Source organism: Azospirillum agricola, assembly GCF_020005195.1.
GTDB classification, from domain to species: Bacteria; Pseudomonadota; Alphaproteobacteria; order Azospirillales; family Azospirillaceae; genus Azospirillum; species Azospirillum agricola.
The window spans coordinates 742,984-857,825 of the sequence record NZ_JAIFZR010000004.1 but is presented as its reverse complement, the minus strand read 5'-3'; the positions used below and the strand labels follow the sequence as shown (position 1 = coordinate 857,825).

The 114,842-nt window shown below is 70.9% G+C and carries 93 protein-coding genes, 2 pseudogenes and 1 riboswitch (2 of these 96 only partly in view); of the genes and pseudogenes, 40 read left to right on the top strand and 55 right to left on the bottom strand.

Annotated features, from left to right (window positions below; all coding sequences use genetic code 11):
* The 9 genes from JN22_RS12675 to JN22_RS12635 all read right to left on the bottom strand — a co-directional run.
* Window positions 1-2,198 carry the 5' portion of a type VI secretion system protein gene (locus JN22_RS12675; RefSeq protein ID WP_223677697.1) on the bottom strand. The gene continues 1,105 nt to the left of window position 1, outside the view, so 2,198 of the gene's 3,303 nt are visible here — the first part of the coding sequence; the start codon lies at window positions 2,196-2,198; its stop codon lies off the left edge, out of view.
* The gene (locus tag JN22_RS12670; protein ID WP_085554251.1) at window positions 2,186-2,917 is read right to left on the bottom strand and encodes a hypothetical protein; all 732 of its coding nucleotides are present in this window, start codon (window positions 2,915-2,917) and stop codon (window positions 2,186-2,188) included. Before JN22_RS12670 ends, JN22_RS12675 begins: the two co-directional genes overlap by 13 nt.
* Window positions 2,914-3,390 carry a hypothetical protein gene (locus tag JN22_RS12665; RefSeq protein ID WP_143268276.1) on the bottom strand — a complete coding sequence of 159 codons (477 nt, stop codon included), beginning with the start codon at window positions 3,388-3,390 and terminating at the stop codon, window positions 2,914-2,916. The genes JN22_RS12670 and JN22_RS12665 overlap by 4 nt, the downstream gene beginning before the upstream one ends.
* 2 nt (window positions 3,391-3,392) lie before the next feature.
* On the bottom strand, window positions 3,393-3,788 hold the full coding sequence (locus tag JN22_RS12660; protein ID WP_085554249.1) for a hypothetical protein: 396 nt from the start codon (window positions 3,786-3,788) through the stop codon (window positions 3,393-3,395).
* A gap of 11 nt (window positions 3,789-3,799) precedes the next feature.
* A complete protein-coding gene (locus JN22_RS12655) occupies window positions 3,800-6,910 on the bottom strand; it encodes an ABC transporter substrate-binding protein (RefSeq protein WP_085554248.1) in 3,111 nt (1,036 codons plus the stop codon).
* Window positions 6,911-7,133: 223 nt separating this feature from the next.
* A complete protein-coding gene (locus tag JN22_RS12650; RefSeq protein WP_085554247.1) occupies window positions 7,134-8,504 on the bottom strand; it encodes an HlyD family type I secretion periplasmic adaptor subunit in 1,371 nt (456 codons plus the stop codon).
* Window positions 8,501-10,180 carry an ATP-binding cassette domain-containing protein gene (locus tag JN22_RS12645; protein ID WP_085554246.1) on the bottom strand — a complete coding sequence of 560 codons (1,680 nt, stop codon included), beginning with the start codon at window positions 10,178-10,180 and terminating at the stop codon, window positions 8,501-8,503. Before JN22_RS12645 ends, JN22_RS12650 begins: the two co-directional genes overlap by 4 nt.
* Entirely contained in the window at window positions 10,177-11,595 is a 1,419-nt protein-coding gene (locus tag JN22_RS12640; RefSeq protein ID WP_223677696.1) for a TolC family protein, read from the bottom strand. Before JN22_RS12640 ends, JN22_RS12645 begins: the two co-directional genes overlap by 4 nt.
* Before the next feature lie 137 nt (window positions 11,596-11,732).
* Window positions 11,733-18,212, bottom strand: a complete 6,480-nt coding sequence (locus JN22_RS12635) for a beta strand repeat-containing protein (RefSeq protein ID WP_085554245.1) — start codon at window positions 18,210-18,212, stop codon at window positions 11,733-11,735.
* A gap of 185 nt (window positions 18,213-18,397) precedes the next feature.
* Here JN22_RS12635 and JN22_RS12630 point away from each other — a divergent pair, with 185 nt between their 5' ends.
* Window positions 18,398-18,976, top strand: coding sequence for an NADPH-dependent FMN reductase (locus JN22_RS12630; RefSeq protein ID WP_085554244.1), 579 nt, complete (start codon window positions 18,398-18,400; stop codon window positions 18,974-18,976).
* A 67-nt stretch (window positions 18,977-19,043) separates the two neighbouring features.
* Here JN22_RS12630 and JN22_RS12625 read toward each other — a convergent pair whose 3' ends face one another.
* From JN22_RS12625 to JN22_RS12590, 8 genes are all read right to left on the bottom strand, one after another.
* Window positions 19,044-19,877 (bottom strand): enoyl-CoA hydratase, encoded by an 834-nt coding sequence (locus JN22_RS12625; RefSeq protein ID WP_085554243.1) that lies wholly within the window; start codon window positions 19,875-19,877, stop codon window positions 19,044-19,046.
* A 24-nt stretch (window positions 19,878-19,901) separates the two neighbouring features.
* On the bottom strand, window positions 19,902-20,969 hold the full coding sequence (locus JN22_RS12620; protein ID WP_085554242.1) for an ABC transporter ATP-binding protein: 1,068 nt from the start codon (window positions 20,967-20,969) through the stop codon (window positions 19,902-19,904).
* Window positions 20,966-22,732 (bottom strand): ABC transporter permease, encoded by a 1,767-nt coding sequence (locus tag JN22_RS12615; protein WP_085554241.1) that lies wholly within the window; start codon window positions 22,730-22,732, stop codon window positions 20,966-20,968. The genes JN22_RS12620 and JN22_RS12615 overlap by 4 nt, the downstream gene beginning before the upstream one ends.
* 335 nt (window positions 22,733-23,067) lie before the next feature.
* Window positions 23,068-24,123, bottom strand: a complete 1,056-nt coding sequence (locus tag JN22_RS12610; RefSeq protein ID WP_085554240.1) for an extracellular solute-binding protein — start codon at window positions 24,121-24,123, stop codon at window positions 23,068-23,070.
* A 72-nt stretch (window positions 24,124-24,195) separates the two neighbouring features.
* Window positions 24,196-24,960 carry an SDR family oxidoreductase gene (locus JN22_RS12605; protein WP_085554239.1) on the bottom strand — a complete coding sequence of 255 codons (765 nt, stop codon included), beginning with the start codon at window positions 24,958-24,960 and terminating at the stop codon, window positions 24,196-24,198.
* Window positions 24,957-25,418 carry a MaoC family dehydratase gene (locus tag JN22_RS12600; RefSeq protein WP_085554238.1) on the bottom strand — a complete coding sequence of 154 codons (462 nt, stop codon included), beginning with the start codon at window positions 25,416-25,418 and terminating at the stop codon, window positions 24,957-24,959. Before JN22_RS12600 ends, JN22_RS12605 begins: the two co-directional genes overlap by 4 nt.
* Window positions 25,415-25,816 carry a Zn-ribbon domain-containing OB-fold protein gene (locus JN22_RS12595; RefSeq protein ID WP_085554237.1) on the bottom strand — a complete coding sequence of 134 codons (402 nt, stop codon included), beginning with the start codon at window positions 25,814-25,816 and terminating at the stop codon, window positions 25,415-25,417. Before JN22_RS12595 ends, JN22_RS12600 begins: the two co-directional genes overlap by 4 nt.
* Window positions 25,817-25,824: 8 nt before the next feature.
* Window positions 25,825-26,994, bottom strand: a complete 1,170-nt coding sequence (locus JN22_RS12590; RefSeq protein WP_085554236.1) for a thiolase C-terminal domain-containing protein — start codon at window positions 26,992-26,994, stop codon at window positions 25,825-25,827.
* A gap of 417 nt (window positions 26,995-27,411) precedes the next feature.
* Between JN22_RS12590 and JN22_RS12585 the strand changes: the two genes are divergently transcribed.
* The 4 genes from JN22_RS12585 (at window position 27,412) to JN22_RS12570 (ending at window position 31,816) form a co-directional block, all read left to right on the top strand.
* The gene (locus tag JN22_RS12585; protein WP_085554235.1) at window positions 27,412-28,614 is read left to right on the top strand and encodes a CaiB/BaiF CoA transferase family protein; all 1,203 of its coding nucleotides are present in this window, start codon (window positions 27,412-27,414) and stop codon (window positions 28,612-28,614) included.
* A 107-nt stretch (window positions 28,615-28,721) separates the two neighbouring features.
* Window positions 28,722-29,648: a LysR substrate-binding domain-containing protein gene (locus JN22_RS12580; RefSeq protein ID WP_211099645.1), complete on the top strand. Its 927-nt coding sequence runs from the start codon at window positions 28,722-28,724 to the stop codon at window positions 29,646-29,648.
* Window positions 29,649-29,804: 156 nt separating this feature from the next.
* On the top strand, window positions 29,805-31,310 hold the full coding sequence (locus JN22_RS12575; protein WP_085554233.1) for a malonate--CoA ligase: 1,506 nt from the start codon (window positions 29,805-29,807) through the stop codon (window positions 31,308-31,310).
* Entirely contained in the window at window positions 31,307-31,816 is a 510-nt protein-coding gene (locus tag JN22_RS12570; RefSeq protein ID WP_085554232.1) for a thioesterase family protein, read from the top strand. The genes JN22_RS12575 and JN22_RS12570 overlap by 4 nt, the downstream gene beginning before the upstream one ends.
* 54 nt (window positions 31,817-31,870) lie before the next feature.
* On the opposite strand, the gene JN22_RS12565 is transcribed toward JN22_RS12570, so the two are convergent.
* The gene (locus JN22_RS12565; RefSeq protein WP_085554231.1) at window positions 31,871-32,608 is read right to left on the bottom strand and encodes a CBS domain-containing protein; all 738 of its coding nucleotides are present in this window, start codon (window positions 32,606-32,608) and stop codon (window positions 31,871-31,873) included.
* A gap of 189 nt (window positions 32,609-32,797) precedes the next feature.
* Window positions 32,798-34,117, bottom strand: coding sequence for an MFS transporter (locus tag JN22_RS12560; RefSeq protein ID WP_085554230.1), 1,320 nt, complete (start codon window positions 34,115-34,117; stop codon window positions 32,798-32,800).
* A 196-nt stretch (window positions 34,118-34,313) separates the two neighbouring features.
* On the opposite strand from JN22_RS12560, the gene cyoA reads away from it, so the two are divergent.
* From cyoA to JN22_RS12525, 7 genes are all read left to right on the top strand, one after another.
* Entirely contained in the window at window positions 34,314-35,447 is a 1,134-nt protein-coding gene (cyoA, locus tag JN22_RS12555; RefSeq protein WP_085554229.1) for a ubiquinol oxidase subunit II, read from the top strand.
* Between the two features lie 13 nt (window positions 35,448-35,460).
* Window positions 35,461-37,470 carry a cytochrome o ubiquinol oxidase subunit I gene (gene cyoB, locus JN22_RS12550; RefSeq protein ID WP_085554228.1) on the top strand — a complete coding sequence of 670 codons (2,010 nt, stop codon included), beginning with the start codon at window positions 35,461-35,463 and terminating at the stop codon, window positions 37,468-37,470.
* Window positions 37,467-38,099 (top strand): cytochrome o ubiquinol oxidase subunit III, encoded by a 633-nt coding sequence (gene cyoC / locus JN22_RS12545; RefSeq protein WP_085554227.1) that lies wholly within the window; start codon window positions 37,467-37,469, stop codon window positions 38,097-38,099. Before cyoB ends, cyoC begins: the two co-directional genes overlap by 4 nt.
* Window positions 38,096-38,515 (top strand): cytochrome o ubiquinol oxidase subunit IV, encoded by a 420-nt coding sequence (gene cyoD, locus JN22_RS12540; protein ID WP_085554226.1) that lies wholly within the window; start codon window positions 38,096-38,098, stop codon window positions 38,513-38,515. The genes cyoC and cyoD overlap by 4 nt, the downstream gene beginning before the upstream one ends.
* Before the next feature lie 14 nt (window positions 38,516-38,529).
* Complete coding sequence (locus tag JN22_RS12535) at window positions 38,530-39,333, top strand: SURF1 family protein (protein ID WP_085554225.1); 804 nt, start codon at window positions 38,530-38,532, stop codon at window positions 39,331-39,333.
* 67 nt (window positions 39,334-39,400) lie between these two features.
* The gene (locus tag JN22_RS12530; protein WP_223677695.1) at window positions 39,401-40,708 is read left to right on the top strand and encodes an ATP-binding protein; all 1,308 of its coding nucleotides are present in this window, start codon (window positions 39,401-39,403) and stop codon (window positions 40,706-40,708) included.
* Window positions 40,698-41,282, top strand: a complete 585-nt coding sequence (locus JN22_RS12525; RefSeq protein WP_449658096.1) for a response regulator transcription factor — start codon at window positions 40,698-40,700, stop codon at window positions 41,280-41,282. The genes JN22_RS12530 and JN22_RS12525 overlap by 11 nt, the downstream gene beginning before the upstream one ends.
* A gap of 152 nt (window positions 41,283-41,434) precedes the next feature.
* Here JN22_RS12525 and JN22_RS12520 read toward each other — a convergent pair whose 3' ends face one another.
* A complete protein-coding gene (locus JN22_RS12520; protein ID WP_085554224.1) occupies window positions 41,435-41,656 on the bottom strand; it encodes a hypothetical protein in 222 nt (73 codons plus the stop codon).
* 439 nt (window positions 41,657-42,095) lie between these two features.
* Here JN22_RS12520 and JN22_RS12515 point away from each other — a divergent pair, with 439 nt between their 5' ends.
* Entirely contained in the window at window positions 42,096-46,355 is a 4,260-nt protein-coding gene (locus tag JN22_RS12515; RefSeq protein ID WP_179166137.1) for a beta strand repeat-containing protein, read from the top strand.
* Between the two features lie 39 nt (window positions 46,356-46,394).
* Here JN22_RS12515 and rnk read toward each other — a convergent pair whose 3' ends face one another.
* Both rnk and JN22_RS12505 read right to left on the bottom strand, forming a co-directional pair.
* The gene (gene rnk, locus JN22_RS12510) at window positions 46,395-46,856 is read right to left on the bottom strand and encodes a nucleoside diphosphate kinase regulator (protein ID WP_085554222.1); all 462 of its coding nucleotides are present in this window, start codon (window positions 46,854-46,856) and stop codon (window positions 46,395-46,397) included.
* Window positions 46,857-46,910: 54 nt separating this feature from the next.
* Entirely contained in the window at window positions 46,911-47,303 is a 393-nt protein-coding gene (locus JN22_RS12505; RefSeq protein WP_085554221.1) for a GreA/GreB family elongation factor, read from the bottom strand.
* 317 nt (window positions 47,304-47,620) lie between these two features.
* Here JN22_RS12505 and JN22_RS12500 point away from each other — a divergent pair, with 317 nt between their 5' ends.
* From JN22_RS12500 to bfr (JN22_RS12465), 8 genes are all read left to right on the top strand, one after another.
* Window positions 47,621-48,880: a Glu/Leu/Phe/Val family dehydrogenase gene (locus JN22_RS12500; protein WP_085554220.1), complete on the top strand. Its 1,260-nt coding sequence runs from the start codon at window positions 47,621-47,623 to the stop codon at window positions 48,878-48,880.
* Window positions 48,881-48,992: 112 nt separating this feature from the next.
* Entirely contained in the window at window positions 48,993-50,636 is a 1,644-nt protein-coding gene (locus tag JN22_RS12495) for an ATP-binding protein (protein WP_223677694.1), read from the top strand.
* 19 nt (window positions 50,637-50,655) lie between these two features.
* Window positions 50,656-51,285 carry a response regulator transcription factor gene (locus tag JN22_RS12490; protein WP_085554219.1) on the top strand — a complete coding sequence of 210 codons (630 nt, stop codon included), beginning with the start codon at window positions 50,656-50,658 and terminating at the stop codon, window positions 51,283-51,285.
* A gap of 135 nt (window positions 51,286-51,420) precedes the next feature.
* Window positions 51,421-51,873 carry a DUF4126 family protein gene (locus tag JN22_RS12485; protein WP_449658095.1) on the top strand — a complete coding sequence of 151 codons (453 nt, stop codon included), beginning with the start codon at window positions 51,421-51,423 and terminating at the stop codon, window positions 51,871-51,873.
* On the top strand, window positions 51,870-53,297 hold the full coding sequence (locus tag JN22_RS12480) for an FAD-containing oxidoreductase (RefSeq protein WP_085554217.1): 1,428 nt from the start codon (window positions 51,870-51,872) through the stop codon (window positions 53,295-53,297). The genes JN22_RS12485 and JN22_RS12480 overlap by 4 nt, the downstream gene beginning before the upstream one ends.
* Before the next feature lie 18 nt (window positions 53,298-53,315).
* Window positions 53,316-53,705: a hypothetical protein gene (locus JN22_RS12475; RefSeq protein ID WP_143268275.1), complete on the top strand. Its 390-nt coding sequence runs from the start codon at window positions 53,316-53,318 to the stop codon at window positions 53,703-53,705.
* 104 nt (window positions 53,706-53,809) lie between these two features.
* Window positions 53,810-54,292 carry a bacterioferritin gene (bfr, locus tag JN22_RS12470; protein ID WP_085554216.1) on the top strand — a complete coding sequence of 161 codons (483 nt, stop codon included), beginning with the start codon at window positions 53,810-53,812 and terminating at the stop codon, window positions 54,290-54,292.
* An 11-nt stretch (window positions 54,293-54,303) separates the two neighbouring features.
* A complete protein-coding gene (bfr, locus tag JN22_RS12465; protein WP_085554215.1) occupies window positions 54,304-54,780 on the top strand; it encodes a bacterioferritin in 477 nt (158 codons plus the stop codon).
* Window positions 54,781-54,858: 78 nt separating this feature from the next.
* Here bfr (JN22_RS12465) and JN22_RS12460 read toward each other — a convergent pair whose 3' ends face one another.
* The 15 genes from JN22_RS12460 to JN22_RS12390 form a co-directional block, all read right to left on the bottom strand.
* Window positions 54,859-55,275 carry a nuclear transport factor 2 family protein gene (locus JN22_RS12460; protein WP_085554214.1) on the bottom strand — a complete coding sequence of 139 codons (417 nt, stop codon included), beginning with the start codon at window positions 55,273-55,275 and terminating at the stop codon, window positions 54,859-54,861.
* Between the two features lie 150 nt (window positions 55,276-55,425).
* On the bottom strand, window positions 55,426-56,457 hold the full coding sequence (locus JN22_RS12455; protein ID WP_211099644.1) for a DUF6925 family protein: 1,032 nt from the start codon (window positions 56,455-56,457) through the stop codon (window positions 55,426-55,428).
* Window positions 56,454-57,257: an ABC transporter ATP-binding protein gene (locus JN22_RS12450; protein WP_085554213.1), complete on the bottom strand. Its 804-nt coding sequence runs from the start codon at window positions 57,255-57,257 to the stop codon at window positions 56,454-56,456. The genes JN22_RS12455 and JN22_RS12450 overlap by 4 nt, the downstream gene beginning before the upstream one ends.
* The gene (locus JN22_RS12445) at window positions 57,257-58,291 is read right to left on the bottom strand and encodes a FecCD family ABC transporter permease (RefSeq protein ID WP_143268318.1); all 1,035 of its coding nucleotides are present in this window, start codon (window positions 58,289-58,291) and stop codon (window positions 57,257-57,259) included. Before JN22_RS12445 ends, JN22_RS12450 begins: the two co-directional genes overlap by 1 nt.
* A gap of 5 nt (window positions 58,292-58,296) precedes the next feature.
* Window positions 58,297-59,232: an ABC transporter substrate-binding protein gene (locus tag JN22_RS12440; RefSeq protein ID WP_223677693.1), complete on the bottom strand. Its 936-nt coding sequence runs from the start codon at window positions 59,230-59,232 to the stop codon at window positions 58,297-58,299.
* Window positions 59,229-61,154 carry a TonB-dependent receptor plug domain-containing protein gene (locus JN22_RS12435; RefSeq protein WP_085554211.1) on the bottom strand — a complete coding sequence of 642 codons (1,926 nt, stop codon included), beginning with the start codon at window positions 61,152-61,154 and terminating at the stop codon, window positions 59,229-59,231. Before JN22_RS12435 ends, JN22_RS12440 begins: the two co-directional genes overlap by 4 nt.
* A gap of 116 nt (window positions 61,155-61,270) precedes the next feature.
* A riboswitch (cobalamin riboswitch) is annotated at window positions 61,271-61,495 on the bottom strand.
* 70 nt (window positions 61,496-61,565) lie between these two features.
* Window positions 61,566-63,842: a methyl-accepting chemotaxis protein gene (locus tag JN22_RS12430; RefSeq protein ID WP_085554210.1), complete on the bottom strand. Its 2,277-nt coding sequence runs from the start codon at window positions 63,840-63,842 to the stop codon at window positions 61,566-61,568.
* Between the two features lie 307 nt (window positions 63,843-64,149).
* On the bottom strand, window positions 64,150-65,196 hold the full coding sequence (locus JN22_RS12425; protein WP_085554209.1) for an ABC transporter ATP-binding protein: 1,047 nt from the start codon (window positions 65,194-65,196) through the stop codon (window positions 64,150-64,152).
* The gene (locus tag JN22_RS12420; protein ID WP_085554208.1) at window positions 65,196-66,197 is read right to left on the bottom strand and encodes an ABC transporter ATP-binding protein; all 1,002 of its coding nucleotides are present in this window, start codon (window positions 66,195-66,197) and stop codon (window positions 65,196-65,198) included. The genes JN22_RS12425 and JN22_RS12420 overlap by 1 nt, the downstream gene beginning before the upstream one ends.
* Window positions 66,198-66,220: 23 nt before the next feature.
* Entirely contained in the window at window positions 66,221-67,279 is a 1,059-nt protein-coding gene (locus JN22_RS12415) for a D-TA family PLP-dependent enzyme (protein ID WP_085554207.1), read from the bottom strand.
* Window positions 67,280-67,464: 185 nt separating this feature from the next.
* A complete protein-coding gene (locus tag JN22_RS12410; protein ID WP_085554206.1) occupies window positions 67,465-67,848 on the bottom strand; it encodes a RidA family protein in 384 nt (127 codons plus the stop codon).
* A gap of 38 nt (window positions 67,849-67,886) precedes the next feature.
* A complete protein-coding gene (locus JN22_RS12405) occupies window positions 67,887-69,509 on the bottom strand; it encodes an N-acyl-D-amino-acid deacylase family protein (RefSeq protein WP_223677692.1) in 1,623 nt (540 codons plus the stop codon).
* Entirely contained in the window at window positions 69,509-70,411 is a 903-nt protein-coding gene (locus tag JN22_RS12400; RefSeq protein WP_085554205.1) for an ABC transporter permease, read from the bottom strand. The genes JN22_RS12405 and JN22_RS12400 overlap by 1 nt, the downstream gene beginning before the upstream one ends.
* Before the next feature lie 13 nt (window positions 70,412-70,424).
* On the bottom strand, window positions 70,425-71,366 hold the full coding sequence (locus JN22_RS12395; RefSeq protein WP_085554204.1) for an ABC transporter permease: 942 nt from the start codon (window positions 71,364-71,366) through the stop codon (window positions 70,425-70,427).
* A 279-nt stretch (window positions 71,367-71,645) separates the two neighbouring features.
* Complete coding sequence (locus JN22_RS12390; protein ID WP_085554203.1) at window positions 71,646-73,202, bottom strand: ABC transporter substrate-binding protein; 1,557 nt, start codon at window positions 73,200-73,202, stop codon at window positions 71,646-71,648.
* A 252-nt stretch (window positions 73,203-73,454) separates the two neighbouring features.
* Between JN22_RS12390 and JN22_RS12385 the strand changes: the two genes are divergently transcribed.
* The 12 genes from JN22_RS12385 (at window position 73,455) to JN22_RS12330 (ending at window position 85,449) form a co-directional block, all read left to right on the top strand.
* On the top strand, window positions 73,455-74,213 hold the full coding sequence (locus JN22_RS12385) for an IclR family transcriptional regulator (protein ID WP_143268274.1): 759 nt from the start codon (window positions 73,455-73,457) through the stop codon (window positions 74,211-74,213).
* Between the two features lie 567 nt (window positions 74,214-74,780).
* Entirely contained in the window at window positions 74,781-75,623 is an 843-nt protein-coding gene (locus tag JN22_RS12380; protein WP_085554201.1) for an alpha/beta fold hydrolase, read from the top strand.
* 74 nt (window positions 75,624-75,697) lie between these two features.
* On the top strand, window positions 75,698-76,144 hold the full coding sequence (locus JN22_RS12375; RefSeq protein WP_085554200.1) for a Zn-ribbon domain-containing OB-fold protein: 447 nt from the start codon (window positions 75,698-75,700) through the stop codon (window positions 76,142-76,144).
* Window positions 76,141-77,286 (top strand): thiolase family protein, encoded by a 1,146-nt coding sequence (locus tag JN22_RS12370; RefSeq protein WP_085554199.1) that lies wholly within the window; start codon window positions 76,141-76,143, stop codon window positions 77,284-77,286. The genes JN22_RS12375 and JN22_RS12370 overlap by 4 nt, the downstream gene beginning before the upstream one ends.
* A complete protein-coding gene (locus JN22_RS12365; protein WP_085554198.1) occupies window positions 77,286-78,113 on the top strand; it encodes an IclR family transcriptional regulator in 828 nt (275 codons plus the stop codon). The genes JN22_RS12370 and JN22_RS12365 overlap by 1 nt, the downstream gene beginning before the upstream one ends.
* On the top strand, window positions 78,110-79,366 hold the full coding sequence (locus tag JN22_RS12360; protein WP_085554197.1) for a CaiB/BaiF CoA transferase family protein: 1,257 nt from the start codon (window positions 78,110-78,112) through the stop codon (window positions 79,364-79,366). The genes JN22_RS12365 and JN22_RS12360 overlap by 4 nt, the downstream gene beginning before the upstream one ends.
* Window positions 79,356-80,135, top strand: coding sequence for an SDR family NAD(P)-dependent oxidoreductase (locus JN22_RS12355; RefSeq protein ID WP_085554196.1), 780 nt, complete (start codon window positions 79,356-79,358; stop codon window positions 80,133-80,135). The genes JN22_RS12360 and JN22_RS12355 overlap by 11 nt, the downstream gene beginning before the upstream one ends.
* Before the next feature lie 54 nt (window positions 80,136-80,189).
* Complete coding sequence (locus JN22_RS12350; RefSeq protein ID WP_085554195.1) at window positions 80,190-80,945, top strand: SDR family NAD(P)-dependent oxidoreductase; 756 nt, start codon at window positions 80,190-80,192, stop codon at window positions 80,943-80,945.
* Between the two features lie 20 nt (window positions 80,946-80,965).
* The gene (locus tag JN22_RS12345; protein ID WP_085554665.1) at window positions 80,966-81,505 is read left to right on the top strand and encodes a type II 3-dehydroquinate dehydratase; all 540 of its coding nucleotides are present in this window, start codon (window positions 80,966-80,968) and stop codon (window positions 81,503-81,505) included.
* Window positions 81,506-81,555: 50 nt separating this feature from the next.
* Window positions 81,556-82,566, top strand: a complete 1,011-nt coding sequence (locus JN22_RS12340) for a TRAP transporter substrate-binding protein (RefSeq protein ID WP_223677691.1) — start codon at window positions 81,556-81,558, stop codon at window positions 82,564-82,566.
* Between the two features lie 133 nt (window positions 82,567-82,699).
* Window positions 82,700-84,586, top strand: coding sequence for a TRAP transporter large permease (locus tag JN22_RS12335; protein WP_223677690.1), 1,887 nt, complete (start codon window positions 82,700-82,702; stop codon window positions 84,584-84,586).
* Window positions 84,583-85,449 carry an MBL fold metallo-hydrolase gene (locus JN22_RS12330; RefSeq protein WP_085554194.1) on the top strand — a complete coding sequence of 289 codons (867 nt, stop codon included), beginning with the start codon at window positions 84,583-84,585 and terminating at the stop codon, window positions 85,447-85,449. Before JN22_RS12335 ends, JN22_RS12330 begins: the two co-directional genes overlap by 4 nt.
* 198 nt (window positions 85,450-85,647) lie before the next feature.
* Here the strand turns inward: JN22_RS12330 and JN22_RS12325 are convergent, their stop codons facing one another.
* The 8 genes from JN22_RS12325 to JN22_RS12285 all read right to left on the bottom strand — a co-directional run bounded on the left by JN22_RS12325 (window position 85,648) and on the right by JN22_RS12285 (window position 95,687).
* Window positions 85,648-85,974, bottom strand: coding sequence for an antibiotic biosynthesis monooxygenase family protein (locus JN22_RS12325; protein ID WP_085554193.1), 327 nt, complete (start codon window positions 85,972-85,974; stop codon window positions 85,648-85,650).
* Window positions 85,975-86,044: 70 nt separating this feature from the next.
* Entirely contained in the window at window positions 86,045-88,066 is a 2,022-nt protein-coding gene (locus tag JN22_RS12320) for a response regulator (protein ID WP_085554192.1), read from the bottom strand.
* Complete coding sequence (gene cheB / locus JN22_RS12315; RefSeq protein WP_085554191.1) at window positions 88,063-89,145, bottom strand: chemotaxis-specific protein-glutamate methyltransferase CheB; 1,083 nt, start codon at window positions 89,143-89,145, stop codon at window positions 88,063-88,065. The genes JN22_RS12320 and cheB overlap by 4 nt, the downstream gene beginning before the upstream one ends.
* Window positions 89,124-91,442 (bottom strand): hybrid sensor histidine kinase/response regulator, encoded by a 2,319-nt coding sequence (locus JN22_RS34900; protein WP_085554190.1) that lies wholly within the window; start codon window positions 91,440-91,442, stop codon window positions 89,124-89,126. The genes cheB and JN22_RS34900 overlap by 22 nt, the downstream gene beginning before the upstream one ends.
* Before the next feature lie 7 nt (window positions 91,443-91,449).
* Entirely contained in the window at window positions 91,450-92,922 is a 1,473-nt protein-coding gene (locus tag JN22_RS12300) for a HAMP domain-containing methyl-accepting chemotaxis protein (RefSeq protein ID WP_085554189.1), read from the bottom strand.
* Between the two features lie 16 nt (window positions 92,923-92,938).
* Window positions 92,939-93,520: a chemotaxis protein CheW gene (locus JN22_RS12295; protein WP_085554188.1), complete on the bottom strand. Its 582-nt coding sequence runs from the start codon at window positions 93,518-93,520 to the stop codon at window positions 92,939-92,941.
* The gene (locus JN22_RS12290) at window positions 93,517-95,124 is read right to left on the bottom strand and encodes a CheR family methyltransferase (protein WP_085554187.1); all 1,608 of its coding nucleotides are present in this window, start codon (window positions 95,122-95,124) and stop codon (window positions 93,517-93,519) included. Before JN22_RS12290 ends, JN22_RS12295 begins: the two co-directional genes overlap by 4 nt.
* A gap of 20 nt (window positions 95,125-95,144) precedes the next feature.
* Complete coding sequence (locus JN22_RS12285) at window positions 95,145-95,687, bottom strand: chemotaxis protein CheW (protein WP_085554186.1); 543 nt, start codon at window positions 95,685-95,687, stop codon at window positions 95,145-95,147.
* Window positions 95,688-95,882: 195 nt separating this feature from the next.
* Here JN22_RS12285 and JN22_RS12280 point away from each other — a divergent pair, with 195 nt between their 5' ends.
* From JN22_RS12280 to JN22_RS12270, 3 genes are read left to right on the top strand one after another with little or no spacing between them, the layout of a single operon-like run.
* Window positions 95,883-97,073, top strand: a complete 1,191-nt coding sequence (locus JN22_RS12280) for a PAS domain-containing sensor histidine kinase (protein WP_085554185.1) — start codon at window positions 95,883-95,885, stop codon at window positions 97,071-97,073.
* On the top strand, window positions 97,051-97,434 hold the full coding sequence (locus tag JN22_RS12275) for a response regulator (protein WP_211099641.1): 384 nt from the start codon (window positions 97,051-97,053) through the stop codon (window positions 97,432-97,434). The genes JN22_RS12280 and JN22_RS12275 overlap by 23 nt, the downstream gene beginning before the upstream one ends.
* 39 nt (window positions 97,435-97,473) lie before the next feature.
* Window positions 97,474-100,824: an EAL domain-containing protein gene (locus JN22_RS12270; protein WP_085554184.1), complete on the top strand. Its 3,351-nt coding sequence runs from the start codon at window positions 97,474-97,476 to the stop codon at window positions 100,822-100,824.
* On the opposite strand, the gene dusA is transcribed toward JN22_RS12270, so the two are convergent.
* Window positions 100,811-101,806 carry a tRNA dihydrouridine(20/20a) synthase DusA gene (gene dusA, locus JN22_RS12265; RefSeq protein ID WP_247877506.1) on the bottom strand — a complete coding sequence of 332 codons (996 nt, stop codon included), beginning with the start codon at window positions 101,804-101,806 and terminating at the stop codon, window positions 100,811-100,813. The two genes, JN22_RS12270 and dusA, sit on opposite strands and share 14 nt — an antisense overlap.
* 716 nt (window positions 101,807-102,522) lie before the next feature.
* Here dusA and JN22_RS12260 point away from each other — a divergent pair.
* Together JN22_RS12260 and JN22_RS12255 are read left to right on the top strand one after the other, a co-directional pair.
* On the top strand, window positions 102,523-103,830 hold the full coding sequence (locus JN22_RS12260; RefSeq protein WP_085554182.1) for an IS701 family transposase: 1,308 nt from the start codon (window positions 102,523-102,525) through the stop codon (window positions 103,828-103,830).
* Between the two features lie 200 nt (window positions 103,831-104,030).
* Window positions 104,031-104,835, top strand: a pseudogene (locus tag JN22_RS12255) (IS5 family transposase); the annotation flags it as partial.
* 204 nt (window positions 104,836-105,039) lie between these two features.
* Here JN22_RS12255 and JN22_RS12250 read toward each other — a convergent pair.
* Complete coding sequence (locus tag JN22_RS12250; protein ID WP_085554181.1) at window positions 105,040-106,269, bottom strand: MFS transporter; 1,230 nt, start codon at window positions 106,267-106,269, stop codon at window positions 105,040-105,042.
* A gap of 123 nt (window positions 106,270-106,392) precedes the next feature.
* On the opposite strand from JN22_RS12250, the gene JN22_RS12245 reads away from it, so the two are divergent.
* A complete protein-coding gene (locus JN22_RS12245) occupies window positions 106,393-107,280 on the top strand; it encodes a LysR family transcriptional regulator (protein ID WP_085554180.1) in 888 nt (295 codons plus the stop codon).
* Window positions 107,281-107,304: 24 nt separating this feature from the next.
* Window positions 107,305-107,589: pseudogene (locus JN22_RS12240) on the top strand (FAD-dependent oxidoreductase); the annotation flags it as partial.
* 98 nt (window positions 107,590-107,687) lie between these two features.
* Here the strand turns inward: JN22_RS12240 and arsH are convergent.
* The 8 genes from arsH to JN22_RS12195 all read right to left on the bottom strand — a co-directional run.
* Window positions 107,688-108,449 carry an arsenical resistance protein ArsH gene (gene arsH, locus JN22_RS12235; RefSeq protein WP_085554179.1) on the bottom strand — a complete coding sequence of 254 codons (762 nt, stop codon included), beginning with the start codon at window positions 108,447-108,449 and terminating at the stop codon, window positions 107,688-107,690.
* Between the two features lie 42 nt (window positions 108,450-108,491).
* Window positions 108,492-109,523: an ACR3 family arsenite efflux transporter gene (gene arsB, locus JN22_RS12230; RefSeq protein ID WP_085554178.1), complete on the bottom strand. Its 1,032-nt coding sequence runs from the start codon at window positions 109,521-109,523 to the stop codon at window positions 108,492-108,494.
* 55 nt (window positions 109,524-109,578) lie between these two features.
* Window positions 109,579-110,460 (bottom strand): arsenic resistance N-acetyltransferase ArsN2, encoded by an 882-nt coding sequence (gene arsN2 / locus JN22_RS35465; RefSeq protein WP_449658094.1) that lies wholly within the window; start codon window positions 110,458-110,460, stop codon window positions 109,579-109,581.
* Entirely contained in the window at window positions 110,457-110,966 is a 510-nt protein-coding gene (locus JN22_RS12215) for an arsenate reductase ArsC (protein ID WP_085554177.1), read from the bottom strand. The genes arsN2 and JN22_RS12215 overlap by 4 nt, the downstream gene beginning before the upstream one ends.
* Before the next feature lie 48 nt (window positions 110,967-111,014).
* Entirely contained in the window at window positions 111,015-111,371 is a 357-nt protein-coding gene (locus JN22_RS12210; protein ID WP_085554176.1) for an ArsR/SmtB family transcription factor, read from the bottom strand.
* 882 nt (window positions 111,372-112,253) lie between these two features.
* Window positions 112,254-113,408, bottom strand: a complete 1,155-nt coding sequence (locus tag JN22_RS12205) for a hypothetical protein (protein WP_085554174.1) — start codon at window positions 113,406-113,408, stop codon at window positions 112,254-112,256.
* Between the two features lie 562 nt (window positions 113,409-113,970).
* A complete protein-coding gene (locus tag JN22_RS12200; RefSeq protein WP_143268272.1) occupies window positions 113,971-114,150 on the bottom strand; it encodes a hypothetical protein in 180 nt (59 codons plus the stop codon).
* 430 nt (window positions 114,151-114,580) lie between these two features.
* Window positions 114,581-114,842, bottom strand: partial view of an ABC transporter substrate-binding protein gene (locus JN22_RS12195; RefSeq protein ID WP_085554172.1) — the 3' end only. Its footprint extends 713 nt past the window's final position; only the last 262 of its 975 coding nucleotides appear in the window; its start codon lies off the right edge, out of view; the stop codon is at window positions 114,581-114,583.

The window sequence follows — 114,842 nt, the reverse complement described above, 5'->3', positions numbered from 1 at the left end:
ACCGTCGGGGCCTCCAGGGCGAGCGCCTCGGCGCGCGCGGCGGTGGCGGCGGCGGTCAGCGCCTCGGCGATGCGGGCGGCGGCGTCGCGGCCCGGCAGTTCGGCCACCGAAGCCTTTTCCAGCGCCAGCTTGATGCTGTCCGGCAGGCCGTGCGCCGGAGTCCGCAACGCCGCCGCGATCGGCCAGCCCGCCGCTTCGGTCACCGCGTCGACAAGGCGGCGAAGCTCCAGCACGTCGTCGCCCGACGGGGTTTCGGGCGGGTTGGCGAGGCGCTCGGCCAGGGCCTTGGCCCGCGCCAGCAGGGGGTTGCGGGCGTAGAGATCCTCGGCCAGCGGGGTGGCGAGCTGGACGGATTCCGCGCGCACCGCCGCCGCGATGGTCCGGGCGTCGAGGTTCGGCAGGTCGGCGCCGGCGGCGATGCGGGTGATGAATCCGTCGGTCGCCTTGACCGGCGGCTTGACGACGCCGTCGAACACGCTGGCCGACAGGAGGTACAGCTCGTCGGCCCCGCTCGACTGGCGGAAGCGCTGGTAGCGTTCCAGCGCGTCGCGCCGGCCGGCGACGCGGTCGAGCTGGCCGACGAGCCGGCGGAAGCTCGGCAGATCCTCGGGCCGGCGCGGGTTGGCCGCCGGCGGCAAATCGGCCAGCGTGCCGCTGGGCAGCAGCGCGTCGCGGATCGGGCGCAGCACGGCGCGGCGCACCGTGACCGAGGCGAGGCGACGCTTGTCCTCGTCGAAACCGCCGATCAGCGAGGTCGGCAGCAGCGGCGTGGCGAGGCGGTCGCGCTCCATCAGCCCGGTGGCGGCGATCACCTGGGACACCATCTCCCCGTTCACGCCGTCGCGCGACAGCAGCGCCCGGCGCAGGTCGCCGACGCCCGAGGCGACCGCCGGTACGCCGGCCGACACGCCGGCCGCGCCCTGCCACGCCACGACCGACAGGCCGACGACCGAGGCCGCCAGCGCGCCCTGCGCCTGTCGGCGCCGCGTCCGGGCGCGGCGGTAGGCGGCGTCGGTCGGGCGGCCGTAGCCGGCCTCGGCGAAGGCGCGTCCGGGCAGCAGGTCGCGGGCGAAGACCGGGCGGCGCCCGCCGACCGGCGGCGTGTGCGCGCCGGTCAGGGCGATGCCGCGCAGCGGGAAGGGCTCGTCCTCCTCATCGCCACCCAGCGCGCCGTCGAGGAAGAGGGCCAACGGGTGGCGCAGCGCCTCCAGACTTGCCGGCAGAAGGGGCAGGCGTGGCGCGGCGGTGCCGGCGGCCAGCGCGTCGGCCTCCAGCAGGCTCAGGTCGCCGCGCAGGGCATCGAACGCCTCGTCGACCGTGCGCGGGTCGAAGGGCAGGGTCCAGTCCCGCGGGTTGGTCCAGCCGAGCACGCTGTCCAGCATGACGGCGGGCACGGCGGCGCACAGCTCGGCGAAGCCCTCCAGCGCCTCGGCGCGGACCACCACCACATGCACCGGGCAGACGATGCCGAGCTGATCGCGCAGCGTGCGCAGGCGGGCGCGCAGGGCGGCGCCCCGCTTGGCCAGCGCGCTGCGCGGCCCCTCGCGCTCGGCGGCGGCGCGCAGCTCGTCGGCGCCGACCATCAGCAGGACGCCGTCGAGCGGCCGGCGCATCGGCCGGGCGCGCATCGCCTTGACCAGCGTCGGCCAGGAGTCGCCCAGCCGCGACCCGTCGGCGGAATCGGCGCCGGCGTGCAGGATCGCGGCACCTTCGCAGAACCACCAGCAGCCGGTTTCGCCGTTGCCCTCTTCCGGCCAGCGGACGTGGGTCGGGTCGGTGGCGAGCAGCGCCGGCCCGCCGACGCCGAAGGCGAGGAACCACGGGATGTCGCCGCGCTTGAGCGGGCCGCGCATCTGCCGGGTCAGGATGTCCAGCCCCTCGTTGTAGACGCGGGCGAGCGGCGGCGCGCTGGCCGTCGCGCGCGACGGCGGCGGCGCCTCGGCGCGGACGCGCAGGGGGGCCGGCGGCCGGGCCTTGCGTTGCGGCGCCTTCCTGCGGGCCGCCGGGGCCTTCTTGCGGCGGAAGCGGGCCAGCCGGGGCCAGACCGCGCGGCCGGCGCGGTAGAGGATGTAGAGCGGCAGCGCCGCCAGCGCGTAGGGCAGCAGGGGAAGGAGGTAGGAGACGTAGGAGAAGACGGCGGCGATCGCCGACCCGATGGTGGAGAGCACCAGCTCCAGCGTGAGGATCAATAGGACCATGACAGACCCATGTCCTCCACCGCGGCGCGGGCGCCGCGCAGGTCGCGTTGAATGGTGTCGACCATCCCGGCCCACAGCAGATGGGAGACCAGCAGGAACAGCGCCACGCTGCCGCCCACCGCCCACCACCAGCGTTTCGCCTCCGGCCGGGCGTAGCCGGGGACGGCGCCCTCGGCGGGCTCGAGGGCGCGCGGGCTGGCGAGACGGGTTTCCGCCCGCTCGCCGGCGACGATGCGGTGGAGCGAGGGGCGCCGCGCCGACGCCTCGGCGTCCTCGGGGAAGCCCAGGGACAGCGCGGCGAGATAGACGGCGGCGAGGTCGCGGTCGGCCTTGGCGCCCTGGCGGATCAGGTCGTCGGCCTGGACCAGCAGCGTCTGCATCGTCGCGTTGGCGCCGAACAGCCGGGCGGCGACCACGGCGTCGGCCGGCTTCACGCCGCCCAGCGCGCGGTCGGCCAGCATCGCCATGGCGAAGACGGCTTTCACCACCGTGCCGTGGGCGGCGGGACCCCGCGAGACCGCCGCCTCGCCCATGCCGTGCAGGGTCGCGACGAGGCGGTCGGCCACCGTCCCGTTCGGCCCAACGCCCGGCCCGGCCGCGACCTGCGGCTCGGCGCAGGCCGCGAGCAGGTCGGTGTGGAAGGCGCGGAACAGAGCCATGGTTCCGGGGGTGGCGTCCTTGCGGACGGGGGAAAGGACCGGGGCGGAGCCGGCGTTCATTGGGGCGCTCCCCCCGCGGCGAGCGGGCCGGCGGTGAAGCCGTCGCGCTGGAGCCGCACGTCGAGCGCGGCGGCTCCCGCCACCGACTGGCGATGCGCGCCCGGCGTGGCGTAGAGCGCGTAGACGATGGTTTCGACCGGAGCGGCGGCGAAGGGCGGCAGGCTGTGCAGCAGCACGCTCTGGCCCGGCACCATCTCCCACGAGGCGATGGCGATCCGGCCGGCGGCCTCGCCGCGCAGCGCCGTCCGGCTGCGGAACCAGGCGGCGGCGTCGAGCCCGTCGAGCCGGCGGGCCAGGGCCGGATCGGCGACCCGCACCACGTCCACCGCGACCGGCCGGCGTCCGTTGGCGTCGGGGTCGGCGGCGATGCGCAGAACCGGGGCGCCCGCCGCCCCGGCGTCGGGGCCGGCCGGCGTGCCGGCGGCGGCGCAGCCGCCGAGAAGCAGCGCGATGGCCATCGCGGCGTGTCTCATCCTCAGCCTCCCGCGCCGGGGGCGGATTCGCCGGCGCAGACATAGCCGGCCGGCGTGTGGCGGTACCAGTTGCCGGCCGCGTCGGCGCAGGGCGCCAGCACGCGGTCGTTGCGCTGGGGCGCCGCCGGGGCCGCCCCGTCGCTGGCCGCCCCGTCGCCGGTCCCGCCGAGCACCGGGCGGTTGGCCAGGGTGAAGCTCTCCCCGTCGTCCTCGACGATCATCACGTAGCGCGCGCGCTTGGACGGGTAGCGGATGCCGAAATCATACTCGCCGTCGGCGACCCGCTCCAGGATGGCGGCGGAACTGGTGGAGCCCAGCTGCGCGCAGCCGGATGCGGCCAGCAGGACCGGCAGCAGCGCGGCGGCGGCGAGCAGCGCGCGGGTGGGGCGGCGGTTCATGGTGATGCTCCTCAGGCCGGGATCGCGGCCGGCTGGCCGGCGGCGGGCTGGGTGGCGGCGATCACGGCGCCGCCGCCCTCCATCAGGTCGGGCGGGGTCGGGTCGATGCCGGCCTCGGCCAGCGCCTGGTAGACCGAGCGCCAGACCAGCTCCGGCACCGCGAAGGTGGCGTCGTGGTCCTTGACCCAGAAGAACAGGTTGTACTTGCACAGCCATTGGCCGTTGACGCCGCGGAACCCGTCGTAGCGGACGAAGGGCAGGCCGCCGGTGGCGCTCGACATCACCTTGTCGGCGGCGCGCAGCGCGTTGGTCAGCAGCCCGCCCATGCGGCCGGGGTCGTGGCTGGCGTCGGCGAAATACTCCAGCTTCATCGCCACCCGCTCGACCGAGCTGAAGTTGATCACCGTCGCCTCCGACACCTTGGCGTTGGGCATGGCGACGATGTAGCCGGCGACGTTGCGCACCCGCACCGTCCGCCACGTCATGTCCACCACCACGCCGCGCACGAGGTCGGTGATCTGGATGGTGTCGCCGATCTGGAACGGCCGCTCGATGTTCAGGATGATGCCGGAGAAGACGTTGGCGATGTTGGCCTGGATCGCGAGGCCGATGACCATGCCGACGATGCCGGACGCCGCCAGCAGGCTGGTGATCGGCTGCTTCAGCACGAAGGCGATGATGCCGCAGCCGGCGAAGCCGAAGATCACCAGCGTGGAGAAGCGGCGGACGATGCCGGGGATCTTGCGCTGGGTGCGGATCTCCAGCGGCGTCCAGACGAAGCGTTCCAGCGTGCGGTCGAGCAGGATGGCCGGCACGATCCACCACAGCACCTCGAACCCGTTCACCACCATGGCGATGCCGCTGGCCGGCAGCGCCGCCACCGCCTGCTCCAGCGCGATGTTGCCGACCGCCATCAGCAGCAGCGGCCAGGACAGGATGCGCATGAACAGCGTCTGGATCTTCCAGAACTGGCCGTGGTCGCGGCGGTCCATCACGGCGGCGAAGACCGCCAGCACCAGGCTGAAGATGGCGATGTAGACGAAGAAGTCGCGGTGGATGAAGTCGCGCGCCGCCGGGGCGTCGGGCGTCACCACCACGCCGAAATCGACGCGCGAGAAGTCGGGCTGCGGCCGGCCGAAGCCGACATAGTTGGGGTCGCCCTCGCTGCCCACCGTGGTGACGTCCTGGGCGATCCAGGCCCGCGACAGCCGCCAGCCGGGCGACGGCGCCAGCACCCGCTTGGCGCGGAGCTGGTCGAGCAGGGTGGATCCTTCGCTCTCCCCCTCCAGCGCGCGGTGCAGGCGGTCGGACAGGCTGGCCTCGGCGACCGACGCGGTCTCCGCCGCCGCCATCGCCTTCAGCTTCTCGACGAAGTCGTTGGTGTCGACCAGCGACATGCCGAGCACGTCGGTGACGAACATCACGTTGTTGCGGTTCTGCGTCCGGTGGCGGAAGCTGACGCCGACCGCGTGGCTGCCGTAGGGCGGCCGCTGGTCGGAGAAGTCGAGCGCGAAGCGGCCCTCGATCTTGTAGGCGACGTAGGTGGTGACCTCGCCCTTCTCCTCGCGGTAGGGCTTGCCCAGCTCGATGGGCTTGACCGCGTTGGTGAACACGACGTCGGCCGGGTTGAAGGCGCCGCGATAACGGAACCAGACCGTCAGGTTGAGCGTCGCCTCGTTCCTGTCCGGGCTGAGGTCGCGCACCTCGTGGAGTTGGACGCCGGTGTAGATGACGTCCGTCTTGTACATGAAGCGGTCGTTGACGTAGAGCGCCCGGCCGCGCGTGACCTCCTCCAGGAAGTTGGAGACCCCGGCCTCGCGGATCGGCTGGAGCTGGGTCAGCGCCGCCACCGGGTTCAGGCCGTTGTAGGTCGCCATCATCACCGGCAGCGTCGCCTGACCCTTGGCGTCGAAGGTCCAGGTGCCGACGCTGCCCTGGAAGGCCGTCTCGCCCCGGTCGTGGTCGGCGATGGCGCGGCGCAGCGCCTCGCCGTCGGGCTTGTCGCTGGCCGGCTTGGCGGTGTCGGGCAGGGTCCTGGCGATGGCGCCGGCGATCAGGTCGACGCCGTCGCCCGCCAGCGCCGCCGCCCAGTCGGGCACCGCGTTGTAGCGCTTGACGTACTGGCCGTAGAAACGCTGCGCCCGCTCGTTGGCGGTGTCGAACAGCACGGGAGAGGAGGTCAGCAGCCCATGGCCGTAGGCCTCCGGCGACAGCGCCTTGGTGTTGGATTGGGCCTGGGCGACGATCTCGGTGCGGAAGGCGGCGGTCGCCATCTCGGACGTGCCGGCGATCAGGTTGCGCACCCCGGCGTCGCGCAGCGCCGCGACGACGCGGGCGCTGTCCACCGCCGAGCCGATGACGACGACGGCGCCGGTCGGCATGCGTTCCTTGACGCCTTGGGCGAGCGCAGGCAGGGCGCCGGCCCCGCCGCGGCCCGGCGCGTAGGTCCACTGGTTGACCAGTTTGGTGCCGAAGCGCTGGAGGATGATGTCGAACTGCCCGGCGAGCGTGGCGGCCTGCTCGCTGTCCTCGCGGACGATGGCGACGGTCGGCTCGCCGACCACGTTGCGGACGTAGTTGGCGAGGAAGCGCGTCTCGTTGCTGCGGTCGAGGTTGATGCTGAACAGCCAGGGGCTGGGAGCGTTGTCGGCCGGACGGACCAGCGGGCGCGGCGCGATCAGCGGGATTTTGCGCTGGGCGTAGATGGCGGTCGCGCTGTCGGCGGCGTCCGGGCTGTGGCCGATGACGGCGATGACCGAGGGGTCGTTGGCGATGCGGCGGGCGATCTCCAGCGACTTGGCCTTGTCGCCCTCGTCGTCGAAGGGCTTGATCGACACCGGCCGGTCGCCGATGCCGCCGGCCGCGTTGATGGCGTCGGCGCGCAGCGCCGCCCCCTTGCGCAAGGCCAGTCCGAGGGCCGCGTCCGGGCCGCTGAGCGGGCCGACGACGGCGATGGCCAGCGGCTCGCGGCTGCGCTCGCCGAGGAATCCGGCGCGCACGACCAGCGACACCAGCACCGTGACGAGCAGCGCCGAGGCCAGGATCAGCGCGAAGCGCGCCTTCTTGGTCAGGTGCGACCAGCTCAGCGGCCGACGGGAGCGGGGCTGGAGCGAGCTCAGCATGGGGTGGGCCTCTTGCGGTCCGGATGGGGGTGGTGGTGAAATTCCCTCTCCCGCCCCGGGAGAGGGAAGGGGCCCATGCGCAGCATGGGAAGGGTGAGGGGCGATCGGGCGTGCGGTTTCAATCCATGTTCGGATCGCCCCTCACCCTCCCCGCCTTCGGCGGGTCCCCTCCCTCTCCCGGGGCGGGAGAGGGCCGGAGCGGCGGTTACCGGGACGGCCATCCTCACCGCTCCTGCATGGCGTTCTGCAGGCCGTTCAGCACGGGCGAGAACACGTAGTCGAGGATCGTCCGCCGCCCGGTCAGGATGCTGCACGTCACCCGCACGCCGGGAAACAGCTCGTAGGTCTTGCCGGCGTAGTCGAAGCGCGTCACCGGCAGCTCGACGCGGACCTTGTAGTAGGACTGCTTGTTGGCATCGAGCAGCGTGTCGGGGCTGATCGTCCGCACATGGCCCTCGATATGGCCGAAGCGCGAGGCGTCGCCGCCGGCCAGCGTCACCACCACCGGCTGGTCGGCGCGGACATAGCCGATGTCCTGCACCGGCAACCGCGCGTCCACCACCAGCTTGCCGTCGCGCGGCACCAGCTCCACCACCGTCTCGCCGGCCTTGACGACGGCGCCCTTGGTCGAGACCGCCAGCGTCTTGACGATGCCGTCCATCGGCGCCCGCATCGTGCTGCGGTCGAGGCTGTCCTGGTAGCGGGTCAGCCGCTGCGACAGCTCGGCGTGGTTGCGCCGCGCCTCGTCGAGCGCGTTGCGGCTCTCTTCCTCATATTTGCGGCCGATCCACACCAGCTTGCCGCGCGATTCGGCGAGCGCCGCCTCGGCCTGGGCCATCGTCGCGCGGTCCTCGGCGATGGAGCCGGTGATGCGGGCGTCGTCGCGCAGCAGCTCCAGATGCTTCATGCGGTTGGTGATCTCGCGCCGCAGCAGCGTCTCGCTGATCTCCAGCTGCTCGCGGATCAGCCCCTGCGCCACCTGCGAGCCGGCGATGCGCGCCTTGACGGCGGCCATCTGCTGCTCGCGCTGGATGGTGTCCTGCCGCTGGATCTCGATGTCGGAGGCCAGCCGGTCGCGCCGCGCGCGGAACAGGTCGCGGGTCTGCGCCACCAGATCCGGCCGCTCGCGGGTCAGCGCGTCGGGGAACGCAATGGACTCGCGGCGGGCGACCTCGGCCTCCAGCCGGGCGATGTCGGCGGCGAGCGAGCCCAGCCGCAGCCGCAGCTCCTCCAGGTCGGCGCGGGTCTTGGTCTGGTCCAGCTCGACCAGCACCTGCCCGGCCTTCACCGAATCGCCTTCCTGCACCAGGATGTCGCGAACGATGCCGCCCTCGAAATGCTGGACCGACTGGTTGTAGGCGAGCGGCACCACGTCGCCGGGGGCGCTGCTGGTGACGTTCAGCTCGGCGATCGAGGCCCAGCCGACGGCGGCGAACAGGGCGGCGGCGGCGACCGCGAACAGCCCGTCGCCGAAGCGGCCCTCCGCCTCGTCGGAAACGGCCGCCGCCGGCAGGGCCGGGGCGGCAACAGGGCCGACGGGCAGCGCCGGGCCGGCGGCGACCGGCTTGCGGGTCAGCATGGGCAACGGCTTCATGACGCCACCATCCCCGCCGCGTCGCGCACCTGTGCTGCGCCCGGCGGCTGGTCGAGGTCGAGCACCAGCGAGGCGCCCTGGAGGATGCGGGGATCGTGCGAGGCGATGACCACCGTGTGGCCGCTGCGCGCCAGCTCGATCAGCGTGCGGTAGACGGTGGCGGTGCCTTCGGAATCCAGACCGTCGGTCGGCTCGTCGAGCAGGACCAGTCGGCCGCCGACCGCCAGCGCGCGGGCCAGCGCCAGCCGGCGGCGGTGGCCGATCGGCAGCTCGTGTCCGAAGTTGCGCAGCGGCGTGTCGAGCCCCTGGGCGCAGTCGGCCACCGTGCGGTCGGCCCCGGCGCGGTGCAGAACGGCGTGCAGCTCCGTCTCCGACAGGCGCGGGTTGGCAAGCAGCAGGTTGTCTCGGATGGTCCGGTTGAGGAAGGTCGGCTCCTGCGGCAGCATCCCGATCTGCTGGCGCCACCAGGAGGGAGCGAATTTGCGGACGTCCACCCCGTCGGCCAGCACGGCGCCCTCCTGCGGGTCGGCGAGCCCGGCGATCAGCCGCAGCAGCGTCGATTTGCCCGAACCGTTGCGCCCCTTCAGCACCAGGATGTTGCCGGCGGGCAGCGACAGGTTCAGCCGGCGCAGCAGCGGCGTGACTCCGCCCGGCGGGGTGTAGGTGAGGTCGCGCAGCTCCAGCGTGCCGGCGTAGCGCGGCAGGCTGGTGCCGGTCGGCGGCTCGACGGCGGTGCGGGCGAACTGCTCCAGCCGGGCCTGGGCCTGCCGGGCCATCGCCCAGGACTCGCCGATCTGCGCCAGCCGGGTGAAGGGGGCGAGCGCGCGGCCGACCAGCAGATTGACGCCGATCAGCGAGCCGACGTCCAGCTCGCCGCGCACCACCAGCACCGCGCCGGTGGCGATCACCGCGACGCCCTGCAACGCCTGGAGGCTCTGCGCCGCCGACTGGGCGCGGCCCTGGCGCATCGACATGCGCTCGCGCAGGGTGCGCAGCGCCTTGGCGGCGCGCTGCCAGTCGCCGAGCAGCGGCTTGGCGCCGCCGAACAGCGCCGCCGCGTCGCGCCCGACCAGCGCCGAGGTGACGAGGCCCTGGGCGTCGGCCCCCGCCTGGGCGAGGTCGCGGCCGACCGCCCGCATGTCGGATTGGGCGAGCAGCCCGGCGCCGATCGACAGCAGGGTGAAGACCACGCAGATCAGCGCCAGCGGCCAGGAGATCAGCGCCACCACCAGCACGAAGCCGAGCGCGAAGGGCAGGTCGAACAGCGTCGCCAGGTTGGCCGAGCCGAAGGCGGCGTCGATCTGGTCGGGTGCGCGCATCGCCTCGCGCCGGGCGGCGTCGCCCTCGGCGGAGCCGGCGCCGCTGCGCGCGGTCAGCAGGATGCCGAAGGCGCCGGTCGCCATCCGTTCATGCTCGGAACGGCCGATGCGGCCGGCGATGCGCAGGCGGACGTGGCGGAACAGATGCTCGAAGGCGATCGACAGCACGACGCCGACGGTCAGCGCCGCCAGCGTCGAATCGACTCCGTGGGTCACGTAGCGGTTGAGCACCAGCATCGTGTAGAAGGAGGAGGCGAGCCCCAGCAGGTTGGCCGCCAGCGACGCCGCGAAGACACGTCCGGTCAGCCGCAGGTTGGAGCGCAGCCGCAGGGCGAGCAGCCCGATGGCGCCGGTCATGGCTGTCTCCCGGTGCCGCGCCGGCGGTTGCCGTTGTTGGCCGGCGGGGGCGGTTCCGGCTTGTCGGGCGCGAAGCCGCCGCGTCCCATCGCCGCCAGCCGCGGCATCGGCTTGGTCTGGATGTCGGCGGCGCTCAGCCGGCCCATCGCCGCCAGCAGCCGGTAGCCGGCCAGCACCAGCTCGGTTTCCGCCGCCGCCGCGTCGCTGCGGGCGTTGATCAGCGTCGTCTCGCCCGACAGGATGTCGATCAGCGAGCGCGTGCCCAGCTCGCGCTCGGCCCGCGCCACGTCGAGGAAGCCGGCGGCGAGGCTCGCCTGGTCGTTCAGCAGTTGCACCTGGGCGCGGGCGCTCTCCAGCCGGTTCCAGCTGTTGCGCACCGTCTCCAGCACCGTGCGCTCCTGGTCGGCCCAGGTGGCGTCGGCGGCGCGCAGGTCGGATTCGGCGAGCCGCACGCTGTTGAGCGCGGTCAGGCCGGTGTTGAAGGAGAAGGTGACCTGGAGCTTGAACAGCAGCTCGTTCTGGATGCCGGGCTGGCCGGCGACGTCGCGCTTGTGGTTGCGCTCGACGAAGCCCTCGATGCGCGGGTAGAGGGTGCGGCCGCGCACCGCCGTCACCGCCTCCTGCGCGGCGGCCGTGGTCAGCGCCAGCTCCTGAAGGCGGGGGTTGTGGCGCCGGGCCTCCTCCACCGCGGCGCCGATGCTCGGCGGCAGGGCGGCGCGGGCCATCGCCAGCGTCTCGGCGCCGTCCAGCCGGAAGGCGACATGGCCGAAATAGGCCTGGAAGCGGCTCAGCGCGTTCTGCATCCCTTCTTCCGCCGCGACACGGCGGGCCTGGGCGCCGGCGAGCTGGCTCTTGGCCTGCAACACGTCGGTGGTGAAGCCGAAGCCTTCCTGGAGCCGCACCTCCTCCAGCCCGGTCTGGCGGCGGATGTTCTCCTCCGACTGGCGGGCGAAGCCGAGAAGCTGGTGGGCGCGGACAAGGCTGGCGTAGGCGGTCAGCCCCTCGACCAGCAGTTCCTGCCGGGTGCGCTCGACCGCGATGTCGGCGCGCACCACCGACACCTGGGAGCGGCGGATGTCGGCGTTGGTGGCGTCGAAGTCCCAGATGAGCTGCGTCGCCCGCACCGAGAGCTGGGCGGCGTTCAGGTCGGTGTTGGGCAGCCCGGCCGGCTTGGTGGTGGTCTCGCGTCCGCCGTTGACCGACAGGCTCAGCGCCGGGTACCAGCCGCCATGGCTGACGCGCAGCGCGTTGCGCGCGGAATCGGCGGCCGCCTCCACCCCCTTCAGGCGGTCGTGGGTTTCCGTCGCCCGAGTGATCAGCGACACGACCTCGTCGCGCGGAGCTGCAACGGAAGGTTGTGACGTGACGGCGAGCAGGGGAAGCGTGACCGCAGCCAGAAGGGAGAGCTTGTGCATGGAGGCCCTGGGTTTCACCGTCGGCTTACGCTCTTGTGGGGTGCCGCGATCGCGACCATAGCCGACGATATAGACCGCCATTTAAGACAAATCGGTGTCTTGATATCTAGGGGAAACCCTTAAAATCGTTAACATTCTCAGGCATTTCCGGACGCATGCACGCCTGATGGGTCGTGAGGCTGCGGGTGGTGTCCATTGGGGTCGTGGGTATCGGCGGCCCACTCCGTCCCGTGGAGGGCCGGGATGTCCACTGCAACCGGAGCGGCACTCGGCAAACCGAGGCCGGAGGAGAGCAGGGCGGCGAAGTCGGTGCCGTCATGGCCGCCGGTGAAAGGTTGCAGCTGGGACTGATTCGGCACCTGCGCCGCAACCTGTGTCTGGGCCACCTGCACCTGGGCCACCTCTGCCGGCTTGACGTTGAAGGCGACGCCGGCCGCCGCGTGGGTGCTGCCGTCGGCCATGGTCACGCTGGTGGTGCCGAGGATGCGGTTGCCGGCCAGCGTCGCGTCGCTGGCGGTGGAGGTGGTGGCGATGGAGCGGATGCCGGCCTCGGCCAGCGTCCGCAACTCGCCGGTCTGGCTCACCCCGTCGGTGTTGTGATCCTGCCAGACCTGGAGCGTGGCGAAGGCGGCGTCCGCCGCGTCCAGCCGGCCGTCATGGTTGTCGTCGAGCGAGGCCAGCGCCTCCAGGCTGCTGTTGAAGCCCTTGCCGAACTGCTCCGACACCAGCTCGCGCGCGTCGTCGATCCGGCCGTTGTGGTTCTCGTCGCGCACCAGCAGGGCGTTGCCGGCCCCGACCCAGCCGGTCTGATCGGCGACGCCGTCGCCGGTCACGTCGAAATGGACGCCGTCGGCCAGCGAGCGCAGGGCCAGCCCGTTGCCGGTCAGGTCGAGCACGATTGGGTCGCTGGCCACGGTGCTCAGCTTGATGTTGTCGACCCGCAGGGTCGGGTTCTGGCTGTTGTCCTGGGTGTCGGCCGCGCCGAAACCCACCGTCACCGGGGTGTTGGCCGGTATGTCCACGGTCATGGTGCCGCTGCCGCTCGCGTCCCTGGTGATCAGGTACACCTTTTCGTTGACGCTGACGAAGGCGAAGTCGTGATAGCCGGGATCCGAAAAGATGAAGGTCCAGTCGAAGCTCAACTTCATCGGCTGGGTCACCGTGAAGGTGCTGGACAGCTTCATCGCGTGGCCGGTGGCCGAGGAGCCGCTGGCCAGCGCGGCGATGGTGCCGGCCCCCGCTCCGAGGAACGACTCCAGGGCCCCCGAGATGAGGCCGCTGGCCGACGTGACCGTTCCTTCGTGCCCGTCGCCGGTCGCGCTGATTGAGGTTCCGGTGATTCCCGAGCCGTTGGCGCTGGAGGTCCAGCCGGTCAGTCCGTTGTCAAAGGAGCCGTTGGCGACCAGGATGCCGGGATGCAGGACGACGCTGTCGGTGGCGGTGGAGAAGGCGCTGCCGTCGCTGGTGTCGACCGCCACCTTGGTGCCGTGGGTTCCCGTCGTCTGGTCCCAGGCGCGGATGGTCAGGGCGGCGTTGACGGTGTATGGAACCTCGGCGTTGTGCTGGAAGTAGAGCCGGTCGTTCGAACCCAGCAGCAGGGCGGAATCGCTGTCGTTGACCGTGCCGACGAGCTGCCAGGTGGCGCCGCCGTCGGTCGAGTACCACCAGTGGCCGTAATTCTCGTTGGCGCCGACCAGGGCGATGCCGGTGAGGGCGTCCGTGTCGCTGTCGGTGACGTTCCCAGGACCGCTGCCGGTCAGCCCGACCAGCTTGGACACGGCGATTCCGACGGTGCCGGCGCCAGGTTCCGCCAGCGCCGTCGCCGCCGCGACGGACAGCGTCAGGTCGGTGTCGGCCAGCACCGGCGAGCTGTTGGGCGGCTTCACGGTGACGGCGACCGAGGCGGTCGCGGTCAGCGGCCCGCCGGCTCCACCGCCGCCCTGGTCGTCCACCAGGATGCCGATGCTGTCGGCGCCGGTGTAGGAGGTGGCCTTGTAGAGCAGCCCGTTGGTCGCCCCCAGCAGGCTGTTGATGACGGCGAGCGTCGCCCGCACCGTCACGCTGCCGGTGCCGTTGCCGGTGATGACGGCGTCGAGCCCGCCGCCGTCGAGCGTCAGCGTGCCGTGCCCGGCGGTCAGCGTGACCAGCAGCGGTGTCGAACCGGCGTCGATGTCGGACACCGACAGGCCGGTCACCGCCACCTCGACGCCCTTGATCGTCGTCAGCGACGCCGTTCCGGCGGTGACGTGCGGCGCGTCGTTGACGGGGGTGACGGTCCCGGCCAGGGCGATGGTGTCGGCGCTGTAGGCGGTGCTGCCGCCGACCCCGGTCGTCAGGTCGAGGTGGCCGCCGGTGGCGACCGTCGCGGCGGACTGCTCGATCAGCCGCAAGGTCAGGGCCGGGGTGGTGCCGTTCCAGTCGGCGGCCGGCACGAAGCGCAGCTTGTCCGCGGCGGCAACGACCAGGGCGGAGCCCTCCGACACCGTGCCGAAGGCGGCCCAGGCGCTGCCGGTCCAATATTGCCAGACGCCCTCCGCCGGCGTGGCGGCGTTGCCGACGATGGCGACCCCGGCGAAGCCGTTGGCGGCCGAGCCGCCGGTCACGGCGTCGGCGGCGTCGGAGAACAGGGCGCCGAACAGGCTGGTGACGGTGGCGCCGGCCGGGTCGGTCGTGTCCTCGGCGATGGTGGGCAGTGTGGCGGTGGCGGCGGTGGCGACCGGGGCGTCGTTGACGGCGGTGACGGCGCCGGTCAGCGCGATGGTCTCGGCGCTGTAGCGGGTGCCGCCGCCGCTGCCGGACAGGGCGGTCCGGCTGCCGCTGGCGATCGCCCCCTGGGAATCGTCGACCAGCCGCAAGGTCAGGGCCGGGGTGGTGCCGTTCCAGTCGGCGGCGGGCAGGAAGCGCAGCTTGGCGTCGGCGGACAGCAGCAGGGCGTTGCCGGCCGACACCGCGCCGACGTCGGCCCAGGCGCTGCCGGTCCAATATTGCCAGAGCCCTTGCGCCGCGCCCGCCGCGTTGCCGACGACCGCGACCCCGGCGAAGCCGTTGGCGGTCGAGCCGCCGGTCACCGTGTCGGCCGGGTCGGAGAACAGCCCGCTGAACAGGGCGGCGACGGTGGCGCCGGCCGGGTTGGCCGTGTCCTCCGCGATGGTCGCCAGTGTGGCCGTGCTGCCGGTTGCCACGGGGGCGTCGTTGACGGCGGTGACGCGGCTGTCGAGCGTGATGGTGGTGGCGCTGTAGGGGGTGGCGCCACCGACGCCGAGGCTTCCCAGGTCGATCCGCGTGCCGCTGGCGGCCGGCGTGGCGGAGCTGTCGATCAGCCGCGCGGTCAGCGAGGGCGGCGTGCCGTTCCAGTCGGCGGCGGGCAGGAAGCGCAGCTTGTCGGCGGCGAGGACGACGAGGGCGTTGCCCTCGCTCACCGCGCCGATGGCGGTCCAGGCGCTGCCGTTCCAATATTGCCAGACGCCCTGCGCCGGGTCGGAGGCGCCGCCGACGATCGCCACGCCGGCCAGCCTGTCGGCCCCGGTTCCGCCGAGCGCGTCCTGCGGGTCGGAGAACAGCGCGCCGAACAGCGACGTCACCGTGGCGCCGGCCGGATCGGCCGTGTCCTCCGCCACCGCCGCCAGCGTGGCGGTGGTGCCGGTGGCGACGGGCGCGTCGTTGACGGGGGTGACGCTGCCGGTCAGCGCGATCGTTTCAGCGCTGTAGCGGGTGGCGCCGCCGGTGCCGCCGTCCAGGCTGACCCGGCCGCCGCTGGCGATCGCCCCCTCGGAATCGTCGACCAGCCGCAGGGTCAGGGCCGGGGTGGTGCCGTTCCAGTCGGCGGCGGGCAGGAAGCGCAGCTTGGCGTCGGCGGACAGCAGCAGGGCGTTGCCGGCCGACACCGCGCCGATGGCGGTCCAGGCCGAGCCGTTCCAGTACTGCCATTCCCCCTGCGCGGCGGTCGATGCGTCGGCGACCACCGCGACACCGGCGAAGCCGTCGCCGGCCGCGCCGAACACCGCGTCGGTCGGGTCGGAGAACAGGGCGGCGAACAGCGACGACACGCTGGCGCCGGCCGGGTTGGCGCTGTCCTCGACGACGGCGTCCAGGGTGGCGGTGAGGCCGGTCGCCACCGGGGCGCCGTTGACCGGCGTCACCTCCAGCGACAATTGCCCGACCTCCGCCGACAGCGGCGAGGTTCCGCCCGTTCCGGTCAGCGCGGCCAGCGTGCCGAACCCGCCGGTCCACTCGTCGTTCACCGCGCGCAGGCCGAGCGCCGGCGCGGTGCCGGAGGCCCCGGCGGCCGGCAGGAAGCGCAGCAGGGCGTTGCCCGGCAGGATCAGCGCCGACGCGTCGCTGACCGTCCCGATCGCCTGCCAGCTGGAGCCGTCGGCGCTGTATTGCCAGACGCCGAGCGCCGAATCCCCGTTTGCCACGACGGCGACGCCGACCACGCTGCTGCCGGCCTCGCCGGGGCGGAACATCGTCTCGATCAGGTGGAAGACGGTGAAGCCGGCCGGCGCCGCCGTTCCCTCGGCCACCGCCAGCGCCTTGGCCAGGGCCGCCGCGTCGAAGCCGGCCGCCAGGATGGGGGATGGCGCGTGATGCGCGCCGGGGACGGCCGGGGTGACGGTTCCGGGCGTCGTCCCGCCGTTGGAGGCCGCGCTCTCGGTCGCCTGCGTCACGCTCTGCACGATCCGCTGCTGGGTCTGGGCGGCGACCGCAAAGGCGTCGGCGGTGACGGCCTTGGTCGCCGGGGCGGTGCTCGCCGGCTGACCGCCGGGTGACGCCGGGGCCGGGGCGGCGCTGTCGCCGGCGGTCGTGGTCTTGGTGCCGCCGTCGGGAGCGGCGAAGCTGAGCGGCTTCATCGCGGGGCCGGCCAAGTCGGCTGATTTCGCGTCGGCGGATTTCACGTCGGCGGATTTGTCCGGCGCCGCCGAATCCCGAGGCGATCCGTTTTCCGAGGAGGTGGCGGCGGCGGCCTTGTCCCCGGCGTCCTTGCCGTCCTTGGCGTCGTCCTTGCCGGCGTCCTTTTCGTTCCCTTTCTCCCCGTCGGCTTTTTCCCCGTCGGCCTTCTCCCCGCTGTCGGCGACCTGCGTGGCGGCTTCGCCCTTCGCGGCGGCCTTTTCGCCCTCGGCGGGCGTCTCGGCGTTGGCGGGGGCGGCGAGGCCGGCCAGCGCCTGGTTCTCGGGCGAGACCGGGACCTCGCTGGCCTGGCTGTTCTGCTGGGCCATGTCGGCGGCCTGACGGGCGGCGGCGAGCGCCTGCCCCGGCGAGCGGCCTTCCGCCAGCGCCCGGCCCAAGGCGTCGCCGAAGGCTCCGCCGCCGCCGACCGCCTGGACCGCCTGCTGCACGTTCTGGCCGCTGGCGAGCGCCGCCACCAACCCGTCGCCCTTCACCCCGCGCGCCGATTCCGCCGCCATCGCGTTGGCCGCCGCCACGTCCTGACGCGCCGCGCCCAGCGCCCCGGCGACCTCCTGGCCGGCGGACAGCGCGGTCCCCAGCGCGTGGCCGAAGCCGCCCGCCGCGTCGAGGCCGGCGGCGGCGGCGAAGGACTTCACCGTTTCCGTCACGTTGCGGCCGGAGGCGAGCGAGGCGACCAGCGCGTCCGCCGGCTTCGGCGCCACGCCCGCGGCGCTTTCCTGCGCCGCCATGTCCGCCTGCGCCCTGGCCGATGCGCCGAGCGCCGCGTCCGGGGCGGTGCCGCGCGCCAGCGCGTCGTTCAGCACGCTGGCGAAGGCGGCGCCCTCGCCGGCGCCGCGCAGGGCGTCGGCGCTCCCGGCGGCCAGGGCGGTCATCAGCCGGTCGCCGCCGGACTGCTCGACCAGGATGGATTGCGTCTGCGCGCCGCCCTGCGCCGCGCGTTCGGTGGCCGCCGCGACGGCGCTCGCCGCGTCCGCGCCGCTCGACAGCGCCCGCTCCAGCGTCTCGGCGAACAGGCCGGCGCCGTCGCCGCCGACCGTCTTGACCGCGTCCGTCACCGCCACGCCGGAAGCCAGCGCGGCGGTCAGCTTTTCGGCGGGCGAGAGGTCCACCGTCGCCGCGGCGGGGCCGGCGGGCGCGGGAGCGTTCAGCGCCTGCGCCAGCGCCGCCATCGGATCCGCCGAGCCGGCCGGGCGGGCGAGCTGGTCCATCACCCCGTCGAACAGCGCGGTGGCGAGGCTGGCGGAGGGCGTGCCGTCCGCCGAGCCTTGCGTGGCCGTGCCCTGAGTGGCCGTACCCTGAGTGGCCGTGCCCTGCGCGACGGCCCGCGCCACGTCCTGCCCCTGGGCCAGGGCGGTGGCCAGCTTCTGCTCGCCGGTCAGGCCGGCGGCGTCCTGCACGGCCTGCGCCATGCGCGCGGCGGTTCCGCCGGTGATCCGGCTGGCCTCGGCGATGGCCGCCTCGGGCGACGCGGCGCTTCCCATCCCGGAGGCGAAGCTCCGCACCCAGCCGTCGGCCAGCCTGCCGGCGTCCGTTCCCGACACCCCTTGACCGGCCAGCGCGGCGGCGAGCTTCTCCTGCACCGCCTTCAACCCGCCGACGTCGCCGCCGAGCAGCATCGACGCGGCTTCGGAGGTCAAATCGTCGGGAAAACTCAGCAGTGGGGCGGAAGCGTCGGCGGTGGTGCGGGCGGTGTCGTGGGTGTCTGGCACGTCGTCCCTTTCGCCGTCGCGGCGGTCACATTCGGCAATGTGGTCACTTTGCCGCAGTCTGTTGAAGAAATCCTGAACATCCTTGTAACGATTTGGAACGGTTCCAGTCCGATCGACGCCCGTGGCCGGAGCCTGGAAATCTGTCATGATCGCCCCACGCACGGTCCGGCAGAGGGAGGAAATGGATGACCAGATTGATCGGGCTTTCGGGCAGCCTGCGCCGCGGATCGCTGAACACGGCCCTGCTCAGGGCGGCGGCGGGGCTGATGGCCGACGGCGACGAGCTGACCGTCGACACCATCCACGGCATCCCGCTCTACGACGGCGACGTCGAGGCGACGGACGGCATCCCGGCGGCGGTGACGGTGCTGAAGGAGGCCATCGCCGGGGCGGACGGTCTGCTGCTCGTCACGCCCGAATACAACAATTCGATCCCCGGCCCCTTCAAGAACACCATCGACTGGCTGTCCCGCCCGCCGGCCGACACCCGGCGAGTGTTCGCCGGCAAGCCGGTGGCGGTGATGGGCGTCTCGCCGGGCGGGTTCGGCACCGTCCTCGCCCAGGCCGCCTGGCTGCCGGTCCTCCGCACGCTCGGGGTCGATTTGTGGACCGGGAACCGGCTGGCGGTCTCCCACGCCGGCAAGCTCTTCGGGGAGGACGGCACGCTCGCCGATCCGAAGACCGTCGATCAGTTGCGGAGCTTCGTGCAGGGCTTCGCGGCCTTCGCGCGGTCGGCCTCCGGGAGGGCGGCCTCCGGGGGGTGAGTCGACGCCGGGAGGCCGCGCCGGATCGCCGCCCGGAGATCGCCCCCCCGAGATCACCGCCGGAAGCTTATCGCCCGATCCAGGCCGGGCGGCGCTTTTCCAGGAAGGCCGCGATGCCCTCCTGATAGTCGGCCGACAGGTAGCAGCGGCGCAGCAGATCCTCGTCGATGCCCGGCGGCAGGCCCTGGTCGCGCAGCCGGTGCAAACCCTCGCGCGTCGCCCGCAGGGTCAGCGGCGCCAGGGCGGCCAGCTCCTCGGCCACGCTCTGGCCGTGGGCGGTCAGCTCCTCTTCGTTGGCGGTGACGGTCCGCACCGCGCCGGCCGCCGCCAGTTCGTCTGCGGTCAGCAGGCGGGCGCTGAAGATCATCTCCTTGGTCCGCGCGGTGCCGAGCACCGCCGACAGCCGGGCGAGATTCTTGACGCTCAGGCAGTTGCCCACCGTGCGGGCGATGGGAAAGCCGAAGCGCACCGAAGGCGACGCGACGCGCACGTCGCAGCAGGAGGCGAGCAGCGCCCCCTCGCCGACGCAGGCCCCCGACAGGACGGCGACGGTCGGCACGCGCACCGCCTCCAGGGCCATCGCCGCCGCCTCGGCGCGGATCTCCAGGATGGTGAAATCCTCGGGCGACGCGACCGCTTGCAGGCAGGACAGGTCGGCCCCGGCCATGAAGGCCGGCTTGTCGCCGGTGGCGCCGGTCAACGCCAGGGCCTTGATCTCCGGATCGGAATCGACCGCCCGGCAGATCTCGATCAGCCGGTCCTCCATCCAGGGGGTGATGGCGTTGCGGGCGTGCGGACGGTTGAAGATCACCCATTGGACCGCGCCGCGGCGTTCGGTCAGGATCTCGGGCGGCGCGCCGGGGGAGGTGCCCGTGGCGGCGCCGGTGGTCGGGTCGGTCATGTCGGTGGGGTCCTTGGAAGGCGGTCAGGCGGCCGGGGCCAGGATCTGGCAGGCGTCGATGGGAAGATGGACGGTCGTCGCGGCGCCCGGTCCGTAGCGGTGCTCCGGCGGCACGAAGGCGCGGATCGTCCGGTCGCCGCCGATGTCCACCAGCACGTCGCGGTGCTCGCCGAGATAGGCGGAGCGCACCACGGTGCCGGGCAGGCTGTTGCAGGGCAGGCCGCCATCCCCGCCCAGCCGCACCTTCGACGGCCGGACGCAGAGCGCGACCGAGCCGCCGCGCGCCGCGCCGCTGCGGTCCGGGGCGGTCAGCACATGATCGCCGACGCGGATGGCGCCCTCGCCCTCGCTGATGCCGGCCAGCGTGTTGTTGGAGCCGATGAAGCCGGCCACGAAGGCGTTGGCCGGCCGCTCGAACACCTCTTCCGGGCTGGCGAGCTGCTGGACGATGCCGGACTGCATGACGGCGATGCGGTCGGCGGTGACCAGCGCCTCCGACTGGTCGTGGGTAACGTACACCGTGGTGATGCCGAGCAGGTCATGGACCTGCCGGATCTCGAAGCGCATCTCCTCGCGCAGATGGGCGTCGAGGTTGGACAGCGGCTCGTCGAGCAGCAGGATCGACGGCTCCACCACCAGCGCGCGGGCCAGCGCCACGCGCTGCTGCTGGCCGCCCGACAGCTCGGACGGGTAGCGGTCGCGCAGATGCTCCAGCCGGACGGTGCGCAAGGCGCGGGTCAGCCGCTCGGCGATCTCGGCCTTGGGCAGACGGCGGATGGTCAGGCCGAAGGCGACGTTCTCGGCCACCGTCTTGTGCGGCCACACCGCGTAGTTCTGGAACACCAGCGAGATGCCGCGCTTTTCCGGCGGCAGCACGCCGCGCGGGGAGGAGAGCAGGGTGTCGTCGGCCCAGATCTCGCCCTCGGTCGGCGCCTCGAAGCCGGCCAGCAGTTGCAGCGTCGTCGATTTCCCGCAGCCGGACGGGCCGAGCAGCGCCAGAAGCGTGCCGTTGGGAACCTGGAGGTCGATGCCGCGCAGCGCCGTGTAGTCGCCGAAGCTCTTGCGCAGGTTGGTGATGCGGATGCCGCTCATGAGGGAACTCCGGCCGCCGTGGCGGTCTTGCGGGAGGTGCGCCGCGCGCCGGTCAGCCCGGCCAGCGGGCGGGCGATGGCCACCAGCAGCAGCGTGATCAGGAGGAGAAGGACGCTCATCGCGCAGACGGCCTCGTAGTTGCCGCCGTCCTTGGCGTTGTAGATCAGCGTCGTCATCACGTTGGTCTTGGGCGTGATGAGGAAGACGGCGACCGACAGCTCGCGGATGATCGGGATGAAGACCAGGAACCAGCCCGACACCAGCCCGCCGCCCATCAGCGGCAGGGTGACGGCCAGGAAGGTCCGCGCCTCGCCGGCGCCCAGGCTGCGGGCGGCGCGCTCCAGCTCCGGCCCGATGCCCTTCAGGATCGACCCGCCGTGGGCATAGGCGATCGGCAGGAAGGTGGCGGCGAAGGCGGCGATCAGCAGCAGCGGCGTGCCGTAGAGGTTGAAGGGGGCGCGGGTGTAGGCGGCGAAGAAGCCGACCGACAGCACGATGCCGGGGATGATGATCGGCACCGTGGCCACCGCCCCCAGCAGGGAGGCGCCGGGCATCATCCGCCGCTCGACGATGTAGGCGACCAGCGTGCCGAGCGCCACGCACAGCGTCGCCCCCAGCGTCGAATAGACCAGCGAGTTGACGATGGCCGTGTGGGTCTCCGAATTGCCGAAGATCGCCCACCAGTACCAGTAGAGGGACAGGTTCTCCCAGCTCAGGCCCAAGCCCCAGGCGCGGGTCAGCGACACCAGCAGCAGGGCGGCGTAGGGCAGGAAGACCGACACCAGCGGCATCAGCAGCGCGAGGAACAGGGCGGGCCAGCGCCAGCCGCCGAGACGGATCTGCCGTCCGGCGCGCGTCTTGCCGGAGATGGTGACGTACTGCTTGCGGCCGAGGTAGCGGCGGCGCATCCAGAACAGGGCGCCGGTGACCAGCAGCAGCGGCATGCAGTAGGCGGCGGCCAGATAGATTTCCGGCGGGAACAGCTGGTAGAACTCGGCCAGCTTGGTGGTGACGACCGGGATGCCGGTCGGCGTCAGCAGGAAGGCCGGGACGCCGAACAGCGTCAGCCCCTGGATGAAGGAGAGGATGAAGCTGGCGATCACCGCCGGGGCGGCGAGCGGGATGGTGATGCTGACCATCGTCCGCAGCACGCCGCAGCCGAGCGTCGTCGCCGCGTCCTCCAACTCCACCGCCATCTCGTCGAGCGCGCTCGACACCATGGTGAAGCTGTAGGGCACCGTGTAGATGCCGCAGACGAAGACCGCGCCGGCCATCGAGTAGATGTTCAGCGGTGCCCCGGCGCCCTCGCCGGCCAGCCAGCGCCACGCCGTGTTGAGCCAGCCCGAATTGGGCGCGGCCAGCAGGATCCAGCCGGTGGCGCCGATGAAGGACGGGGTGACGAAGGCGGTCAGGGTCAGGACGCGGATGCTGCGGCGGAAGGGCAGGTCGGTGCGCGACACCAGCCAGGCCAGCGGCACGCCGATGCCGACGGCGATCAGCGCCGTGGCGGCGGCCAGGACCAGGGAATTGATCAGCGGCTCGATCAGGTCGGCCGACTGGACGACGCGCGCGTAGTTGTTCAGGGTCCAGGCGCCGGTCGCGTCATCGTGGACGCTGTTGTACAGCACCCAGCCGAAGGGCTGGACGACCAGCAGCACCAGGAGAAGGATGACGGCGCCGAGAATGGTCGCCTTGACGAGCGGCACGCGGGCCATGACGGGACGCGCCACGGCGTCGCGGGAACTGGTTGAGATGACCCCCATTGGGTCCGCCTCCCGTTGCCAAGGATGGGCCTTGCGGCCCAGCATGATGGAGTGTTCCCGAACCGGCGGCCGGGTGGCAACCGCCGCCGGCTGGGAAAGCCCTCTCCCGTCCCGGGAGAGGGAGGGGACCCGCGAAGCGGGGAGGGTGAGGGGCTATCGGGCGTGGTACGCAATCCATGCTCCTCTAGCCCCTCACCCTTCCCACCGCTGCGCGGCGGGCCCCGAGGTCGCTCGCAAGTCTCGCGACCGCGCGCCACCTACGATCGCCTTCGGCGTTCGTCCGGCCTGCGGCCGTCGGTTCTGCGCCCTCTCCCGGGGCGGGAGAGGGAAGGCAACTAGCGCACCAGTTCCTTCCACTTGGCGATGCCCTCGGCCACCTCGGCGGCGAGGTCGTCGCCGGTGTTGCGGAACCACTTCATCTGGTCGAGCGAGCGGCCTTCCGCCCAGGCGACGTCGGTGCGCAGCGTCGGCCAGAAGTTCCTCGACAGGATGTCGGAAACCTCCTTGGAATAGAGGAAGTTGGTGAACAGCCGGGCGGCGTTGGGGTGGGGCGCCTTGGCCGGGATGCCGGTGAGGCCGAGGTTCAGGATGGCGTCGTCGGTCGGCACGCTGACGTCGATCGGGTTGCCGGCCGCCTTCTGGGTCAGCGTGTAGCTGAAGGGCGCGCCCGATCCCACGACGCGCTCGCCGGCCAGGATGTCGGTCACGGTGTCGACGTTGGACTGGCCGACCTTCGGCTTCTGCTGGCCGAAGCGGCGCAGGTAGTCGTCGCCGTACTTGCGGCGGATGGCGACCACCCAGCTCGCCACGTCGCCGGAGAAGGCGGGGCTGCCGGTGGTGATCTTGCCCTTCCACTGGTCCTCCAGCAGCGCCATCCAGCTCGTCGGCGGGGCGGAGACCTTGCCCGGCGCGTAGTTGATGCTGGTCAGGCTGATGGCGCCGACATGGTACATGGCGTCCTTGTCCAGCCCCTTGAAGGCGGCCGGCAGATTCACGGCGTCGGGCGGGTCGTAGGCGGCGAGCGCGCCGATCTTCTTCAGCTCGGTGTAGTGCAGCAGGTTGGTGGTGCCCAGCGAATCGCATTCGGCGACGCCGTTCTGCAACTCCAGCCGCAGGCGGGTGTAGACGGTCTGCGAGGCCTGGCGGAGAAGCTGGACCTCGATGCCCGGATACTTCGCCTTGAAGGCGTCGCGGATCGCCTCCATCGTCTGCTGCTCGTAGGAGCCCCAATAGAGCGTCAGCGCGCCTTCCTTGCGGGCGGCGGCGTAGAGCGGGTCGTCTTGCGCTGCGGCCAGCCGGGCGAAGCCGGTGCCGGCGAGGCCGCCGGACAGCAGCGCCGTCCCGACCAGCCCGCCCGTCTTCAGAAGCCCGCGGCGAGAGATGTCCGTCATGTTCGTCGTCCCTGTTCGGTTGTTGCGTGGGTGCCGTTTCGGCTTTGTTGGTCGCTTTGTGGGGTGTCGTGCTCAGTAATCGCCGGTGGTCGCGCCGCCGTCGGCGACGATGGTCTGGCCGGTGACGTAGGCCGCGTCGTCCGAGGCCAGGAAGGCGACGATGGACGCGATCTCCTCCGGTCGGCCCAGCCGGCCGATGGGGGTCTTGCCGACCCATTGCGCGCGGATCGCGTCCGGCACGCCCTCGACGATGCTGGTCTCGACCACGCCGGGGGCGACGGCGTTGACCAGGATGCCGCGCCTGGCGCCTTCCAGCGCCGCCGTCCGCGTCAGCCCGACCACGCCGGCCTTGGAGGCCGAGTAGTTGGCCTGCCCGAAGGTGCCGAGCATGGCGGTGGAGGCGATGTTGACGATGCGGCCCCAGCCCCGGTCGCCGACCAGCTTGAACGCCGTCTGGCAGCCGAGCCAGGTGCCGCGCAGGTTCACGTCGAGGACGGCGCTCCATTCCGCGTCGCTCATCTTGACGAGCGAGCGGTCGCGGACGATGCCGGCGACGTTGACCAGGATGTCGACGGCGCGCAACGGCTCGGGCAGGGCGGCGACGGCCGCCTCCCAGCTCGCCCGGTCCGATACGTCGAGCCGCACCGCGTGAGAGACCGCTCCACCGTCGCGCAGGGCCGAGGCGACTTGTTCGGCCGGTTCCAGCCCGATGTCGGCGACGACCACGGCGGCGCCCTCGGCGGCCAGCCGCTCGCACACCGCGCGGCCGATGCCGCCGCCGCCGCCGGTCACGAAGGCCGTCCGGCCCTTCAAGCGATCCTGCATGGTCATGCTCATGCCGTTACCCGTCCTGTCACCTGGCGCCCGATGGAGAACACGTCCTCGCCCTCCTGCACCGTGCCGCCGCTCTGGTTGCGCACGGTGATGCCGACGCGGACGATGCCGCGGTCGGGCTTCGACGCGCTGGGACGGACCTCCAGCACCTCGGCCTCGTACTGGATGGTGTCGCCGGCGAAGACCGGGCCGACGAAGCGGCGGCGGGTCTCCAGGAAGGCGAGGATCGCCCAGTCGTCGATGGCCGAGCGCAGGCCGGTGCTCATCGAATGGGTGAGCATGCCGTGGGCGATGGTCCGTCCGAAGCCGTTGGCCTTGGCCGCCTCGGCGTCCATGTGCAGCGGGTTGAAGTCGCCGGTCAGCCCGGCGAACCAGACGATGTGCGCCTCGGTCACGGTGACGCGGGTGGAGAGCGCGCGGGCGCCCGGTTCGATCTCGTCGAGGTGGATGGGGTTCGTCATGCATCGCTCCGGAGGCGGAAGATCGGCAGGCTGATGGTCTCGTCCAGGCGGTGGAAGGCGACGGCCAGCGGCAGGCCGGCGCGCAGATCGGTTTCGGCGACGCCCTCGATCCGCGAGAAGATGGTGACGCCCTCCTCCAGCCGGACCAGGGCGCAGGTGTAGGGATCGCCCCGCGTGTTGCCGCGATGGACGACGGAGTAACTGAGCAGTTCGCCGCGTCCGCTTGCCTCGACCCATTCGGGGGTGGCGTGCGGGGCGTGGATGGAGTGGGCGCGCGGGTACCACTGGTACAGCCCGGTCTCCGGGCAGCGCTGGATCAGGAAGCGTCCCTCGCGCGCCGCCTCCCAGAAGGGGGCGGAGGTTTCGTCGAGGGTCGGCATCGTCGTCATGGCGGTCATGGCATCACCTACACGGTGAGGATGGCGGTGGCGGCGGAGCAGAAGGTCCCGCCCAGCCCGTGGGCCAAGGCAACCTCGGCGTCCGGCACCTGGATGCCCGGCGCGTCGCCGCGCAGCTGGCGGACGCTTTCGATCAGCGTGAAGATGCCGCGCTTGCCCGGATGGTTGGACGACAGGCCGCCGCCGTCGGTGTTGGTCGGCAGGCTGCCGCCCGTGGCCGACAGCTTGCCGGCCGCGACGAAGGCGCCGCTTTCGCCGCGTCCGCAGAAGCCCAGATCCTCCAGCGCCAGCATCGGCGTGATAGTGAAGGCGTCGTAGATCTGCGCGACGTCGATGTCGGCCGGCGTCACCCCGGCCATGGCGAAGGCGCGCGGGCCGGACAGCGCGGCGGGGGTGGAGAGGTCGTCGGGGATCTGGCTGTTCTGGGTCCGCGCCACGGCGGCGCCGTAGCCGGCCAGATACACGGGGCGGCGCCTCAGGTCGCGCGCCCGCTCGCGGCTGGTCATCACCAGCGCGCCGCCGCCGTCGGTGACGACGCAGCAGTCCAGCCGGTGCAGCGGCGAGGCGATTACCGGCGAGGCCAGCACGTCCTCCACCGTGATCGGCTTGCGCAGCCGGGCCTGCGGGTTGGCGGCGGCGTGCTCGCGGAAGGTGACGGCGACCTGGGCGAGCTGCTCCGGCGTCGTGCCGTAGAGGTCCATGTGGCGCCGGGCGAACAGCCCGTAGGTCGCGATCAGCGTCGGCGCGTAGGGGATCTCGTATTGCCCCGGCCCGGCCGGGAGGACGAAGGGGTCGAAGGAGGGCGTGCTCAGCGGCCACCAGCGCGGGCAGGCGGCGTAGCTGATGACCACCACCTCGGCCAAGCCCATGGCGATGGCGGCGGCGGCCTGTCCGGCCTGCATGATGTAGGAGCAGCCGCCGACGTCGGTGCTGTTCACGTAGGTCGGCTGGATGCCGATGTATTCGGCCAGCTCGATGACGTCCATCGTGCCGCCGCCTTCGGCCCAGTCGCCCGACGCGGCGCAGAGCCCGTCGACATCCTTCAGCGTCAGGCCGGCGTCGTCGAGCGCGCCCTGGATGCATTCCATCTGGAGGGCGAAGGGGTGGACGCGCGGCGCGTCGCGGCGGGGGGATTCATAGGCGCCGACGATGGCGGTCTTGCCCGAAAGCTCCTTCACGGCCCTGGTCGTCCTTTCACGGTTGCGGGAACCCGGCACCGGCACGATGGCGCCGGCGAGCAAAGAGGCTCCGTTGGACAAGTATCGGAAGACAAGGCGACCGGCCGGCACGGGAAGCGCGAAGAACTCCCGGAATGCCCTCTAGACTTCGGTCGCCGCCGGTCCGCTCCCGGCACAATCGAGAATACCGGACACCCTCCGTGTCACAAGCAGAAAAAAGTCTGCGCTCCGGTGCATGGAGCGCACCAATGACCGGCTCGCGTCCGGTGCCTTTCCTGCACCGGATTGGGCCAAACTAAGCGATTGTTTTCGCGGCGCCGTGGCGCAAGCCTTTGGGCATCGCATTCCCGCCGGCGCCTTGCGGCGCGGCCCCGTCCGGCCCGCTCCCCGGTGCCCGGCAGCCCCGAAGGAACCTTCATGACCGACACCGAAACCCAACGCCGGAGCGGCCCGCTGGCCGGCGTGCGCGTTGTCGATCTCACGCACATGTTGGCCGGCCCCTACAGCACCTGGCTGCTCGGCGCGCTGGGCGCCGACGTCATCAAGATCGAGCGTCCGGGCAAGGGCGACTTCACCCGCGTCATCGCGCCCTTCAGCGACGATGAGAGCATTTACTTCATGAGCGTCAACCGCAACAAGCGGAGCCTTACGCTCAACTTGAAGGAGGAGAAGGGAAAGGAGATCTTCAAACGCATCGTCGCCTCCAGCGACGTGCTGGTCGAGAACAACCGGGCCGGCACGATGGACCGGCTGGGTCTGGGCTACGCCGACCTGAAGGCGGTCAACGAAAAGCTGATCTACGCCTCGATCTCCGGCTTCGGGCAGGACGGCCCCTACCGCCACCGGCCCTGCTTCGACGTGGTGGCCCAGGCGATGTCGGGGATGATGAGCATCACCGGCGAGCCCGGCGGCCAGCCCAACCGCGTCGGCGCCTCGATCGGCGACATCGGGTCGAGCCTGTTCGCCGCCATCGGCATCCTCTCGGCCTTGCAGAAGCGGGCCAGCACGGGGGAGGGCAGCTTCATCGACGTGGCGATGCTGGATTGCCAGCTGGCATTGATGGAGAACGCCATCGCCCGTTACCTCAACGCCGGCGACGTGCCGCGCGCGCTGGGCAGCCGTCACCCGCTGATCGCGCCCTTCCAGTCCTTCCCCACGGCCGACAAGCCGATCGCCGTCTGCGTCGACACCAACGAGCAGTGGGAGCGGCTGGTCGGCGCCATGGGGCTGGAGCATCTGCTCTCCGACCCGCGCTTCCTCACCGGCTCCGAGCGCAACGCCAACCACGCGGAGCTCGAACCGCTGCTGGTTCCGGTCTTCGCCACCCGCACCCGCGAGGAGTGGCTGGCGCGTCTGGAGGCGGCCGACGTGCCGTCCAGCCCGATCAACAGCGTGCCCGACGCGCTGGCCGACCCGCAGGTCATCCACCGCAACATGGTGGTGGAGGTGCCGCCCGGCTCCGGCAAGCGCTTCGCCGCCGTGCCGATCCACATGCAGGGCGCCCCGTTGGCGGACGAGGCCCCGGCGCCGCGGCTGGGCGAGCACACCGACGCCATCCTGGCCGAGCTGGGCTTCGCCGCCGCCGACATCGAGGCGCTGCGCATCGCCGCGGTGGTGTGATGGGGGCGGAGCGGGGGGCGGAGGAAAGGGCCGGCGACGGGACGCGTGCGGCGCTGGCGAAAATGCTTCATGATGCCATCGGAATCGTCCCGTCACCCCAAGCTCCGATGGCCCAGCCCCGCATGGCGCGCCGCCTTCCTCCGCTCCTCGCGCTCCGCGCCTTCGACGTCTTCGCCCGGCTGGGCACCGTGCGCGCCGCCGCCGACGAGCTGGCGGTGTCGCACACCGTGGTGTCCCGCCACATCCAGAACCTGGAGCAGTCGGTCGGCGTCAAGCTGGTGGCCAAGTCGGGGCGCGGCCTGTCCCTGACCCGCGAGGGCACCCGTTTCGCCGCCCAGATGCGGCGCGCCTTCGACCTGATCGCCGAGGCCAGCAACGAGCTGCGCAACGGCGGCATCGAGGCGGTGCACATCTGCTGCCTCGCCGGTCTGGCCTCGCGCCGGCTGCTCGGCCGCCTGCCGGAGCTGGAGGCGGCGATGGCCGGGCGCGAGGTGATCCTGCAACCGACCTCCGCCCGCCCCGACTTCAGCCGGGGCGAGGCCGACGCCGAGATCATGTATCTGGAGGACGGCGCCGCCGCCGTCGCCGAGGGGCTGCGGGCCGAGATGTTCGCCAAGCCCCGCATCCTCGCCATCGCCAGCCCGGAGTTCAAGGCGCGCTATCCGGACGTGCGGACACCGGCCGATCTGGTCGGGCTGCCGTTGATCCACGAGCAGTCCACCGGCATGTGGGAGGCGTGGCTGGAGGAGGCGGGCGTCGGCGACCTGCCCCGGCTGCGCGGCCCGCGCCTGTGGCAGGCCCACCTGACCATCGAGGCGGCCCGGCTCGGGCGCGGGGTGGCGCTGGTCAGCGACCTGCTGGTCATCGACAACCTCGCCAGCGGCGAGCTGGTGGAGATGGTCGACAGCGACGTCACCATCGGCGGCTACTACTTCATCGCCCCGGCGCAGAAATGGAACACGCCGGTCATCGCGGCGATCCGGCAATGGCTGCGCGAGGTGTTTCCGCCGCCGGATTCCCAACCGACCGTTTGAGGGCCGTGTGACCGACCGCGCTCCGCACCCCCCGGCGGCGTCATGCCCGGACCTGGTTCGGCCATGACGACGCCGGGGCGGGGCTCTGATACCCTCACCCCATTTTCACCGTCCGGGGCGGCGCCGCCCGGCTCCCGGCCATCGCGGAACCCGACCATGACCGACAGCCTGTTCGACCATCTGCTGAGCCCGTCCACCGACCCGGCCCGCCTCGCCATCGAAACCGCCGACGGCAAGCGCCTGTCCTACGGGGACCTGCGCGCCGCCACCGGCCGCATGGCGAACGCGCTGGTCGCCGAGGGCGTGCGCCCCGGCGACCGCGTTGCCGTGCAGGTCGAGAAGTCGGTCGCGGCGCTGGTCCTCTACCTCGCCTGCCTGCGGGCCGGGGTGGTCTATCTGCCGTTGAACACCGCCTACACCCCGGCGGAGCTGAGCTATTTCGTCGGCGACGCCGAACCCGCCCTGGTCGTCTGCGACCCGGCGCGGCTCGACGCCACGACGGCGCTGGCCGGGAGCGTCCCGGTCCGCACGCTGGACGCGCAGGGCGGGGGCAGCCTGACCGACGCGGCGGCCGGCCGGCTGGAGGACTTCGCCACCGTCGCGCGCGGTCCGGACGATCTGGCCGCCATCCTCTACACCTCCGGCACCACCGGGCGGTCGAAGGGGGCGATGCTGACCCAGGACAACCTGCTGTCCAACGCGCGGGTGCTCCAGACCGAATGGCGCTTCGGGCCGGACGACGTGCTGCTGCACGCCCTGCCGATCTTCCACACCCACGGGCTGTTCGTCGCCTGCAACCTCGTGCTGCTGTCCGGCGCCTCGATGCTGCTGCTGCCGCGCTTCGACCCGGCGGACGCGCTGGCCCGGCTGCCGGCCGCCACGGTGATGATGGGGGTGCCGACCTTCTACACCCGGCTGCTCGGTCAGCAGGGGCTGACGCCGGAGGCCTGCCGGACGATCCGCCTGTTCGTCTCCGGCTCCGCCCCGCTTCTGGCCGAGACGCACCGTGCCTGGGAGGAGCGCACCGGCCACCGCATCCTGGAGCGCTACGGCATGACCGAGACCGGCATGCTGACCTCCAACCCCCACGACGGCGACCGCGTGGCCGGCACCGTCGGCTTCCCGCTGCCGGGGGTCGACCTGCGCATCACCGACCCGGCGACCGGCGAGCCCCTGGGCGGCGACGCCATCGGCGCCATCGAGGTGCGCGGGCCGAACGTCTTCAAGGGCTACTGGCGCATGCCGGAGAAGACCGCCGCCGAGTTCCGGCCGGGCGGCTTCTTCATCACCGGCGACCTCGGCCGGGTCGACGAACGCGGCTACGTCCACATCGTCGGGCGCGGCAAGGACCTGATCATCAGCGGCGGCTTCAACGTCTACCCCAAGGAGGTGGAGGGCGAGATCGACGCGCTGCCCGGCGTGCTGGAGAGCGCGGTGATCGGCATCCCGCACCCCGACTTCGGCGAGGGCGTCGTCGCCGTCGTCGTGCCGAACGGCAGGGAGCCCGTTACCGAGGCCGGCATCGTCGCCGCCCTGAAGGACCGGCTGGCCCGCTACAAGCTGCCCAAGCGGGTCGTGCTGGTGGCCGAACTGCCGCGCAACAGCATGGGCAAGGTGCAGAAGGCGGAATTGCGCAACGTCCATGCGGGGGTGTTCGGATGAGCGGCCCCGTCCCGCCGCCCCTTCCGGCGGAGATCCTGACCTCCGGGCCGTTGCGCGTCGCGGAGGAGTGGATCGACCTCTACGGCCACATGAACATGGCGCGCTACGTCGCCCTGTTCGACGAGGTGGGCTACGCCCTCCAGGAACGCTGGGGGCTGGGGGAGAGCTACACCCGCGAGACGCGGATGGGCCTGTTCGTGGTCGACGTCGCGATCAGCTACCGGCGGGAGCTGACCGCCGGCACGCCGCTGACCCTGGCGTTGCGGCTGCTGGAGGCCGACGACAAGCGGTTGGTCTGCCTGATGGAGCTGCGCCGCGGCGACGACGGCACGCTGGCCGCGACGATGGAGCAGCTCTCCATCCACGCCGACCTGACGACGCGGCGGGTGGTGCCCTTCGCGCCGCCGGCCGCGCGGCGGCTCCGGACCTTGGCGGAGCATCACGCCGGCCTGCCCCTGCCGGACGGCTTCCGCCGCCGGCTCCGCTGCCGGCCGCCGGCGGACTGATCCTTCACGCCGGCGAGGCGCCGTCCTGCCCTCTCTCCGGGGGGCGAGGGCTTTTCAAGCTTCGGTCTTCTCCCCGGCTTTCTCCGTCGCCTCGTCCTCCGGACCGCCGAGCACCACGCCGGAGTTCGGCTCGACCCAGACGAGGCGATCCTCGACGCGGCGGACGCCGGGGATCGCCTCGGCCATCACCCGCAGCGCCCGGCGCTGGCGGTCGTCGAAGACGACGCCGCGCAGATCGACCACCCCGTCCGTCACCGTCACGACGAGGGAGGAGGAGGGCGCCCAGCGCTGCGCGCTCAGTTCCGCCAGGAAGCCCTCGCGGATGCGCGCGTCGCCGCTCTCCACGGCGGCGGCGGGACGGGCCAGCGTGCGCAGCAGGTCCGAGCGGCTGACGACGCCGACGATCCGGCCGTCGCGCAGCACCGGCAGGCGCTTGACGCGATGCTCCTCCATCAGGGCGACGGCCGCGCCGAGGTCGGCGTTCTCGTCGACCGTGACGACCTTGCGGGTCATGACGTCCTCGACCCGGCGGCCGTGGGAGTGGATGTATTCGTCGGCGATCCTTCCCGGCCCGACCAGGAATTCCAGCCAGCGCGGGCGCTGCCGCTCGGTCCCGCACTCGACCCGGCGCAGGAAGTCGCCCTCGGTGACGATCCCGGCCAGCCGGCCGTCGGCCTCGACCACCGGAATCCCGCTGATGCGCTTCCCGATCATCAGCGCCACGGCCTCTTCGACGGAAGCGCCGGGCCCGACCGTGAGCGCCGGGCTGGTCATGACATCCAGGACTTTCATGATGCGGATTCCCCTGTTTCTTCTTGGGACATTGCGTCACCCCCTGTCCTGCGCCCGCCGGCCGGACGCGACAACCGCGCTTTCCGGTTCCCAGCCATGCCCGCGTGCCGGGTGTGGAAAACGAAAAGGGCGGCGGCCAATGACGGCCGCCGCCCTTTTCGTTTTCCCGTCCGGATCACCGGAGCCCGGTCACTGGAGCAACGTCTTGTTGGCCCACAGGGCGGCCAGGGTGACGAGGGCGCCCGACAGCAGGTAGCCGCCGGCCGCCAGCAGCCCGAACTGGCTGGACAGCAGCAGCGCCGCCAGCGGCGCGAAGCCGGCGCCGAACAGCCAGGCGAGGTCCGACGTCAGGGCCGAGCCGGTGTAGCGCGACTGCGGCGCGAAGGTCGAGGCAATGACGCCCGACGACTGCCCGAAGGACAGGCCGAGCAGAACGAAGCCGATCACCATGAAGACGGTCTCTCCGGCCGCCCCGCCGTCGAGCAGTTGCGGGGCGAAGCCGCTGAACACGGCGATCACCGCGGCGCAGCATCCCAGCAGGGTCCGCCGCCCGACGCGGTCGGCGATGGTGCCGGACAGCACGATGGCGATGACGCCGAAGACGGCGGCGACCGCCTCGATGACCAGGAATTCCGCCGGGGGGTTCTTGGTGAACAGGAAGATCCAGGACAGCGGGAAGACCGTGACCATGTGGAACAGGGCGAAGCTGGCGAGCGGCGCGAAGGCGCCGACGACGACCTTCTTGCCGTCCGTCGCCAGCAGTTCGCGGATCGGGACCGGTTGCAGGTCGCGGCTTTCGAACAGCCGGGTGTATTCCGGCGTCACCACGATGCGCAGCCGGGCGAACAGCGCCACCACGTTGATCGCGAAGGCGACGAAGAAGGGATAGCGCCAGCCCCAGCCGAAGAAATCCTCCGGCGACAGGTTGCCGGCGAAATAGGCGAACAGCCCGCTGGCGACGATCAGGCCGAGCGGCGCGCCGAGCTGCGGGATCATCGCGTACCAGCCGCGCCGGCCCTCCGGCGCGTTGAGCGCCAGCAGCGAGGCCAGCCCATCCCAGGTGCCGGCCAGCGCCAGCCCCTGGAGGATGCGCAGGAAGCCCAGCAGCCAGGCGGAATAGCCGCCGATCCGCTCGTAGCCCGGCAGGAAGGCGATGGCCACCGTCGAGGTGCCGAGCAGGAACAGCGCGATGGTCAGCTTCGTCCCGCGCCCGTAGGCGCGGTCGACCGCCATGAAGATGACGCTGCCGAGCGGCCGCGCCACGAAGGCGAGCGCGAAGATGGCGAAGGACCACAGCGTTCCGGTCAGCGGGTCCACATAGGGGAAGACGAGCCGCGGGAACACGATGACCGACGCGATCGCGTAGACGAAGAAGTCGAAGAATTCGGAGGTCCGGCCGATGATGACGCCGATCGCGATCTCGCCCGGATTAACCCCGTGGTCGCGGGCGTTGATCCGTCGCGCGTCCCGTTCAGCCGCAGTCGATTCAGCCGTTGTCGATGGCCCCATGGTCTCAGCACCGGTTCGGCAGTTTCAATGGAACATGCGCCGATGCTGCGTGTCGCGCAACGGCGGCACGCATCATGTGTCCGGTGGCGCGCCATCGCGGCATTGGACAAATTGTCCAATGTCCTCCCTGGCGCGTGGGAGATAGCTGTCTGCCTGAAGCAAACCCCGAAGCAAACCTTTGTTAACAGGTTAAGCCTTGAGCCGTTCTCGCCTCCTCGCCCTGCTGCCGCTGACGGCGGCGCTGAGTGGCTGCGATCTGGTCGTGCTGAACCCGTCCGGCGACGTGGCGAGTCAGCAGGGCCAGCTCGTGGTCGTGTCCACCCTGCTCATGCTGCTCATCATCGTTCCGGTGATGGCGCTGACCGTGCTGTTCGCCTGGCGCTATCGCCAGTCGAATACCAAAGCGCGGTACGAACCGGAATGGGACCATTCGACGCAGCTCGAGCTGGTGATCTGGGCGGCGCCGCTGCTGATCATCATCGTGCTGGGCGCCCTGACCTGGATGACCACGCATCTGCTCGACCCCTACCGGCCGATCGAGCGGATCGCGGCGAACCGCCCGGTCCCGGCGGAGGCGAAGACGCTGGAGATCGACGTCGTGGCGCTCGACTGGAAATGGCTGTTCCTCTATCCCGAATACGGGATCGCGGCGGTCAACGAGGTCGCGGCGCCGGTCGACCGGCCGATCCGCTTCAACATCACCTCCTCCTCGGTGATGAACTCCTTCTACATCCCGGCGCTGGCCGGACAGATCTACGCGATGCCGGGCATGCAGACGCAATTGCACGCCGTCATCAACCAGCCCGGCGCCTACAAGGGCTTCTCGGCCAACTACAGCGGGGCCGGCTTCTCGGGCATGCGCTTCACCTTCCACGGCATGGTGGACGGCGGCTTCGAGCGCTGGGTGTCGGAGGTGAAGGCCGGCGGCGGCGCGCTCGACCGCAACGGCTACCTGCAACTGGAGCGGCCGAGCGAGAACGAGCCGGTGCGCCGCTACGGCACCGTCGAGGCCGGGCTGTTCAAGGCCATCCTCAACATGTGCGTCGAGCCCGGCAAGATGTGCATGAACGACATGGCGGCGATCGACGCCAGGGGCGGCCTCGGCATGGCCGGCATCCACATCACGATGCCGCTGCTGTACGACAAGCACGCCCGGCGCGGCGCCGTCTTCGGCCCGGAACCGCGCGACGTCATCGGCATCTGCACCGTCGCGGAGCTGGTGCCGGGGCTCGTCCCGGATCTGGTGGCCGATCTGGCCGCCCCGGAGCCGGCTCCGGAGCTGGCGGCTCCCCTTCTCGGCGCGGGCCTGCCGCGTCCGTCCACTCCTTGATGCGGCAACCGGCATGTTCGATCTCTCCGTCGTGACGAAGGCCATCTTCGGGCGTCTCAGCCTGGAATCCTTCCCGATCCACGAACCCATCCTGATCGTCACCTTCATCGCCGTCCTGCTGGGCGGCGGCGCCCTGGTCGCCGGTCTGACCTATTTCCGGCTGTGGGGCTACCTGTGGCGCGAGTGGTTCACCACGGTGGACCACAAGCGCATCGGCATCATGTACATGATCCTCGGCCTGATCATGCTGCTGCGCGGCTTCGCCGACGCCATCATGATGCGGCTTCAGCAGGCGATGGCGTTCAACGGCAGCGAGGGCTACCTCAACGCCCACCATTACGACCAGATCTTCACCGCCCACGGCGTCATCATGATCTTCTTCGTGGCCATGCCGATGGTCACGGGGCTGATGAACTACATCGTGCCGTTGCAGATCGGCGCGCGCGACGTGTCCTTCCCGTTCCTCAACAACTTCAGCTTCTGGATGACGGCGGGCGGCGCCGTGCTGGTGATGATGTCGTTGTTCGTCGGCGAGTTCGCCCGCACCGGCTGGCTGGCCTACCCGCCGCTGTCGGGCATCGGCTACAGCCCGGACGTCGGCGTCGACTACTACATCTGGGCCTTGCAGGTGGCCGGTGTCGGAACCTTGCTGTCCGGCGTCAATCTGGTCTGCACCATCGTCAAGATGCGCGCCCCCGGCATGACCATGATGAAGATGCCGGTCTTCACCTGGACCTCGCTGTGCACCAACGTGCTGATCGTCGCCGCCTTCCCGGTGCTGACGGCGGTGCTGGTGCTGCTGTCGCTCGACCGCTATGTCGGGACCAATTTCTTCACGAACGATCTCGGCGGCAGCCCGATGATGTACGTGAACCTGATCTGGATCTGGGGCCACCCGGAGGTCTACATCCTGATCCTGCCGGCCTTCGGCATCTTCTCGGAAGTCACCTCGACCTTCTCGGGCAAGAAGCTGTTCGGCTACACCTCGATGGTGTACGCGACGGTGGTCATCACCATCCTGTCGTACCTGGTCTGGCTGCACCACTTCTTCACCATGGGCTCGGGCGCCAGCGTGAACTCCTTCTTCGGAATCACGACGATGATCATCTCGATCCCGACCGGCGCGAAGATCTTCAACTGGCTGTTCACGATGTACCGCGGCCGCATCCGCTTCGAGCTGCCGATGATGTGGACGGTCGCCTTCATGCTGACCTTCGTGATCGGCGGCATGACCGGCGTGCTGCTGGCGGTCCCGCCCGCCGACTTCGTGCTGCACAACAGCCTGTTCCTGATCGCCCACTTCCACAACGTCATCATCGGCGGCGTGCTGTTCGGTCTGTTCGCCGGCATCGTCTACTGGTGGCCGAAGGCCTTCGGCTTCAGGCTCGACCCGTTCTGGGGCAAGCTGTCCTTCTGGTTCTGGGTGATCGGCTTCTACGTCGCCTTCATGCCGCTCTACGTTCTGGGCCTGATGGGCGTCACCCGCCGGCTGCGCGTCTTCGAGGATCCGTCGCTCCAGATCTGGTTCCAGGTCGCGGCCGTCGGCGCCTTCCTGATCTTCCTGGGCATCGCCGCCTTCCTGATCCAGATCGCCGTCAGCGTCCTCCGGCGCAACGAGCTGCGCGAGACGAGCGGCGACCCGTGGGACGGCCGCACGCTGGAATGGGCGACCTCCTCGCCGCCGCCCGACTATAACTTCGCATTCACCCCGGTGATCCACGACAACGACGCTTGGTGGGACATGAAGAAGCGCGGCTACCTGCGCCCGCAGGACGGCTTCAAGGCGATCCACATGCCGAGCAACACCGGGGCGGGCATCATCCTCGCCGGCTTGAGCGTGGTCCTCGCCTTCGCCCTGATCTGGTACATCTGGTGGCTGGCGGCGGTGAGCTTCATCGGTCTGCTGGTGGTCGCCATCGGCCACACCTTCAACTACAGCCGCGACTTCTACATTCCCGCCGCCGAGGTCGTGCGGACCGAGAATGAGCGGACCCGTCTCCTCTCCGGGCAGGTGAAAGCATGACGACGACCATGACGGCCGCCCAGTCCGGGCAAGACCCGGTCTTCTACATGGCCGATGAGCACGAGCACCCCGAGGGCCACAGCACCCTGCTCGGCTTCTGGATCTACCTGATGAGCGACTGCCTCATCTTCGCGGTCCTGTTCGCCACCTACGGGGTGCTCGGCGGCAACTACGCCGCCGGACCCTCGCCCAAGGATTTGTTCGACCTGCCGCTGGTGGCGCTGAACACCTCGATGCTGCTGCTGTCCTCGATCACCTACGGCTTCGCCATGCTGACCATGGAGAAGGGGCGGATCGGTCCGACGCAGGCGTGGCTGGCGATCACCGGGCTGTTCGGCCTCGCCTTCCTCGGCATCGAGCTGTACGAGTTCGCGCACCTGATCCACGAGGGGGCGACGCCGCAGCGCAGCGCCTTCCTGTCCTCCTTCTTCACGCTGGTCGGCACCCACGGCCTGCACGTCACCTTCGGCATCGTCTGGCTGGTGACGCTGATGGTGCAGGTGCAAAAGCGCGGGCTGACCGTGGCGAACCGGCGGCGCCTGATGTGCCTGAGCATGTTCTGGCACTTCCTGGACGTCGTCTGGATCGGCGTCTTCACCTTCGTCTATCTGATGGGAATGCTGCGATGACCCCTCACGCCCACCAGGGCCACGCGCAACACGACCATGGCGCCCATGACCATGGCGCCCACGGGCATGACGCCCACGGCCATGACGGCGGCCACGCCCACGGCACGCTGGGCAGCTACACGATCGGTTTCGTCCTGTCGGTGATCCTGACGGCGATCCCGTTCTGGCTGGTCATGAACAACGTGCTCGACAACACCCAGACCGCGCTGGTCATCATGGGGTTCGCCGTCGTGCAGATCCTGGTCCACATGGTCTATTTCCTGCACATGAACGGCCGCTCCGAGGGCGGCTGGACGATGCTGGCGATGATCTTCACCCTGATCATCGTGGTCATCACGCTGACCGGCTCGCTGTGGGTGATGTACCACCTCAACGCCAACATGATGCCCGGCCACGACATGAGCCGGATGCCGTGACGGGTGCGGTGGGCATGGCGGGCTCCTCCCCGGAAAGCCGGCCGGCGGCCGGCGGCCGGACGGGGCGGCCGCGCCCGCTGTGGGCGCTGGTCCTCCTCGGCCTGCTCGCCGCGCTGGGCGTCGCCGTCTTCACCGCGCTCGGCGTCTGGCAGGTCGAGCGCCGGGCCTGGAAGCACGACCTGATCGAGCGGGTCGAGCAGCGGGTTCACGCCGCCCCCGCCGCCGCTCCCGGCCCCGAGGCCTGGGGCGGCATCGACGCGGCCGGCGACGAGTACCGCCGGGTGGCCGTCACCGGCCGCTTCCTCAACGACCGCGAGACGCTGGTGCAGGCGGTCAGCGACCTGGGCGCCGGCTTCTGGGTGCTGACGCCCTTCGAGAGCCGCGAGGGCTTCACCCTGCTGGTCAACCGCGGCTTCGTGCCGCCGAACCGGCGCGACCCGGCGGCGCGGGCGGACGGCCAGATCGAGGGCGAGACGACGGTCACCGGCCTGCTGCGCCTGACCGAGCCGGCGGGCGGCTTCCTGCGCAGCAACGACCCGGCCGCCGACCGCTGGCATTCGCGCGACGTCGCCGCCATCGGCGCGGCGCGCGGCCTGTCGGGGCTCGCCCCCTACTTCATCGACGCCGACGGGGGGCGGGCGGGCCAGAACGGGGCGGTGAGGAACGGACCCGTCGGCGGCCTCACCGTGATCCGCTTTCCCGACAACCACCTCGTCTACGCGCTGACCTGGTTCACGCTGGCGCTCATGCTGCTCGGCGGGGCCGCCGCCGTGTTTCTCCACGAACGCCGGCTCCGGCGCGGCCGTCGTCAATCCTGACGTGCGTTCATCGGGTTTGCCGGGGGGCTCCCGTTCGGACCCCACAGCGCCCATATAAGGGCGGGGTTTGGGCGATCTGACGAGGAGCGGAACGATTCCCGCGCGTGACACGGCCGACAAGAAGAACCTGTTTCTTCTTGTCCAATTGCGCTGGCTCGCCGTCGTCGGCCAGGCGGTGACGATCCTGATCGTTCACCACCACATGGGCATCGCGCTGCCGCTGGCGCCGATGGCCGTGGTCGTGCTGTTCCTGATCGGGCTCAACCTCGCCAGCCTGCTGCATCTGCGCCGCACGGCCGCCGTCACCAACATCCAGCTCTTCCTGGAGCTGCTGATCGACGTCGCCGCCCTGACGACCCAGCTCTATCTCAGCGGCGGGGCGACGAACCCCTTCATCTCGCTCTACCTGCTCCAGGTCACCATCGGCGCGGTGCTGCTGGAGGCCTGGGCGGCCTGGACGCTGGTGCTGGTGGCCACCGCCTGCCTCACCTGGCTGACCGGCTCCTACCGGCCGCTGGAGCTGCCCTACGGGCATGAGGGCAACCTCCTCAACCTGCACATCCAGGGCAGCTTCGTCGGCTTCGTGCTGGCGGCGAGCCTGCTCGTCCCCTTCATCACCCGGATCAACCGCAACCTGCGCGCCCGCGATTCCTATCTGGCGGAACTGCGCCAGCGCTCGATGGAGGAGGACCACATCGTCCGCATGGGGCTTCTGGCCTCCGGCGCGGCGCACGAGCTGGGGACGCCGCTGGCGACGCTGTCGGTGATCCTCAACGACTGGCGGCGCATGCCGGCGATCAAGGCCGACCCGGACATGGTCGAGGAGCTGTCGGAGATGCAGAGCCAGATCGACCGCTGCAAGAGCATCCTCACCGGCATCCTGATGTCGTCGGGCGAGGCGCGCGGCGAGGGCACGGTGCGGACGACCGTCAACGCCTTCCTCGACGAACTGGTCGCCGAATGGCGGGCGAGCCGCTCGCCCGGCCGCCTCGACTACGACAACGCCTTTCCCGGCCGGGAGGGCATGGTCTGGGACCTCGCCCTGAAGCAGGTGATCTTCAACGTGCTCGACAACGCGCTGGAGGTCTCGCCCAACTGGATCGGCATCGCGGTCGGCCGGCAGGGCGACAGCCTCATCGTCGCGGTGAACGACGCCGGTCCGGGATTCGAGGACGGCATGCTGGCGGAGTTCGGCACCCCCTACCGCTCGACCAAGGGGCGGCCGGGCAGCGGGCTCGGCCTGTTCCTGGTCGTCAACGTCATCCGCAAGGTCGGCGGCACCGTTTCGGCGAGGAACCGTCCCGGCGGCGGCGCCTCCGTCACCCTGACCCTGCCGCTGGCAGCCCTTTCCCCACGAGGCGGCGATGGCGATTGAGCGCGGGCCGGACATGGATCCGGCCGAACCGGACGCGGCCGATGAGCTGGAGCGCCGGCTGGTGCTGGTGGAGGACGACGCCTCCTTCGTCAAGGCGCTGCGGCGCTCCTTCGAGCGGCGCGGCTACAGGGTCGACTGGTGCGACGGGCTCGACAGCGTGCGGACGCTGCTGGAGACGGTGCAGCCGGGCTACGCCGTGGTCGACCTGAAGCTCGGCAGCGGCTCCGGCCTCGAATGCGTCAAGGAGCTTTACGCCCACGACCCGGACATGCGGATCGTCGTGCTGACCGGCTTCGCCAGCATCGCCACGGCGGTGGAGGCGATCAAGCTCGGCGCCTGCCACTACCTCGCCAAGCCGTCCAACACCGACGACATCGAAGCCGCCTTCGAGCGGACGGAGGGCGACACCTCGGTGGCGCTGGCCGGGCGGACCACATCGCTGAAGAACCTGGAGTGGGAACGGATCCACGAGACGCTGGTCGACACCGGCTTCAACATCTCGGAAACCGCCCGGCGTCTCGGCATGCACCGCCGCACGCTCGCCCGCAAGCTTGAGAAGAAGCGGGTGCCGTAGCGGTTCCGCCGCTCGCCGCTCGCCGCTCGCGGGAAAATGGCCCCAACGCGAACGGGGCCGGCCCCGGCCACCCGTCGCGGATGGTCGGCGCCGGCCCCGCTTGCACCGGCCCCGCCCACATTGGGTCGATCCGGCGGGAAGCGTTCCTGACGTCAGCGGCGGATCATCGTGACGCCGCCGACCGTCTTGTCGAGGAAGGCGATCACCGCCTCGGGCTTGCTGCTGCCGACGGTCGAGGCGGCGCAGGACATCCACCAGCGGGCCATGGGAGTCGACCAACCATACCGATCGGCGATGGCTTCGACATCGGACAGGCCGCCGCGCGGGATGGCGGCAACCTTCGGCGTAGCCACGGCGGTCTCCATGATGCTCATGTTTCCTCCTTCCGATGGGACCTGGCAAGTCCCTTGCGCCGTACCTTAGTCCCCAACCGGCCCGAGGGGCAGAGCCGCGAAGTGCTTACTCCGGGCTATGTCTTTGGGTGCGGGGTCGCGAAGACCCCTGCCGTTCGGTGCCCCGGCGGTCCGGCCCTCCGCTGAGTGTCGGCAGGTAAACAGGCATAGCGCGGAAGGGTTGCACCGCCGGACCGGAAAAAATTCGGCCGGGGCGGCGCGGCCAGCCGGCGACAGGACCTGTCCCATATCCGAAAGATTGTTCCGTTCGCGTCCAAAGATCGTGTCCCAGCCGACGGAAGGAGCGAAGGAATCGCTTCCGCCAGGATGGATATCGTCCGGGCGGGACGATTGCCAGAAGCAACCATTGAGGAAAGATTTGCAACCGTCTCAACAACACGTTGCTGATGGAGCCAGAAAAATGGCCGTTCTCTGGGGTGGAGCCGGTGCCGACACGTTGATCGGCGGGGCGGAGGAAAACACGATCGGCGGGGATGGGGGCAACGACCGGCTGACGGGCAACAGCGCGCGCGACCAGATTTTCGGCGGCGCGGGCGACGACACGATCACCGGGGGTGGTGGCGACGATTACATGGAGGGCGGCGCCGGGCGCGACACCTTCGTTCTGCGGCCGGGGGACGGCTGGGATTACATCGGCGATTTCCAGGCCGGCGCCGGTGGGGACCGGCTCGACCTCACCGCCTGGACCGGAATCACCGACTTCACCGCGCTGATGGCCCTGGCCACCACCGACGGCAACGACACCGTCCTCACCTTCAGCCCCACCGCCAGCGTTCGCCTGTCCGGCGTCGCCCGCTCGGCGCTGACGGCCGACAACGTGCTGCTGGCGGCCGGGAGCGGCACTCCCGGCGGCGCTCCTGTCGGCAACCCGGCCAATCCGCCGGCCGGCGGCACGTTGAGCCTCGGCCCGGCGACGGTCGGCGTGGCGGAGGGCAGCGGTGGCGGGACGACCAGCTTCCTGTTCACGGTGACGCGCAGCGGTGACGTCTCGGCGGCCGCGTCGGTCACCTGGTCGGTGGCCGGTTCCGGCGCCTCGGCCGCCGGAGCGGCCGACTTCGCCGGCAACGCGCTGCCGTCGGGGCTGCTGAGCTTCGCGGCCGGGCAGAGCACGGCGACCATCGCCGTCCCGGTGCTGGCCGACACGGCGGTCGAGACGGACGAGGGCTTCACTGTCACCCTGTCGGCGCCCAGCGCCGGCTGGACCATCGCCGCCGGCAGCGCCGCCGGGGTGATCGTCAACGACGACGCGGCGGCCGGCACCGGCACGCCGGGGCAGGTCCTGACCGGCACCGCGGCGCGCGATGAACTCTACGGCACCGCCGGCAACGACACGATCATCGGCGGGGCCGGCAACGACTACATGGAGGGCGGCGCCGGCTCCGACCGCTTCGTCATCAACGCCGGCGACGGCTGGGACGCCATCGGCGACTTCCAGGCCGGGGCCGGCGGCGACGTGCTGGATCTCAGCGGCTGGAGCGGGTTGGGCGGCTTCCAGACGCTGATGGCCTCGGCCACCGAGGACGCCGGCGGCACGGTGCTGAACCTCAACGCCTCCACCGGCGTGCGGCTGATGGGCGTCACCAAGGCGTCGCTGACCGCCGCCAACCTCCGGCTTGGGAACGGGCCGGAACCGACGGCCGGGCCGTCCATAACCTCGATGGGGTGGACGGCGGCCGCGTTCGATTCGACGGCGGTCGTCCGCGCCAGCACGGCCACCGATGGAGGCCAGGCGGTCCAGCCCGCCATGAACGGGGCGGTCTCGGCGGACGGCCGGTTCGTCGCCTACGTCATGACCTCCAACAGCACCAACGGCCAGACCGAGCTGTTCGTGAAGGATCTACAAAGCGGCACGCGCACGCGGATCGACGTCGGAGGCAGCGACATCGACCCGTCCTTCTCGGACGACGGCGGCAAGCTTCTCTACAGCAACGGCGGCGTCATCAACATCCTGACCCTGGCGACCGGCGAGCGCACGAGCGTCAACATCGGCTCCAACAGCGCCAGGGACATCCGGCTGACAGCGGACGGCCGGACGCTGGTCTACACCAACGCTCCCCCGCCGGCCCCCCACAGCACGCCGGTGACACAGGTCGTCCACCGCGACATGGTGACCGGCGTCAGCACCACCATCGCCGGCACCGGGACCTTCACCAACCATCCAGACACCCATTCCCCCCTCCTGTCGCCCGACGGCCAGTGGCTGGCCTATTCCGAGGCGGGGATGCTCAACCTGCGGAACCTCCAGACCGGAGCCCAGCAGCGGCTCGACGGCGCGCCCGCCGGCACGTCCAGTTCCGGCACCGCCGACGCCTTCTCCCAGGACGGCCGCTACGTGCTGTTCACCAGCGCCTCGTCCAGCCTGGTCGCGGGCGACACCAACGGGGTAACGGATCTGTTCATCCGCGACCTGCAAACCGGCGCGATCAGCCGGGTGAGCACGGCCGCCGACGGCAGCCAGGCCAACGGCGCCAGCGGCGGCGGAGTCTTCGGCCCGGACGGGAAATCGGTGATGTTCACCAGCGCCGCCTCCAACCTGGTGGCCGGCGACTTCAACAACGCGCAGGACGTGTTCCTGAAGGATCTCGAAACCGGCGCGGTCCGCCGGATCAGCACGGCCGCCGACGGCGCCCAGCTCAACAGCGGGGCGACCCTGGTGGGGGCGAGCGCGGACGGCGGCCGGGCGATCCTCACCACCGCGGCCGGCAACATGGTCGGCAACGACATCAACGGTGTCGCCGACCTCTTCGCGGTGGATGTCGGCAAGCTGGCCGCCGACGGCCAGGGAGAGCCTGGGCTGGTCGACCTGTCGCTCGGCTTCACCGCCGGAGTCACCCAGGCGACCATCGATTGGGGCGACGGACAGACCAGCAGCCGGACCATCGCCGACGGCGCCACCGGCCTGAGCGTCGGCCACCGCTACGCCGGAACCGGGAGCTTCACCGGCACCGTCACCCTGACCGGCGCGGACGGCGCCACGGTCAGCGACGGCTTCACCGCCCAGCTCGCCGCCGATCCGCAGCAGATGCGGCTGCTCGGCGCCAACGCCGACGGCACGGCCTCGGCCCAGGGCGGCTCGGCCCCCGTGCTGTCGGGCAACGGTCGCTACGCGGCCTTCTCCGGCACCGGCTCCGACGGCAGCGGCGGCGTCGTGAGCGGGGTGTTCGTCCGGGATCTCCAGACCGGCACGGTGACGCTGGCCAGCGCGGCGGCCGACGGAACGGCCGGCAACCTGTCGGGCACCGCCACCGCGCTGTCGCAAGACGGGCGCTACGTCGTCTTCACCAGCAGCGCGAGCAATCTGGTCGCGGGCGACACCAACGGCCAGAGCGACGTCTTCGTCAAGGACATGCAGACCGGCGCCATCGTCCGCGCCAGCACCGCCAGCGACGGAACCCAGGGGAACGACCGCAGCAGCCTCGGCTCGGTCAGCGCCGACGGGCGGTTCGTCGCCTTTGCCAGCGACGCCAGCAACCTCGCGGCCGGCGACACCAACGGAGCGCAGGACATCTTCGTGAAGGACTTGCAGACCGGCGTCCTGACGCGGGCCAGCGTCGGTGCCGATGGCGGCGGCGGTCTGGCGACGGGGTCGGGTGCCGTGCGTCCCAACAGCTTCACCCCGGACATCTCGGCGGACGGCCGGTACGTGCTGTTCCGCAGCTACGCCTCCGATCTGGTGGAGGGTGGCAACGGCACCAACGGCGCGAACCTGAGCGTCTATCTCAAGGACATGCAGACCGGCGCGGTCAGCCGGGTGAACACGGCCGCCGACGGAACCCGCCTGGACGTGATGAACGACGTCGCGCTGTCGGCGAACGGGCGCTACGCCGCCATCGTCAGCTACAGCGACGCAAGCGGCGCGCAGAGCACCTCCACCAACATCCTCGTGAAGGATCTCCAGACCGGCGCCGTCGCCATGGCCAACACCGACGTCGACGGGACGAAGGGCAACAGCGGCTGCTACGAGGTCGAGCTGTCGGACGACGGCCGCTACGTCGTCTTCACCAGCACCGCCTCCAATCTGGTGGGGGGCGACGTCGCCGGGAGCAACGACACCTTCATCAAGGACATGGTGACGGGGGAGATCACCCGCGCGCGCGCGGCCGGGCTGCTGCCGAACAGCGGTGACGGGATCGCCACCGGCCTTTCGGTGTCCGGCGACGGCCGCTACATCGCCGGGGAGAGCCGGAACGACAGTCTGGTGCTCGGCGACGGCAACGGCCGGCAGGACGCCCTGCTGTTCGACCGCCTGGCCCCCGCCGCCAGCCTGACCGGCGGTGCCGGCCGCGACGTGCTGGTGGGCAACGTTCTGGACGACACCCTGACCGGCGGCGGCGGGGAGGATTTCCTGTCCGGCGGGCTGGGGGACGACTATCTGTTCGGCGGGGCCGGCAACGACGTCCTCGTCGGCGGCGCCGGGGACGATGTCCTCGTCGGCGGTGCCGGGGCGGACGTCTTCAGCTTCGGCATCGCCTCCGGGATCGACCGGATCGGCGACTTCAACGCCGCCGAAGGGGATCGGCTCCAGATCGGCGTCGGCGTGACCTGGACCGTCACGGAGGTCGGCTCGAACGCGCTGGTGAACCTGAGCAGCGGTGGTCTGGTCGAGATGGACGGCATACGGCCGAACCAGGTCTCGTCCTCCTGGTTCATCACCGGCTGACGGGAGCGGCCGCAAGCGCGGCCGCGGGGGCGCCCGCCTTCAGGCGGGCTGCCCCTGCGCCGTCTCCGCCGGGGCCGCCTGGGAGACCGTCTTGACGCTCAGGCGGCGCCAGGTGCCGGCGCGGTTCCGCCAGCCGATGCTCTGGCCGGCGCGCAGCCCGATCAGGGCGGCGCCGACCGGGGTCATCACCGACAGGCGCGAGCGCGCGGCGTCCTCCTCGCGCGGCCAGACCAGGGTGACGCTGTGGCGCTGCGCGGTGTCGCACTCCTCGAAGGTGACGTGGGAGCCGATGGTGACGGTCGTCTTCGGCAGCGCGCCGTCGGCCACCACGCAGGCCCGGTCCAGCTCGCGTTCCAGATACTCGGCCACCTCCGACTGGCGGTCGCGGACGGCGAAGGCCAGCTCGTACAGCCGTTCGTGCACGCTGTCGGTCAGGGTGATGGCGGGCAGGGCGCCGCGCGGCGCGCCGTTCCGGGAATCGGGATGCGGTGGTGTGGTCATGATCGGGTCCTGTCGGTCGGCAAGGCGAAGCGGGGCGAAGAAGGCGGGGAGGGGTCAGGCCGGAAGGACGCGCTCGACCGACAGGCGGCGGGTGGTCCCGTCGGCGTCGAGGTAGGCCATGCGGTCCCCCTTGCGCAGCCCGATCAGCGCCGCCCCCAGGGGCGAGGCCACGGCGATCCGGCCCTCCGTGGCGGTCTGGTCCGGATAGACCAGCACGCCCCATTCGGCCGAATCCCCCTCGGCGCGGCGGAACAGCACGCGGCTGCCCATCCGCACGACGCTGCGGGGCAGGTCGGCGTCGGGGCGGACGATGGCGCGCTCCAGCTCCCGCGACAGGACGGCCGACAGCTCGGGCGCCCGAGCGGCCAGCCCCTCCGCCGCCCGCAGCAGGCGGCCGTAATCCGCGCGTCCGATCCAGATCAGCGGATGGTCAGCCCCCTCGGTCATCGGTGTCCTCGCATGGGTGGGAGAAGAGTGTCGTCGGCCAGCGGCAAATACTGCCCATGGCCTGGAACGGCTTCCATCCGTAAGACTACGGAAGGCCGGGCGTTGAAGGTTTTCTCGAAAAAACATCATTACTTATCAATACCTTGAACGAATTCCGTATTGTTACGGATATTTCGGTCCGGGTTTTTCCTGAGTAGAAGGAACCGGCCCGCGCACCCAGGGGGGCGGCAAGGGGAACCCTGCGAAGGGACTGCCCGCCCCCGTCCGGCGCGCCGGGCCGATCCGACACTTGACCGATTTGATTGAGGGACAACGCGATGGACGATTTGCTTGCGGGGGCGCTCAGCCGTCTGGACGAAGCGGCGAAGCATGTCGAGGTGGATTCCGAGGTTCTCGAAAAGCTGAAATACGCCAAGGAGACCTTGAGCGTCCGCCTGTCGGTGCGGATGGACGACGGCTCGCGCCGCTCCTTCCCGGCCTGGCGCTGCCGCTACGACGACACCCGCGGCCCAACCAAGGGCGGCATCCGCTTCCATCCGGGGTCCAACGTCGAAGAGGTGACGACGCTTGCCTTCTGGATGACCTTCAAGTGCGCGGTGATGAACCTGCCCTACGGCGGCGGCAAGGGCGCCGTGAAGGTCGATCCGCACAGCCTGTCCAAGTCCGAGCTGGAGCGGCTGTCGCGCGCCTACGTCCAGGCCTTCGCCGGCATGATCGGGCCGGACCGCGACATCCCGGCGCCGGACGTCTACACCAACTCGATGATCATGGGCTGGATGGCCGACGAGTACAGCTCGATCGTCCGCCAGCCGAGCCCGGCGGTGATCACCGGCAAGCCGCTGCCGCTCGGCGGTTCGCTGGGCCGCGACGACGCCACGGCGCGCGGCGGCTACTACCTGCTCAAGCATCTCGAGGAGGAGCTGGGGCTGGCGAACTCGGGCAAGCGCGTGGTGGTGCAGGGTTACGGCAACGCCGGCCTGCACATCGCCCGGCTGCTGCACGCCGACGGCTACCGCATCGTCGGCCTGTCGGATTCGCGCGGCGCCATCGTCTGCGAGGACGGGCTTGATCCGGACGCCGTGCAGGCGGCCAAGGCGCGCGGCGGTTCGGTGACCGCCTTCGCCGGCGGCGGGGTCCGGGTGGTGGATGCCGACGCGATGCTCGCGATCCCCTGCGAGGTGCTGGTCCCGGCGGCGCTGGAGGACCAGATCCACGCCGGCAACGCCGGCTCGATCAAGGCCCGCATCGTGCTGGAGCTGGCCAACGGCCCGGTCACGCCCGAGGCCGACCGCATCCTGGAGGGCAAGGGCGCCATCGTGCTGCCCGACATCCTGGCCAACGCCGGCGGCGTCACCGTGTCCTATTTCGAGTGGGTGCAGAACCGCCAGGGCTATTACTGGAACCTGAAGGAGATCCACGAGCGTCTGCGCACGATCATGGAGACCGAGGGCCGCCGGGTGTGGGACATGCGGGAGTCCAAGGGCATCCCGATGCGCACCGCCGCCTACGCCCACGCGCTGGAGCGTCTGGCGAGCGCCATCGCCGCGCACGGGACGCAGCCCTTCTTCATCGGCTGAGGGCGGCCCTGGCCCTCTCCCTCCGGGGAGAGGGTTGTAAGGCGCGCGCCGCGCCGGGCGGCGGTGTATCCTGGCGGCCCTTCACGAGCGTGGACCGAAGGAAGCGTGTGAGATGCCGTCGCTACCCGTCACCCGGCCGGCCGGGGCCTTCCTGGCGGCCAGCCCGTCCGGCCGAGACCTGCTGCTGCTGTCGCTCGCCTTCATGGCGGTCTATCTGCCGCTCGACTGGCTGACCTTCATCCACCCGCGCCCCAGCCTGAACATCACGCCGTGGAACCCGCCGGCCGGGCTGTTCATGGCGCTGCTGCTGTGGACGGGCGCGCGCGGCCTGCCGGTGGTGTACGTCACGCTGGTGGTCGCCGATCTGGTGGTGCGCGGGCATCCGGCCTCGGTCGGCTCGCTGCTGCTCTCCAACCTCGCCATCGTCGCCGGCTACGGGGTGGCCGCCCATGTCCTGCGCCGCCGGGTGGCGATCGACCCGGCGCTGGAGCGGGTCCGCGACGTCGGCTGGCTGGTCGGCGTCGCCTTCCTCAGCGCCGCCGCCGTCGCCCCGGTCTTCGTCGGAATCTTCGTGCTCGACGGGGCGATCGCCGCCGCCGACCTGCCGCAGCTCGCCTTCCAGTACTGGCTGGGCGACGCCATCGGCATCGCCGTGATGACCCCGTTCCTGCTGATCCTCCACCAGCCGGGGCGCACGCCGGCCTGGAGACTGCCGAAGCCGCCCTCGGCGGCCCAGACGGCGGCCACGGCGGCGGCGCTGCTGGTCGTCTTCCTGCCGGTCGGCGACGGCCGCTTCAACCTGTTCTACGTGCTGTTCCTGCCGCTGGTCTGGGTCGCCGTCTCGCACGGGCTGCCGGGGGCGGTGCTGACCGCGCTGGCCATCCAGAGCGGCCTGATCGCCGGGCTGCAACTGATCGGCTTCCCCCTGCACGCGGTCGTCTACCACCAGACGCTGATGCTGGCGCTGGCCATCACCGCGCTGTTTCTCGGCGCCCTGGTCAGCGAGCGCCACCGGGTCGAGGCCCGGCTGCGCGAGCATCAGGCCGAGCTGGCCCACATCGCCCGGCTGGCGGTGACCGGCGAGATGGCGTCGGCGCTGGCGCACGAGCTGAACCAGCCGCTGCTGGCGGCGATCAGCTACACCCGCGCCGCCCAGCGCGTGCTGGAGGGCTGCGAGGTCCCGCCGCGCGCCCACGAGCTGATCGACAAGGCGGTCGCCCAGGCGGAGCGGGCCGGCGAGGTCATCCGCGGCCTGCGCACCTTCCTCGGCAAGGGCTCGCCGCAGCTTGTGCCGGAACCGGCGGCCGGCATCGCCCGCGAGGCGGTGGCGCTGGTGCGCGCCGACGCCGCCTACAACCGGGTCCAGCTCCGGCTGGACATGGCGGAGCCGCTGCCCGACGTGCTGGCCGACCGCATCCAGATCGAGCAGATCCTCCTCAACCTGATCCACAACAGCATCGAGGCCATCGCCGCCGCCGACAGCCCGGTCCGCGAGGTCGTCCTGCGGGTCCGCTCGGCGCCGTCGGAGGGCGTCACCTTCGAGGTCGAGGACAGCGGCCCCGGCGTGCCGGCCGACATGGTCGACCGGCTCTACTCCCCCTTCGCCACCACCAAGCCGGCGGGGATGGGGCTGGGCCTGCCGATCTGCCGCTCGATCGTCGAGAGCCACGGCGGCCGGCTGTGGCTGTCGCGCAACTCCGGGCCGGGGGCGGCGGCGCAGGGCGCCCAGTTCCGCATGTTCCTTCCAGCCGCCTGACCGCACCGCGAGCCTGTTCATGACCGATCCCACCGATTCCGCCGCCGCTCCCGAGCCGACCGTCTTCATCGTCGACGACGACGAGGCGGTGCGCGACGCGCTGGCGGCCCTGGTCGAGGTCGCCGGGCTGAGCGTCCGCACCTTCGACAACGCGCTGGAGTTCCTGCACCGCCACGGCCCCGACCAGCCGGGCTGCGTGGTGGCCGACCTCCGCATGCCCTTCATGGACGGGCTGGAGCTTCAGGAGGAGCTGGCGCGGCGCGGCGCGGGCATCCCCGTCATCGTCATCACCGCCCATGGCGACGTCCGCGCCGCCGTCACCGCCCTCCAGGCCGGAGCGGTCGATTTCCTGGAGAAGCCGTTCGACGACGACGTGTTCCTGCGCCGGGTCCACGAGGCGTTGCAGCGCGACGCCCGCCAGCGCCGCGACCGCTCGGCGGCGGAATCGGCGCTGGCGCGGCTGGCGCTGCTCAGCGCGCGCGAGAAGGACGTCGCCGGGCTGATGGTCGAGGGCTGCACCAACAAGGCCATTGCCAACCGGCTGGGGATCGGCGTCCGCACGGTCGAGACGCACCGGGCGAACATCCTCTCCAAGCTCGCCATCCGCACGGTTCCGGAGCTCATGCGGCTGTGGATGCACCTGGCGTGAAGCGCGCCGGTGGGCGGGCCGCCCGGCCGCTCGCCCGAAAAGAGAGTCCGGCGCCGATAAGGGGCTGGCATTTCCCCGCCGCGCAGGCACACTGACCGGCGGCTTGCCTGTTGCGGGGGTCGCGGGATGATTCCGTTGCTTGCGCTGTTGATCGGCATCGTCGCGGGGCTGCGCGCCATGACCGCGCCGGCCGTGGTGAGCTGGGCCGCCCATCTCGGATGGATTCCGCTGACCCACGATGGGCTCGTCTGGCTCGCCCATCCCTGGGCGCACCGCATCCTGACGGCGCTGGCGGTCGCGGAGCTGATCGCCGACCAGCGTCCCTCGACGCCGAGCCGCACCGTTCCCGTGCAGTTCGGCACCCGCATCCTGGCGGGGGCCCTGTGCGGGGCGGCGCTGTGCGGCGACCAATGGACCCTGCTGATCGGGGCCGTCGCCGGGGCGGCCGGCGCCGTGATCGGCACGCTCGGCGGGCGGGCCGCCCGCGCCCGGCTGGCCGGAGCCTTCAACAGCGACCGGCCGGCGGCGCTGATCGAGGATGCGGTCGCCATCGCCGGCGCGATCCTGATCGTGAGGATGATCCCATGAGCGGTCCGGAGAGTCGCCGTTTCGACGCCATCGTCATCGGGGCCGGGCAGGCGGGGCCGTCGCTCGCCGGCCGGCTGACCGGGGCCGGGATGTCGGTCGCGCTGGTCGAGCGCCATCTGTTCGGCGGCACCTGCGTCAACACCGGCTGCATGCCGACCAAGACGCTGGTCGCCAGCGCCTACGCCGCCCATCTGGCCCGGCGCGGCGCCGAGTATGGGATTCTGTTCGACGCGCCGCCGCGCATCGACATGGCGCGGGTCAAGGCCCGCGCCGACACGGTGGCGGCCAACGCCCGCGCCAACGTCGAGGCGTGGCTGCGCGGCATGGCCGGCTGCACGGTGATCGCCGGGCACGCCCGTTTCGAGGGGCCGGACCGGATCCGCGTCGGCGGGGAGTTGCTGACCGCCCCGCGCATCTTCGTGAATGTCGGCGGCCGGGCGGCGGTGCCGGATCTGCCGGGGGTGCGGGAGGTTCCCTATCTGACCAACCGCTCGATGCTGGAACTCGACCGCGTGCCGGAGCATCTGGTGGTGATCGGCGGCAGCTACATCGGGCTCGAGTTCGCCCAGATGCACCGGCGCTTCGGCGCCCGCGTCACCATCGTGGAGAAGGGGCCCCGCCTGATCGCCCGCGAGGATGCCGATGTTTCGGACGCCGTCCGCGCCATCCTGGAGGCGGAGGGCATCGCGGTGCGGACGGGGGCGGACTGCATCCGCCTCGCGCCGCGCGGCGAGGGCGTGGCCGTCGGCGTCGATTGCCGGGCGGGGGATCCGGAGATCGTCGGCTCGCATGTCCTGCTCGCCGTCGGGCGGCGGCCCAACACCGACGATCTCGGCCTCGACGCGGCGGGGGTCGCCACCGACTCGCGCGGCTACATCCAGGTCGACGACGGTCTCGCCACCAACGTTCCCGGCATCTGGGCGCTCGGCGACTGCAACGGCCGGGGCGCCTTCACCCACACCGCCTACAACGATTTCGAGATCGTCGCCGCCAACCTGCTCGACGGCGCACAAGGCGGCGGACAAGACGGCGGGCAAGGCGGCGAGCGGCGGCGGGTGAGCGAGCGGGTGCCGGCCTACGCGCTCTACATCGACCCGCCGCTCGGCCGCGTCGGGCAGACGGAGGCGCAGGCGCGCGCCACCGGCCGGCCCCTGCTGACCGCCCGGCGGCCGATGAGCCGGGTCGGGCGGGCGATCGAGAAGGGCGAGACGCAGGGGTTCATGACCGCCGTCGTCGATGCGGAAACCAAGCTCATCCTCGGCGCCGCGATCCTCGGGACGGGCGGCGACGAGGCGATCCACGGCATCCTCGACGTCATGAACGCGAAATTGCCCTGCACCAGCCTGCAACGGGCGGTGCCGATCCACCCGACCGTCTCGGAGCTGATCCCGACGCTGCTCGGCGACCTGCGGCCGGCGGGCTGAGTCGGCAACGGTCCGCCGATGGTTGGCGGCCGCCGCACCGGGGCGGAGGGCATCATCCGGCTGGCCGGCGGCCGCAACGCCATCGACGGCTTCAAGGGCTACAAGCCGCTGTCGCCCGAGGCGGCCCTGGTCGCCGCCCGGCCTTCGTGGTGGGCTGGGAAAACCCGCTCGCGAAATCCCCCGCGTCCCGCTGGTGAAGGGGGTCCGCCGGCCGCCATTCCGTCCCAATGTCCGATCCGAGTCCTTGCGGATGCGTCTGCGACTGACTGTCAGCAGTATTGGATCGAGCTGAAGGCGATAGTCATTCTCAATGACTGCCGATTGAGCCATTGCTTACAATATCGGCAGTCCGGTGATGCGGCGGTTCCTTCGCACCGTCACGGGATGCTGGGCGGTGTGACAAAATGATACTCATTATCATTTTGAAGTTGACGATTGTTATTTGATGTGTATTGAAAATCTCGCGAAGCTGTGTGATGCTCCTTTCCAACGGATATTCGGGAGCATCGACCATGCAAGGAAATCAGGGAGTCATAGACCGGCTCAACAAGCTGCTGACCGGGGAGCTGAGCGCCGCCGACCAGTATCTTGCGCACTCCCGGATGATGGAGAACTGGGGCTTCAAGGCGCTGTACGACCGGATCGCCCACGAGCGCCACGACGAGCTGGAGCACGCCGACAAGCTGATCCGTCGCATCCTGTTCCTGGACGGCACGCCCGACGTCGCCAGCCGCGACCCGCTGCGCATCGGCAAGGACGTGCCGGAGATGCTGCGCAACGACCTGACGCTGGAGTTCGAGGTGGTGGCCGCGCTGAAGGAAGCCATCGCCTATTGCGAGCAGGTCAAGGATTACGACACCCGCCGCATCCTCCTCGACCTTCTCGTCGACACCGAGGAAGACCACGCCCATTGGCTGGAGCAGCAGATCGGCCTGATCGACCGGATGGGCCTGCACAACTATCTGCAATCGTCGGCCGGCACGCCGTCCACCTGAGGAGCAAGGTCATGAAGGGCAACCCCGACGTCATCGGCCAGCTGCAAATCGTCCTCAAGGACCAGCTGACCCTCATCAACCAGTATTTCCTGCACGCCCGCATGCTGAAGAACTGGGGCCTCAAGGGTCTCGGCAAGTGGGAGTACCACGCCTCCATCGAGGTGATGAAGAGCGCCGACGAGGTGATCGAGCGCATCCTCTTCATCGAGGCGATCCCCAACCTCCAGGATCTCGGCAAGCTGCGCATCGGCGAGGACGTGCCGGAGATGCTGGAGGGCGATCTCGGCGCCGAGCGCGACGCGCGCGACCGTCTGGTCGCCGCCATCGCGGTCTGCGAGGAGAAGGCCGATTACGTGTCGCGCGAGGAACTCTCCGAGATTCTCGAGGAGACCGAGGAGCGGATCGACTTCCTGGAGACGCAGATCAGCCTGATCGGCAGCGTCGGTCTGGAGAACTACCTCCAGACGGCGATGGGCGAGATCGGCTGAACGGCGTCCGCCGACGGATGACGGCCTGAGGAAGGGCCGGCGCGGAACGAACGCCGCGCCGGCCTTTTGGCGTCCGGCCTACGGGCCGCAGGGAGGGCAGGCGGCTTCCAGCAGGGCCTCGTCCTCGCAGCGTTCCTCGAAGCGCCGGATGAGCCCGTCGCGCAGGACCCAGCGATGCTCGGTGGTGACCTCCACCGGCTTTCCGGTGGCGTTGTTGACGGCTTCGACCCGGTTGCGGGCGACGATCCGGCCGTCCTCCTCGCCGATGGTCCGCATGTCGTGCCGGGTGATGGTCCAGTCCCGCGCCAGCCCCTCGAAATAGCGGCGCACCCCGCCCGGCCCGTGGAAGATGCCGGAGAAGGAGGCCAGGGCCGGAGAGCGGTGCCCGGACACCCATTCGACGTCGGGTGCCAGCCGCTCGAACAGCGGGGCGATGTCGCCGACGCTGTAGCGCCGGTAGAGGTCCCGGAGCAGGTCGATGTCGGTCTGTGCCATCCTCGTGCCTCGCTGCGACGGTGAAGCCCCATCCTACGGCCGGGTGGCCGCTCTTGCGTAGGCAATTTTTCCGGGAAAAAGGAAAAGCCGAGCCTTCGTTTTCCGGCCCGCCCGCCTCCGGTTTCCCGCCTCCGGTCCGCGCCGGGCGCGTCAGTGATCGGACGGGGCCGCGTCCGGGCCGGGCTCGGGCCGGTCGAAGCGGGCGCTCCACTCGGCCAGCCGGGGAGCGGAGGCGCCCATGGCCGCAACCTGCCGCAGGGTGGCGCGCACCGTCATGCGCTGGAAGCGGTCGAGCTCCGACTCGGCGGCGGGTGGCTCGCCGCGGTCCAGCCGGCCGCGGATGTCGCGCTTGAACGCCGTCAGGGACGGATCGCCCCAGTGCTCCAGCAGGGTCTGGAAGGCGGCGTGGCGGGCCGCGTCGAAGGGGATCGGCCGGCCCGTCGGATCCTTCAGCGGGTGCGGCGGGAAGAGATGCAGGCAGGGCGTCCAGCCCTCGGGAATCGGCGCGGTCGCCGCGTGGGTGCGGCGGGCCGCCAGCAGCCGGGGCAGGACGTGGGTGTGCGGCCCTTCCGGACTGCGGCCGTCGGGGGGCGGGATCGGCTGGCTCACCTCGATCCGGCCGAAGCGGCAGACGAAGATCCGCTCGGGGCTGAGCGCCGGCCACGCGTCGCGCAGCGGGCTGTCCGGGTCGAACATCGGCAGGCCGGCTCCGGCGCGGATCCGCTCGATCACACGGGGATCGGCGGAGCGCACGCAGGCGTCGGTCTGCGGCAGGTCGAGCCCGAGGTCGAACAGGATCGCCTCGCGGTCCTTCGGGTCGATGGCGTCGCTGTCCGGCCCCAGCTCGGTCACCACGCGGCGGCCGGCCATGGCGCAGGCGCCGGCGGGCAGGCAGAGGGCGACCGACTGGCTCCAGCCGGTGCCGGCGGCGGTTTCGAAGGCGAAGGGGCGCAGGGCGGGATCGAGCCGGATCCGCAGGCCGCCGCGCGCCGTGCGCGCCTCCAGCACCATGGCGCCGCCGGCGTCGCGCTCGCCGAGCCGCACCGTTTCGCCGGGGTCGCGCATGAACTCGGCGACGGCGCCGAAGGAGCCGAGGCTCCAGGCGGTGTCCGGGTCGCCGACGGCATGGCGCAGCAGGGCGGCCAGTCCGGACGGGCCGGGATGGGGAAGGGCGTCGGTCATGATGGGGGCGTGTCCTTCGGGGATGCGGAGGAAAGGGCGGTCCAGGGCAGCAGGAAGGGCTGGCCGTCGACCGCGCCGCGATGCACGGCGATGCCGTAGGAGTCGCGCAGGCGCTCGTCGGTGAGGACGGCGGCGGGCGGGCCGTCGGCGCGGACGGCGCCGTCGGCCAGCAGGATCAGCCGGTCGCAGAAGCGGGCGGCCAGCGCCAGGTCGTGGAGCACCGCGACCACCCCGGTGCCGGCCCGCGCGGCGTCGCGCAGCAGGGCCATCGTCTCCAGCTGGTGGCGCGGGTCGAGGGCGGCGACCGGCTCGTCGGCCAGCAGCAGGGACGCCTCGGTGGCGAGCGTGCGCGCCAGCAGCACCCGCAGACGCTCGCCGCCCGACAGGGTGCCGACGATCCGGTGGCGCAGGGACAGCGTGCCGGTGGTCGTCAGCGCGCGCTCCACCGCCGTCCGGTCGGCGGTGGTGACGCCCCCCAGGGCGCCCCGGTGGGGCAGGCGGCCGAGCATCACCAGCGCCTCGGCGCGCAGCGGCCAATGCACCGGCCCGTCCTGCGCCAGATAGGCGATGCGGCGGGCCAGCGCGCGGCGGCCGATCCGGGCGGCGCTCTCGCCGTCGAAGGTCACGCTCCCGGCGGCCGGCGGGGCGAGGCCGGCGAGGATGCGCAGCAGCGTCGTCTTGCCCGCTCCGTTCGGGCCGATCAGCCCGGTGAAGCGGCCGGCCTCGATGCCGAGCGTCACCCCGGACAGGATGCCGCGTCCGCCGGCGGCCGCCGCGACGGCGGTGGCGTCGATGCGCATCACGCCTCCTCGCGGCGCAGCCGCCAGATCAGGGCGATCAGGAAGGGCGCGCCGATCAGCGCGGTGACGACACCCAGCTTCAGCTCCGGCCGGGTCGGCAGCAGGCGCACGGCGATGTCGGCGGCCAGCGTCAGCGAGGCCCCCGCCAGCCCGCTGACCAGCAGCAGCCGGCCCGGCCGCGCGCCGACCAGCGGGCGCAGCAGGTGCGGCGCCACCAGCCCGACGAAGCCGACGGCGCCCGTCACCGACACGGCGCTGCCGACCGCCAGCGCCGCCCCGGCGATCAGCCGCATCCGCAGCGCCGCGAGGTCGAAGCCGAGGCTGCGCGCGGTGTCCTCCCCCAGCGTCAGGGCGTCGAGCGCGCGGGCGGCCGACAGGGTCAGCGCCCAGCCGGCCAGCATCGGCGGCAGCACCAGCCGGAGCTGGTCGGTGCCGCGGTCGGCCAGCGAGCCCATCAGCCAGAAGACGATCTCCAGCGCCGCGTAGGGGTTGGGGGCGAGGTTGAGCGCCAGCGCGGTCAGCGACCCGGCGAGGCTGTTGATGGCGATGCCGCCGATGACCAGGGTCGTGGTCCCGGCGCCGCGCGCCGCCATGATGTTCAGCAGCAGCGCCGCCGCCGCCGCGCCGGCCATGCCGCCGAGCGGCAGCGCCAGCGCCAGGGTCGCCGACAGCCCGCTGTAGAAGACGATCACGGCGCCCAGGGCGGCGGCGCTCGACACCCCGACGAGGCCCGGCTCGGCCAGCGGGTTGCGCAGCCAGCCCTGCATCGCCGCCCCGGTCAGGCCGAGGCTGAAGCCGACCAGCAGCCCGAGCGCCGCGCGCGGCAGCCGCAGCTCGGCCAGCACCAGGGCCGGCAGGGTGGCGCGGCCGTCCAGAAGGTCGCCGAACGCGGCGCCGAGGTCGAAGGGGACATAGCCGATGACGACGGAGGCCAGCCCCAGCGCCGCCGCCAGCAGCGCCAGCCCGGCGACCAGGGCCGGGTAGGGGACGCGCTCGTCCAGGGGAAGGGGGGCGGGGTGGAGGCTTTCGCTCATTGTGCTCATGGCGCGGGTTCCCGGGCGGCGGCCAGCAGTTCGGCGGCGTCGGCGATCTGCGGTCCGGCGCAGGTCCACAGCCGCGAGGGCAGGGCGACCGTGCGGACGCGCGTCGCCAGCGCCTCGACCGCCGGGTGATGCAGCATCGCGTGGGCCAGCGAGGGCGGCGCGTCGGGGGCGGCGTCGACGATCAGCCGCTCGGCGCCGCCGAGGATGATGGCCTCCAGCGGCAGGGCGCCCTGGCTGCCCAGCGGCAGGCGGTCGGCGAGGTTGTCGAGCCCGACGCGGGTCATCAGCGCGTCGACCAGCGAGCCGGAGCCGGCGACGAAGCCGTTCGGCCGCAGCACCACCGCCGTCGGGCGCCGCTCCGGCGCCGCTGTTGCCATGCGCCGCTCCGGCGCCGCTGTTTCCGTGCGCCGTTCCGGCGGCGCCGTTGTTGTGCGCCGCTCCGGCGCCGTGGCGGCCAGCGCGTCGAGGCGGGCGGTCATGCCGGCGACCAGCTCCTCGCCGCGCTCCGGCTCGCCGACCGCCTGGGCCACCATGCGGATCTGCCCGGCCACCCCCTCGACCGTCTGCGGGACGTCCAATTCCAGCAATGGAATGTCGAGCCGCCTCAGCAGCCCGACCGCCGTGCGCGTGGTGTATCGGCCGGCGAGCACCAGATCGGGGCGCAGCGGCACGACCTCCTCCGCCAGCCCACGGTTGACCGGGACGGCGGCGGCCAGCGCCGCCACGGTGGAGCCGCGCGGGTCGCGCGCCAGCCATGTCACCGAGGCGACGCGCTCCGGCCCGACCAGCCGCAGCAGCAGCTCGTCGGCGCAGAGGTTCAGCGAGACGATGCGCTGCGGCTTGCCCCGCGGCGCGTCGCCGCCGGCCAGCGCCGGCCCGCCCGCGAGGGGCAGGACGGCGGCGGCCAGCCCGAGAAGAAGCGGCAGCCTCACAGCGACAGCCGCAGCCCGACATAGCCGGCGCGGCCGGGGGCGCCGTAGGTCCAGACCTCCTCGTAATGGCGGTTGAACAGGTTCTCGACACGGCCGAAGAGGTCGACCTGTTCGGTCAGCCTGTAGGAGCCCGCCAGATTGACCAGCGTGTAGGGCGCCAGATGGACGACCTGCCGGTTGTAGGCGGCGTCGTAGGCCCAGTCGCTGGCCCGCCCGTTGTGGACGATGCCGAGGTTCGCGCTGGCGCGGTCGTCGAGGAAGCGGTAGTTGACGTTCAGGCTGGCGAGCTGCCTGGGCCGGCGCACCAGCTCGGTCCCCGTGGAATCCTCGCCGTCGGTCAGGGTGTAGGAGCCGCGCAGCACCAGCTTGTCGACCGGCTCGACCGACAGCCCCAGCTCGACGCCGCGCACCCGCGATTCGCCGGGCATGTTGACCGAGGTCCGTCCGGTTCCGGTGATCAGGTCGCGGATGCGCTGGTTGAAGTAGGTGGCATCCAGCGACGCCCGCCTGCCCCAAAGCGGCTGGTCGAAGCCGGCGTCCCAACCGCGCGCCTTCTCCGGCTTCAGGTCCGGGTTGCCGGCGTAGGTGGCGGTGTAGCCGTACAGCTCGAACAGGGTCGGGTTCTTCACCCCGGTGCCGTAGGAGGCGCGCAGCTTGGTGCCGGTGGCGTCGATCAGGTACGCGGCGGTCGTGCGCCAGGTGGTGGCGTCGCGGAACAGGTCGTTGTCGTCGTGGCGGACGCTGCCGGTCAGGGTCAGCCGCTCGAACAGGCCGAGCTTGTACTGGCCGACCAGCCCGGTGGAGCCGATCGAGCGGTCGAAGTTGGAAAAGCTGCTCTTGCTGATCGCCTTCTCGTCCTCATGCTCGACGGCGGCGGTCAGCACATGCTCGGCCGGACCGCCGGTCAGCGTCAGGTTGGTCTGGTAGTCGAGCTTGGTCTTGCGGCCCTCGTAGGAGCTGGTGACGGTCTTGGCGGCGTTGCGGTAGTCGCGCTGCTGGTTGCCGTGGGAGACGCCGGCGATGTGTTCCCAGCGCCCGTCGAAGAAGGCGACCTTGCCCTGGAGCCGGCCGAAATACTGCTCGCCGCTGGTGTCGGTGCCGCTGTCCACGGCGCCGCGTCCGCCGACGAAATCGTCGGTGTCGGCGCGGAAGCGGGTGTAGCGGCCGACCACGCCGATCTCGCTGTTGCCGGTCGGACGCAGGGCGACGTTGCCGGCCAGCGTGCCGTTGCGGTAGCCGTCCTTCTCGGGATTGCCGCGCCGCCTGTCGGCGACCGAGACGCCGTCGCTGAGCACCCCCTGGCCGCTGAGGGCCGCGTCGTAGCGCTCGTTCCCGGCGGCGACCGAGGCGCGTCCGGCCAGCGTGCCGAAGGAGCCGCCCTCCACCGCCGCCTTGGCCGAGAGCGGCCCCTGTCCGCGCTTGGTGACGATGTTGATGACGCCGCCGACCGCGTCGGAACCGTAGAGCGCGCTCTGCGGCCCGCGCAGCACCTCGACCCGCTCGACGTCGCCGGCCAGCAGGTTGGCGAAGTCGTATTCGGAGCCGGAGGACGGGTCGTTCATCTCGATCCCGTCGACGATGACCAGGGTTTGGTTGCCTTCCGATCCACGGATGCGGACCTGGGTCAGCGTGCCGACCGGGCCGGTGCGGTTGACGGCGACGCCCGGCACCTCGCGGAGCACGTCGGACAGGAGACGGGTCTGGCGCTGTTCCAGCTCCTCGCCGGTGAGGACGGTCAGGGCGCTGCCGGTCTCGGCGGCCGGGGTGGGGACGCGGTTGGCCGTCACCGACAGCGCCGGCAGGGCCACACTGGTGCTTTGGGTGGCGGTGCCTTGCGCCAAAGCGGAAAGGGGAAGGAAAGCGCCGCCGAACAGGATGGCGAGCGGCAGCGTCCGGGTGGGACGCGGAACGAAGGCGGGCATGGGGACCTCGGGCGGGACGCCGGTGGCACGTCACCGCGAACAGAGTCCCATCGAATCCCCGCGCAGACGGAGGCCCGACTGACGACCTCCGGTGCACCCCGCCCGAACGCGTTCGCGTGTGACCACGACTGACGGCAGGTCTCCTGGCTCGCGGGTTCTCGTCGTTCCGTCGCCTTCCCAGGATTCGCGATCCCAGTGGCGTGATGACGGACGACTCGCCGCTCACAGTTGCGGGGGCAGCCTCGGCATGAAAGCGGTCGCGGCGCCTCGCGGCGCAGACCGGACTCCCGACCGTGTTCCCTTTTCAGCCCTTGCGGGCAACCGTCGGGGAGGGACCGTAGGGGGTGGTCGCGAACGGGTCAACCCTTTTGAGGGGGGGCGGCTTCCGCGCGCGCCCCCCTCCGGCCGGTTTCAGGCGGCGACACTGCCCTGCGGCAAGCGGTCGAGCAGGGCGGTGATGCGGGCGCGGGTCGCCGCGTCCAGGCGGAACTGGAACCGGGTCCGCCCGTCCACCGCTCCCGCGATGCGGGCGTTCACCGTCGCCCCGCCGTCGATGGACAGCTCGACGGCGGTGCCGTCCGGGATGGCGAGCACCTGCTCGATCGCCGCGCCGCCGAGCGACAGGTCGTGGGTGCGGCATCGGATCTCCTGTCCGGCCACGCTTATGCGGATCGGCAGCTCCACGACGTAGCGGATGAAGGCGCGCCGCTCCCCGGCGTGCGACACCGCCGACAGGAAGTTCTCCACCTCGCCGCGCAGCGTCTCGGCCTGCCGCGACAGGTCGCTGGCCGCCGCCAGCACCTGCTCGGCCGCCGCCCCGGTCACCGTCGCCGTCTCGCTGACGTTGCCGATGTTGGACGACACCTCGCGGGTGCCGGTGAAGGCCTGGGTGACGTTGACCGCGATGTCCTGGGTCGCCGCCCCCTGCTGGCCGACGGCGTCGGCCATGGCGCCGGCGGCGGTGTTGACCTCCGAGATGATGCGGGCGATGCCGGTGACGATGGCGGCGGCCTCGCGCGAGGCCTCCTGCACCGAGGCGACCTGGGTGCTGACCTGCTCGGTGGCCTTGGCCGTCTGGCTGGCGAGGTTCTTCACCTCCGAGGCGACCACCGCGAAGCCCTTGCCGGCCTCCCCGGCGCGGGCCGCCTCGATGGTCGCGTTCAAGGCCAGAAGGTTGGTCTGGCTGGCGATGTCGTTGATCAGGCTGACCACCGCGCCGATCCGCTCGCCGGCCTCAGACAGGCTGCCGACGATGGCGCTCGCCCGGTTGGCCTCCTCCACCGCCTGCCGCGCGGTGGTCGAGGACAGGTCGATGTGGCGGGAGATCTCGGCGCCGGTGGCGGCCAGCTCCTCGGCGGCGGCGGCCACGGTCTGCACGTTGGCGGCGGCCTGCTCGGCGGCCGACGCCACCGCGGTGGAGCGCTCGCTGGTTTCCGCCGCCGCGCCGCTCATCGACTGGGCGGTGGCGTGCAGCTCGGTCGAGGCCGTGGCGAGCGAGCGCAGCATGCCGCTGACGCTGCGGTTGAAGTCCTGGGTCAGCTGGTCCATGGCGGTCTGGCGGCGCTCCTTGGCGGCCGTCTCGGCCTGCTGTTGGGCCTCCAGCTTCTGGCGCTCCAGCGCGTGTTCCTTGAAGACGCCGACGGCTCCCGCCATGGCGCCGATCTCGTCGCGGCGGTCGAGGCCGGGGATGGCGGTCTGGAGATGCCCGTCGGCAAGCCCGCGCATCGCCGTCGTGATCGCCTGGAGCGGGCTGGTGATGCTGCGGCCGACCAGCACGGCGACGACGGCGCTGACCAGCACGGCGCCCACCACCGTGACGGCGAGCCAGATGAGGGCTTGCAGCACGATCTCGGCGGCCAGCGGCGCCAGCGCGTCCTGCTGGGCCTTGGTGGTGCGGGCGAGGTCGCCGACGAGGGCGGCGATCTCCGGGCCGATGGCGCCCAGCACGTCGACGACGATCCTGTTGCGGTCGGCGACCGCCTTGTCGAGCGCCGCGACGGCGGCGAGCAGGGCCTTGGCGTCGGCGGCCAGCGCCGGGGCCGCCGTATCGGCCAGGGCGGGGAGGGTGGCGAACTCCTGGGCGGGGGCGCCGTGCGGCTTCTTCTCCAATTCGACCAGGAAGAGGGCGGCGACGCCGCGCAGCCGCTCGATCTCGGTGACGAGGCGGACGGCGTCCAGCACGCGGGCGTGGTTGCCTTCGGCCTCGGCCTTGGCGGCGGCCGCCCGCGCCTCGCGGGTCAGGCGGTCGGCCAGGGTCTTGGCCTCGGCGTAGGCGGCGTTGCCGGCGTCCTGGAAGGTGACCGAGCGGTCGAATTCGGCGCCGTAGAGCGCCACGCGGTCGCGCAGCGTCGCCAGTTTGCCGCGCATCTCGTCGCTGTCGGCGCCGCGGGCGGCCTCCTCGACCATGGCGACGGCGCGGGCGGTCGAGGCGTCGGCCTCCTTCACGAAATTGGCGCCGCTCTTGCGCAGGTAGTCCTTCACGAAGTTCCGCGTGGTGATGACCTCGGCCTCGACCCGCGCGATGGTGGCGTTCAGCCCGGCGCGGTCGCGGTAGGCGGCGAAGACGCCCTCGACGGAGCGTGCGCTGGTGATGCTGAGGACGCTGACCAGGATCAGCACCGCGATGACGGCGGCGTAGCCGATCCACAAGCGGGGGCCGATCTTCAAATTGCGCACGAAGGTCGTCATGGGCGTGTTCCTGGGACGAGCGGACGGTGATCGGACGGGCGCGTCCCCCATTGGACGTTCGTATGACCGATCGGATGGGGTCTGGATAGCAGACCCGCTCAACCCGAGAACGGTAAAATATGCTTCATATTATAGCCAAATTGACGCAGATCGTCCGCAGCCGCGCGTTGCGGAACATTCTGTCCCGCGCTGCGCAACATCGGTGAATTCCGGCCGCTGAATTCCGGTCGGTGAATGCTGTCGCTCGCGCCTTGGCGCGGCCTTCTCCACCCCGCCCCTCCCTCGCCCGGCGGGGCGGGGTGAAGGGTCACGCCGCCAGCGCCGGGATGTCGTCGCGGATGCAGGAGACCTGATGCCCCGGCGCCACCTCGCGCAGTTTGCGGGCGGCGGGCTCGGCGCAGGCGGGCAGGGCGAAGGGGCAGCGGGTGCGGAAGACGCAGCCGGACGGCGGGTTCAGCGGGCTCGGCACATCGCCTTCCAGAAGGATGCGCTGGCGCGGGGCGTCGGGGTCCGGCGTTGGCGCCGCCGACAGCAGCGCCAGCGTGTAGGGGTGGCGCGGGCGTTCGTAGAGCGCGTCGCTCGGCGCCAGCTCCATCATGCGGCCGAGATACATCACCGCCACGCGGTCGCTGATGTAGCGGACCACCGCGAGGTCGTGGGCGATGAACAGCACCGCCAGCCCCAGCTCGCGCTGGAGGTCGCGCAGCAGGTTGACGACCTGGGCCTGCACCGAGACGTCGAGCGCCGAGACCGGCTCGTCGGCGACGATGAAGTCGGGCTCGACCGCCAGCGCGCGGGCGATGCCGATGCGCTGGCGCTGGCCGCCGGAGAACTCGTGCGGGAAGCGGTCCATCGCGTCGGCGGTCAGCCCGACCTTCTCCAGCAGCGCGGCGATGCGGTCGCGGCGGTCGGCCGCCGTGCCGATGCCGTGGATGACCAGCGCCTCGCCGATCACGTCGCGCACCCGCTGGCGCGGGTCGAGGCTGGCGTAGGGATCCTGGAAGACGATCTGCATGCGGCGGCGCTGCGCCCGCATCTCGCCTTTTGACAGGCCGGTGATCTCCTGCCCGTCGAAGCGGATCGAGCCGGCGCTCGGCTCCAGCAGGCGCAGGATGCTGCGGCCGGCGGTGGTCTTGCCCGATCCGGACTCGCCGACCAGCCCGACCACCTCGCCGCGGTGGATGTCGAGCGACAGGTCGTCCACGGCGTTGACCCAGCCCTTCGGCCGGCGCAGCAGCCCGCCCAGGATGGGGAAGCGTTTCTGGAGACCGCGGATGCGGAGAAGCGGCTCGCCGGTGCGGGCGGCGGAACGGGCGGCGGCTTGCGTGTCGGCGCGCGTGTCGGCGGCGGTCATCAGATTTCCCTCCAGCGGCGGCAGCGCACGGCGTGGCCGGGGGCCACCTCCTCCAGCGCGGGTTCGGCGGTGGTGCAGGCCGGCTGCGCGTGGGCGCAGCGCGGCGCGAAGGTGCAGCCGGGGGGGCGCGCCACCGGGCTCGGCACGTTGCCGGGGATGGCCTCCAGCCGGGCGGCCTCGCCGCGCCCCTGGCCGAGATGCGGCATGCAGGCGAGCAGGCCGCGCGTGTAGGGGTGCCTGGGGGTCTTGAAGAGCGAGCGGACGTCGCCCTCCTCGACCACCCGGCCGGAATACATCACGGCGACCCGGTGGGCGAGTTCGGCGACCACCCCCAGATTGTGGGTAACGAACAGGATCGCCGTCCCGGTCTCGGCCTGGAGCCGGCGCATCAGGTCGAGGATCTGCGCCTGGATGGTGACGTCGAGCGCGGTGGTCGGTTCGTCAGCGATCAGCAGGGTCGGCCGGCAGGCCAGCGCCATGGCGATCATCACCCGCTGGCGCATGCCGCCCGACATCTGGTGCGGGTACTCGTCGATCCGGCGTTCGGCGGCGGGGATGCCGACGGTCTTCAGCATGGCCAGCGCCTCGGCCCTCGCCGCCTTGCGGTCGAGCCCCTGGTGCAGGCGCAGCGCCTCGCCGATCTGGTCGCCCACCGTGTAGACCGGGTTCAGCGAGGTCATCGGCTCCTGGAAGATCATGCCGATCTCGTTGCCGCGGATCGAGCGCATGGTCCTTTCCGGCGCGTGAGCGAGATCGACGACCGAGCCGTCGCGGCGGCGGAACAGGATCTCGCCGCCGGCGATGCGGCCGGGCGGCGACTGGATCAGCCGCATCGCCGACAGGCTGGTGACCGACTTGCCGCTGCCGGATTCGCCGACCACGGCCAGCGTCTCGTTGCGGCGGACCTTGAAGGAGACGCCGTCCACCGCCTTCGCCACACCCCGGTCGGTCGCGAAATGGGTGGACAGGCTGCGGATGTCGAGCGTGGTGTCGGCGTCCATGGCGGGCGTCCTTTGTGGATGGATCAGCGGGTGCAGCCGCGCGCGGCGACCGGCCAGTCGCCGACCAGTTCGCCGCCGCGCGCCACCGCCATGCGGTCGTGCAGGTTGCTGACGACGCAGACATGGTTGGGCAGGATGCGGACCCGCTCGCCGATGGTGGGCTTCACGGCGCAGCGCGACAGGTCGACGACGGCGTGCTCCTCGTTCAGGCGCACGATCACTGCGTCGGGATAGTCGAGGATCAGCCCGTAGCCCTCGCCGGCCGAGGGCGGCACGCGGTCGCTCGACAGGGTCTTGGAGCCGCTGTCCAGCACGGCGCGGTCTTCGGTCGGGCGGCTGACCACGGTGGCGCGGACATGCACGGCGCACTCGTTGAGCGTCGCCACCCCGGCGGCGACGGTGGCGCGGTCGTGGTAGATGTAGGTACCGACGCGCAGCTCGGTCACGCCGGGCAGTTCGTGGGTGTCCCAGCAGCCGGGCGTGCCGCCGACCGACACCGTTTCGATCGGGATGGCGGCCTCGCCGAACAGGGTTCGGGCGGCGCTGACGAAGGGCACCGTCCGGGGGCCGCGCGGGTAGGTCATCAGGCCGCGGAAGGCCAGCGGGCCGTTGCCATGGGCGCGGCGGGCGAGCGCCAGCGCCTCGTCCGGGGTCTGCACGCCGCAGCGGCCGTCGCCGCTGTCGAACTCGACCAGGATGCCGATCTCGACGCCGGCCTCGTGCGCGGCGGCGGCCACGGTGTCGAGCGCCACCGCGTTGTCGAGCGAGACGGTCAGCCGGGTCTTGCGCGCCAGCTCGGCCAGCGGCGCGACCTTGGAGGCGCCGACGATGGGGTAGGTGATCAGGATGTCGGCGCAGCCGGCCTCGGCCATGACCAGTGCTTCGGAAATCTTCTGGCAGGTGATGCCGACGGCGCCCAGCTCGATCTGGCGGCGGGCGAACTGCGGCAGCTTGTGCGTCTTGATGTGGGGGCGCAGCGCCAGCCCGTGCCGGTCGCAGTAGGCCTGCATCTTGGCGAGGTTGTGCTCCACCCGGTCGAGGTCGATGACGGGAACGGGGGTGTCGAGATCGTCGACGCGCATGGAACGGCTCCGTGGGCTGGAAAGGTCTCCTCCCGCCGGAACGGGAGGGGGTGAGGCTTGCGCAACCAGAGCCCTTCTCCCCTTGCGGGAGAAGGGTTGGGATGAGGGGTATTCGCCGCAGGCGAAGACGATGTTTGCGCCCCCTCACCCCAACCCCTCTCCCACGAGGGGAGAGGGGCTTCGACTCAGGCGCCCGGCAGGACGGCGACGCAGTCGATCTCGACCTGGATGTTGTTGAGCTGGCAGCCGACCGTGGTGCGGGCCGGCGGCGCGTCCGGGAAGAATTCGGTGTAGAGCGCGTTGTATTCCTGGAAGCGGGCGAGGTCGGACAGGTAGCTGTTGACCTTCACCACATGGGCCAGATCGGTGCCGGCGGCCTTCAGGATGATCTCCAGGTTGCGCAGGGTCTGGCGCACCTCGCCGGCGAAGTCGGCGGGCAGCTCGCCGGTTTCCGGGTGGTGCGGGCCCTGGCCCGAGACGTAGACGAAGCCGTTGGCGACGATGGCGTGGCTGTACTGGCCGGCGGGCTTGGCGCCCTTCTCGGCGAAGATCGTCTTGCGGTTGGTCATGGTTCTTCTTCCTTGAGGCTGATGAGTCGACGGATGCTTCAGGCGCGGGTGAGCGTTTTGCCGGGCCGTGCGCCGGTGTGTCCGCCGTCGCGCAGCACGAAGGCTCCGGCGACGAGGACGTCGGTGATGCCGTGCGGCGGCTGCGTCGGGTCCTGGAAGGTCGCGCGGTCGCACACGTCGGCGGTGAACAGGGTGAGGTCGGCGGCAAGGCCGGGGCGGATCAGGCCACGGTCGCCGAGCCCGAAGCGCTGGGCCGGGACGGCGGTCATGTGGCGCACCGCCTCCTCCAGCCGCAACGCTCCCTCGCCACGGATGGCGCGGGCGAGGTAGCGGGGGAAGCTGCCGAAGGCGCGCGGGTGCGGCTTGCCGGTCTCGCGCGGCAGACCGTCGGAGCCCAGCATGTGCAGCGGGTGGGTCAACGCCGTTTCGAGGTCGCGCTCGTCGAGCTGGAACATGACGATGTTGGTGCGCCCCCGGTCGGCGGCGATCAGCCGGGCCAGAGTCGCGAAGGGAGTCTCGCCCCGCGCCTCGGCGATCTCGGTCAGCGACAGCCCCTCGACGGCGCGCAGGGACTCGTCGCCGACGCCACCGACGCGGACGTTTTCCCAGCCGATCAGGCGGATCTTGGATTCCCAGCCGGCGTCGTCGGGGGAGGCGCCGTCCTCCACCGCGCGGCGCAGGGCGTCGTAGCCCTGCTTGTCGGCCAGCCGCGCCAGCAGCGCCTCGACCCCGCCCGACAGCGCCGAGGGCGGCAGCAGTTGCAGGATGGTGCTCGACCCGGCCGGATAGGGGTACATGTCGAAGCTGACGTCGACGCCGCCGCGCCGGGCGGTCTCCAGCCGGTCGACGGCGCGCGGCAGGCTGCCCCAATAGGGCCGCCCCGCCGCCTGCAGGTGGGAGAGCAGGCCGCTCGCCCCGCCCGACGTCAGCAGGTCGAGGAACTCGTCGACCGAGGCGATCAGCCCGCCCTCGTAGGAGCGCACATGGGCGGCCAGCAGGGCGCCGTGCTCCGCCACCACCTCGGCCAGCCGGACCAGCTCGGCGCGGTCGGCCCAGGCGCTCGGCGGGTAGACGAGGCCGAGGGACAGCCCGTGCGCGCCCTGGCGGAGCTGGTCGGCGAGCAGTACGGCCATCGCCTCGCGCTCCTCGGCCGTGGCCGGGCGGTTCTGCCAGCCCATGACGGCCAGCCGCAGCGCCGCGTGGCCGACCAGCGAGACGAGGTTGATGGCGGTGCCGCGCCCGTCCAGCGCCGCGCGGTAGGCGGCGAAGTCGGCGAAACTCTCCTCCGCGCCGACCGGGCCGAGCAGGCTGCCGAAATGCTCGCGCAGGGGAAGCGCGCTGTCCGGCCGCTGCGGGTAGAGCCCGAAGGAGCAGTTGCCGACCACCACGGTGGTGACGCCCTGCGCCACCTTCTCCGGCCGGCCGGGCTGGCGCAGCTGGATCAGGTCGTCGTGGCAGTGGGCGTCGATGAAGCCGGGGGCGAGGTAGCGGTCCTCCGCCTCCAGCACGTCGGCGTCGCCGGGCACCAGCCCGGTGCCGATCTGGGCGATGCGGCCGTCCTCGACGCGGACGTCGCCGCGGAACCAGGGGGCGCCGGTGCCGTCGAGGATGCGGGCGCCACGGATCAGCACGCGGGGATTCACGGGGTTCGTGTCGCTCATCACGTCACCTTCTGGAGCCGGGGGTCGAGCGCGTCGCGCAGCCCGTCGCCGACGATCTGCAAGGCCAGCACCGTCACCACGATGGCGAGGCCGGGGAACAGCACCAGCCAGTCGGCCTGCTGGAAATACTGCTGGGCGCCGGCGATCATGTTGCCCCAGGTGGGTGTGGTCGGCGGCACGCCGACGCCCAGGAAGGACAGCGCCGCCTCGGTCAGGATGGCGTAGGCGAAGATGAAGGTGGCCTGGACGACCAGCGGCGACATCAGGTTGGGCAGGATGTGCAGGAAGACGATGCGCGGGGTCGAGGCGCCGAGCGCGGTCGCCGCCTCGACATAGGGCATCTCGCGCACCACCAGGGCGGCGGCGCGGACCACGCGGGCGACGCGCGGGGTGTAGACGATGCCGAGCGCCAGAACGACGTTGAACAGCGACGGGCCGAGCGCCGCCATGAAGGCGATGGCGAGCAGGATGTCGGGGAAGGCCATCAGCGCGTCGGTCAGCCGCATCAGCACGCCGTCCAGCGGGCGGACGTAGCCGGCGAGCAGCCCGATCAGCGTGCCGAACACCGCCGCCACCACGACCACCAGCAGCCCGACCAGCAGCGAGAGCTGGGCGCCCTGCATGATGCGGGACATCACGTCGCGGCCGAACTCGTCGGTCCCGAACCAGTGGGCGGCCGACGGCGGCTTCATCCGGCTGAGGATGTCCATCTTCATCGGGTCGTAGGGCATGATCCAGGCGGCCGAGGCGGCGACCGCCAGGATGGCGGCGAGCAGCACCAGGGCGACGACGACCAGCGGCCGGCGCAGCAGCTGGCGCAGGATCAGCGCGGCCGGGGAGCGGCCGGGCGCCTTGGGCGCGGACGGCGCCGGGCTGGCGGAGGCGGCGGGAAGGCTTGCCATGGCTGCCCCTTTCTCAATAACGGACCCTGGGGTCGACCACGGCGTAGAGCAGGTCGACCGACAGGTTGATGAGCACGTAGATGGCCGAGACCACCAGCAGGGCGCCCTGGATCACCGGATAGTCGCGGCGCAGCACGGCCGAGACGATCAGGTTGCCGACGCCGGGCAGGCCGAAGACGGTCTCGGTCACGATGGCGCCGGCGATCATGACGGCGGCGGTCAGGCCGATGACGGTGAGGATCGGGATCATCGCGTTGCGCAGCGCGTGCTTCAGCACGACGACCATCGGCGACAGCCCCTTGGCCCGCGCGGTGCGCACGTAGTCGTCGCCGAGCACGTCCAGCATGCTGGTCCGGGTGAAGCGCAGGATCAGCGCCGAATTGGGGATGCCGAGCGCGATGGCGGGCAGCACCAGATGGTGCAGCCGCTCGGCAAAGCTGGCGTCGGGCGGGCCGTAGCCGGCGACCGGGAACCAGGGAAGATCGACCGCCAGATACTTGATCAGCGTCAGGCCGATCCAGAAGCTCGGCACGCTGGCCGCCAGCATGGCGAGCCCGATGGAGGCCTGGTCGATCCAGCGCCCGCGCATCGCCGCCGACAGGATGCCGACCGGCACGCCGATGACCACGGCGATGCCGACCGACATCAGCGTCAGCATGGCGGTCAGCTCCGACCGCTCGGCCAGCGCCTGGGCAACCGGCCGGTTGAGGAAGATCGACTCCCCCAGATCGAGGCGGGCGATCTGCTGGAGGTAGATCAGGAACTGGCCGAGCAGCGGCTGGTCGAGCCCGAGCCGGCCGCGCAGGGCGGCGATGTCCTCCGGCGTGGCGGAGGATCCGAGCATGACCGCGGCCGGATCGCCCGGCACGACGCGGGCGATCACGAAGACCACCGCCGCGACGATCAGCATGACCACCATCATTCCGGCAAGCCGGCGCACGATGTAGACGAACATGGGTGTGATCCCGGCCCGTGTTGTTGCTCCCGCTCCCGTCACGGGAGAGGGCATGGAACCGACGGCCGCAGGCCGGACGAGCGCCGAAGGCGATCGTAGGTGGAATGCGGTCGCGAGACTTGCGAGCGACCTCGGGGCCCATGCGTCAGCATGGGAAGGGTGAGGGGCTATCGGGCGTGGTACGGACTCCATGTTCCGATAGCCCCTCACCCTCCCCACGGCCTCGCGGCCGTGGGTCCCCTCCCTCTCCCGGGACGGGAGAGGGCTTTTCTCAAAGCGTCAGTTCGACAGCTCGGCGTTCCAGAAGAACGGCCAGGGCGACGGCGTGTAGTTCTTCAGCTTGTCGCTGGCGGCGGCCAGATTGTAGAAGTCGCCGACCTTGATGCTCGGCACCTCGCTGTAGAAGAGCTTCTGCAACTCCACCCACTTGCCCTTGCGGGCGGCGGCGTCGGGCTCGCGGTTGAAGGCGGCGAGCGCCTCGCGCTTCTCGGGCGTGTCCCACCAGCCGGGGTAGCTGGGGTTCAGCACGGTGATCAGCGACGGCTCCGGCACGAAGGTGTGGTAGGTGAAGAAGGCGTCCCACGCCTTCTCGTCGCCGCGCTTCTGCAACAGCGTCGCCCAGTCCAGCACCTGGAGATCCACCGTGTAGCCGGCCGCCTGCAACTGCGCCTGGGCGACCAGGCTCATCTTGTACAGGAAGTCGTACTGGGTGGAGGTCATGATGCGGATCGGCTCGCCCTTGTAGCCGGCGCTCTTGCGCAGCTCCGCCGCCTTCTTCGGGTTGTTCTCCGTGTAGGGCTTGGCGCTGGCGGCGTCAAAGAAGGGCGTGCCGGGGCTGTAGATCGAGCCCTCGGTCGCGAAGAAGGCCGGGTCGCCGAAGCCGGCCAGCATCATGTCGCCCGGCGTCAGGGCGGCCAGCACCGACTGGCGCAGCGTCTGGTTGGCCAGCACGCCGGTCTTGCTGTTCATGATCATCAGCGGGAAGCCGAAGGGCTTCACGATCACCGGCTTGACGCTCGGCGAGTTCTTGAAGCGGCCGAGCATCTCGGCCGGCAGGCTGTCGGCGAACTGGTACTGGCCGGCCAGCATGCCGGCGACGCGGGTCGCGGCGTTGGGGACCGGCACGAAGCGGACCTCGCCGATCTTGGGCGCGCGCGTCCCGCCATAGCCGCTCGCCGGACCCTGCGGGGAGGCGTAGTTGTCGAAGCGGACCAGGCGGATGTGCTGGTCGGGCTTGTGCTCCAGCAGCTTGTAGGGGCCGGTGCCGATGAACTGCTTCAGCGGCGCGGCGCCGTCGATCTGGCCCTTCGGCACGATGGCGGCGGCGCCGTTGCTCATCGCCAGCAGCGCCAGCAGCGGCGTGAAGGATTCCTTCAGCGTGACGGTGACGGTCGAGGCGTCGGTGGCTTTGATGCTCTCGATCATCGGCGCGGTGGTCTTGCCGCGCGGCGACAGCTTGGTCCAGCGCTCCAGCGAGGCGACCACGTCCTCGGCGGTCATCGGGCTGCCGTCGTGGAAGGTGACGCCGCCGCGCAGCGGGAAGGCGTAGACCTTGCCGTCGGCCGAGACCGTCGGCTGGGCCGAGGCCAGCAGCGGCACGATCTTCCACTCGGCGTCGAAGGTGTAGAGCGTCTCGAAGACGTGCTGCGTGATGATGCTGACGAGGTCGGAGGTGACGCCGACCGGATCCAGCGTCGGCGGCTCGCCGATCGTCGCGACGGTGACGACGGACTGCGGCTGCTGCGCCAGGGCCGACCCGACGGTCGTGGTCAGCGCGCTGCCGATCAGGGCGGTGCCCAGCAGGGCGGTGTAGAGGCTGCGGGTGAACGGTTTCATGACGACTCCCCTCCGCGAATGGCCGGTCTCGTGCCGGTGCTGCGTGTCGTCCGGATTGCTCCCTGCGTTCCGTCGCGAGCGTCCCGCTTCGGCTGTTCGCTTTGTCCGATATTTCGGACATCGATCTTGTATTCCGGACAAGAGGACGGTATATCGGACAAAGAGCGCTGGCAAGGCGAAAGTTGGCGTGTTAAGCGATGTGTGCAGTCGCAACACGGTGACGCACACGGTATCGGGGTGGAGATGGACGGCATGGCGGATGTGAAGACGGGCGCGCGGGCGCGCGGGATCGACCGCGTCATCGCGCTGATGGAGCATCTGCACCGGCTGCGCACCCCGACGCGGATCGCCGACATCGCGCGCGACACCGGCACGCCGCGTTCCACCGTCTACGAGCTGGTGAACACGCTGGTCGAGGCACGCTGGCTGGAGCTGCGCGACGGCGACGGCACGGTCTATTTCGGGCCGGCCATGCATTATTACGGCAGCGACTATCTCGACAGCGTCGACCTGATCCGCAAGGCGCGCGGCGAGGTCACCCACCTGTCGGAATCGGTGGGCGAGACGGCGCAGTTCTGCATGCTGGACGGTGACAAGTACCTCGTCGTGCTGAACGAGCCGGGCCGGCGCATGTTCCGCCTCAGCTCCGAGATCGGCATCAAGGTGCCGATCCCCTGGACCGCCTCGGGCCGGCTGCTGGTCGATCACATGACGCCGCAGGAGATCCGCGCCTTCATCCCGGCGGAGGATTTCACCCTGCCGGACGGCCGCAAGATCGTCGAGGCGGAGTTCCTCCACGACATCGCCCAGGCGCGCGAGGCCGGCTTCGTCCGCACCACGGCGCTGGTCGACCGCTTCACCACCTGCATGGCCGCGCCGGTGCGCGATCCGGCCGGGCGCTGCATCGCGACGATCTGCTTCGTCGTGCCGGCCGACACCGAGGCCGACCAGCAGGCGATGATGATCGACGAGCTGAAGGCGAGCGCCGCGCGGCTGTCCGGCGCGCGCTGAACGCTGGTTGCCGGAAAATGCCCTCTCCCGCCCCGGGAGAGGGCGCAGAACCGACGGCCGCAGGCCGGACGAACGCCGAAGGCGATCGTAGGTGGCGCGCGGTCGCGAGACTTGCGAGCGACCTCGGGACCCGCCGCGAAGCGGTGGGGAGGGTGAGGGGTGATCCAAGGATCAACCCGCCTGTTTCTCGGATACCCCCTCACCCTTCCCATGCTCCGCATGGGCCCCTTCCCTCTCCCGGGGCGGGAGAGGGAGCTTCAAGCCGCCAAAGTCGGCACCCGCACTCTACAGGCTCGGTCCATCCCGATTGTTCGCCTGATGCAGGCCGAAACGGCGGTGTCCATTCGTCCAACGCCTCCCGCGGTTGACTCTCATGCGGACTTTTTAATCCCCCGGCGGCACCCCTTCGCCGCCGCCGGACGAGCCATGCTTTGGGCGCAGATCGGTCCGGCCCTCCGTACAATTCCCGACGCAACAGTCGCTTGACAGAACCATTTCCCGGCCCCTAAGTTCTTTCCATACAACGGAATGAGATTCCGTTAATCGGAATATTAAACGGAGGACGGCGTGGACAGGCAAGGCTGGATCGTGGTGGAGGATGGCGCCCGCCTGCACCATGTCGAGCGCGTCACCGGCGCTCCCGACGCCCCCCTCGGCGCGGCCGCCGGGCCGGTCATCCTGCTGCATTCGCTCTTCTTCAGCGGCGCCATGTTCGACGATCTGCTCGACCGGCTGCCGGCCGGCCTGCGCTGCGTCCGCCCCGACCACCGGGGGCAGGGGCGCAGCGAGACGGGCCGCCACGCGCCGAGCATCGAGCGGCTGGCCGACGACACCATCGCCCTGATCAAGGCGCTCGGCGGCGGGCCCGCCCACCTCGTCGGCAGCTCGATGGGCGGCTACGTCGCGCTCGCCGTGCTGCGGCGCCGGCCCGAGCTGGTGGCGAGCGCCGTCCTCTCCTGCTGCACCTCGCAGCCCGAAATCCAGGTCGAGCGCTTCGCCGCGCTGGAGAACGCCCTGCGCAGCAAGGGTGCCGCCGCGCTGGTCGACGCGATCGCCGCCACCATGTTCGGCTCCCGCTTCATCGCCGACGACGGCGAAGGCTTGCAGCGCTGGCGCGCGGCCTTCGCCGAGGTCGACGACCGCATCGCCGACGCCGTTCACGGCGTCGCCGGCCGGACCTCCTTCGTCGAGAGCCTCTCCGCCATCCAAGCGCCGCTCCAGCTCGTCAGCGGCGCGCTCGACGCCGCCAAGCGGCCCGAGGACATGCAGTTCATCGCCGACCGGGTGCCCGGCAGCCGGCATGTGACCCTGGAGCAGTCCGGTCACACCCCGCCCGTCGAGGACCCCGACGCCTTCGCCGCGATCCTGCGGCGCTTCTGGACCGACATCGGGCTCGTCCCCGCCGCCTGAAACGGCCACGGACAAGCCCCCCGTTTCGCCGCTTTCCATTCAACACGGCCATTCAACACGGAAAGATGCCTTCCATGCCTTCTGATCCAGCCGTGGCCCCGACCTCGGGCGCCGCGTTCGGGGAGGACGCTCTCCCGTTCCGCGACCTCCAGGCCGCGCCTCCCGCCCAGTTCGAGATCGTCGACGGCGCCGTCATGCTCAAGGGCAGCCTCTGCCGCTCGTCCGGCTCCAAGGCGTTCCCGGCCCGCCGCGTCTGCCTGGACACCGGCGCCACCGACATGGAGCCGATCCTCATCGGCCCGCGCGGCTCGCTCTACTCCTTCTCGACCGTCCACGTCTCGTCGGCCCGGCCGACCCCCTACTCGATCGGCTACGTCGATTTCGAGAACGGCGTGCGCGTGCTGGCGCAGGTCGATGTCCCGGCCGGCGCGACGCTGGCCTGCGACACCCCGGTCGAGCTACGCGCCGAGGGCGACCGCTGGTTCGTGGTTCCCGTGGATGGAAAGGGTCTGGAGCAATGAGCGAAGCCTACATCGTCGGCGCCGCGATGATCCCGATGGGGAAGCATCGCGAGTCCAGCTACTCCGGTCTGGCGATCCCGGCCGTCCTCAACGCTCTGCGCTCGGCCGGCATCACGCCGAAGGACGTCCAGGGCGTCGTCTGCGGCCACGCCTTCGGCGGCATGCTGACCGGCCAGCGCATCGTCAAGGAGATCGGCATCGGCGGCGTTCCGGTCATGAACGTCGACAACGCCTGCTCGGGCGGCGCCACCGCGCTGCACCTTGCGGTCAAGGAGATCGCCGCCGGCCGCCACGACGTCATGCTGGTGATCGGCGTCGACAAGCTGACCCAGTTCGGCGGCGGCACCCTGCCGCTGGTCGCCGAGGATCCCGAAGTCCAGCAGGGCATGGTCATGCCGGCCCTCTACGCCATGCGCGCCCGCCGCTTCCTGCACGAGCGCGACGCGACCACCGCCGATCTGGCCGGCGTCAGCGTCAAGGCGCGCCGCCACGGCGTGAAGAACCCCTACGCCCAGTTCCGCAGCGAGGTGACGGTGGACGAGGTCCTCGCCTCCCGCTTCATCGCCGAGCCGCTGACGCTGATGCAGTGCTGCCCGACCGGCGACGGCGCCGCCGCGGTGGTCGTGGTGTCCGAGGCCGGCCGCAAGAAGCTCGGCCTGCCGGCGGTGCGCGTCGCCGCCTCGATCCTGCATTCGGGTTCGGCGACCGCCGGTTTCCGCAACATGCTGCGGCCGGAGATCACCTACCACTCGGCCCAGGACGCCTACGAGGCGGCCGGCATCGGCCCGCAGGACGTCGACGTCGTCGAACTGCACGACGCCTTCACCATCGCCGAACTGGTCTATTACGAGGCGCTCGGCCTCTGCGCCCCCGGCGAGGCGGCCGGCTTCCTGCGCGCCGGCAAGTCGACCTACGGCGGCGACGTCGTGGTCAACCCGAGCGGCGGCCTGCTCTCCAAGGGCCACCCGGTCGGCGCCAGCGGCGTCGCCCAGGCGGTGGAGCTCTACTGGCAGCTCACCGGCCAGGCCGGCGCCCGCCAGGTCGAGGGCGCCCGCGTCGCGCTCGCCCATGTGACGGGCGGCGGCATCGCCGGCCTCGACCACGGCGCCTGCACGGTCCACCTGCTCCAGGCGGTGCAGTGATGGCCCCCCCTCCCGCATCCGACCAGACCAAGACGGCCGGTGACTCGGCTCCCGCCCCCGGCGGGGCGGCCGGCACCGGCACGGTCAGCCGCGCGCTGATGCTCCTGTCGGTCCTGGCCGACGCGGGAGGGGAGGTGACGGTCAAGTACGTCTCCGACACCATGCAGCTCTCGCCCTCGACCGCCCACCGCCTGCTTCAGCTCATGAAGGACGAAGGGTATGTCGAGGCGGTGCCGCGCAACCGCACCTACGTCGTCGGCCCGGCCTTCTACCGGGTCGCGGCGAAGGTGGTCGGCTCGGTGTCGCCCGTCACCATGGCCCAGCCGGTCGTCGAGGCGCTGGCCCAGCGCTTCGACGAGACGGTGCTGTTCGGCCTCTACCTGCGCACCGAGCAGGCGATGAGCTTCTCGGCCCGCGCCGACGGCAGCCAGCGCCTGCGCTACCAGATCGACATCGACAAGCCGCTGTCGCTGGTGTGGGGCGCCTCGGGGAAGGCCATCATGGCCCATCTCCCCAAGGAGACCATCGCCGCCATCCTCGCCAAGGAGGGGCCGTCGCCGGCCACCGGCGCGCCGGTGCCGGCCGCCGACGCGCTGGCGGTGGAACTGGCCGCCATCCGCGCCCGCGGCTTCGCCGTGTCGGAGAGCGAGAAGCTGCCCGACGCGCGCGGCGTCGCCGCCCCGGTGTTCGGCGCCAGCGGTGTGTGCGGCTGCCTCTGCCTGACCTCGCCCAAGCAGCGCATCGCGAGCCTGTCGATCGACGCGATCGGCGGCGAGATCGCCCGCGCCGCCCACGACCTTTCCCGCACCCTTGGAGCCTCGACATGAGCGAGCCGCAAGCCACGGCGAAACCCCTCGCCGGCTATCGCGTCGTCGATCTCACCACCTTCCTGTCCGGCCCCTTCTGCACCCAGATCCTCGCCGACCTCGGCGCCGACGTGGTCAAGATCGAGACGCCGCAGGGCGATTCGAGCCGCGCCATCCCGCCGCACTTCGTCGGCGACGACAGCGCCTACTATCTCGGCATCAACCGGAGCAAGCGCAGCCTCGCCGTCGACATGAAGCAGCCCGACGGGCTGGCCCTGGTCCTGCGGCTGATCGCCACCGCCGACGTGGTGGTCGAGAACTACCGGCCGGGCGTGGCCGCCCGCCTCGGGCTCGACATCGCGGCGCTGCGCACCGAGCGTCCGGGCCTGATCTGGGCCTCGATCAGCGGCTTCGGCCAGACCGGGCCGTGGCGCGACAAGCCGGCCTACGACATGATCGTCCAGGCGCTGTCCGGCGTCATGAGCCTGACCGGCGAGCCCGGCCGCCCGGCCGTCCGCCTCGGCATCCCGGCGGGCGACATGGTCGCCGGCATGTACGCGACGATCGCCATCAACGCAGCGCTGGCCGAGCGCGAGCGCAGCGGGCAGGGCCGGGTGATCGACGTCTCGATGCTCGACTGCCAGCTCGCCATGCTGTCCTACCAGAGCACCTACGCGCTGGTCGCCGGCACGGTTCCGCAGCCGCAGGGAGCCCGCCACGACAGCATCCCGACCTACCGCTCCTTCGTGGCGCGCGACGGCCGCGAACTGGTCGTCACCGCCAACACCGAGCGCATGTGGGAAGGGCTCTGCCAGGGGCTCGACCGCGCGGCGTTGCTGTCCGACCCGCGCTTCGCCACCGCCAAGCTGCGCCTCGCCAACCGCGAGGCCCTGTGGCCGCTGCTGGAGGAGGCCTTCCTCGCCCGCGACGCCGCCGACTGGATCGCCCCGCTCGACGCCAGGGGCGTGCCGGTCGCGCTGATCAAGACGGTGCCGGAGGCGCTGTCCGACGCGCGCGGGCATGGGCGCGGCATGATCCTGCCGTTGACCGACGCCGCCGGCACGTCGATCGACGTGGTCGGCAACCCGATCAAGTTCGTCGACGAGACCGGGCTGGCGGACGACCCCGCCAGCTACCCGCCGGTGCTCGGCGCCGACGCCGAAAGCGTGCTCGACCAGTGGCTGGGGCTCGGCTCGGCCGATGTCCGCAAGCTGTTCGACGCCAAGACCCTGGTTCGCCGCACTCCTGTCCAGGACAACCGCGATGTCGCTTGATTTCTCCAGCAGCATGAAGGGCCGCGTCGCGGTCGTCACCGGCGGGGCCGCCGGCATCGGTCAGGCGGTCGCCGCCGAACTGACGCGCCAGGGTTGCATTGTCGGTGCCGTCGACCGCGGCGCCGACGGCGTGCCGGACGGCGTCACCCCGCTGGTCGCCGACGTGCGCGACCAGGGCGCGCTGAACGCTGCCATCGGCGGCTTCGGCGAGCGCCACGGCCGCATCGACTTCCTGGTGAACAACGCCGGCGTCAGCTTCGTCGGCACCATCGAGGACGGCAGCGAGGAGGATTGGGCCCGCCTGTTCGACATCAACGTGATGGGGCAGATGCGTTCGACGCGGGCGGCGCTTCCGCATCTGCGCAAGTCGGACGCCGGCGCCATCGTCAACATGTCGTCCTGCACGGCGATGAACGGCCTGCGCCAGCGCGCGCTCTATTCGGCGACCAAGGGCGCCGTGCAGTCGATGACCATGGCGATGGCCGCCGACCTGATCGCCGAGGGCATCCGCGTCAACTGCGTCGCCCCCGGCACGGTCGACACCCCCTTCATGGCCGAGCTGGCGGCGCGCGCCCCCGATCCCGCCGCCAAGCGCGCCGAGTTCGCGGCGCGCCAGCCGAGCGGCCTGATGGTCGATCCGCTGGAGGTGGCGCTGGCCGTCGTCTTCCTGCTGCGCCCCGGCGCGAATGGCAGCGTCGGCACCTGCCTCACCATCGATGGCGGCATGGCCGCCCTGCGCGTTCCGCCGCGCCCCGTGACTCAACCCTGATTGCATACTCGGATAATCATGGCGCAAGCCGATCCGACCTCCAAGGAGCGTGTTATGGACTTCAACGGTAAGACCGTCATCATCACCGGCGCCGGTCAGGGCATCGGCCGCGCCTACGCCCAGGCCTTCGCCGCCGCCGGCGGCGCCGTCGTCGTCGCCGATCTGAACGGCAAGCAGGCCGAGAGCGTCGCCGCCGAGATCACCACGGCCGGCGGCCGCGCCATCGCCGTGACGGTGGACGTCGCCGAGAAGACCAGCGTGGCCGCCATGGTCGAGACGACGCTGGCCGCCTTCGGCCGCATCGACGTGCTGATCAACAACGCCGCCATCTTCTCCACGCTGAAGATGAAGCCGTTCGAGGAGATCGACGCCGACGAGTGGGACCGCGTCATGGCGGTGAACGCGCGCGGCGTGTTCCTGTGCTGCCAGGCGGTCGCCGGGCCGATGCGCCAGGGCGGTTACGGCCGCATCGTCAACATCTCCTCCAGCGTCGTCGTCACCGGCCGCAAGCACTACGCCCACTACGTCGCCTCCAAGGGCGCCGTCGTGGCGCTGACCCGCGCACTGGCCACCGAGCTGGGCGAGGACGACATCACCGTCAACGCCATCAGCCCGCACGGCATCGTCACCGAGGTCCCGCGCGACACCATCAAGCCGGAGCAGTGGGACGCGATCATCTCGGCCCAGGCGCTCAAGCGCAAGGGCGACCCGAGCGACATGATCGGCGCGACCATGTTCCTCGCCTCCGACGCCGCCAAGTACATCACCGGCCAGACGCTGAACGTCGACGCCGGCCTCCGCTACAACTGATCCGTGGAAGGATGGCCAACATGACCGCCACCGACGCTTCCGTGATCGGCCGCCGCAGCGCGCGGCGCCACCGCATCGCCGTCATCGACGGCCCGAACATGTCCAACCTGGGCGCCCGCAGCAAGAAGGTCTACGGCGCCATCGGCTCGCTCGACGAGCTGAAGGCCTATGTCCGCGACTTCGGCGCCCGCATCGGCGTGGATGTGGAGAACTTCTCGTCGAACCACCAGGGCGACATCCTGGAGTTCATCCACGCCTCGGCCGACCGGGTCGACGGCTACATCATCAACCCGGCGGGCCTGACCACGGTCGGCGAGGGCGTGCGCCACGCGCTGGAGGACACCGGCCGTCCGACCGTCGAGGTGCATTTCGCCAACATCTCGGCCGGCGCCGGCGCCTCGCGCGGCCTTGGCGGCGGCTCGATCCGGTCGAGCTTCACCCACACGGCGACCGGCCTGTGCATGGGCCTGCGCCACTACAGCTACGTCGCGGCGCTGACCGGCCTGGTCCTGGCGCTCGACGACGAGGGTTTCCTCGGCGCCGACCTGCCGGCGCTCTGAGCGACACCCGAGCCGATCAAAATCAGCGAGAAAAACAGGAGGAACCCCCGATGATGACCCTTTCCCGTCGCGCCCTGATGCAGACCGCCGCCGTTGCCGGCGCCGCCACCATGCTGACGCGCCCGGCCCGCGCCGCCGAATACACCTTCAAGATCGCCAGCGACATCCCGGCGAGCCATCCCTGCAACGTCCGCGCCCAGGAAGCGGCCGACCGCATCCTCAAGGAGACCAACGGCCGCGTCGAGATCAAGCTGTTCCCGAACAACCAGCTCGGCAGCGGCCCGGACATGCTGAGCCAGCTGCGCTCCGGCGCGCTGGAGATGTTCATCTACTCGACCCAGCTGGTTGCCCCGCTGGTGCCGGCGACGGCGCTGCCCGGCATCGGCTTCGCCTTCAAGGACACCGACGCGGCGCTGGGCGCGCTCGACGGCGACCTCGGCGCCTATCTGCGCAAGCAGATGGAGAAGGTCGGGCTGATCGCCATGCCGCGCATCTGGACCAGCGGCTACCGTCAGGTCACCACCAGCACCAAGCCGATCGTCACCCCCGACGACCTGAACGGCCTGAAGATCCGCGTGCCGGCCAGCCCGATGTGGGTGTCGCTGTTCAAGGGCTTCGGCGCCGCCCCGACGGCGATCAACTTCGCGGAGCTCTACACCGCGTTGCAGACCAATCTGGTCAGCGGCCAGGAGAACCCGCTGGTCGTGCTGGAGACCAACCGTCTCTACGAGGTGCAGAAATTCTGCTCGATGACGAACCACATGTGGGACGGATACTGGGTGCTGGCCAACCGCCGCGTCTTCTCGTCGCTGCCGGCCGATCTCCAGGCCATCGTCACCAAGCATTTCGACGCCGCGGCGCTCGACCAGCGCGCCGACATGGCCAGTCAGTCGGCCAGCCTGCGCGAACAGCTCACCGCCAAGGGCCTGACCTTCAACGACATCGACATCGCGCCCTTCCGCAAGAAGCTCCAGGAGGCCGGCTACTTCGCCGAGTGGAAGCAGAAGTTCGGCGACGAGGCCTGGTCGGTGCTGGAGAAGTACACCGGCCCGCTGAGCTGATCCGAACGGTCCTTAGCTGACTGCCGACCCTCTGGGTTGCTGACTGCCGACCCTCTGGGTCGCTGACTGACGACGCGAGCGGCGCCCCCTTGGGGACGCCGCTCCCGCCCTCTCCCGAACCGGGGAACTGACCATGATGACATCCTCGTCCAAGGCGCCGCCCGGTCTCGCTCTCGCCGAGACGACGGGCCTGCCGCGGATTCTCACCCTCCTCGAAGCGGGACTGGGCAGGGTCGTCGAGACCGCCGCCGGCCTTCTCGTGCTTGCCGAAGTCGTGATCCTGCTGGCCGGCGTCGTGTCCCGCTACGTCTTCCACGCCCCGCTGGTGTGGTCGGACGAGCTGGCCTCCATCCTGTTCCTGTGGCTGGCCATGCTGGGCTCGGTGGTGGCGTTGCGCCGTGGCGAGCACATGCGCATGACCGCCATCGTCAACGCCGTCTCGCCGGGCGCCCGCGCCGTCTGCGAGGCGGTCGGGCTGGTGGCGGCGCTGGCCTTCCTGGCGCTGATCTTCCACCCCGCCTACGAATACGCCGCCGACGAGATCTACATCACCACCCCGGCGCTGGAGATCCCCAACGTCTGGCGCGCCGCCGCCCTGCCGGTCGGCGTCGGGCTGATGATCGTCGTCGCGGTTTCCCGCCTCCTGCGCCAGCCCGATTGGAAGCGCACCGCGCTGGCCGCCGCCGCCGTGGTCGCCGTCTGCGCCGCCGCCTACATGGCGCAGCCGGCGCTGAAGACGCTGGGCAACCTCAACCTCGTCGTCTTCTTCGTGATCTTCGTCGGCGCCACCGTGCTGGCCGGCGTGCCGATCGCCTTCTGCTTCGCGCTCGCCACCTTCGGCTATCTGGCGCTGACCACCTCGATGCCGCTGACCATCGTCGTCAGCCGCATGGACGAGGGCATGTCGCACCTGATCCTGCTGGCGGTGCCGCTGTTCGTCTTCCTCGGCGTGCTGATCGACATGACCGGCATGGGCTTCGCCATGGTGCGCTTCCTCGGCAACCTGCTGGGGCATGTGCGCGGCGGCCTGTCCTACGTGCTGGTCGGCGCCATGTACCTCGTCTCGGGCATTTCCGGATCGAAGGCCGCCGACATGGCCGCCATCGCCCCGGTGCTGGTGCCGGAGATGGAGAAGCGCGGCTCCAAGCGCGGCGACCTGCTGGCGCTGCTGTCGGCCACCGGCGCCCAGACCGAGACCATTCCGCCGTCGCTGGTGCTGATCACCGTCGGCTCGGTCACCGGCATCTCAATCGCGGCGCTGTTCGCCGGCGGCCTCGTGCCGGCGCTGGTGCTCGGCATCTGCCTCTGCTTCGTCATCTGGTACCGCCATCGCGGCCTGACGGGCATCACCGCCCCGAAGGTCGGGCTGCCGGAGATCGGCCGCTCGCTGCTGATCGCGCTGCCGGCCATCATCCTGCCCTTCCTGATCCGCGCCGCCGTCATCGAGGGTGTCGCGACCGCGACCGAAGTCTCGACGCTGGGCATCGTCTACGCCGTCGTCGTCGGCCTCCTCGTCTACCGCAAGTTCGACTGGCGGCGGATCGGGCCGATGCTGGCCGACACCGCGTCGCTGTCGGGGGCGATCCTGCTGATCATCGGCGGGGCGACGGCGATGGGCTGGGCGCTCACCCAGTCGGGCTTCTCGACCAGCCTCGCCAACTTCATGGGCTCGCTGCCCGGCGGCGCCACCACCTTCCTCGGCATCTCGCTGATCGCCTTCGTCATCCTCGGCAGCCTGCTGGAGGGCATCCCCGCCATCGTGCTGTTCGGGCCGCTGATGTTCCCCATCGCCAAGCAGCTCGGCATCCACGAGGTGCATTACGCGATGGTCGTGGTCATCGCCATGGGCATCGGCCTGTTCGCGCCGCCCTTCGGCGTCGGCTACTACGCGGCGGCGGCGATCGCCAAGATCAACCCGGACGAGGGCATGAAGCCGATGGTGGCCTACATCCTCGCCATGATCGTCGGCCTCGTCATCGTCACCCTGTTCCCGATCCTGTCGACCGGCTTCATTCCATGACCTCCACCGCGTCGGACAGCGGCCGCCATTCCGTCCGCGTCGGGGAGTTCCGGGTCACCGCGCTCAGCGACGGGCTGATCCGGGGCAACTTCGGTCTGGTCGCCGGCATCGACGCCGACGACGCCCGGCGGCAGGAGCTGTCCGCCGGGCGGCCGGAGACGCCGCTGATCAACGTCAACGCCTTCCTGATCGAGCGCGGCGACGCGGCGATCCTGGTCGACACCGGCTGCGGCGAGAGCTACGGCCCGGATCTCGGCCGGATCGAGGGGCATCTGGCGGCGCTCGGCGTCAGGCCCGAGGCGATCGGCACCGTGCTGCTGACCCACCTGCACGGCGACCACGCCAACGGCCTGCTGACCGCCGGCAAGCAAAGCCGCTTCCCCAACGCGACGCTGGTCATGCACGAGGCGGAGCCGGCCTTCTGGCGCGACGACGCGCTGGTCGCGGCGGCCCCGCCGCGCGCGGTGGCGGCGGTGACGACGGCGCGGGCGGTGCTCGACCTCCACCGCGACCGGCTTGAGTTCGCGGTCGAGGGCGAGGTGCTGCCCGGCCTGCATCTGGTGGCGGAGCCCGGCCACACGCCCGGCCATTGCGGCTGGCTGGTGGAATCCGGCGGCGAGCAGCTGCTGATCTGGGGCGACATCGTCCATCTGCCGGGCATCCAGTTCGCCCGGCCGGAGGCGGGAATGATCTTCGACGTGGACCGCGACAGCGCGGAGGCGACCCGCCGCCGCCTGTTCGACCGCGCCGCCGCCGACCGCCTGCTGGTCGCCGGCATGCATCTCGACTTCCCCGCCTTCGGCGTCGTCGAGCGGCTGGCGGGCGGGGCGGGGCCGGACGGGTACCGCTTCGAGCTGACCTGAACGGCGGAAACCGGGATGCGGAAAGGGGAGCGACGGTCACGCCGTCGCTCCCCTTCGTCGTTTTTGGACCGCCGCCCTTTCCCTTCCGTCATGACCGGGCTTGTCCCGGTCATCCACGCGCAAGCTTTTCCCATGGTTTGCGGCCGTGGATGCCCGGCCCAGGGCCGGGCATGACGGGAATGGGGCTTTCCGGATCCTTCACGCCGCCGGGTTGCGGGGGACGGTCTGGATGACCTCGAAGCCCTCGAACTCCGGGTGGCCGAGGTAGAGCGGCTTGGAGGAGCCGGCGCCGCCATGGGCGCTGCGGAACGCCTCCGACCGCGTCCAGTCGAGGAAGTTCTGCTCCGATTCCCAGACCGTGTGCGAGGAGTAGAGCCGGTGATCCTCCCGGTTCGGGCCGCGCAGCATGTGGAACTCGACGAAGCCCGGCACCTTGTGCAGATGCACCTCGCGGTTCAGCCAGACGGCCTCGAAGTCGCTTTCCGCCCCGTGCCGGACCTTGAAGCGGTTCATCGCGATGTACATGGCGTCGATCCTTGTTCCTGGGGAAATTCCGTCGGGTGCAGGATAGGTCCGCCGCCCGGCTTCGGCAATCTCAGGCGGCGGGTGTCTCGGCCGGCGCCTCGGATGCCTCCGCCCCGAGCGGCGAGTGCAGGGTGAAATGGAAGGCCGCCCCCTCGCCGACGGCGCCCTCGGCCCAGATGCGCCCGCCGTGGCGGTGGATGATGCGCTGGGTGGTGGCGAGGCCGACGCCGGTCCCTTCGAACTCGGTGGCCGAGTGCAGTCGCTGGAAGGGGGCGAAGATGCGGTCGACCTGCGTGGGGTCGAATCCGGCGCCGTCGTCCCGCACCGTGTAGATTGTGGCTTCTCCGTCGTCCCCGGGCCCGGCGGCGGAGAAGGCGATGGTCGCCCGCGGCTTGCGCGACGAGTATTTCCACGCGTTGCCGAGCAGGTTCTCCAGCGCCGCCCGCACGAGCTGCCGGTCGCAGGCCGCCGTCACCCCCTCCTGGATGTCAAAGACGACCTCGCGCCCGGCGTCCCGTTCCCGCAGCCCGGCGGCGATCTCGGCGACCAGCGCGCTGAGATCGACCGGCTCGCGGCCGATCTCGCCCCGGCTGACCTTGGCGAGCCGCAGCAGATCCTCGATGAGCTGCCCCATCCGCCCGGCCGCCCCCCGGATGGCGCCGAGCAGATAGGCGCCGTCGGCGTCCAGCGTCGCCGCGTGGTCGCGCGCCAGGATGTCGCCGAAGGCCGTGATGGTGCGCAGCGGCGCCTGGAGATCGTGCGACACCGAATAGCTGAAGGCCTCCAGCTCCTTGTTGGCGCGCTCCAGCTCGGCCGACAGCGCCGCCCGCGTCTGGGCGAGCCGCTGAGCGGCGCGCGCCTCCACCGCCTCGCGCGCCTTCTCCGCCAGCTCCTCGCCGACGCGGCGGTTTTCGTCCTCGAAGTATTTCCGGCGGATCTGGGCGCGCAGCCGGGCGTGGATCAGCTCGAAGTCGCTCGACTTGACGATGTAGTCGTCGGCCCCGGCGTTGAAGGCGGACACCATGGTGTCGCTGTCCTCGCAGGAGGTCAGCATGATCAGCGGGATGTCGCGCCACGCCAGCGTGTTCTTGATGCGCCGGCAGGCGTCCTGCCCCGATATCCCCGGCATGATCAGGTCGAGCAGGACGCAGTCGACGTGCTGGGCCGCCAGCAGGGTCAGCGCCTCCTCGCCGGAGGAGGCGAGGATCACCTCGTAGCCGTTCTGGCGGATGCGGGCGCCGAGCTCCTGGAGGTAGCTCGGGCTGTCGTCCACCGCCAGCACCCGTTTCGGCCCGAACAGGCTGCTCAGCTCCGGCCCGGCGGTGGCGGTGGGGCCGACCGCGCGCAGCATCGCCTCCAGCCGCGACAGGATGACCGCGACCGGCTCGCCCTTGTTGAGGAACATGTCGGCGCCGGCCTCCAGCGCCACCACCTCGAAATGGGCGGAGTCGGCGGCGGTCAGCAGCAGGCAGGGAGTGCGCCGCAACGCCGCGTCCAGCTTCAGCCGGCGGATCACCGCCATGCCGTCGATGTCCGGCAGATGGGCGTCGACCACCACCGCGTCGGGCCGCGCGGCGGCGACCGAGCGCAGGCCGTCCTCGCCCGTCGGGGCGAGCAGCACGCGGTAGCCCGCCCCCCTCAGCGTCTGGCGGAAATGCTCGCGGAAGGTGGCACTGTCGTCGATGACCAGGACCAGCGGACGGGCGTCCGCCGCCGCCGAGCGCCGCCGGCGCAGCAGCTCCTCGACGCGCGAGACCACGTAGCCGCGGTCGTAGGGCTTGCCGACATAGTCATCGGCGCCGGTCCGCATGCCGCGCACCCGGTCGCTGACCTCGGCCTCGGTGGACAGCATCAGCACCGGCAGGTCGGCGGTCGCCGGGTCGGCGCGCAGCTCCCGCAGCAGCTCGATCCCGTCGCCGTCGGGCAGCAGCACGTCGAGCAGGACGGCGACGAACGCCCCGGTGGCGATGGCCGCCCGCGCGCTTTCGATCGTGGCGCGGGCCACGCAGGTCAATCCGGCCGCCTCCAGCGCCTCCTGGAGATCCATCCGGACCGTCAGGCTGTCGTCGACGATGAGGACGGGGCCGGTCATCGCCACGCTCCCCGTGGCGGCGACAGTCCGGCGAAGTCGCGTAAGGCCGGGGCGAAGGCGTCGAGCGGCAGCATGCGGTCCACCGCGCCCAGCCGCCACGCCTCCTGCGGCATCCCGAAGATCACCGAGGTCGCCTCGTCCTGGGCCAGCGTGGCGCCGCCGGCCTCGTGGATGGCCTGCATGCCGCGGGCGCCGTCCCGGCCCATGCCGGTCAGCAGGCAGGCGACGGTGCGGGCCCCCATCTCGCGCGCCACCGATTCGAACAGCACGTCCACCGACGGGCGGCAGGAATGGCGCTCGGCGTCGGCGGTCAGGCGCAGCCGGCCGTGATCGACCACCAGATGGCGGCCCGGCGGAGCGATCAGCACCACCGGCTGGCCGCGGCCGGGCAGGAGCTCGCCGTTCTCGGCGTAGCGGACGTGGATCGGCGAGTGGGAGTTCAGCCATTCGGCGAAGGCGGCGGCGAACAGCTCGCCGATGTGGATGACGATCAGGATCGGCAGCGGGAAGTCCGCCGGCAGGTTGCGCAGGATCTCCAGGATGGCCGCCGGTCCGCCGGTCGAGGCGCCGACGACGACCAGCGAGGGCCGGTCCGGCTCGGGCGGCGCCGGCAGGGCCGCCGGGGCGGCCGCGGGCGGGATCTGGCCCAACCCCAGCCGCAGGCGCGGGTGGGTGATGACCTTGATGCGGGACACCAGCTTGACGGCGGCGAGGAAGCCGCGCTCCCACACCCCGTCGAACGCGTCGCCGGTCGGCTTCTCCAGCACGTCGACCGCGCCGGCCGCCAGCGCGTCGTAGGTCTTGAACAGGTCGCCCCGGTTGCTGGAGGATGAGACGATCAGGATCGGCGTCGGGCGGTAGGCCATGACGTATTCGGTCACCGCCAGCCCGCTCATGGTCGGCAGCACGATGTCGAGCGTGATCACGTCGGGGCGCAGCTCCAGGCAGAGGTCGATCGCCTCCCGGCCGTCGCCGGCCTCGCCGACGACCTCGATGTCGGGGTCGGCGGCCAGCACCTCGGCGAGGTGGCGCCGGACGGTCAGGGAATCCTCGACGATCAGGGTGCGGAGCTTTGCCATGCCTGTTCCACCTGTGGCCCGTTCGGCCGGTTGCCGGCCGGGCGGCCGGAGATTGGACGGTCGCCCGCCGGAGCGCCGATCAGCTGGCGGATGCGCAGCAGCAGGCGGCCCTCGTCGAACTCGCTCTTGACGATGTAGTCCTGCGCGCCCGCTTCCTCCGCCGTCCGGCGGTCCCGGTCCGAGGACAGCGAGGTGACCATGATGGCCGGAACATGGCACAGGGCCGGATCGCGGCGGATGCGGCGGATGAACTCGTAGCCGTCGATGCCCGGCATCTCGACGTCGACGACGTACAGGGCGTGCCCGCCCGCCCGCGCCTTGTCGAGCCCTTCCTCGCCGGAGCTGGCGAGGTCGACGTCGTAGCCGGCGGTTTCCAGGATGCTGCGTTCGAGCATGCGGGTCGTCAGCGAATCGTCGACCACCAGCAGCCGGCGGCGTTCCGTCGGCCTGGCCGGCGGCGGGACGCCCCGGCCGTCGCGGGCCATCGCCACCAGCCCGGCGGGGTCGAGGACGAGGCGGGGGGTGCCGTCGGCGTCGAAGGAGGCGCCGGCGACCCAGGGAACGCTGCCGCAGGCCGCCGGCAGCCGCCGCATGACGACGGTGCCGGCGCCGAGCAGCCGGTCGACGCCGACCGCCGCCCGCGCGCCGTGCGCCTCGACCACCAGCAGGGTCGGCGCGGCCGCTGGAGCGTCCGGAAAGGGAGCGTCCGGAAAGGGGGCGTCGGGGAAGGCGGCGTCCGGTGACGGGGCTCCGCCGTCCGGCCAAAGCAGCGTCGGCAGATGCAGGCAGGGAAGCGCCTCGCCGTCGATCAGCAGGGCGTTGCCCGGCAGCGGCGACGCCGTGTCCCCGGCGGTTCCCTTCGCGGCGCGGCGCACCGCGTCGAGCGGGATGGAGACGGTGAGGGGGCCGGCGGCGACCTGGAGCACCGTCAGCGACGCCAGCGAGACGGGAACGCCGATCTCCACCACGGTTCCGCGCCCGACCTCGGTGCTGGCGGTCAGCCCGCCCTTGAGGCGCTGAACGGTGTCGTGGACGAGGTCGAGCCCGACGCCGCGCCCGGCCAGGGCGGTCACGCTGCGCGCCGTGGACAGGCCGCCGCGGAAGACCAGCGTCACCGCCTCCTCCAGGGTCATGGCGGCGACCGTCTCGACCGGCCGCGACGGGTCGCGCCGCAGCGCCGCCGCCCGGATGGCCGCCAGGTCGAGGCCGCGGCCGTCGTCGCTGCAGCGAAAGACGACCCGGTGGCCGCGCCGCTCGATCCGCAGCTCCACCAGCCCGGCCGCCGGCTTGCCGGCCGCCGCCCGGTCCTGCGGGGTTTCCAGCCCGTGGGCGACGGCGTTGCGGACGACCTGCACCAGCGCGTCGCGCAGCCCGTCGAGCACGTCGGCGTCCACCAGAACCTCGCCGCCGCCGGCGGTGAAGCGGACCGGCTTGCCGAGCTGTTCGGCCGCGTCCTGCACGGTGCGTTCCAGCGCCGGGACGATGGTCGCCGCCGGGATCAGGCGCAGCCGGCGGACGGCGTCGGTCGCCCGCCCGAGGTCGCGGGAGGTCCGCTCGACCGCCTGCCCGAGATCGTCGCGCAGCTCCCGCAGGGCGTCCCTCAGCCGCTCGGCGAGCGCCCGCACCCGCGCCGTCGAGGAGTCCGGCCCGCGCCCGTTGCCGTCCCGGTCCGGCGCCAGGGCGGCGGCCAGGCTGTCCGCGAGGGCCAGGCTCTCCCTGATCGCCCCGGCGCTCCGCCCGAGCGTCTCCAGCGAAACGCCGGCCTGGGCGACGCCGCCGAGGATGCCGTCGAGATCGTCGATGCCGATCCGCAGCGTGCGCAGCGGCTCCCCCGTCCCCGTTTCCACCCCCGTTCCCGTTCCCGTTCCCGTCCCCGGCCCCGTCCCGGCCCCTGTCCCCGGCGCCGGGGGGGAGGGGCGGGCGGCGGGCGATGGCCGGGGCGCCGATGGTCCGGTGGGGGGAGCTGGCGGGACGGCCGCGGCCGGGTCGTCGATCGCCCGCAGCCGCGCGGTCATCGCCTGGACCAGCGCGCGCAGCGCGGCGCAATCGTCGGGCTGGACCTGGGCCTCGCTCTCGCGGAAGGGAACCAGCAGATCCTCGACCCGGTGGGCGGTGTCGGCGATGTCGGTCTGCCGGACCACCCGCGCCGCGCCCTTCAGGGTGTGGGCGAGGCGCAGCATGACGCCGACCGGCTGGCGCGCCGGGACGCCCTGCTCCAGGGCGAGAATGCCCTGGTCCAGCCCGTCGATCAGCTCGCGGGCCTCGATGCGGAAGAACCGATAGGGGTCCTGCGCCATCCTCCGCTCACCCCTTGGCCTGGGTCTGGACGAGTTGGAGCAGCGTTTGCGACAGGCGGGCGAGGTCGGAGGCGGTCTGGACGGTCTGGAGGGCGCTCGTCTCGGCCTCCTTGCTGGCCTGGGCGACGTTCGCCGTGGCGATGTTGACCTGCTCGACGGCGGTGGACTGCTGCTTGGTGCTGAGCCCGATCTCCCGCGCCGCCTCCGTCGTGGTGCCGACCATCGACACGATGCGGCGGAAGCCCGACGCCAGCTCGCCGAACTGCCGGGTGCCGGTCTCCACCGTCTTGACGCCGTTCTCGGTCGCCATGATGGTGGTGTGGACGGCGGCGCGCACCTCCTCGATCAGGCCGCGGATCTCCTTGGTCGAGTTGCCGACGCGGTCGGCCAGCTTGCGGATCTCGTCGGCGACGGTGCCGAAGCGGCGCCCGGATTCGCCGGCCCCGGCCGCCTCGATGGTGGCGTTGATGGCGAGGATGTTGGTCTGCTCGGCCAGCTCGTTGATGATGTCGAGGATGCCGCCGATCTGCTGCGACTTCCGCCCGAGGTCGAGCATGTGGGAGACGATGAGGTCGACCTGCCGCTTGATGCCGCTGATCGCCTCCTGGGCCTGCTCCACCGTCTGGTTGCCGTTGTTGGCGTTGGCCGCGGTTTCCTCGGCGATGCGGGCGACCCGCTGGGCGCTCTCGGCGATCTGCTTGGAGGTGGCCAGCAGCTCCTGGACGGTGACGGTGATCTCGTTCATCGCCGTCGCCTGCTCGCGCGAGCCGCTGGCCTGCTGGCTGGCGGCGCTCTGCAACTCGGTGGAGGAGCTGCGGATGTGCTGGACGGCCGATCCGATCTGGCGCTTCAGCGCCCGCGTCAGGCCGAAGGCCAGGGCCGAGCCGGCCAGGATCGCCAGCGCGCCGAGGGCGGTCGCCAGCAGCGTCGCGGAGCGCGACCAGGCCACGGTTTCCCGCCAGTTGGCGTCGAGCAGCGTCTCCTGCCGCTGGGTGAAGGCGTCGATCGCGTTGCGGGTGTCGCGGGCCTTCGGGCGCAGGTCGGTCTGGAAGCTGGACGCGACGCTGTCGAGCGAGATGCCCGACTGGCGCAACTGCACGAAGCGCTGGACCTCGCTCCAATAGTCGGCCTCCCGGCGGACGATCGTGGCGAACGCCTCCTCGTCGGCCTGTCCGGAGATCAGGCCCTGCATCGGGGGCAGCAGGTCGAGGAACTCCTTGCGGGAGGCGGAGACGAAGGCCAGCGTCGCCTCGTCGGGCACCAGCAGATAGCCGCGCATGGCCGAGGTCGTCTTCTCCGTCGCCGAATCCATGTCCTTGGCCAGCATGACCAGCCGCGCGTGCACCGACAGGGTCTGTTCCGCCTTGTCGAGGACCGCCGTCAGGGTGACGGCGGTGGCGAGGCTGGTCAGCACCGTGACCATCACCATGCCGGCGAAGCCGAGCCCGATCTTCCGTCCAAAGCTCCAGGTGCGTTCCATCTGCGGCGTCCCTTCTTCAGGCCTTGCGGGTGTCCTGGGCCGTCGCGCGCAGGGCCGCGGCCAGCCGGGGGAGGTCGATGACCAGACGCGGCGGCTCCCCGTCCCGCCGCAGCACCTGCCGGACATGGGGGCGCGGCCCGGCGGAACCGGCCTCGTCCAGCGCCTCGCGGGCAACCGCCACATGCCCGTCGAAGCGGTCGAAGGCGAAGGCGAGCGGCTCCTCCCGCCCGTCGTCGCGGCCGGCGAGGGCGAACCAGCGCGGCGCGTCCGGCATCCTCTCCAGCCCGAGCAGCGCCGCCAGCCCGAAGACCGGAACCAGCCGGCCGCCGATGCCGGCCACCCCCAGCAGCCCGGCCCGCCCGCCGGGCAGCGGCACGACCGGCCGCGCCGCCTCCAGGCGCGCGAGGTCGCGGAGGGCGAGCGCGTAGGGCTCCGCGCCGAGGCGGATGGCGGCGAATTCCTCGGTTTGCGCGGCCGGGCTTTGCCGGGGCAGGGCGAAGGAGCGGTCGAAGGCGTCGCGCATCGCGCGGAGGGCGGAGCGGGCGGCGGCCGTCTCGGAATCGGGGTGGCCGGAATCGGAAGGGCGATCGCCGCTCATGCCGGCCTCCCCGTGGCGAGGAGTTCGGCGCGGCACAGCCGCAGCAGCGTTTCGCGGTTGAAGCCGCCGCCGAACAGCAGGATGCGGGACGCATCCTCGCGCTCCAGCAGGGTGATGGCCTGGCGGAAGGCGCGCCGCGCCGCATCGGGGCGCCGGCCGGCCCGCGCCAGCCGGCCCATGTGGACATGCGGCATCGCGAAGCCGGGGTCGAGGTAGGCGGCGGTCCGGGCATGCTCCCAGGCCGCGGCGGGGTCGCCGTCATGGTCGGCGCAGAGCGCGATCAAATAGTGGGCTCCGGCGTTGCGTCCGTCCTGCGCCAGCAGCCGGCGGCAGACCTCGCCGGCCGGCCGGACCGCGCTGCGCTGGGTCAGCGCCACCGCCAGCAGGAGCTGGGCGTCGGGATGGTCGCGGACGTCGGGCGGCAGGGCGTCCAGGGCCCGCACGGCGTCGTGATGGCGCTCCCGGTGCAGCAGGCTGCGGACGGCTTCGAGCTGCCGTGGGGCGGCGGGCCGGGCGGCGAGGGCGTCGGCGGCCGCGACGCCTGCCGGGGAGGGGGCGGGCCGTTCCGGCGGTTCCGCTTCATGGGGGGCAAGGGCCGCCAGCAGGGCGGTGATGCGGTCCGACGCCTTGGCGATCTCGTCCGGCCAGGAGGGGGCCGGCTCGCACGGGGGAGGCCCCGCCACGGCCGGCGGAAGCGGAAGGTCGGGGGGGCAGCCGCCTCCCGCCCCTCCCGCCCCTCCCGGCGCGGCCGGGCGGCGGTAGTAGAAGCTGTCGTGCGTGTGGCAGAGATCGAAATCCCCGCTGATTCCACGCAGGGTTTCCGCCGCGCCGAGGAACAGGAAGCCGCCGGGAGCCAGCGAGCGCGCCAGCCGGCCGACCACCGCGCGCATGGCCGGGACCGTGAAATACATCAGGACGTTTCGGCAGAAGATGATGTCGAAGCGGTGCTCCGCCCAGAAGGCCGGATCCTCGTCCATCAGGTTGCGGGTTTCGAAGGCGACCATCGCCCTGATCCTCGGGTCGAGATGGAGGGCGCGGCCGACGTTCCGGAAATGCCGGGCGCGCTGGTCCTCCGGCGTCGCCCGCAGCGCCCATTCGGAATAGACGCCGTGCCGCGCCCGTGCGATCTGCGCGGAGTCGATGTCGAGTCCGGTGACCGCGATGTCCCAATCCCCCCCGGCGAGGAGGGGGTGGATCCGCGCCGCCATGGCCAGGCTGTAGGGCTCCTCTCCGCTGGAGCAGCCGGCCGACAGGATGCGGAGCCGCCGGGAGCCGGCGGAGGATCGGGCGCGTTCGGTCAGCGCCACCTCGCTGAAGGCGGTGATCTGGTCGATGTGGCGGAAGAAATAGGTTTCGTTGACCGTCAGCCGCTCGGCCAGCGCCCGCAGCTCCGGATGGTCGGGCGGCGCCCGCTCGAGCAGGGCGAGGTAGGTTCCGGCGTCCGGGCAGCCGGCCGCCCAGGGCCGCGTCGACAGCAGGTCGGCGAACCGGTCGCGGCGTTCGTCGGCGAACGCCATCCCCAGGCGGCGCGCCAGGATGTCCCGCAGGCGCTCCGCCGCGTCGGAGTCGCGTCCGTCGCTGTCGGGGGCGCCGGTCTCGGTCATTCCGGTGCGTCGGGAAGCCGTCATGAGGGAAGGGCGTCCGTGTTGCGGGGCTCCGGCATGCCGCTCGCGGGTAGGGCGGCCGGAGTCCGGAGGGTGGCCGGAAGCAGGCGGGTGGCCTCCAGCACCATCAGCAGCGCGCCGTCGAGGGTGCCCAGCCGTCCCACCACGTCCATGGGCATGCCGGCGAGCAGCGGCGGCGCCGTCGTCAGGCTGCGCGCCTCCAGCCGCCGGACGCCGATCACGCGCTCGACCGCCAGGGCGACGCCGCCTTGGTCGTCCTGCCCCCCGGTCCGCAGCGTGACGAAGCGCCGCACGTCCCCGGTCGCCATGGAAGGGGCGGCCATGGTTCCGGCGGGACGGCCGAGCAGGGCCGACAGCACCACCACCGGGGTCGGGACGCCGCGAATGACCGACAGTCCCGCAACGAAGTCGGGACAGCCTTGCAGCCGCTCGATTGCCATGGGCCTCATTGTTTCCACGACACTCATGAGTGGCACCGCGCACAGCGTTTCGCCGGTACCGATCAGAAGGCTTTGAACCGTTTCGGGCGAGAGTGCGGCCATGCGGCAATGCCCTCGTTATTTCTGAGGGAATTAAAATTGCGCGACGGCCTATTATCCCTATGGCAGGCTATCAGGTAAACGTTAAATATAGATTGTGAATCATGCTTTGCTCATCGTACCGTTGTCTCGTTGCAGCCCTTTCCGCATCGCATATGTCATAAGATGTCTCGTTAGGCGTTTTGTCGGGGATAAAATATGACCAATGTCAGGGCGAAAGCTGGTTGTCCTGAAACCGCTGCCGGACTCGATTCGGGCGTTGATCAACCGCAGGACCTACACACGCATGCGATTATTGCGTGTGACAAGAATGAAACGTTGCGGTCATGGTCCGATGCCGCGCGACGCCTCTGCGGCTACGAGGCGCGGGAGATCCAGGGGCGGCCGCTGTCGCTGCTGCTCCCCTCCCGGGCGGAGGGGGCGGACACCGGGGCGGAGCCGCTGCGCCTCATGATGGAGCGGGCGCTGCGGGACGGTTTCTGCCAGGGCATGGCCGCCTTCCGCCACAAGGACGGAAGCACCCTCCTGCGCCCGGCGCTGGTCACGCCGACGCGCGGCGAGGCCGGCGAGGCGACGGGCTTTCTGATCGCCGCCGCCCCGTTCGACATCGCCGCCGCCCAGGAGACGATCCAGGCGCTGCGCACCAGGGTGAAGGTGTTCGACGCGCTGAATCAGGCCAAGGACCGTTTCCTCGGCCGTCTGCTGCACGACATCCGCACGCCGGTCGGCGGCATCACCGGCTTCGCCGCCACCCTGCTGATGCGGCTGCCGGGCCCGCTGACCGCCGACCAGGAGCGGCAGATCGGCATCATCGAGACCTGCGCCCAGGAGCTTCTGACCCAGATCAACGGCCTGCCGGACGCCCTGCGCATCGAGACCGGCACCATCGAGCCGCGGCTCTGCCGGGTGTCCTGCCGGGCGGTGGTGCAGGAGGTGGCGCGGGAATGGCGGGACGCGGCCCGCTCCAAGGGGCTGACCTTCGAAACCGCGATCCCGGATGGCGAGGTGGTGCTGCGGACCGACCCCCGGATCCTCGAGATGATCCTGAGCCGTCTGGTCGCCAACGCGGTTCTCCACACCGAGCGCGGCGGGGTCTCGGTGTCCTGCGACCGGCCCGCCGCCGGGCAGCGCGAGGTCGCCATCCGCATCGCCGACACCGGCCCCGGCCTGTCCGCCGAGGATCAGGGCAAGCTGTTCCAGCCTTTCACGCAGCTGGTGTCGACCGCGCCGCGCACCCGGCGCGGGCCTGGGCTCGGCCTCTATCAGGCGCGGCGGCTGGCCGGTCTGGTCGATGGCCGCGTGCTGTGCGACAGCGCCCTGGGGCGGGGCAGCGTTTTCAGTCTCGTTCTACCGTTTGGGGGCGATCATGGCGCGCATCCTGGTGATTGACGACAACCCGGACAACATGGAGCTGATGACCTATCTGCTGCGTGCGGCCGGCCATCAGACCTTGCGGGCCGCCGACGGAATCGCCGGCCTGGAGGCGGCGACCGGCCAATCCGCCGACCAGCCGGTGGATCTCATCGTCTGCGATTCCCACCTTCCGGGGATGGACGGTTCCGCGGTGGTCCGCCGCCTGAAGGCGGATCCGGAACGCTCCGCCATTCCGGTCCTGGTGGCCACGGCGTCGCGCGGCGGCGACGACGTGGCGAGGCTTCTGGCCGACGGCTTCGACGGGTTCATCGCCAAGCCCATCGTGCCGGCGGATTTCCTGCGACGGATCGAGCAGTTCCTGCCCGCCATGGCGTGAAGGGGGCGGGGCGGAGGGCGTGTTGGGGGAGCGCTGGGGATGGCCCGGATTCTGGTGGTCGACGACCACATCGTCAATCGTGAGTTCCTGTCGGTCCTGCTTGGCTACGCCGGTCACGAGGTGTTGTGCGCCGCCGATGGCGCCGAGGGGCTGGCCCTGACCCTCGCGCACGGCCCCGAGCTGGTCATCTCCGACGTGCTGATGCCGGGGATGGGCGGGGTCGATTTCGCGCTCGCCCTGCGCGCCGACCCGCGCACGACGGCCCTGCCGGTCATCTTCTACACCACCACCTACCGGCTGACCGAGGCCTACGCGCTGGCGGCGAGCTGCGGCGTGACCATGGTGCTCGCCAAGCCGTCCGACCCCAAGACCATCCTGGCGACCGTCGCGCGGGCGCTCGGGCTCGACGAGCGGCGCCAGCCGGCCGTGACCATGCCGGGGACCGCCCCCGCCCCCGGCTACCTGAAGGAGCTTGCCGACCTCCAGGGCCGCATGAAGGACGCGCTCGACCGCGGGCTGGCCGAGTATGGCGAGACGCTGGACGGCCCGGCGCAGGGGCGGCGGCCCGATCCGCCCTTCGAGGCGGTGCAGGGGATGAGCATGCGGCTGTTCGCCCTGCTCGAGCTGGCTCTGGCCCTGCCGGGCGAGAGCGAGCGGCCGCAGCTGCTGCGGCTGTTCTGCCGGGCCGCCCAGGACATCATGGATTGCCGGTACGTGGTGATCGGCTTCCTCGACCGCGAGGGGCGGGTGATCGCCGACTGGTGCAACCGCGGGCTTTCCGACGAGGGCGCGGTCCGTCTCGCCAGCCTGGACTGGCGGACCAGCTTCCTGCGCGGCGTGCTGGTCGACGGCGAACGCCACCGCGACCGGGGCCGGGCCGGCCGGCCGGTGACCGACGTCCTGCCGGGTGTGCATGGCCCGGCGAACGGCATCCTGGTGATCCCGGTCCGCTCGGCGACGACGGCGCCGGGCCTGCTCTACCTCGCCGACAAGGTGGGGGGCGAGGGTTTCAGCGAGGAGGACGAGATGTTCGCGGTCATGCTGGCCGCGCAACTGTCGCTCGTCCATGGCGGGCTGGCCCAGCATGAGGAGGTGCGGCGCCACGCCGCCCAGCTCGAGATCGAGGTGGTCGAGCGCGGCCGGCAGGGCGAGCGTCTCGCCCGCCTCACCCGCCTCTACGCGGTGCTGAGCGGCATCAATTCGCTGATCGTCCGCACCCTCGACCGCGACTGCCTGTTCCGCGAGGTCTGCCGCATCGCCGTCGTCGAGGGCGGCTTCCGCTGCGCCTGGGTCGGAACCTTCGACCCCGCCACGCGGGCGCCCCGCCTGGTCGCGCAATGGGGCGACATGGCGGAGACCGACATCGCGGTGCGTCTGCCGGGCGGCGGCGCCGACACGCCGGCCAGCCGGGCGTTGCGGGAGATGCGCCCGTTCATCTGCAACGACTGCGTCAACGAGCCGGGGCTGGCGCCCCTGCGCGACGCCCTGCTGGCGCATGGCCACCTGTCGAAGGCGTTGTTCCCGCTGCTGGTCGGCGACCGTCCGGTCGGCGTCATCGCCTTCGCCGCCGGCGAGCTGAACTTCTTCGACGAGCAGGAGGTCCAGCTTCTCGACGAGCTGGCGGGCGACATCTCCTTCTGCCTGGAGTGCATCGAGAAGGAGGAGAGGCTCAACTACGTCGCCTTCTACGACTCGCTGACCGGCCTGCCGAACCTCACGCTCTATCTCGACCGGCTCGACCAGCTCATCCAGGCGGCGCGGCGCGACGGGCGGACGCTGCGCGTCCTGGTGGCCGACCTCGCCGGCTTCACCCAGCTCAACAGCGAGGCGGGCCGCCATGTCGGCGATTTCGTGCTCAAGCGCACGGCCGACCGGCTGGGCGCCGCGCTGGGGGATCTGGGCTGCGTCGCCCGCTGCGGTTCGGACATGTTCGCCATCGCCGCCTTCGCCGACGGGGTGGGGGTGGCCGATACGCTGGTCGAAACCCTGCTGGCGGCCATCGAACGGCCGCTCGACCTGCCGGACGGGTCGTTCCATGTCACGGCGCAGATGGGCGGCGCCCTGTTCCCCAACGACGGCGGCGACGCCGAGACCCTGTTCAAGCACGCCGAGGCGGCGCTGGGGCAGGCGAAGGCGTCGGCCCAGCGCTTCCTCTACTACGCCGCGGAGATCAACGAGCGCATCGCCCGGCGGCGGGCGCTGGAAAGCGACTTGCGCACGGCGCTGGAGGCCCGGCAGTTCGTCCTGCATTTCCAGCCCCGCGTCAGCCTGGCCAACGGCCACATCGAGGCGGCCGAGGCGCTGGTCCGCTGGAGGCATCCCGAGAAGGGGCTGATTCCGCCCGGCGCCTTCATCCCGCTCGCCGAGGAGACCGGGCTGATCGTGCCGCTCGGCGCCTGGGTGATCGACGCCGCCTGCCGGCAGCAGGCCGCCTGGCTGCGCGAGGGGCTCGACGTGGTGCCGCTGGCGGTCAACCTGTCCGCCGCCCAGCTCCGCCGCGGGCAGGTGGAGCGCACCCTGGCCGACGCCCTGCGCCGCCACGGGATCGACGCTGGCCTCATCGAGTGCGAACTGACCGAAACGGCGCTGATGCAGGATTCCGAGGAGGCCGCCCGCGTGCTGCGCCGGCTGCGCGAGATGGGGATCTGCCTCGCGCTGGACGATTTCGGGACCGGCTATTCCTCGCTGGCCTATCTGAAGCGGTTTCCCTTCGACATCGTGAAGATCGACCGCTCCTTCGTCAACGACGTCACCCGCAACGCCGACGACGCGGCCATCGCCACCACCATCATCGACATGGCCCACCGGCTGAAGCGGCGGGTGGTGGCGGAGGGGGTGGAGACGGAGGCCCAGCTCAGCTACCTGCACCGCCAGGGCTGCGACGAGATCCAGGGCTACCTGTTCAGCCGGCCGGTGGAGGCCGCCGACTTCGCCGACCAGCTCCGCCGGAACCGGACGCTGGCCCTGCCCAAACCGGAGGGCGCCGACGGGCAGACCCTGCTGCTGGTGGACGACGAGCCCAACGTGCTGGCGGCGCTGAAGCGGGTACTGCGGCGCGAGAGCTACCGCATCCTGACGGCGGCCAGCGGCGAGGAGGCTCTGCGCATCCTGGCGCTGGAGCCGGTGCAGGTCATCGTGTCGGACCAGCGCATGCCGGGGATGTCGGGCGCCGAGTTCCTCGGCGTCGCCCGCGACCTCCATCCCGACACCATCCGCATCATCCTGTCCGGCCACACCGACCTGGAGACGATCATGGAGGCGGTCAACCGGGGCTCCGTGTTCAAGTTCCTCACCAAGCCCTGCGACGACGAGACGCTGCGCCGCCATGTGCGCGACGCCTTCTACCGCTACCGTCCGGTTCCGGAAAGCGGGATGGTCACGCTGGCGTGAGCCGCTCCTCCGCCGTGTCGGTGGCCGTGTCAGTGGCCATGTCGGGGGCCGCGCCGCGCACCAGGGCGGCGGCGGCGAGCAGCAGGTCCGGCCCGGCGCCGGGGCGGTGGGCGTTCTCGCTGATGTGGCGGCGCCACGCGCGGGCGCCGGGCAGCCCCTGGAACAGGCCCAGCATGTGGCGGGTGATCGCCGACAGCGGCGTCCCCCGCGACATCCGTTCCTCGGCATAGGGCACCATCGCCGCGACCACCGCGTGGCGGTCGGGGCCGGGGGCGCCGCCGAAGACGCGGCGGTCGGCGTCGGCCAGCAGATAGGGGGTTTCGTAGGCGGCGCGGCCGATCATCACGCCGTCGAGACCGGCCAGATGCTCCTCGGCCTCGTCGAGGCTGCGGATGCCGCCGTTGACGACGATGGTCAGATGCGGGTGCTCCCGCTTCAGCCGGTGGACGAGGTCGTGGCGCAGCGGCGGGATGTCCCGGTTCTCCTTGGGGCTGAGCCCCTTCAGCCACGCCTTGCGGGCGTGAACGATGAAGTGCGTGCAGCCGGCGGCGGAAACGGTGCGGACGAAATGGTCGAGCGTCGGCCATTCCTCCATCTCGTCGATGGCGATGCGCGACTTGACGGTGACCGGGATCGACACCGCCTCGCGCATGGCGCCGACCAGCCGGGCGACCAGATCCGGTTCCGCCATCAGGCAGGCGCCGAACCGGCCGGACTGGACGCGGTCGCTCGGGCAGCCGACGTTCAGGTTGACCTCGTCATACCCCCACTCCTCGGCGATCCGCGCGCAGGCGGCCAGATCCGCCGGATCGGATCCGCCCAGTTGCAGGGCCACCGGATGCTCGGCCGCGTCGAAGCCGAGCAGCCGCTCGCGGTCGCCGTGCAGCACGGCGCCGGTCGTCACCATCTCGGTGTAGAGCAGCGTGTTCTTGGACAGCAGGCGATGGAAGTAGCGGCAATTTCTGTCGGTCCAGTCCATCATCGGCGCAACGGACAGTCTATGTGTTTGAAAAATCATGGTTTTTCCAGTAACTTCAATCCGTTGGAGCGCATGGAGTGCACACGGGAGCGCGCCAAAATGCGACGTTTTTCGCCCTGTTTCGACGGCTGAGTGCACACGGAGCGCACACGAAAATGGCCAGCGTCACGAAGCTCCCTTCCGGATCCTGGCGAGCCCGGATTCGACGCAAGGGACGCTGCGTGAGCGAGACGTTCCTGCGTCGGGACGATGCCCGTCGGTGGGCGGTCGAGGTCGAACGTCAGATCGATCGCGGCGAGGCTCCCAGCGCATCGCGTGTCGCCCGCTTGAAAAACATTTGGCGCACTGACTGACCCTCATATCGACGACATGTGTGCGGTCGGCAAGGCGCCACGTCGTTCCAAAGCTGCGGTGTTGGAAATGCTGCGGCAGCGGTTGGGCCGGTGCAACATGGCTTCTCTGGATCGAGAGCGGCTGATCGCTTTCGGTCGGGATCGTGCGGCACAGGGCGCCGGCCCCGTGACCCTGAGGATCGATATTGGGATAATCAAGCTCGTCCTGTCTTACGCTACAGCCGTTCACGGGGTGCCGGTTACGGTTGAGCCTATTAATTTAGCTCGGATCGCGCTTAAGCGTCTAGTTCTACTGTGTCATAAAATCTGGAATGGGACAGAGGTTCGTTGTAATAAAGGGATTCATGGTTCGTTCAGAGAGGCGGTATGGATCCCCTTGGCACCGCAAAGGGCATCGAATCACGGTTCGCGGCGTATGTCGAGCGCTTGGCGCCGGCTTTGGGCCACGCTGATCGCGCGGCGCCGTTTCGTGCCTATTGCACCGGATTGATCCTTCCAGGCGACCGCAAGAGTGTCGAGCCGATGGCCGCGCGGGTGGAGCCGGGACGTGTCGGTGCCGCCCATCAGTCCTTGCACCATTTTGTTGCCAAGGCGGCCTGGGACGATGCCGCTGTGCTGGCCGGGGTGCGCGATCTGGTTTTGCCGGCGCTGTTGAAACGTGGCCCAATCCGCGCCTGGATCATCGACGACACTGGCATGCCGAAGAAGGGGCGCCATTCCGTTGGCGTGACGCGCCAGTACTGCGGCCAGATCGGCAAGCAGGACAATTGCCAAGTCGCCGTGTTACTGTCGCTGGCAACCGACCACGCCAGCCTTCCCGTCGCCTTCCGGTTGTACCTGCCGGAGACATGGGCTGGCGACGCGGAGCGCCGGGCGCGGACCGGCGTCTCGGACGGGGTCCTCTTCCAGACCAAGCCCGCCATCGCGCTGGACCAGATCCGCATGGCCATGACGGCGGGGCTGCCGCCGGGCGTGGTCCTGATGGACGCAGGCTACGGCAACGACACCGCTCTGCGCGAAGGCGTGACCGCGCTGGGGCTGACTTACATCGCCGGAGTCCAGTCCTCGCTGACCGTCTGGCCGCCCGGTGTGGAACCGCTGCCGCCCAAGCCGTGGAGCGGCAAGGGGCGGCCGCCGAAGCTCCTGCGCCACGCCCCTGGACATGAACCGATCTCGGTAAAGGCTCTGGCCGAAGGGTTGGCGCCGGAGGCTTGGCGCTCCGTCACTTGGCGCGAAGGCACGAACGCGCCGCTGGCCTCCCGTTTCGCCGCCGTTCGCGTTCACGCCGCGCACCGCGACGAGGAGCGGGCGGAGCGTCGCCTGGAGGAGTGGCTGCTGATCGAATGGCCGGAGGGTGAAGAGAAGCCGACCAAGCTCTGGTTGTCCACGCTGCCGGAGACAATGTCGCTCGACGCCTTGGTGGAGACCGCCAAGTTGCGGTGGCGCATCGAACGCGATTACCTCGAACTCAAACAGGAACTCGGCCTCGGCCATTATGAGGGCCGGGGTTGGCGCGGATTCCACCATCACGCGACGCTGTGCATCGCCGCCTATGGATTCCTGATCAGGGAACGGGCGGCGATTCCCCCCTCAGAACCACCTCGCTCCGGGCGCCTCCAAGCGCCTGACCTTCCCGAAAGCTTCCGACCCCGCGGGGCCGCCGCTGCGCCCTGAGCGCCACGTCCCGACGTCCATCGCCACCCTGCGCATCGCAATCGCCAGAATGCTCGCCAGAACTCTTCAGCGATGTCCATGCTGCCATCAATTGCGAATTTTATGACACAGTAGAACTAGCAGGCTGCGGAATAAGGCTATGCCGGGCCTGCCGGTCGTGATTCTCTCCGGTTGAAGAGAATGCGGCCGGTGAGGGGACGATGCGGGGGTTGGACGAACACAGCGAGGGTCTTTTCAGCTATGAGAGCTGTGAGGCCCGTGTTCCGGCGAGCCATCCTCTACGACCGATCCGGGCCATCGTTGATGAAGCGCTGGAGGTGATGTCACCGGCGTTCGAGGGGCTGTACTCGACGATCGGGCGGCCGTCGATCCCGCCGGAGAAGCTGCTGCGGGCTCTGCTGCTCCAGGCCTTCCACTCGGTGCGCTCGGAACGCCAGTTGATGGAACAGCTCGACTACAACCTGCTGTTCCGCTGGTTCGTCGGCCTGTCGATGGATGTCCCAGTGTGGGATGCGACGGTGTTCACCAAGAACCGTGAGCGCCTGCTGGCCGGCGATGTGGCGGCCCAGTTCCTGGCCACCGTGCTGGGCCAGCCGAAGGTCAAGGCGCTGCTGTCGGACGAGCATTTCTCGGTGGACGGGACGCTGATCGAAGCCTGGGCGTCGGTGAAGAGCTTCCGGCCCAAGGACGGCAGCGGCGAGCCGCCGGGGCCGGGACGCAACGGCGACCGCGACTTCCATGGTGAGAAGCGGTCCAACGAGACCCATGCCTCGACCAGCGATCCCGAGGCGCGGCTGTACCGCAAGGGCAACGGGCAGCCGGCGAAGCTGGCCTTCATGGGCCACGCCCTGATGGAGAACCGCCACGCCCTGGTGGTCGATGTCCGGCTCACCGCGGCCACCGGCTTGGCCGAACGCGAGGCGGCGTCTCCATGGTCGCGGCGACCCCGGCCGCCACCGCATCACGGTGGGTGCCGACAAGGCCTACGACACCAAGGATTTCGTGCTGGCCGACACTGAACATTCCGGCCTCGCTGTCCATGGGCGCTGATGATGCGCTTCAGCCGGATCGGTGGCAAGATCAGGGTGTTCAAGATGCGAACCAGCAGGCAGGCAAACAGGACAAGCACCCCGCCAGTGGCTTTCTCCTCGCGCTCGCGGCCACAGCGGCCCGGAGAGCCGCTGTGGCCGCGCCAGCCGGGTGCCGATTTCAGCCAACCGTACGGTCGGGCCGCAGGGCCGCCGTGGCGGCGAGAGCGGCCAACGCCACCGCGAGGGGAACGAACGACACCCCGAGGACGGTGTCCCATCCGTAGGCTGTCAGCAGGCCGCCGGAGGCGAAGGAGCCGAGAGCCATCGTCCCGAACACGATGAAGTCGTTCAGCGACTGGACCCGCGTCTTCTCCTCGGGACGGTGGCACTCCAGCACGAGGGCCGACGCACCCAGGAAGCCGAAGTTCCAGCCGACGCCCAGCAGGATCAGGCTCGCCCAGAAATGCGCCGCCTCCATCCCCGCCAGCCCGACCACGGAGGCGGCGGCGATCAGCGCCAATCCGGCGGTCGCCATGCGGGGAGCGCCGAAGCGGGTGATCAGCCGCCCGGTGAAGAAGCTTGGCGCGTACATGGCGATGACGTGCCACTGCAGGCCGAGGTTTGCGGTCTCCTGCGACAGACCGCACAGCCGCATCGCCAGAGGGGCGGCAGTCATGAGGAAGTTCATCAGCAGGTAGGACACCAGCCCGCAGATGACGGCGGTGATGAAACGGGGCTGCCGCGCGATGGTGCCGAGCGGACGACCGCCGGCGACCTCCGCCGCCGTCGGCATTGGAAGCCGGACGCCGACCAGGACCAGGGCGGACACGGCAGCCACCGCGGCCTGCGCCAGATAGGTGGCCGCGAACAGGTGCGGCGGCCACAGGGTCATCGTGTGGGTGACGAGCTGCGGGCCGATGATCCCGGCGAACACCCCGCCCGCCATCACGGCGGACATGGCGCGCGGGCGGCGCTCCGGCGGGGCGCAATCGGCGGCGGCGAAGCGGAAGGAGAGCACCACGGCGGCGTAGGCCCCGCCGACGATCATCGCCGCGCAGAACAGCCAGAAGGATCCCAGCACGACCCCGAGGGCGGACAGCAGGCCGGTGAGCACGCCGCACCCCGTTCCCGCCAGGAAGGCGGCGCGGCGGCCGTGGCGCCGGGCGATGGCGCCGGCCGGCAGCGTGCACAGCGCCATCCCCACCACGAAGATGGAGATCGGCAGCGTCGCCAGCGCCGGGCTGGGCGCCAGCGTGTTGCCGACGATGGCGCCCGTCGCGTAGATGACCACCGCGTTCGCGCCGGCGAGCGCCTGGGCGGTGGCAAGGCGCAGGACATTGCCCAGCTCATGCCCGTACGGGCTGGCGGGCGCGAGCCCGGCCGTGGTGCCGGCTTCGGCTTGGGACATGGGATTCCTCGGACGGTGCGTTGGTGGCGGCGGCGCCGATCGGCGCGGTTGACACAGGCTTACCGGGCGCCCGCCATGAGCGGAAATGGTATGTTCTCATGGATGAATGACCGGGAGTCATGGATGCTCGATCGCCAGCTTCTTGCCATCCTGCGCGAGGTGGACCGGCTGGGCGGCGTCACCGCCGCCGCCGACCGGCTGAACGTCACGCAATCGGCGCTGAGCCACACGATCCGCCGCTTCGAGGAGCGCCATGGCGTCGCGCTCTGGGTGAGGAAGGGGCGCAGCCTCCGCTTCACCCAGGCGGGGCGGCATCTGCTGGCGCTCGCGCAACGCGTTCTGCCGCAGATCGAGCAGGCCGAGGGGGTCCTGGCCGACTTCGCCGCGGGCCGGCGCGGCACCTTGCGGGTGGGGATGGAATGCCACCCCTGCCAGAGATGGCTGATGCGGATGACGGCCGTCTATCTCGCGCGCTGGCCGGACGTGGAGTTCGAGCTTCGCACCGCCTTCCGCTTCGACGGGGTCGCCGCGCTGCTCGACAACGAGATCGACCTGCTGGTCACCCCCGATCCGGTCGAGACGTCCGAGATCCTGTTCATGCCGGTCTTCGATTACGAACTCGTGCTGGTGGTTCCCCAAGCGCACCCGCTGGCCACGCGCGCGGCGGCGCTGCCGCGCGACCTCGTGGGCGAGGATTTGATCACTGTTCCGGTCAGCCTCGAACGGCTCGACGTCTACACGCGCTTTCTCGTCCCCGCCCATTGCCGGCCGCGCCGCCACCGGACCGTGGAGACGACCGACCTGATGCTGCAGCTGGTCGCCGCCGGACGCGGGGTCGCGGTCCTGCCGGACTGGCTCGTGCGCGAGGAAGGGGCCGGCCTTCCCGTCGGCACCGTGCGTCTCGGACCCGACGGGATCGGCAAGAGCATCCATCTTGGCGTCCGCCAGGGCGAAGACGCGGTGGGGCACATCGCCGGCTTCCTGGCATTGGCGCGAGAGACGGGACGCTAGGATGGAACGCCCCAGCGGGCTGGAGGGGCGCTCGCGCTCCTCGAGGCGCGCGACGCCTTTGGCGGGCGCATCGCGTCCGTATCCTCCTTGGACAGGGCCGGTCCCCGCACGGCGGCCGTGCCGAACGGCCTCGATCGTGTCGACCTTGGCCCGACCTGGTTCTGGCCCGCTTTTCAACCGCAGCTCGACCGGCTCGTTCACGAGCTCGGGCTGGAGCGCTTCGCCCAGCATGAGGAGGGCGACCTGGTCGTGCGCATTTTCGTGCGGGAGGACCGGTTGGAGAACCTGCCGAAGATCGCGTCCCGGTAAGTGGTGTCCGAACGCGGGACCGGGCCGTCGCTCTCCAGCGTCCGCATGGTGCCGGTCCGCATACGCAAGCTGCGGGCCCGTGCATGTTGTCGAGCGGCCTATGCCTTCGTCTCACCGCTCATCGCGGCGGCGGCCAGGACCTGCGCCTCGCCGGCCACGGCCCGGCCTGCCTCCCGGCGCTCGCTGTAGCGGTCGGTCAGGTAGGCGCTGCGGTCGCGCACCAGCAGGGTGAACTTCACCAGCTCCTCCATCACGTCCACCACGCGGTCGTAGTAGGGCGAGGGCTTCATCCGGCCGGCCTCGTCGAACTCCTGGAACGCCTTGGCCACCGACGACTGGTTCGGGATGGTCACCATCCGCATCCAGCGCCCCAGCACCCGCATCGCGTTGACCGCGTTGAACGACTGCGAACCGCCCGAGACCTGCATCACCGCCAGCGTGCGTCCCTGTGTCGGCCGGACGCCGCCGCTCTCCAGCGGCAGCCAGTCGATCTGGCACTTCAGGACGCCGGTGAGGGTGCCGTGCCGCTCCGGGCTGACCCAGACCTGCCCCTCCGACCAGAGCGACAGCGCGCGCAGTTCGGCCACCTTGGGGTGGTCGGCCGGCACGCTGTCCGGCAGCGGCAGGTCGCGCGGGTCGAACACCCGCGTCTCCGCCCCCAGGCGCTGGAGCAGCCGGGCCGCCTCCTCGGCGAGGAAGCGGCTGTAGGAGCGCTCGCGCAGCGAGCCGTAGAGCAGCAGGATGCGCGGCGGGTGGGTGGACACCCGGCCGGGCGTCAGCTTGCCAAGGTCCGGCGCCTCGAAATAGGGCTCGTCCAGGCTCGGGAAGCCCGCGCCGTTCTCGCTCTCATGCTCGGACATGCCGACCCTCTCCGGTGATCGTTCCACAGCGAGGCCGGGCCATCAGGCGCCGGCCCGCCTCTCGTACCAGGGCTTGGTCGCCTTGACGATCCTCACCACCGACAGCATCACCGGCACCTCGACCAGCACGCCGACCACGGTGGCGAGCGCCGCTCCGGAGCCCAGCCCGAACAGGCTGATGGCCGCGGCCACCGCCAGTTCGAAGAAGTTCGAGGCGCCGATCAGCGCCGCCGGCGCCGCCACGCACCACGCCACCCCGAACCGGCGCGACAGCCAATAGGCCAGCCCGGCGTTGAGGTAGACCTGGATCAGGATCGGCACGGCCAGCAGCAGGATGACCAGCGGCTGCGCCAGGATTTGCTCGCCCTGGAAGCCGAACAGCAGCACCAGCGTGGTCAGCAGCGCCAGCAGCGACACCGGCTGCAGCACCGACAGCGCGCGGCCCAGGGCCGGCTCGCCGCCCGCCGCCAGCAGCGCGCGGCGCCAGAGCTGGGCCGCGATCACCGGCAGCACGATGTAGAGCGCCACCGACAGCAGCAGCGTTCCCCAGGGCACGGTGATCGACGAGACGCCGAGCAGCAGCCCGACCAGCGGCGCGAAGGCGAAGACCATGATCAGGTCGTTCAGCGCCACCTGGCTCAGGGTGTAGTGCGGCTCGCCCTCGCACAGGTTCGACCAGACGAACACCATCGCCGTGCAGGGGGCCGCCGCCAGCAGGATCAGCCCGCCGATGTAGGAGGGGATCTGCTCCGCCGGCAGCAGCGGTGCGAACAGGTGGCCGATGAACAGGGAGCCGAGCAGCGCCATCGAGAAGGGCTTGACCGCCCAGTTGATGACCAGCGTCACGCCGACGCCGCGCCAGTGCTCCTTGACCTGCCCCAGCGCGCCGAGGTCGATCTTCAGCAGCATCGGAACGATCATCAGCCAGACCAGCACCGCCACCGGCAGGTTGACCCGGGCCAGCTCGGCGGCGGCGATGGCCTGGAACAGCCCGGGCGCCAGATGGCCGAAGGCGATGCCCGCGACGATGCACAAGCCCACCCAGAGGCTGAGGTAGCGCTCGAAGAGGCCCATGGCGGGGCGCTCCGCCGGGGTGGGGTGGATGTCAGCCGTCATGTCGATGGTCCTGTCAGGAGGCGGAGACGACGCGCTGCCCGGCGGCGTCGACGATGGGCTCGCCATCTTCCTTGGTGAAGGCGCCGCGTTGTGGATCGGGGAGAAGGTCGAGCACCGCTTCCGACGGCCGGCACAGGCGCACGCCGAGCGGCGTCACCACGATCGGCCGGTTGATCAGGATCGGGTGCGCCATCATGGCGTCGAGCAGCGCCTCGTCCGTCAGCGCGGGATCGTCGAGGCCGAGGTCGGCGTAGGGTGTGCCCGTCTGCCGGAGCACGGCGCGCACCGGAACCCCCATGCGCTGGATCAGCGCGCTCAATTCAGCCCGGCCGGGCGGCGTCTTCAGATACTCGATCACCGTCGGCTCGACGCCGCTGTTGCGGATCAGCGCCAGCGTGTTGCGCGACGTCCCGCAGTCGGGGTTGTGAAAGATGCTCACCGCCGTCCGCCCGCCCTCCGGTGCCAAGTCGGCGCGCAGGCAGACGGCGCTGCCCGGACACAGGCCGGCGAACTGCGCGCTGGACTGGATGGCCGGAGGGGCCGAGGCCCGCTCCACCCGCTGGAAGCCGAGACGCTCGAAGAAGCCCGCGGCGCCGATGGTGAGCAACCACAGCCGCTCGACCCCCAGCGTGCCCGCCTCGGCGCGCAGCGCCGACACCACGGCGCGGCCGCCACCGGCGCCGCGCCGCTCGGCCGGCACGACCACGGAGCGCAGCAGGGTGTCGGCGCCATGGAGCTCCAGCCCGCCGTAGCCGAGCGTCCCCTGGTCGTCCGCGACGCGCCAGAAGCGCCGGCCGGGCTCGTCGAGGTCGTCGGTCGGCAGGCCGTTGGCCGCCAGCAGGCGGGCGAGCGCCGGGCGCTCCGCGTCGGCCAGCGGGGTGACGGTCCAACTCATGCGCCGTCCCCGACCAGGCCGGCCATGTCGTCGAGCCGGCGCTTCAGGGCCAGCCGGTCGAGCGAGGCGAAGGGCAGGCTGGCGAAGGCCTGGATGCGGCGCTGAATCTGGCCGAACACCGTGGCGGTGGAGGCGGCCTTTTCCGCGTCCGAGCCCTGGGCGCTCGACGGGTCCGGGAAGCCCCGGTGCGCCGTCATCGGCTGGCCCGGCCACACCGGGCAGACCTCGCCGGCGGCGCTGTCGCAGACGGTGACGATGACATCCATGCGCGGCGCCCCGGTCTGGGCGAACTCGTCCCAGATCTTGGAGCGCAGCGTGGCGGTCGGAAAGTCGAGCCGCTCCAGCAGGTCGCGGACGTGAGGGTTGAGGCGCCCGGTCGGCTGGCTGCCGGCGCTGTAGGCGCGGAAACGGCCGCGTCCCTCGCGGTTGAGCAGGCACTCGGCCATGACGCTGCGGGCGCTGTTGTGGGTGCTCAGGAACAGGACGTTGTGGACGCGGTCGGTCATCGCGGGAGCGCCTTTTCCGGGCCGCGGGGTGCGGCGGGATCGGTTCGGTCAGGCGTCGGGACCGCAGCCCGCCGGGCCGCAGGCTCCCGCCTGGAGGAGGTCGGTGGAGCAGAGTTCGGGGCGCCCCTGGCAGCAATCCTCCATCAGGAAGGTGATCAGCTGCCGGGTGCCGTCGTAATCGCAGGCGTAGAAGATTTGCCGCTGCACCCGCCAGGAGCGCAGCAACCCGGCGCGCTCCAGCGTCGCCAGATGGTGCGACAGGGTCGAGCCGGGCACGCCGACCCGCTGGGCGATGTCGCCGGCGGTCAGCCCGTTCGGTCCGGCCTGGATGAGCAGGCGGAACACGGCCAGGCGGGTGTCCTGGGCGAGCGCGGCGAAGGCGTCGATGGCATTCTTTATTTCCATTATTCGATTATAGTCGAATTATTGAGATGAGACAAGCGGCTTTTGGGTGTCCGACCTCCTCACGCTTCGATGGTTCTGGATATTCGGATGTCGGTGATCGACATCTTGTCGGCAGAGCGGCCCCTGTTCCGAGACCACCGCATGGACTGGGGCGGCTCCGATTGTGAGACATCGGCGTTCGGGCGCTCAGAGTTGCCAGTGCTTATCAACGGTTTCCTGGGCCGATTGGCATCGGGATCCTGCACCACTCCACCGGCTCTGTCGGGTGTGGGTGGCGATTTCCCGGCCGAACTTCAGCCTCCTTGGCACGCAGTGTCATGGCGCACGGTGATACCGGGCAAGTCCAGCATCTCCTCAACCATGCACAGGCTCAGCGGAAAGCAGAAGTGCGGGGACACCGCGCGGCTGAACACTACTTCCCAGGGAAGCGGTAACCGGTGGACCGAGGATCAGGGCGCGTCGTCATTTCGGCCTTATACCGCCACCCCGGCGTCCCGGCCGCCACGGATTTTACGATGCCCTTGGTTTCATCGGGAGGAGCATGGCTTGAGAAAGTTCATGCCTCGCTCATGGTTGATTGTGTGACAGAAGAGCCTTCATTTGACCGATGAGGGACGCGAACCTGTAGGGTTTGTGCAGGACCACCAACCGCCCTGCTTCCTTCTCGGGCATATGACCGATGTACCCGGTGGTGACGATGGTCGGCAGATCGGCACGCCTCTCACGAATGAGCCGGATCCCCGTCTCGGGTGCCAGCCACCTCCCCAGCCAGCCGCTTCCATCGTCGCCGGGTTCCGGCTTGGGCTGCACGGCCCCGTCGGGCACCGCCTGCCTCAGGCCGTGTCGTCGGCGACCGCTCGGCGTCGTCCCGGTGCTGAACGCTCAGAACGCTGACTTCTGCTCCCGACGCCGGTCCAGAGCGACATCGAATTGGCGCAGCAGGCGGCTCAACGTCTCGAAATCGACGTGGCGAGCCGGCAGGTTCTTCATGCAACGATTGTCCAGATGCACCACGCTGATCAGCGCCGACACGCAATAGCCCAGAAGCCAGTAATGCGCATGGATCGTGCGCAGGAACTCGCGGAACAGTGACGGAGACCCATCCATCAGCGCGTTGAAGCCCTTCTCGTACTCGCCCAGAATGTGGCGGATATCCAGCAGAGTCGCGTTGAGCATATGACCCACCCGGTCGATGTGCATCAGCAATTGCTCATCGTAAGGACGGTGCATTTTCAAGTCGGCCGGCACGCAGTCCCGGGATCTCAACCATGTGATGATGGCGCGGACCCGCGGAGCGATGCGGCGGAGCTGGTATTCATAGAAGGTGATCCCCTTCCAGGCGCTGAAGATTGCGTCGGCTTCCGAATGGTCGATGCCGAAGGCCGATACGAAATGCCCGGCCTCTTCCATGTCGGGATTCCAGATGGCGTCGAGAAACCGACCAACGATCGCCTCGCTGCCGATACCATTGTTGACGGCCTTGCGCACGATTGGCTCCACGCGCCGGCTGATCAGCCGGCGCAACTGGGCCTCCTCCTCTGCGGCAATCTGCCAATAACGTTGATCGAGTTGAATTTTCTTCGCTTCGAAGTAGGTTTTCAGCAGAAAGGCATCCAGAGATGGAATGTTGTCGATCAGGGATAGAAGGCTAAGATCATTGTGGGTACTTTCCTGCTCCACCGCTTCAGGGCCGAAGTGCTCTTCCAATAGAACGGTACTATTGCGGGATCTCAGATAGATGGCGACCCCACCGGTCTCCCATTGATGGTCGTCATGGGGGATGTAAATGCCGGTTTCGACCGGACGCCTGCTGAGGGCGTTTCCAGCGTCACAATTCAAGAAATCATGCCCGTCGCCCTGGCTTTCGTCGAAATTCGGGTACTTGAACAGGATGACTTGGTTCAGAGCATGCGTCCGGAAGAGATGTGCCTCTTCCGGCAGGCTCTGGGTAATGGACAGCAGGTTCAGCGATACGCTGGAACCTCCGTATAGGATTTGTTCGAGGATCGGTGAGATTGCTTCAAAGTGACGTCGCATATGCACAAGGCTCCTCTTTCGCACTCGCCAGAGGGCACAGGCTTTCGCTCGGGATGGGCAAGCTGCTCATCCATTTGTTTCCGTCAAAACGGACAGCGCCCGCCCTGGACAGAACGAAAAATGACGTCAACTTTCTATCGCAACAGAAATAATCAAGATCGCCGACAATTTTGCTTGCGATTTATTCTTTTCTATAAAGATCTTTCCGCCCTCCCTCGCTGCAAGTTGCCATATCCATTTTCGAACATTAAACATCACCAACCGTTAATATGTATTTCGCTTCTGCATGGTGGCGGGCGGGCATTTTGACGCAGTGGCATCGCACGCAAAAAATGTTCTTTGCGTTCCGTGTGTTATCGTGGTTGCCGCAATTCGGGCTGCGCCTTTGGGCGATCATGGTGACGACAACCGCCGATCCGACCAGCGCGGCAACGAGGCTTCCTTTGTTCGCCGTCACATGATCCCGACCTGTGCGCTCGGACATGATTCCTGTGCTTGCAGAGCTTGGCGATATGCTCTTGGCCGTTACCCACCCAAAGCATGGAAAGAGGCACGAGCCACCCTAGGCTTCCTTTACGGTCAATGCAGTCAGGTCGGCGAGAACGCCGCGGATGAAATCCCAGGGATGGCCATCGGCGCCCGGCTCCAGCTCGCTCCATTCGGTCGCGATGGCGAGCTTGGCGATGACGCCGGGGAGCGACTGCGCCGACGTGCGGGACGCGGTCTTGAACAGTTCGTCCACCCTCCGGTCCGCGGCGGCCTCCCGCTGCACGGCGCTGGTGAGGCCGACCGCCGTCGCTTCGGCTCCCACCGCGCCTGCGCGGCGGCAAGATCGCGCTTCAGTCGCCGGCGCAGGGAACGGGTGGCCGGGGCCGTTCCCAGAATTTGGTCGATCTGGCGGGCGTCCGTGGCGACAACCGAGGGGCGCCCCAGCTCGTCGAGCGGGATTTCGACCCGAGGGAAACCGGCCCTCTTCACCAAGTCCCGTTCCAGGCGCTGGGCCTCGCAGCACAGCCGCTGTGACGAGGCGAAGGTCTCGCGCCATTCCTGCCAGAGGGAGATGAGTGGGTCCTCCGACCGCCCATCCGATAGTGGGATGGTCCCCGTTTCCCGAACAGTTTGGCGGCTTTGCTAGGCGTGGTTCAGGTCCGTGTCATGCCGCCTTGCCTCAGTCAGCGCTTCGCTTGGCGCTCGACGGCGTCGAGCGTGTGCAGGGCGCTGGCCACGGTGGGGGTGGTGACCTCGGCGGAATCGAGGAACAGGATCCGCCCCTCGCGCGCCGGCTTGAGGAAGCGGCTCCAGCCCGGAACGATGCGGTCGAGAGCGGTCCGCGTGCCCGCCTCGTCGCGGCCGCCGCCGGTGTAGCTGTTCATCACCACCAGCAGGTCGGGGTTGGCACGGCCCAGCAGCTCGGGGCTGAGCGGCACCATCAGC

Bases quoted from the DNA above. Each gene is read 5' to 3' on its own strand.
- JN22_RS12670 (WP_085554251.1), bottom strand. From the start codon at position 2,917: ATGAACGCCGGCTCCGCCCCGGTCCTTTCCCCCGTCCGCAAGGACGCC.
- JN22_RS12665 (WP_143268276.1), bottom strand. From the start codon at position 3,390: ATGAGACACGCCGCGATGGCCATCGCGCTGCTTCTCGGCGGCTGCGCC.
- JN22_RS12660 (WP_085554249.1), bottom strand. From the start codon at position 3,788: ATGAACCGCCGCCCCACCCGCGCGCTGCTCGCCGCCGCCGCGCTGCTG.
- JN22_RS12655 (WP_085554248.1), bottom strand. From the start codon at position 6,910: ATGCTGAGCTCGCTCCAGCCCCGCTCCCGTCGGCCGCTGAGCTGGTCG.
- JN22_RS12650 (WP_085554247.1), bottom strand. From the start codon at position 8,504: ATGAAGCCGTTGCCCATGCTGACCCGCAAGCCGGTCGCCGCCGGCCCG.
- JN22_RS12645 (WP_085554246.1), bottom strand. From the start codon at position 10,180: ATGACCGGCGCCATCGGGCTGCTCGCCCTGCGGCTGCGCTCCAACCTG.
- JN22_RS12640 (WP_223677696.1), bottom strand. From the start codon at position 11,595: ATGCACAAGCTCTCCCTTCTGGCTGCGGTCACGCTTCCCCTGCTCGCC.
- JN22_RS12630 (WP_085554244.1), top strand. From the start codon at position 18,398: ATGACCAGATTGATCGGGCTTTCGGGCAGCCTGCGCCGCGGATCGCTG.
- JN22_RS12625 (WP_085554243.1), bottom strand. From the start codon at position 19,877: ATGACCGACCCGACCACCGGCGCCGCCACGGGCACCTCCCCCGGCGCG.
- JN22_RS12620 (WP_085554242.1), bottom strand. From the start codon at position 20,969: ATGAGCGGCATCCGCATCACCAACCTGCGCAAGAGCTTCGGCGACTAC.
- JN22_RS12615 (WP_085554241.1), bottom strand. From the start codon at position 22,732: ATGGGGGTCATCTCAACCAGTTCCCGCGACGCCGTGGCGCGTCCCGTC.
- JN22_RS12610 (WP_085554240.1), bottom strand. From the start codon at position 24,123: ATGACGGACATCTCTCGCCGCGGGCTTCTGAAGACGGGCGGGCTGGTC.
- JN22_RS12605 (WP_085554239.1), bottom strand. From the start codon at position 24,960: ATGAGCATGACCATGCAGGATCGCTTGAAGGGCCGGACGGCCTTCGTG.
- JN22_RS12600 (WP_085554238.1), bottom strand. From the start codon at position 25,418: ATGACGAACCCCATCCACCTCGACGAGATCGAACCGGGCGCCCGCGCG.
- JN22_RS12595 (WP_085554237.1), bottom strand. From the start codon at position 25,816: ATGACCGCCATGACGACGATGCCGACCCTCGACGAAACCTCCGCCCCC.
- JN22_RS12585 (WP_085554235.1), top strand. From the start codon at position 27,412: ATGACCGACACCGAAACCCAACGCCGGAGCGGCCCGCTGGCCGGCGTG.
- JN22_RS12580 (WP_211099645.1), top strand. From the start codon at position 28,722: ATGGCCCAGCCCCGCATGGCGCGCCGCCTTCCTCCGCTCCTCGCGCTC.
- JN22_RS12575 (WP_085554233.1), top strand. From the start codon at position 29,805: ATGACCGACAGCCTGTTCGACCATCTGCTGAGCCCGTCCACCGACCCG.
- JN22_RS12570 (WP_085554232.1), top strand. From the start codon at position 31,307: ATGAGCGGCCCCGTCCCGCCGCCCCTTCCGGCGGAGATCCTGACCTCC.
- JN22_RS12565 (WP_085554231.1), bottom strand. From the start codon at position 32,608: ATGAAAGTCCTGGATGTCATGACCAGCCCGGCGCTCACGGTCGGGCCC.
- JN22_RS12560 (WP_085554230.1), bottom strand. From the start codon at position 34,117: ATGGGGCCATCGACAACGGCTGAATCGACTGCGGCTGAACGGGACGCG.
- cyoB (WP_085554228.1), top strand. From the start codon at position 35,461: ATGTTCGATCTCTCCGTCGTGACGAAGGCCATCTTCGGGCGTCTCAGC.
- cyoC (WP_085554227.1), top strand. From the start codon at position 37,467: ATGACGACGACCATGACGGCCGCCCAGTCCGGGCAAGACCCGGTCTTC.
- cyoD (WP_085554226.1), top strand. From the start codon at position 38,096: ATGACCCCTCACGCCCACCAGGGCCACGCGCAACACGACCATGGCGCC.
- JN22_RS12535 (WP_085554225.1), top strand. From the start codon at position 38,530: ATGGCGGGCTCCTCCCCGGAAAGCCGGCCGGCGGCCGGCGGCCGGACG.
- JN22_RS12525 (WP_449658096.1), top strand. From the start codon at position 40,698: ATGGCGATTGAGCGCGGGCCGGACATGGATCCGGCCGAACCGGACGCG.
- JN22_RS12520 (WP_085554224.1), bottom strand. From the start codon at position 41,656: ATGAGCATCATGGAGACCGCCGTGGCTACGCCGAAGGTTGCCGCCATC.
- JN22_RS12515 (WP_179166137.1), top strand. From the start codon at position 42,096: ATGGCCGTTCTCTGGGGTGGAGCCGGTGCCGACACGTTGATCGGCGGG.
- rnk (WP_085554222.1), bottom strand. From the start codon at position 46,856: ATGACCACACCACCGCATCCCGATTCCCGGAACGGCGCGCCGCGCGGC.
- JN22_RS12505 (WP_085554221.1), bottom strand. From the start codon at position 47,303: ATGACCGAGGGGGCTGACCATCCGCTGATCTGGATCGGACGCGCGGAT.
- JN22_RS12500 (WP_085554220.1), top strand. From the start codon at position 47,621: ATGGACGATTTGCTTGCGGGGGCGCTCAGCCGTCTGGACGAAGCGGCG.
- JN22_RS12495 (WP_223677694.1), top strand. From the start codon at position 48,993: ATGCCGTCGCTACCCGTCACCCGGCCGGCCGGGGCCTTCCTGGCGGCC.
- JN22_RS12490 (WP_085554219.1), top strand. From the start codon at position 50,656: ATGACCGATCCCACCGATTCCGCCGCCGCTCCCGAGCCGACCGTCTTC.
- JN22_RS12480 (WP_085554217.1), top strand. From the start codon at position 51,870: ATGAGCGGTCCGGAGAGTCGCCGTTTCGACGCCATCGTCATCGGGGCC.
- JN22_RS12475 (WP_143268275.1), top strand. From the start codon at position 53,316: ATGGTTGGCGGCCGCCGCACCGGGGCGGAGGGCATCATCCGGCTGGCC.
- bfr (WP_085554216.1), top strand. From the start codon at position 53,810: ATGCAAGGAAATCAGGGAGTCATAGACCGGCTCAACAAGCTGCTGACC.
- bfr (WP_085554215.1), top strand. From the start codon at position 54,304: ATGAAGGGCAACCCCGACGTCATCGGCCAGCTGCAAATCGTCCTCAAG.
- JN22_RS12460 (WP_085554214.1), bottom strand. From the start codon at position 55,275: ATGGCACAGACCGACATCGACCTGCTCCGGGACCTCTACCGGCGCTAC.
- JN22_RS12455 (WP_211099644.1), bottom strand. From the start codon at position 56,457: ATGACCGACGCCCTTCCCCATCCCGGCCCGTCCGGACTGGCCGCCCTG.
- JN22_RS12450 (WP_085554213.1), bottom strand. From the start codon at position 57,257: ATGCGCATCGACGCCACCGCCGTCGCGGCGGCCGCCGGCGGACGCGGC.
- JN22_RS12445 (WP_143268318.1), bottom strand. From the start codon at position 58,291: ATGAGCGAAAGCCTCCACCCCGCCCCCCTTCCCCTGGACGAGCGCGTC.
- JN22_RS12435 (WP_085554211.1), bottom strand. From the start codon at position 61,154: ATGCCCGCCTTCGTTCCGCGTCCCACCCGGACGCTGCCGCTCGCCATC.
- JN22_RS12430 (WP_085554210.1), bottom strand. From the start codon at position 63,842: ATGACGACCTTCGTGCGCAATTTGAAGATCGGCCCCCGCTTGTGGATC.
- JN22_RS12425 (WP_085554209.1), bottom strand. From the start codon at position 65,196: ATGACCGCCGCCGACACGCGCGCCGACACGCAAGCCGCCGCCCGTTCC.
- JN22_RS12420 (WP_085554208.1), bottom strand. From the start codon at position 66,197: ATGGACGCCGACACCACGCTCGACATCCGCAGCCTGTCCACCCATTTC.
- JN22_RS12415 (WP_085554207.1), bottom strand. From the start codon at position 67,279: ATGCGCGTCGACGATCTCGACACCCCCGTTCCCGTCATCGACCTCGAC.
- JN22_RS12410 (WP_085554206.1), bottom strand. From the start codon at position 67,848: ATGACCAACCGCAAGACGATCTTCGCCGAGAAGGGCGCCAAGCCCGCC.
- JN22_RS12405 (WP_223677692.1), bottom strand. From the start codon at position 69,509: ATGAGCGACACGAACCCCGTGAATCCCCGCGTGCTGATCCGTGGCGCC.
- JN22_RS12400 (WP_085554205.1), bottom strand. From the start codon at position 70,411: ATGGCAAGCCTTCCCGCCGCCTCCGCCAGCCCGGCGCCGTCCGCGCCC.
- JN22_RS12395 (WP_085554204.1), bottom strand. From the start codon at position 71,366: ATGTTCGTCTACATCGTGCGCCGGCTTGCCGGAATGATGGTGGTCATG.
- JN22_RS12390 (WP_085554203.1), bottom strand. From the start codon at position 73,202: ATGAAACCGTTCACCCGCAGCCTCTACACCGCCCTGCTGGGCACCGCC.
- JN22_RS12385 (WP_143268274.1), top strand. From the start codon at position 73,455: ATGGCGGATGTGAAGACGGGCGCGCGGGCGCGCGGGATCGACCGCGTC.
- JN22_RS12375 (WP_085554200.1), top strand. From the start codon at position 75,698: ATGCCTTCTGATCCAGCCGTGGCCCCGACCTCGGGCGCCGCGTTCGGG.
- JN22_RS12370 (WP_085554199.1), top strand. From the start codon at position 76,141: ATGAGCGAAGCCTACATCGTCGGCGCCGCGATGATCCCGATGGGGAAG.
- JN22_RS12365 (WP_085554198.1), top strand. From the start codon at position 77,286: ATGGCCCCCCCTCCCGCATCCGACCAGACCAAGACGGCCGGTGACTCG.
- JN22_RS12360 (WP_085554197.1), top strand. From the start codon at position 78,110: ATGAGCGAGCCGCAAGCCACGGCGAAACCCCTCGCCGGCTATCGCGTC.
- JN22_RS12355 (WP_085554196.1), top strand. From the start codon at position 79,356: ATGTCGCTTGATTTCTCCAGCAGCATGAAGGGCCGCGTCGCGGTCGTC.
- JN22_RS12350 (WP_085554195.1), top strand. From the start codon at position 80,190: ATGGACTTCAACGGTAAGACCGTCATCATCACCGGCGCCGGTCAGGGC.
- JN22_RS12345 (WP_085554665.1), top strand. From the start codon at position 80,966: ATGACCGCCACCGACGCTTCCGTGATCGGCCGCCGCAGCGCGCGGCGC.
- JN22_RS12340 (WP_223677691.1), top strand. From the start codon at position 81,556: ATGATGACCCTTTCCCGTCGCGCCCTGATGCAGACCGCCGCCGTTGCC.
- JN22_RS12335 (WP_223677690.1), top strand. From the start codon at position 82,700: ATGATGACATCCTCGTCCAAGGCGCCGCCCGGTCTCGCTCTCGCCGAG.
- JN22_RS12330 (WP_085554194.1), top strand. From the start codon at position 84,583: ATGACCTCCACCGCGTCGGACAGCGGCCGCCATTCCGTCCGCGTCGGG.
- JN22_RS12325 (WP_085554193.1), bottom strand. From the start codon at position 85,974: ATGTACATCGCGATGAACCGCTTCAAGGTCCGGCACGGGGCGGAAAGC.
- JN22_RS12320 (WP_085554192.1), bottom strand. From the start codon at position 88,066: ATGACCGGCCCCGTCCTCATCGTCGACGACAGCCTGACGGTCCGGATG.
- cheB (WP_085554191.1), bottom strand. From the start codon at position 89,145: ATGGCAAAGCTCCGCACCCTGATCGTCGAGGATTCCCTGACCGTCCGG.
- JN22_RS34900 (WP_085554190.1), bottom strand. From the start codon at position 91,442: ATGGCGCAGGACCCCTATCGGTTCTTCCGCATCGAGGCCCGCGAGCTG.
- JN22_RS12300 (WP_085554189.1), bottom strand. From the start codon at position 92,922: ATGGAACGCACCTGGAGCTTTGGACGGAAGATCGGGCTCGGCTTCGCC.
- JN22_RS12295 (WP_085554188.1), bottom strand. From the start codon at position 93,520: ATGAGCGGCGATCGCCCTTCCGATTCCGGCCACCCCGATTCCGAGACG.
- JN22_RS12290 (WP_085554187.1), bottom strand. From the start codon at position 95,124: ATGACCGAGACCGGCGCCCCCGACAGCGACGGACGCGACTCCGACGCG.
- JN22_RS12285 (WP_085554186.1), bottom strand. From the start codon at position 95,687: ATGGCCGCACTCTCGCCCGAAACGGTTCAAAGCCTTCTGATCGGTACC.
- JN22_RS12280 (WP_085554185.1), top strand. From the start codon at position 95,883: ATGACCAATGTCAGGGCGAAAGCTGGTTGTCCTGAAACCGCTGCCGGA.
- JN22_RS12275 (WP_211099641.1), top strand. From the start codon at position 97,051: ATGGCGCGCATCCTGGTGATTGACGACAACCCGGACAACATGGAGCTG.
- JN22_RS12270 (WP_085554184.1), top strand. From the start codon at position 97,474: ATGGCCCGGATTCTGGTGGTCGACGACCACATCGTCAATCGTGAGTTC.
- dusA (WP_247877506.1), bottom strand. From the start codon at position 101,806: ATGATGGACTGGACCGACAGAAATTGCCGCTACTTCCATCGCCTGCTG.
- JN22_RS12260 (WP_085554182.1), top strand. From the start codon at position 102,523: ATGGATCCCCTTGGCACCGCAAAGGGCATCGAATCACGGTTCGCGGCG.
- JN22_RS12250 (WP_085554181.1), bottom strand. From the start codon at position 106,269: ATGTCCCAAGCCGAAGCCGGCACCACGGCCGGGCTCGCGCCCGCCAGC.
- JN22_RS12245 (WP_085554180.1), top strand. From the start codon at position 106,393: ATGCTCGATCGCCAGCTTCTTGCCATCCTGCGCGAGGTGGACCGGCTG.
- arsH (WP_085554179.1), bottom strand. From the start codon at position 108,449: ATGTCCGAGCATGAGAGCGAGAACGGCGCGGGCTTCCCGAGCCTGGAC.
- arsB (WP_085554178.1), bottom strand. From the start codon at position 109,523: ATGGGCCTCTTCGAGCGCTACCTCAGCCTCTGGGTGGGCTTGTGCATC.
- arsN2 (WP_449658094.1), bottom strand. From the start codon at position 110,460: ATGAGTTGGACCGTCACCCCGCTGGCCGACGCGGAGCGCCCGGCGCTC.
- JN22_RS12215 (WP_085554177.1), bottom strand. From the start codon at position 110,966: ATGACCGACCGCGTCCACAACGTCCTGTTCCTGAGCACCCACAACAGC.
- JN22_RS12210 (WP_085554176.1), bottom strand. From the start codon at position 111,371: ATGGAAATAAAGAATGCCATCGACGCCTTCGCCGCGCTCGCCCAGGAC.
- JN22_RS12205 (WP_085554174.1), bottom strand. From the start codon at position 113,408: ATGCGACGTCACTTTGAAGCAATCTCACCGATCCTCGAACAAATCCTA.